This window comes from Gilliamella sp. WF3-4, from assembly GCF_001690275.1.
Lineage (GTDB): Bacteria > Pseudomonadota > Gammaproteobacteria > Enterobacterales > Orbaceae > Gilliamella > Gilliamella apicola_C.
The window spans coordinates 230687-325061 of record NZ_LZGW01000017.1 but is presented as its reverse complement, the minus strand read 5'-3'; the positions used below and the strand labels follow the sequence as shown (position 1 = coordinate 325061).

Genomic DNA, 94375 nt, shown 5'->3' with positions numbered 1-94375 from the left:
TTCAACAGCTGGCGTTACTGCAAAAGGTTTTAGTGATTTAGCCTGGAAAGCGAGAGCTACAGGGCAAAAGTTATCAGCTAAAGAAGTAGAGCAAATAAGTGAGGGTATTAATAGAGTAAAAGCAGGAAAGGAGACGACTGGAAGCACAAACGCCGCACAGGCGGGTAATGCTGTGACTAAGCCTTCAGCAAATGCAACAGGAACAGTATCAGTACCAGTACCAACAGTCGAACAACTGAGCCAAGCAGCCGCATCTGCTAATAGAAATGGTTTAACCGATGCAGGGCGAGCTTTGCAAAAACATGGTGGCCGGGAGGGAAGCGTTTACACTTATTCAAGTCAGAAAGCTTCTGTTTTGAATAAAGAAGCTCAAAATATCGTGAACGATATTTTGTCAAATCCTAAAACGGTAATAACACGTACAACCGCAACAGAGAATAAACAAATTATTAAAGTAATACATGCAATAGCCCCAGATGGTAGAACTTTAAGATTTAATGAAGATGGCACTAAATTAATTGGATTTAGAGAGCCTAAAAAATAGAAGGAATATATATCATGTTGGATTATAGCGTTGGAAGCTCGATAGAAAGTGATAGTTTTAATGCTGAGCTGCTCTATGATGGAGATGTTTGGGGAGAGCTTTGTTTATCTGAAGATAAAAGAAATTTAGAGTTTATTATTTATCCAAGTGATCCGCTACGTGTTTTAACATTTAATTACGATGAATTAATGGAATTAATAGAGCGAGCTAAAAATCACCTTTTGCAATTAGAACCTTTAACAAAAGACTAAAAGCTCCTCCGCCTTAACCAGCGGGGATCTTTTATTACTTTTTAGATCTTCATCGTAGGTTTAATAATCAACTGGCCGCATTCAATGGTAATCGCCACCGGCAGCCCGGCATAAAAGCCTATTTGCTCCAGCCAGCGCTCCTTAATGGTTAGCTGTGGTCTGGGGTGAGTGAACCCGCCGTTAGGCGTGTACCCACGATGTAAAACCGCTCTGTGGGTGCTTTGCCTGTGGTTGTTTTTAGCTTAGAATGTGCCTTAGCCATAGTTAATTCCTATATAGTTAGTTGTGGTTAGCGTGGTTATTGGGCTGTAATCCCTTTAATCACGCGCTTCATCAGCGCATTATCGCAACTAGCAGCAGGTCTTGCCACGGCCAGCGTTGGTGGTGATGTGGGTGATGTCGGTGCTTCGATAGCTGCGAGTAAGAATGCGGTTGAGAATAACCGTTTAACTACGCGTAGAGAGAATAAACGAATTAGAAAATTGGCTAAAGGAGATAAGCAGGAAGAATTACGTTATCTAGCAGCAGCATGTGCACTAATTAAATGTTCGTCCGAACTGGCTGATAATGACCCGCAGAAAGCGGCACTCCGAGAACTAGAAAAGCTAGGCAGTAGTGACGAGTTACAAGCATATAGAGAAATGCTTGAAGCTCAAGAACACACAAAAAATAGAACTATATTTGGTATACCTTATCAAAAAAATGAAAAGTTATTTCAGTATACATTTTTTGATGGTATTTTTGATGGTACAAAGAATATTGATAATGAATACAGCATAACCACTCGAGCAGGAGGTGTCCTTCAGATTGGGTTTGCTGCTATCGATGGGTTTGGAGCAGCCGCATTATTACCAGGTTGCAGCTCAGTGGTGGGATGTATACCAAGTGCATACCTAACATGGTCAATGGCTGATAATGGCGTAACGGGATTAAGGGTCATTTATAATGGCAAAAGTTATCATACGCAAACCGCCGAGGGACTTTCTAAGATATTAGGCATGTCAGCATCAGATGCTGAACTGTTATTTTCACTCTCAACAGGTGGCGTTACCGCAAAAGGTTTTAGTGATTTAGCTTGGAAGTCTAGAGCTATAGGGAAGTTATCGGCTAAAGATGTAGAGCAATTAAGTAAGAATGTTAATAAAGCAACAGCTGGGGGTGCTGGAAAGGGAGCAAATGGACAAATAATAAAAAATAGTGAAGGTTTGAATGAAGTAAAAATCAATCAAACACCGCTTGAAGGACAAAATCGTCTCAATACGCCAGATCTGGGCGGTAGTGGTAAATTAAAACCCGCTGAAGCAGCCGCAGCAGCGCAGCTTGAGCCAGTATTAGGTAAAATGGAACGTTATACACCACCACCTGGAGCAGTTACAGATAAAACACCCGATTTTGTAATTACATCGGGTCCAAATAAGGGTAAAACCGTTGATGCGATGTATACGACAGATAAATTGTCTCAAAAGGAAATTGATGGATTAAATAAGTTTTATGAAAAAAATATGAATTCTGGTGCAGGACAAAAAGTTATCCAAGAACATTTAAAGAAAGCTGATTATGTACCTGTTGATTTTAGGGTGTTAACACCAGCTAACCAAAAAGTTTTCATAGATTATATAAAGACACTACCAAAATCGCAGCAAGATAAAATTATTATTATGAGGTAATGACCGTGGGAGCTAGTATTTTTTTTAGCAAAGATGAATCTATTGAAAAACCTGAAAATAGATTCACCTCTACATTTATTCATAGTAGCTATTGGGATGCCTTTGGTGATTTGCTAGATGCAGTATTTTTACCTAATTATCCTAAATTACATGAAATCATAAAATCGGAAGAAGGAGAATACTTAAAGTTTTACTCTTTTGTCGAGTTGGACAAGGAACAATTTAACCAATCAGTAAAATTAATAAGGGATTATATTGCAAAGCAGAGTAATCCAACCGAATGGCAAAAAATGGCTCAGGTGGTATGGAATGAAATAGCGGAGCCTTATATTATTAAAGACAATCGTTATCAGCCCAGTTAGATTAATTCCATCTTGAATTTTACATATTAGCAAGTTAAAGGTGACGGTTAATACCGTCACTAAATCCTATAATTCCAATAAAACAAAAGTCTAATAAAACATTAATATCAAAATACTAAACAATAACCAATATTGAATCTTAATCAAACTAAACGGTATATACTCCTGAATAATTTTTACAAAACGAAGTTGTAACTATCCTCTAACTTCCTATTTAAAGGCAATGCCAACTTTAGCCGAGAGCGAGAAAATGCGGACGGTAGTGCTTGGACAGAAAGCGTGATTGATGCCAAAAACAAACTCACCATCAAAACGGGCAACGACACCAACATCATAGGCGGCCAACTAAAAGGCAACACCGTCAACATGGATGTGGGTAACAACTTAAACATCCAATCACTACAAGACACCGACGACTATGATTACGACAAACTCAGCGCCTCAGTAAGTGGCAGTGCTGGCTTTGGTGGCTTTAGTGCCAACGGCTCATTATCAAGTACGGACATCGACAGCAAATGGGCAAGTGTCACCGACCAATCGGGTATTTTTGCTGGCAAAGGTGGCTTTGACATCAAGGTAGGCAACAACACCGACCTAAAAGGGGCAGTCATCACCTCGGAAGCCGAAGACCCGAGCAAAAACCGCCTTGATACGGGCACAATCAGCTTTAGTGATATCAAAAACAAAGCGGAATTTAATGTTAGCCATATCTCGGTCAGTGGCGGCACGGGTGGCGCAGGTGCACCAGCGGCATATCAAAACAGTGAAAAAGACTCAAGCATCACCCACTCAGCGGTAGAGCAAGGTCAACTCATCATCCGCAACAAAGACAAACAACAACAAGATATCAACGACTTAAGTCGAGACACGGAGAATGCGAACCACACGTTAAAACCGATATTTGACAAACAAAAAGAGCTCGACAAAATCGAAACGGTAGAGCTTATCAAAGACATAGCCCAACAGACGAAAAGCATAATGGGCAAATATGACCGAATACAGGCACAAAACAAAATAGACAACGACGAAGAAATTAAAAACAGCCTAAAAGAAAAAACCAAAAAGCAGCTAGAAAAAGAAGAGGTTAAAGCTCAACTCGACCCGAGCTACACCCCAAAAAGCTACGACGAGCTTTACCAGCAAAATTATTATAATGCCGTCAGCGATGCAGTGGTAAAAAATGCAAAAAACAACCTTGGCACCATGGGTGGAGATGTCAGCAAAGGCATAGACTCAGCCGCATCAATCATTACCGGCATCATCACCGGCGACATCACGGGTGGTCTTGCAGGTGCTAGCGCACCATGGCTAGCAGAGCAAATTAAAATACATGCAGGGGATAACGAAGTAGCTCGTTTAACGGCTCACGCCATATTAGCGGGCACTATAGCCGAACTACAAGGCAACTCAGGCTTAGCGGGTGGCGCAGGCGCAGGCGCAGTAAGTGGCGAACTTGCTGCAGAAGCCATCCTCAATCTTTATAAAGATGATAAAGGTAAAAAGAAAGACATCAAAGACCTCACCGAAGCGGAAAAACAAAATATCAGCGCATTATCGCAACTAGCTGCAGGCCTTGCAGCGGCCAGTATGGGGGGTGATGTGGGAGACATTGGCGCTTCGATAGCTGCGAGTAAGAATGCGGTTGAGAATAACTTTTTAGGACCAATAGATCAAGAACGTTTAATGGAGCTAAGGGATAAACGTGACAAAAAATTTTTGAGTCGTGAAGAAAAAATAGAAATGTTTTTGCTTGATGAGTTAGATCAAAAAGGTGATTATCTAGTTGGAAAATATTATAAAGATCCTAATTCATTAACTGATGAGCAAGTACAAAGACTAATGGAGTCTCTAACACGTTATTACCAACAAGAAGAAGGGATGATAGGAGAAGAAGCCGCCAAACGAGCAGTTAATGATTTATTAACAGGGAATTGGGGATATAGAGCTCATAATTATGACTACCCATATTTAAGCTATCCAGAGCATAAAGAATTATATATTGACGCTTATTGGGATTCGATAGCCAACAAATCATTTCTTGAAAAATTGTTTAGTGCACGTCCTCAAGATGAAAATGAACAGTATTTTAATAAAGAAAAAGCTTGGCAAAAATATATGGAAGCGACGGAATGGGAACGACAAGTAGGTCGCCCTGTGATGAATTTCTTACCAGGAGGAGTAGGCTTAGTTTATAATACGATGGACACCCTAGAATCTGCTAACGCATTATCAGATGTAAATAGAAGATTGAATAATGGTGAAGAATTTAATACGGAAATGGCGTTAAAATTAACCGATGCAGGTCTTACATTTGTCCCCGTAGCCGGATCAAGATTAATGTCTAAAGGAGGTACTAAAGGAACCGTTGGTGGAATTTTCAATACATCTGCTTTGAATCCTAATGAAATTAGATTTTCACAAAATACGGTTTCTTATAATAAAGTAGAACGAGGGACTGATATGAAATATACTTATGACGATATTGTTACAAGCATGAAAACTAATGGTTGGAAAGGCGATCCAGTTGATGTGATTAAAATGCCAGACGGAAAATTCACGAGTATGGATAATACTAGAATAGCAGCCGCAAGAGAAGCCGGTATAGATATTAAAGCTAATATTAGAAATTTTTACGATAAGCTTTCACCAGCTGAAGTAAATAGGTTTTCTGATCCTAAAAAAGGATTTGTACCTGTATCTTGGGGAGATGCAATAACAGGAAGGATTAATAAACAGTCTGGTGGGTTTAGTAAAAATAATCCATATGGCTCAAGTACTCCTCCTCGCATTAGTGGTAAACCAAAGGATTAATAATATGGCTCATTACTTATATTCGAAAGAAGAATTACCAGAAGGGTTCAAATATCCGCTATCTTTTTTGGAAATTGTTTCTAGGAAAGATGTTCTAGATTTAGAACCTTGGTGGTTTTTGTATGAATTTGAAGATTTTGCTAGACAATGGTTATTTGAGATAAAAAAACAATATCCAACGAGAGAATTGATACCATTTGCTAAAGCTTCTAATAATGATGATATAGTTTGTTTTGATGGTTCCGATATATCAGGTGATCCTAAAGTATACCTTATTCATACTTTTGCTTCTCCTAGATGGGAGGATAGAGGTAGTTTTTATAACTTTGATGAATGGTTAAAACAAGTCAAAGAAGAATCAGCTCTGTATAAAGCAGAAATGACTGAATTAGATAAGATTTAGTCAAATATTAAAAAAGTGTTAGGCACAGCATCGGTCAACCAAACATCGTTATCAGCCAAATAAAACTTAAAGTCTTGTTGATGCATCTGCAAGGCTTTCACTTTTAACACAATAGGTTTACCGTGCCTTTTTCCTACTTTATTAGCTATATTTTCATCAGTAGATAAATGGACATAATGACGATTACCTGAAATTAATCCTTGCTTTTTAATAGAATCAATAAAACGAGTAGCCGTACCATGATATAAAAACTCTGGAGGTATTTGTTCTGCATGGCTAATTTTTACTTGTTGAGTTGAGTGTCCTTGTGCTGCACGTATTTTTATACCATCATCAGAAATCGTAAAACGTTTTTTATCACTTGTTTTAACAACTTGCTCAACCAACTCTCTAGTAAGAGATTCTCCATATTGATTAGCTTGAGTAATGAGATGAACTATATTAACCCATCCATCAGAATCTAATGTGATGCCTATAGCTTCCGGTTGATGTCTTAAAATGTAACTTAAAAATTTGCTTGTTTTGTCTAACTGTTTGTTCAAATTTTATATCCTTTCTTCCCATCAGATCTTTGTAGATCTTGTTTATTACTTTCAAACTTTGCAAATTAAGCTTTACAACAAACTTTCATTATTTTTTGATCCTTGCCAAAATATTAGACAGTTCCTACCACTATCATTTTATCGTTTTGGTGAAATTGTTGTTCATATTGTTCAGACCAATCCGTTTTTGTTTGAATGACGACGGATACGATTATAATAGATATCAATATATTTAAATAGTGTTTTATTAGCCGACTTCCTCATTTTATAGTAAAAATTATGAATAACACAAATTTTAAGTTTATGGGAAAAACTTTCAACGACTATATGTTATCCCAACAGTTTCCATTATTTAGTTCACACCATCAAGATGAAAATGAACAGTATTTTAATAAAGAAAAAGCTTGGCAAAAATATATGGAAGCGACGGAATGGGAACGACAAGTAGGTCGCCCTGTGATGAATTTCTTACCAGGAGGAGTAGGCTTAGTTTATAATACGATGGACACCCTAGAATCTGCTAACGCATTATTAGATGTAAATAGAAGATTGAATAATGGTGAAGAATTTAATACGGAAATGGCGTTAAAATTAACCGATGCAGGTCTTACATTTGTCCCCGTAGCCGGATCAAGATTGATGTCTAAAACTGCAGGAAAGGGAACGACGGGGACAACAACTAATGGCTACAAGGTCTCGAATGGTGCTGATAATGTTATAGCTAAGGTAGATCTTGAAAACCCAATAGTACAATCTCGTATTAATATGAAAACAGGAGATGCCGAATCAGGTTGGGTACATGTCCAGAATCGTCATTTCTCCGGGAAAGCTAATGCTAGCCAATTTTCAATTAGTGAAGCTGAAGCCAAAGCTATTTTAAGTAGCCCTGATGTATCTAAGATCCCAATTAATAATACTAGATCGTCATATAATAAGGTTACAGGGCAAACATATACTCTTTATGAGCGTGTAATTACATTAGATAAAAATATAGGTGTTGATAAATTTAACGGTAAGCCAACAAACACCATAACAATACTTACAGATAAACATGGTAATTTGGTGACAGCAACACCAGGGAGAATTAAATGAAAAATAATAATGCGTTAATTGAATTCAATAAAATAGAACAAAACACTATTATTCCTTATTTAAAAAATATTTTTTGTTCTGTTAATTCAGCATGTTGCTTATATCATATGATAGAGCAATATGAAGATATTTATACTTATTTGATTAATGGAGAACAAGTTATTACTTTGGAAATATCCAGAGTTGATAACTCAATAATAGAAGATGGAATAGTAGCTGTAGAAGAATATGCAAAAATGATGAAAGGTAAGCAATATCATCCTTACTTAAAAGAACTTTTACAATTATCTAAAAGAAGTGATTTTCAAGTCTAGTTAAAAAAAGATCCCCACCTAACCAAGGGGATCTTCTTTAACCGGTTAAGCCACTTAGTGCGTAGCCTGATAGAGCAAGCTAACATCGGTAAAAGTGGCTCCTGTCACCTGTTCCAGCACACGATGGCAACACTAATGCTTGAAAATGGCGCCGACCTGAGATGGATACAGGCGATGCTGGGACACGCCAGCCCGGAAACCACACAGATATATACACAAGTTAGCATCCGAGCATTAAAAGATATCCATACTGCCACCTATCCAGCGGCCAGTCTGAGTAGGAAAAGAAAAACAGCAAAAACCACCCCAAAGGCCAGCCAGAAAGCCGAAAGCAAGCGGACAAAGGCCACGACATCGTCAGACCACTAAGGCGCGCTGTGAGCCTGCTATGTTCAGTGAAAGGCAAGAGACGGGCATCCCTGCCCACCTCTTGCCAGTCAGCCGCAGTGTTAGCGGGGTAAATAGCCAGTCAACAAACTAGCCCCGCACAATCTGCAAGTGCTGCGCGTTGCTGCCTGTCTACTTAACATAATGTGGGGGATTATACGCACGGCACCAAAACCCGCCTAAACCCAGCAGACGCCTAGTAGAGTGGCTGATGCGTATAATCCACATTATGTCTTGCGCCGCCGCCATCGGCTACTGGGTACAGTGTACCGGCTCAGCTCGCTACTCTCGCTCAGCCATGAGCCAGGGCAATCCAGCTAAGCACTGCTCTCGCCGGCATCCTGCTGGCTCAAACAAACAACAATAAGGAAAGTCGGCGCAAGCGCCTCCACTCAAGGGCTTCACACCCCGCCCAACCCCCAGACATCCAACCAACAATGCGCGAGGGTCGCAGTCGCTTGGCTTCTTGCTCCTTGCCGTGCTCGCTATCTGCCTGCCCGTCCGCCCTTAAAAGGGGCACCCAGCTAAACCTTGATAAGCAGGCTCTATGCCGCCCGCACAGGCACAACCCGTCATCATCTCACAGACAAGCTGTGAGCCGCTGCCGGGTTAGACTAAAAGCATCAAAATGATATAGACATCTAATACTTTTTACCACATCCGTAATGAACTAATACCACTTAGGCTTAACGCGGGAGCTGCCACTAGGTAAAAAAGAGTCCTCGGCTTGTACTGCCAGCCATGTCTTACGATAGCGACATCGACGTTGTACTAAGCAAAAGTCAGCCAGTAACAGATAACCGCGCTTACGTATCAACCTGAGAAAATAACGTTGCCACTTAGCCGCCGTAGTTACATTAATACCTAGAGAGCGGTTAATCTCCTGACAGGTTGCGCCATCAAGTAGCTTGTCAATGAATGGTAGCCATAACTCACAATGAGAAAGCTTATCAAGCTGGTAAGCCTTTAGAGGATTGAAGGTGCACCGACAGGTTCGGCAGCGAAAGTTAAGACGCTGACCGATACGAACGGTGTTGAGTGATGTGCAATAGAGACAAGGCATAACGGAGGTGCTGAGCAGCTCAGTGAGCCATAACTTAAACGTCAATGCTTGCCGGGTAACGTGTTCTGGCGTGGTGTGTTCAAGGTTGAGTACGGCCTGATATAAGGCGCGGGCAGCCTTGTTCCGTCGTTGGGCCACCGGAACGGAGAGCCCAAGCCTTGCGGCTATCAGAGAGTGTGGTAGTGCGGCCAGCGGGCAGATGATGGCTATCAGGTAAAATAGTGCGATACATAATAATATCCGATATAGACCTCTCAATGAATTTTACAAAACTGAGCTAAGAAGAAAAGTAAAACGGCGAAAAAAAGCGTGTCGGGGCAAAAATATACGGTAGAATAGTGAGCTAAGGGAAAAGGTGTTGCAACTGACTAATACATAAAGAAAAAAAACAAAACAGTTGGGCAATGGACAATAGACAACACTAATGCAGGAAAGGGGGTTAATAGTGCCAATAATGCTGATTTTTCGCTAGATGCAAACCCAAACTTAACTGTTAATATGAATCAACAAAACAAACATATTGTAGGTACTAATGAGCATAAAACGGCAAATGCAAGCGCTCCTACACCAAGGAGTACTATTGATTCAAATATTGATGTTCAGCAATTGGTTAATAATCACGCTGGAACGGGAAGAGAAATTCCGACAGGAAGACCTTTAGGAACGCCAGGTTCAAAGGAAAATATTTCGACAAATAAAGTTATTGGACATTTTTATGATATGAAAACAGAAACTTTTGTTCCAACAACTAATTTCACTATTCGTTATTCAAAAACAGGGGTACATATAGTACCATCGAGACCTTCATTATGAGCAAAAAAATGATAAAAGAAGAACTTATTAAAGTTAAACATGAAATTAATAGAAGTACTATGTATAGCTTAATTGGCCGAAGCTCAAAAAAAATGCGAGGAATATCACTTAATTATGATGAAAAATTCATGATAATTGAGATGTTCTTTGATGAAAAACTTACTAATGAAGAGGAAGAAGAAATGGAATGTGCTCATTCAGAAGTTGTTTCAGATATTTTTCCTCAAATTTATGATGGTGGTATTAAGCTAGTTCTTACAATTTTACCTATAGAAGAAAATATTTTGGATAAAAAAGGTAATTTAGGTTGGTTTTATTTGCGTAAAGAATATTAGCAATAATCAACTTAGTCATTATTATTTTAAACAGACTAAGAAGATCCCTATCTAAAAGGTGGGATCTTTTTATTTTTTAGAACTACATCGCAGTTAAAAGGAAAGTAAATAAACCTTATTGGGCAAGAAAATACGATAAAAACCGACACCAAAGAAAAAAACAGCAGTGGCCCGGTAGGAGTGGGTTATAACTTTGGTGGGGAAAAAATGGCTTCAACATATCGGCTAATGCAAGTCAAAGTAAATCACGAGAAAAAGGTAATGGAACTGACTGGACAGAAAGCGTGATTGATGCGAAAAACAAACTCACCATCAAAACCGGCAACGACACCAATATCATAGGCGGCCAACTAAAAGGCAACACCGTCAACATGGATGTGGGTAACAACTTAAACATCCAATCACTGCAAGATACGGACGACTATGATTACGAAAAAATCAGCTCCTCAGTAAGTGGCAGTGCTGGCTTTGGTGGCTTTAGTGCCAACGGCTCACTATCAAGCACCAAAATGGACAGCAAATGGGCAAGTGTCACCGACCAATCGGGTATTTTTGCTGGCAAAGGTGGCTTTGACATCAAGGTAGGCAACAACACCGACCTAAAAGGGGCGGTCATCTCCTCGGAAGCCGAAGACACCAACAAAAACCGCCTTGATACGGGCACAATCAGCTTTAGTGACATCAAAAACAAAGCGGAATTTAATGTTAGCCATATCTCGGTCAGTGGCGGCACGGGTGGCGCAGGTGCACCAGCGGCATATCAAAACAGTGAAAAAGACTCAAGCATCACCCACTCAGCGGTAGAGCAAGGTCAACTTATCATCCGCAACAAAAACAAACAACAACAGGATATTAATGATTTAAGCCGAGATACGGAGAATGCGAACCACACGTTAAAACCGATATTTGACAAACAAAAAGAGCTCGACAAAATCGAAACGGTAGAGCTTATCAAAGACATAGCCCAACAGACGAAAAGCATAATGGGCAAATATGACCGAATACAGGCACAAAAAGACGTAGATAAAGACAAAGAAAAATTATCGAGAGCAGAAGCCGAAAAAGCGTATAAAGAATTAAGCGATAAGGAAAGAGCTCAAATTGATTTTGAAAAATATTATGAGAATAATAAAGACTATTGGTACTATGTCGCAGTAGATACTCAATTACAAGCCAACCAAGCAACTAAAAATCTCGGTACCATGGGTGGAGATGTCAGCAAAGGCATAGACTCAGCGGCTTCAATCATTACCGGCATCATCGCTGGCGACATCACGGGTGGTCTTGCAGGTGCTAGCGCACCATGGCTAGCAGAGCAAATAAAAATACATGCTGGGGATAATGAAGTAGCTCGTTTAACGGCTCATGCTATACTAGGTGCTGTAGTTGCCGAACTACAAGGCAACTCAGGCTTAGCGGGTAGTGCAGGCGCAGTAAGTGGCGAACTTGCCGCAGAAGTTATCATCAAACAACTTTATGATGGCAAAGACATCAAAGACCTCACCGAAGCAGAAAAACAAAACATCAGCGCATTATCGCAACTAGCAGCAGGCCTTGCAGCGGCCAGCGTTGGTGGTGATGTGGGTGATATGGGTGCCTCAATTGCTGCCAGTAAAAATGCGGTTGAGAATAACTATTTAAATTCTTCCGATCATCAAGATAAAGTAGGTTTAGAATATAAAGAAAAAGAAGGTTTATTAACTGAAGACGAAAAGCAAAAGTTAGTGGAGCTTAGAATTAAAGATGAAAGCTCAACAAATGCATTATTAGAAGCTTGTGTTGATGTAAATAGTGAAGGTTGTCATATAGAGCGCCAAAAAGCTTATGATGCGCTAAGAACATATGTAAATTATTATTATAACAAATTAGAGCACCAAAATGGCTATTTAGAAATAAAACAATTATTAGATGGAACGTCAAACACACCAGAGGCAAATCAATTACGAGCTATCTATCAAGGGTATTTAGAAAGTTATAAGCGTTTTGGTTATAGTGACGAACAAGCCAGAGTGATGGCAGGTAGGACTATGGGTAGCATGATAATGCTTCATGGTCTTACAGAAACTATAACGCTTCCTAAGATAAATAAAATTTTTGGTGGTAGTAAGCTATTACAGGTTGGAAAAGCAAAAGAAAATCGCCGTTTAGATAAAGAAGCCTTAGAGGAAAAATATGGAAAAGGAAATGTTCAACAAGGCGGTGGAAATTATAAGGAAATTAAGGATAAAATATATGATGGTCAAGCAGAAAACGCAAAAGCTAATGAGAGTAGTAATTTTGGGGAGCATGTTAAAAAAGAGAAGGAAGTTAATGCTGGAAAGAGGATGAATGAGAAAGTTGTTCATAACTTACCAACAACAAAAGATGAACTTCATGCAGATCTGAAATCTAAAGGATTTACGAGTAATGGGCAATCGCAGGGGGGATATGAAACATGGAAAGGTCCAGAAGGTGTAACTGTGACAATCAAACCCTCAGGCGAAGTAATTAGAACGCAAAGAGTATGTGTAAATACCCCAAACTTAGTACACAACTCACGTAGAAAATCATGCTGCTTGTTTTAGTGTTTTATACTCAATCGGTGTCATGTTATTTAATGCCTCATGTGGTCTTTCGGTGTTATAAATCGTTAACCATTCTTCAGTTATTCTCCTTGCTTGCGCTAAGTTGTTAAAAAGATATAAATCGAGTACTTCAGTACGATAGGTACGATTAAATCGTTCAATATAGCCATTTTGATAAGGGCTACCGGGCTGGATATAATCAATGGTTATATCATGTGATTTAGCCCCCAGTTGGTAAAGGTTTTTCCTGTAAATTCTGGCCCATTATCGACCCGTATTTTTAATGGATACCCATGATATTCGTCCAGTTTATCTAAGTAACGGGTAATCCTTCCTGCGGGTAAGCTTACTGCAATATCAATGCCTAACGCCTCACGATTAAAGTCATCGATGACATTGAATGTCCTAAAGCGACGTTGATTACGACTACTGTCACTCATAAAATCCATTGACCAACATTCACCTTGTTTATTGGGAGCCAATAACTTTTCTGGCTCCCGAGGTGGAATTCGTTGTTTTCGTTTTGTTTTAAGATTCAGTTTTAACTCACAATACACCCGATAAACACGTTTATGATTCCATTTATAGCCGAGCTTTCTGATACGATTAAAACATTTAGGAAAGCCCCAGCGTAAATGCCGGTCTGTGATAGCATTCAACACTGAAACAATCACCGAGTCATCCTGCAACTTAGGTTGATAATAGTAAGCACAACGGCTTAAGCCAACAATGGCACAACTCATAGCAATAGTAACCGAATGATTTTGTTGTAGTTGCTGCGCCCACGTTTTACGTGCCGTTGTGGGCACTAAAGCTTTTTGATAATTTCTTCCTGAAGCTGGGATTTTAAGCTCAGTTCGGCAAACATCTGCTTAAGCTTACGGTTTTCAGCCTCAAGCTCCTTTAAGCGTTTGATATCCGACGTTTCCATTCCGCCGTATTTTTCTCGCCATTTATAGAAAGTTGAATTACCCATGCCATATTTACGGCACAGCTCTTTAACGAGAATACCCGTTTCAGCTTCTTTTAAAATAGCTACGATTTGATGTTCAGTCATTTTTTTCATCATTAAATCCCCCTTTTCTTTTATCATAGAGAATTTTCTACTTTTTTGCTGTACTATTTTAGGGGGAAGTAGTTACAAGAGCTTAATTTTAGCGTAAAGAATATACAGAGCTAAATAATGCCCCCCAAAAAAGCTATCCATCAAAGTGTAATTATTCGGGGGGGGGGAGAACAATAAGTAATTATTAGAATACTGTTTTAAATAGTGTAATTGACGTTAAAAAATAACTTCCGCTAATTGCTAGACCATAAGGTAATGTGACTCCTGCTTTTGGTTTTTTAATATATTTATATATTATTGCTATAATTGCAATCGGCAGCCCAAGTAATGTAATTAGCACTAAAAACCCCCAAACATCATTCGGTGGAATAGATATCAAGAGTGCTGTAATTAATTTTATATCTCCTGCTCCAACTAATCGGCAATAAAACATAAATAGACCACAAATCAAAAATATTCCTGATGCTTTATAATTTAGTTGACCTGCACCAAAAATAAAATTCAAAATAGCGAGGATGAATATTATACAAACAATATAATTTGATATTATTCTGCGTGTTAAATCAGTATAACACGCAACTAATAAACATCCCCAAATTGTTAAAATAATAACATCATTAATTAATAGTTGATTCATCATTATTACTGCACTTGCCCTGGAATATAATCATTACCATAAACTCTTTTCATCTCATCAGTAAGAAATTCCATTTCCAATCCTGGCCAATCTTGTCTTCTATTACTACGAGGACTAAATTTTTTACCCGAACCGTATCCAACACCAAATGCTTGTCCTTTTTCATTCCAATAAAAAAAGTGTTGATGACCAACATCTATTTTGGTCAAAGGACCATGAATATTATCTCTAATTACCGGATTTGCTCCATACAATATATTTTTATAAAGTCCGAGTTTATGTCCCCATGTCACTAATTTATTATCATTAGTGATAGCAACACAACCACGAAAACGGCAAAAAAGTGAGCGAACATGTTCTGTAACCAACGTTGGGACAGGATGTGTAGAGCCTCTAACTGCTCTTCTTTCATTTTCCTCATCTAACTCTTCTGGTGTTAACTCGTGATTATAGTCAGTGCGGTCATCTTCTATTTCATCATTATTTTCATCCAAATCATCACTGTCTCCTTCATCATTCTCTTCGGCTGTTACTTCATCTTCTTCATATGGACCTTGAATACCTAAGCGGCTAGATTTTCCCATGCCATAAACTCTACCATTATCAAGTAAAATCATAGTATAAGCACTTCCACCACCAATAGACAAAATCTGTTTACCACTAGAAAAACGAGATATCGCTCTCAGGTTCTGTGTAATAACTTTAGGTTTAGCTTGAAATCTCTCTCTACCTGTCAGTCTTTCACCAAAAGCACCTCGATCTCCGTCTCCCCAAGCAAATACCTCCCCGTCTTCACTAATGGCATAACCACTATCATAGCCAGCGCCAATTTTTACTATCTTTTTACCATCAAATCCAGTAATTTTTGTAAGTGTAACTTTAGAAGAACGAGTACCCGTTCCCGCTTGACCATGAGGATTCCTTCCCCAAGAATATACATCCCCACTTCTTGTCAAAGCGAGAGAATTATATCTCCCACATGCAATTTCAATAACATCTTGATCCTTCAAAACAGGAACAGGTTGATTGACATATGTGTCATCTCTCCGCCCTTCCTTTTGTTGACCGCCTGTAGCTTCTTGGTATAAGTTTCTACCCCACCCCCAAACATCACCACGATCATCAAGAGCAATAATATGATATTTACCCGCAGCCACTTGAGTAATAGATAGTCCAGCTCGAACAAAAGTATGAACCCTAGCAGGCGGGCGGTCACGACGAACATGAGTAACCCCATTACCTTGTTGTCCTGTATATCTGTAGCCCCAAATCCAAAGATCGCCATTTTCTATAGTTAGACCCGTTTTCCTTAAACCAGTTTTTGCAATTGGATCTGCTTCTGACGTATTCACAAAAACTAATGCATCTGTACGTTTATCTCCTGATTGTCCATTATCCGCTAACAATGGGAAACATATGCAGGTCATAAATAACATAATGATTTTTGTAATTCTCATTTTTGGCAACTCCTATTCATCATTATTTTGCTTACTCACTTTTATTAATAAAGTTACCTGTCTCTACCTCAATAATTCTATTTATTGCATCAAATAATGACTGGTAATCCTGAGCCTCAAACAGATAATCCTTATTATTTTTCATACATTCAGTAAACCACTTGCCATACATAGCTTCATATTCTGCATCAGTTGTCAAGTTACTAGCGTTAGGATCTAATTTTATATAATAAATAGCGGCTGCATTAGCAGGCTTTTTAATATAACCTTTATTATAGTTTTCCTTAGATGTTAAACCTTCTGTTATACTCTGGCAAACATTACCATCTAAAAAATCATCTCTAAGTTTATCTGCGCCTTTGTCATCTTTACCATCAGTAATAATGATCATAATTTTATTATTAGAACTTTCTTTAACCATCACAGGCACAGTTCTCAATAAAGCAGTCATAGTATCCGTTCCACCACCAGGCTGCCAAGTTACATTATTATCACTAATAAATTCTCGAAGCTCTTTATTGTGAGCTTTATGATCTTCACCATCATCACTTAATGGGACTAAATGAGGTAATGCTTTAAAATTTCTAATATGGTTTGCTGCTTCAGCAAACCTTTCTGAATCCGACATATTAATCATGCTTTTACTCATGACACCATTACTGTATAAAGGTGATTGACACATTCCTTGAAATGGAGAAAAATTAGTCATGGTAGGCGATATAATACGGTTAAACGTTATTATATTCTGATTCATTCTAGTAAATAATGATTCGATAGTTCCACCGACATCAACTGTTTTAGTGTTAGCAAACGAGCCATGCACATCATCATAATCACCAGAAAACATATAATCGTATAATTGAACTATTTTAGCATATTGTCTCTCAACTTTTCTTCTGTTTCTAAGGGATAATGGGTAGTCCTCAGGGGCTTTCTTATTGCAAGCATATCGAGAAGATCCCATATTAACCTGTTCAATATTATGCCTATATTCACAAAGGTTTTTATCTACTAAATCACTATCACTATGAGCACCTAATGCAGGACCGATGATTTTTGAATAATAAAGATAATAATAATAATCCAGATAGTAATATACTGTATTTTTGTTAAATCTATCGAAATAGTTATAGGTTAAATAATCATCAATTAAATTAATTTCTTTCAACTTCCTCCATTTTGGATATGCGATATTTTTATTTGCCCAGAAATTATAGTCAACTGAATCGTAAGGTGTCTGCATTTTGTACATAACCGAACATGCATAACCTACGCCACCAGCTGGATTGTTAACGTCTGTTAAAACAGGAACTCCAATATCATAAGGAACTAAAGCAAAATTATATATGGGGTACTCTTCAAATCTGCTAATAGCATCTCCTATTGCCTTTCTCATATAATTAAGGCGCCGTGTATCACTATTTCTAACAACTGAAGTATAATCATTACATTGTGTATCGCTGTACTCACATGTTGCTGAACCTGAAAAATCACTAATAAACGCAATAGCAACTGAATCACCAACATCATATTTTTGAGTATTGCCATAGCTTTCCTTTTTATTACTTACAGAAATCACTTCACTTTTCTTATTGCTAGTGTAGTCGTTACGAGTAATTAAAGAATTAAACATTTGTTTATAGGCAATATCATATTCTTTTTTATCTGCTTTATATTCTATTTCTATATTGGCGCCATCTAATTTATCACTACTAATTTTTTGATTAACAAAATAATTAATATAATTCAACGCTATTTGCTGGTTTTGTTCAAGTGATGCATCATCAATATTTTTATTATTTATTGCAATAACGGCTAACGAAGCCTCATTAGCTGCTTCCGATAATCTAGCCCGATTACGCATAGTTTCGGTATGATCAATTGAGACCAACATGCAAGTGAACATAGCGGGGAGCATAATTGCAAAACTTATAATAACGTTTCCGGCAGTACACTTAAAAAAATTTTTCTTTTTATAATTGTTCCGTTTTAATTTGTTATTACTCATATAATCCTCTCATACTTTTAAAAAGAGTATTTGATTAGCGATGATAAATAGGGCAAGCCGAACCATTATTTTCCGCGATGTTATTGCAACGAGATAATAGAGCAATATTACTACACAAATTCGGGAAAGTGTCCGTTGTCTCTCTATTAGAATTCATCCATTTCAAATAAAGACTCTCTTCATTAACAATGCAAATGCTAATTCGATATAATGGAATCCAACGTCCAGCTAATCCCGTCGAAGGATCAATTGTCCTTCGAACATAGGGTATAAGTTTTAAATAATTATTGGTTCTTGGTCTTTCAATTATGTTAGGTAGTGAATTAAAATAGCTAATAGCGCTATTACAAGCTCCTGCAGAACACGATTCTGAACTTAGGGTGGCTAATTTAGCTCGGCTAAAGTCTTGCGGATGCCTAGGATCTTGTAAAATAAATAAAGCATCGACTCTTATCGCAACGTCACGATCTAATAATGAACTAGCTAATTGACGCAATTCTTGCACTTGGTTATCATCAAATAACTCATGAGACTTGTAGCAAGATTTAAGATCCCTAATGCATGTTAAATAATTATTAGAACCATTTGCATTACCCATTATCGGATAAACAGCTGATCTTTCACGAAAAATCGATGCTACTGTATAATTTGCTCGTTCAAGTTTATTTTGTAGCATGATAGTGCTATATACATCATAAATAATAAACACAAATAGCGAAAATAAACAGAAACATGCCGCAAACTCAATTGAGACAACACCATTTTTATTGCGAAAAAAATTATTCAAATATTTCATTGCTAGTTTATTCCTTTAATTTTCATAAAACTCACGATAAACAACAGTCTTTTTTGTTAAAGAAGAGTCCAAAATACTTGAAAACATGTCGGAAAACATAGCTCGATAATCGTATTGTAAATTAAATGATATTAAATGACTATCATTACTAAGCGTGCTTTGACAAGAATTAGTTATTAAATCTTGTATTGTATTACAAAATGTTAATGTTATATGAAAATCATTCGGATTAGTTATATAAGGCCACAATGGAACTTGAGAGGTAATTAGATCATTCATTTTTTGGGAATAATTTATATTTTTAGAAATTGCTACTTCTCTTGGTATTTCGGTAGATATTAAATCCAAAGCAGAACCAATAATCATAATTCTGCTTAACTCCAGCATAAATGCAAATAGAACGATTAAAAAAGGAAAAACAATTGCCAATTCAATCGAAATACTCGCTTTCTTTTGACCAAAAAATAATCTCCAACATTTCAACATAATTTTCTCTGCCAATCCTATATTAAGAATTAGTCTTTCTTTTTAATATTGAAAAAGACTTTCTTGATTTATCTTTTTGAGCCTTTTTATTTCCAATAATAGCTGAAGATATCTCTTTTATTTCACTACTATTGGCAGCCTTTTTAAAGTTACTTATCTTTGATATATATTTACGCTTAAAGTCGATACTGCGTTCTAAAAACTCTTCAATATCGTCATCACGTAAAGCATTTTTTTTATCATAAACAGTGTTATCATTTAAACAAACCAAAAAACGTTTATTTAAAAATTCTGTTTTTTGAGCAGTACCACGTGAAATTTCCTCTAATATCTTTTTAGCAACTTTAATTGAATAAGGATCTCGATTTATTACAATAAATATAATATTAGAAATAGTAATAATATCATCAAGGTGCTTAAATGAAGATGATAATCCCATATTTTGATCAATAAATGTAATATTAAATTGTCCAGAATTAAGTTCATCATATTTCCAAGCACTAGCACTATTTTCTACTTTTACTTGTAAACCACTCTCAATATTAGCCAATGAGCCATCTTGAGGTATTGGCATTTCAAATAAAAAATCAACATTAGGGCTTGTTGTTGCTCCTTGAATATAAAGTAAAGGATAATTAGTTAATTTACTAATATTTTTTATTGTATGAACGACTAATGACGATGTACCAATTCCACCTTTACAACCTAGAAATGTAACAATGCTACCCACTCTTTTACTTGAACCTGGCGGGGTTACGCTTCTTAAATTTAAAATAGCGGTGATCTTCTCCAATTGGCTACTTTCTAATAAGAAATGGATTCCTTTTTTTAACAAAAATTCAGAAAATTGGATTGAATCATAACTGCCTATAAGTATTGTTGATGCTTGAATAGGTATACAGCGGTTGATATTTTCTGATAATAGTTCTGCATCGTCTTCATCTTTAATATCTAAAATAACTATATCATACCTACTCCAACAAGGATCTTCTTTCAACTCAGATAATTCTAATGGAATAACCTCCATACCTAATACATTATAAAGAAATAATACAGAACGAATCTTCTCAATCAATTCACTTCTTTTACTTAAAATTGCGACTTGAAAACCAGATATACGTCCAGCAACAAATTCTTGCGAAGAGTCGTTCGATCCATTTGAATCTTTTTTATTACCAAATAATTGCATAAGAATTCCAATAACCTTTATTCAATAAAGCCCATATCATTAATAAATTTTTCACTTACATTAGAAACTGGTACAGTTTTACGTCTTTGTTTATCGATGTTACTTTTTATATTGAAGAAACCATTAATCACATCAGTGCGATCCAAAATTGGTAACTCTACTCCATCAAAGCTATTATTCGATGTCACTAAGTTAACTGTCGCAAATACAACCATTTCCATCTTACCACGAGTCGTTGTTGCGCTACGAGCTATTGCACCTAAAATAGGAATCTCACTAATAAAAGGGAGTCGAGATAATTGTTCTTCGTCTTGTTCGTTAATCAGCCCAGCAATCACAAAACTATCACCATTAGATAAGTCAATAGTTGAACTGGTTTTTCGAGTTGTTAAAGTCGGAATATTATAGTTATTAAATGCATATGAACCAGATACTGAACTGACTTCATTATCAATAAATAGCCTAATACGCTTATCGTTATTTACTTTAGTACTAATATTTAATTTAATACCGTACTCTTTATAGGTAACATTTGCATCGCCATCTTTATTCTTAGTTACAATGGGGATCTCACCACCGACTAAAAATGAAGCACTTTCGCCTGATAGTACCGATAAATTAGGTTGAGCCAATACCTTGGCTAAACGATCATTTTTAATTGCACGAATTGCTGTAGTGATATTGTGGATATCAAACCCTTTTTTCAGTCCTAATAATGTGAACTCTCCCACACCATTCATAATAGAATCACCTTTCAACATGCTGTCCAAAGTTAAACTTTGCCATTCAATGCCTAATGAATCAGTAAATTCTTTACTGACCTCAACAAAGGTTAGTTTCACATTAACCTGATATTCTTCTATTACTCTAATATTATCGATAATGTTGCTATAAATATAACGATCCTGAAATGAAAGATCTGGCTTAACGGGTGTATCACTTGGTGCTCCTGCTCTTATTCGCTCAGAATTTTGCCCGACAAGTGAACCGACAACTGTAATAATTTTATTTTTTGTTGTACTATCAGGGGTCGTGCCATTTAGTACATAGACAAATCGACCATTAGCATCTCCATTATCATAACGATCTATTGTCACACTACTATTGGGGAAGTTTTGAGCTATTCTATATGTAATTTGAGACAAAAGTGGATCAACATTAATAGTATCATTAATAATAATATTGTTTGCATCATCATAAACTATCAAACTGGTCCTACCATTTGATTTTCCATATATAATTAATGATTTGCCCTCAATGACCTCATAATTTGCTACAGTATCTTGACTAATGAACACTGTACCTACATTATCAGGTAAAACAATTGTTTTACTTTGGCCAACTTGTAAATTATGAATATTAGCAAAAGCTAATGGAGAAATCCCCATAAATAATAGGCAAAAGGGAAGCTTAATTTTATGTATAATTGATTTAATTTTTATTAGCATTCTTAGTTACCTTTGAGCAAATTAATCCGTTTCTGTTTCTCTAAAAAGATATCTTTATCAGATAGTGGCCATTTTCTTTCTTTATCACTTAATGAACGTAATCCATCTTCGACATTTTTTTTGTAAATGCTCGGGTATATCATAATTTTAGAGTTCGTCATTAATGTTCTCAGTAATTTTATTTCTTGATTAGAAAGCTCTAGTTGAATTTGTCCTATATCGCTTTTTTGAAAATTTGGATCTAATTCATTGCCCAAATCGATATAGATGATTTTCTTGCCAACAATAATTGGTTTTATACGATTTTTAGCAAAATCATTACTTGGTGAAACCAATTTGCCCTCTTCATTGTTGTTACGAGTACGCACTGTTTCATCAGAATAAAATAGATAAAGATCAACAAGGTCACCGTTTTTTAAATTTTTCATCAAATAAAAATCCATCTTTTCTAATTTAAATGGAAACATATAATTCCCTTCCTTTAATGCTAAAAGTAGGTAATCAGGCGAATTAGGTGAAGCAATAAAACTGTGTTCAATAAAAGAGTCTTTCGCAATATTATTCTTAGCGACATAAGCATCTATTTCCGCTGAATCGGTTATGTATTTCGACTTTTCAATGCTTTCTTTGTCAATCTCTATCGACTTAAAATAATAATCATCTTTAGTTAATATCGTTTTCTTATTGATAGCATGTTTTGCAAAAGCAACCGATATCATCTCTGTTTTTGGTAGCTCTATTTTAGGTTCTTCTACTACAGCCTGCTGAACTGGATTTTCAACAACAGCAGGAGGAGGAGAGGACTTTGTAAATAATAATGCTAGCCCAACAACTAACATTAATACATATAAAATAATTAACTTCTTATCTTTCATGCAAACTCCATATAGTACCTATATTTATATCGTTATCTCAGTTGCATTCATTTATTTTCTAAATAAAAATCAAATGCAAAACAATGAGCCTTCCCTTTTGAATTCAGACCTGCATAAAAATCTTTCACTCTTGAATTTTGTTTAGTTTTTATATTTAAAACTAATGTGTTTTCAGCTGTCAACGTTCCTGTGACGTTAGAAAAATCTCGTTCACTACGCGAAATTCGGTTAATAATATAATTTATACCTGCTGCTGGCAATGTGACCTTATAAAATGATAATTTGAACTCTGTTGGAGAAATTTTTTCAATTAAGTATTCATTCTTATTTAATTGACTTACAGTTTCGATAGTAATTCGGCTAAACTTGTCATGCTCACCAGAACGAACTGCTAAAATAGTTGATTTAGTTGCTAGCTGTTTTGCCTGATCATTTTGTTTAGAAACGCTAGGATCGTTGGCCTTTTCTGTTTTTGAATTAATCGCACTAGAATCTACCTGCTTGCCTGTAGTCGTTTCTAATTTAGTCATATTGGATAATTTGGCACCCACGGTTGAACTTGCTACATTCTCCGATTTAGTCCCCTTTGCTGATTTTACAGTTATTTCTTGTTTAGATATCTGTTGTGATGCTATTTTTTCAGTTGTATACTGCTTTTGATTCTCAGCTTGTGCAGGTGTAATTTCATTAAATTTGATAGCTTCATTTGGTTCAATTTGTTTTAATTCTTGAATTAATATTTCAGGATCATTAGATAATTTATGCGCTATGCAAAATGACTTAGCTAGTTGCATTTTATTCAATTTTACCAACGTATAAAGTAAATTATGAAGAATGGTTTGATCACGATATCCTTTTGTATATAAGATATTTAGATGCTTATAGGCTTCATTATATTCTTTATTTAAAATCGATAACATTGCCAAATTATTTGTGACTTTATTTTCATCATAAAAATTTTCTCTAGCCAAATTAAACGAATAACGCGCAGCATCATATTGTCGTTTTTTCAGCAAAATAACACCTTTTATATTATAAGCTTCTCCATTTTTACCATTGATTGCGATCGCTTTATCTAAATATGTTAACGCCGTATCATTATTACCAAGCCTAGACTCAACATGACCATATAAAACAAAAACACTGTCGCTATTAGTTTTATTTAAAACAGGTGTTAAAATCCTTTTTGCTGCTTCAAAATCATTAGAAAGGTAGTAGACTCGAGCAAGCTTATACCTTGTATCTACGGTATCAGAACGTTGTAAACGTTGTTTATAAAGCTCTATTAAACCGCCATAATTCTTTGTTGTTTCATGAATGTAGATTTTTTGTTGCTCATTTAAATCATATTTTAAAGTGCTATTTTGACACCCAGTGACAAAAAATAATACGGAGCACATCACAATATATTTCGGTTTTATTAACTCTATTGGCTTACAGCATATTGAAAAGTAATTCATTATCTCTAAATCCTTATCTATTACTTAATGTTGATACAATACTCATAACAACAGGCCCTGCAATGATAAGAAGAACAGGCGCAAGGAAAAAAACCATCATAGGTACTGTCATCTTAGCTGCAATAGCCGCAATTTTTTCTTCTATCGTTAATTTTTGTATCTCTCTAATTTCTGCTGATAACTCTAATAAAGCCTCATAAATTGAGTTACCATAACTAATACTTCTTCTTAAAGTCACACAAAACATTCTAACCTCTTTACAAGGTACTTCTCGCTGAATCAAATCAATAGAAAGTTCTATACCATTCACATCCATCATTAAACAAGCTCTTTCTAAAATAGCGGCCACATCGCTATTGATTGGCTTTACTCTGGTGCTTAAATACCGAAAACCATTTTCAATAGTCATGCCTGATCTAACCATAATTGCCATCATATCGATAATCAATGGTAAATCGCGCGAAATTTTTTTGATTTTCTTTTCTGTCTGCCTTTTTACTAGCCTATCAGGAAGAATAATAACCGCAATAATAATTACCAACAAAACAATTAGCAACACACTTGAACTAAGTTCAATAAACGAAAAAAGTTGGTTAAACAAATAGAATAGCGAAAAAATAATAATGACTGAGTACACTTTCCAATTGTTTTTCTCTTGAAACTGACGTAAAAAACTGAGGCTTATACTATTTTTAGCGGCAATTTTTTCAAAAGCAGTATCTCTTTGGTTCACATGTTTTTTTGGCGTTTTCTTTTCTTTATTTTCGTTGTTCAAAAGTAAGCTAATTTTTTCTTTTCGTTGATATAACCAATAGGAACTAAACAGCTCGTTGCAACCAAAGTAAATTAAAAAAATTGGAATTAATATATGCAATAAACTATCCATAATTTAAATAATCTTATTAATCATACCACTAATTATCAAAAAACCTATAACTACACTACCTACAACATAATATAAAAGATAATGACCAATGGTTGTATCAACTAAATAGTTGTAATGTGTTACTGAAATTCCTTTAAGTGCAAAAAGAAAACCAAAAGGCATACAACCTAAAATTTTGATTGACATCCTTAATTCGGCAGTTTTACCATCTCGAGTTTTAGTAAGGATGCGATTATTTGTTAACATTTTTGCTAATCGATTAAAAATTTCTTTTAATTCACCGCCACTATCAAGATTAACCATTATCGTTAAAATAAAAAAATAATATTCTGGAAACGGAAGTCGCTGGTAGGAATTAAATAAGACACTTTCAGCACTTTCGCCAAGTTCTAGTCGGCTATCAATTTCCTTCATTATTTTGCCAACAATTCCATCGATAGAGTTTCCACATGCTTTAAACCCTGTTGTCACGGCATAGCCAGACGATACAACACCAGAAAAAGCATTTAACGCTTCTGGGAATGTTTCGTAAAACTTTTTTGAAAGCCTTTTTTTCTTAAAGAAAATAATGGCAACAATTGTAGCAATAAAGCTAGCAGGAATTACTATGTAATTGTCATAGCCGATATATCGTTGATTCAAAAATATACCCGCAATAACACCAACTAAAATATATACAATCAATCTAGCTTTCGATTGCTCCATCGTTAGTATTTCATAATAAGATTTAATTATTGTTTTTAGATCAAAAGCTATTTGAGCCAAAAAAGATCTTTTTTGTTTAGTTAATCGTTCTTCAACTAAATTAACTAAAGACGCATTTTTTTTGATCTCAACTCTATAGAAAGCTTGTAATCTTTCTCGACGATTGCGCAACGAAAAAATATTCATAACACTAACAAGAACGAGTACAATTGAAAGAACGATTATCATGTTGTAATCCCCATCGCAGTAAACATAAGCTTTTCTAAAATGTCTGACATTTCATAATATTGGGCGCCTTCATAAAGCGCAGAACGTTTCACCAATCCATCACAGATAAATTCACCTTGAATCTTACCTTGATCATTTCTTTCATCGCTGATCTGGAATTTAAAAACATCATGTGTGACAATATTGCCAGACTCTACACCAAGAACTTCAGTTATGCTCATTACTTTACGCTGCCCATCTGGGAGACGTGAAACTTGGATAATAAAATTGACTGAAGAACTAATATAATTTTTAATAGCAATCATGGGTAATTCAGATTGAGCCATAATAATCATACTTTCTAGCCGAGATAACGCATCTTTAGCGGTATTGGCATGCAGTGTTGACATTGAACCATTGTGACCAGTATTCATAGCTTGGAGCATTTCAAATGCCTCTTCCCCACGACATTCCCCTACGATAATTCGATCTGGACGCATACGCAACGCATTAACCAACAGATCTCTCATAGTTACTTTTCCTCGACCATCATCACTACCGGTTTTGGTTTCCAGTCTAAGAACATGGTCTTGTTGTAACCTTAACTCCGCAGCATCTTCCAGTGTAATAGTACGTTCATGCTCGCCAATAAATCCAGATAATGCATTGAGCATTGTTGTTTTACCTGAACCAGTACCACCCGAAACAATGATATTCATTCGGCAACGCGCTGCAATAACTAAAAAATTTGCCATATGTTCGTTTAAAGAACCAAATTTTATTAAATCATGGAATGTTCGGCGACCAGTACCAAATTTACGAATTGACATGGATGTGCCATCAATGGCAATGGGTGGAATAACGACATTAAGACGACTACCATCAGGCATACGTGAGTCAACTAAAGGATGTGATTCATCTATATTTTTGCCAACTTTATTAACTAAACGCCTTGCAATATCAAGAAGTTGGCGTTCGTTGATAAAAAACTTATCAGATTTACTAAGAATTCCTCCGCGCTCAACATAAATGCTATAAGGACCATTTACTAAAATATCATTAACGGCTTCATCTTTCATCAACGAATCTATTGGACCGTAACCGACAATTTCATCGCAAATCATACTTGCCAACACACTTGATTCATCTGCCGTAATACGAGCACCACCAGAATTAACAATATTTCTGATTACAGACTGAACTTCACGGAGAACCTGATTCGGATCACTCTTCAACTGCTCAATTAAATCAAGGTCAAGAACTTGGAATACTAAATCACGAACCTCGCCCCATTCATCAGCAAACTTAAACGCTTCATTAACCATGGTATATTTTTCATTGTTATTGTTATTTTAATAGTAGCAAAGCAGCCAAATACTTTGACTACTTTTATCTTATTATTGCGAGGATAATCCTAACGGATTATCCCCAAACAGTACGACTAAGGTGTATACAACCATACGGAGATGAATTATTAATAATCATCATCCAATAAAATAAATTAATACACCTTAGTTCGTAATTAACCTAGGCACTAATAGTAGCTGTTAGTTTGTTCTTCAGAGAACTAAATACTTCAGTCAACATGGTTTTCACAGGACCGTTTTGTTTATCAAAGATAACTAATACTACTGCCGCAACACCAGCTGCAACGATAGCATATTCAATCGCTGTAACACCTTTTTCGTTTTTAACAAATTTGCCTACAAAATTTCTAGTTTGAGCACGAAGTGCTGATAAATACATCATAGTTTTCTCCTTTAAATATTTCTTACATTTCTTTTATTTTAAAATATCACTTTCTAATCAGAAAGTGGGTGTATAATATACTCAATTATATTATTTGCCAAGATGGCAAATAAAAAATAATTAGTAATAATTTATTATTAATCATAGAAATAAAAACCAATCGCTTGATTTTTTAGCGTATTTTTTTCATAAAATGTTTTTTATCAAAAATTTAAATGGAAAAATTATTTTTTATTAGCAGGATTTCCTCGAATTGCTTACATATTTTAGCTAAAATAAAATTCAGGTATCTCTAAGGTGTAACAGAATTTAAACCTTTATGTGGTTTAATTGTATGGTAAAAGTTAATAAAATCCGAGGTTGGCTTGTCAACTAATTGCATCGATAAATGCTTCTTGTTCATGCTACGTTTCCATTAATGTACTCGTTCAACTTTACCATTGGGTTGGGGACGGGCGGTTTTAGTCAACTTTTGATTGATTTTATTGGCTTAGCAAAGCTTATTAATCGCTTGTGTTGATGGCTTGGTTGTTTTCCTGAAGCGATGAATATCATTTACTCACAAACAGCGGCTCAACTTTGCGTTATTCATCAAATTCGTCATTCAATTATGTATGTTGCATCTAAACATCACAAAGCCTTTATGAGTGATTTGAAACTTGTCTACAAGGCAGCGTCTCGTGATGCGGCAATTGATGCGTTAGATGAACTTGAGTGAAAATGGGGCGATAAATATCCAATAATCATCCAGTCGTGGCGCCGTAAATGGAATAATTTATCAGCTTATTTCCACTATGCTGACCTATTCGTAAGGTGATTTATACTACGAATGCTATTGAGCCTATTCATCGATAATTTCGCTAATTAGCAAAGACAAAAAACGGTTTTCCTATGAAAATAATCTGCTCAAGCTGCTGTATTTGTGTTTGCAAAATGCGGAGAAAAAATGGACAATGCCAAGCCAAAATTAGAATTTAGCATTGTCACGATGATATTTTTCCTAATCGTCTTGATAAGGTGCTCTCTTTGTGAATTAAACTGACACAGAATTATGAACGGCCTCATACTGGATATTATTACCAACTACTAATCACTTCTAATCGATTTTTTATCGATGAAAATACACCATCAAACAAATCATACATAATCGACCCCGATCTTCCTTGAAAGATAATTAATACGGTTGCCGCAATACCTGCCGAAATAATGGCATATTCAATTGCTGATACAGCTTCTTTATTTTTGATAAATTGCGTAAAAAAATCTCTAATCTGCGTATTAGCTACAAGCAAAAACATTATTTTCTCCTTTAATATTATTTATTTGTACATACTTATATATAGAATACGTTGATATTAGTAACAAATAAAGTATATTTTTTAACAATAAATAACATATAATTATAATTTTCGTCATCCACCTTTTTTATATGAAAAATTTCATATAGAAAAATTACTTTGTTATAAGAGCAATCGTTTACTTGCCGCATTAATTAATAATAAAAAGGGATAAGAGATAAATTATGAAAACATGTAAAATTATAAAAAATAATCAACGGCTAATTTTATTGCTAGTTTATACCGTTCTTAGTGCTGTTTGGGCTTATATCTTTATAATAAAAACTGATACCTTGTATAATAAATCTGTTTTTGGAAAACCTTTATTTTATATAGACTGGATAACAACACTATGTTTTATAGTACTTGTGCATATAGGCGTCTATAGTCGCCATTATTTTATTGTTGGGATTAGTACACTATTTCTATTCCTATTTTTATCCGAAATTAGTTATTTCATTTATTATGGAGAAGTAATATCAACAGGCGTGCTTGATTCTATTATAGATACGACTTCTAATGAAGTTTTCTCAATGTCTAAACAAGTTTTAATTATAATAGGTCCCGCATTTATCGCAACAACTCTTATTTTATTTATTTTTAGAAAAATAATTGCTGCTAAATTTAAATCCATTATCCCCTTCTTCTTTTATATAATCATTTATATAATCGCTTTATTTATTGTTACTGTTATAACAACAGATTCATCTTTAAATAATGACATTAAACGTGGTTATTATAAAGGAAGTGCAAACCTACTTCGTTTTACTCACCCTGTTGTTGTGGGTAACTTATCCTATCTTTTAGCTAGTTTTGCATCAACAAATATCTATTCTAGTACAAATGAAATTGAAAAATTTAATGAAGCTATTCTTTTACCGCCCAATAAGCCTGATAACGATTTAGTGGTATTAATCATGGGGGAGGCCTCATTAGTAACCCGATACAGCACCTATGGTTACCATAAACAAACTACGCCTCTTATGACCAATATTTTTAGTCAAAATGGTGCTTGTATTATTCAAAATAGCCACTCGGCAGCCGCTTTTACAAGAGATTCGTTACCATTAACGCTTTCGTTTAATATTCCAGAAAGTGATGATAATTTATTTAATAATAAGTCGATTATTGAAATGGCTAAATTCAATCATTACAAAACCTATTGGCTAGCCTCACCTCTTCAAGGGATTAAAGATTCATTTGAAACTAAATACGGTTTTATTGCACGTAAGAGTGATGTTGTCACTTTTGGTGAAGACAGGCATGATATTCATTTAAGTGAGTTATTAGAAAAAACACTTCAACAAGACAATTCACCGAAAAAATTCATTTTTGTACATTTACGAGGAAGTCATCAACCTTATGAAAATTATGATGAAATTGATAAGCAAGCTTTACCTGATGCTGAAAAATATGATCTGACCATCCATCATACAGATCGTACAGTGAAAGCATTGTATGATGTTATTAACAAATATAGCGATAATTATACCTTAATTTATACCTCGGATCATGGCGAAATCGTTAATGTTGGGCATGGTGTAAACAACACAAATGTTGACCAATTTTTAATTCCGTTTATGTTTATATCAACAAATGATCGTTATAACTGTCAATTTATAGAGTCGTTTCGAAACCCAACTGGTTATTTAAGTGGGTTGATGAATAAATATATTTTATCTAATCTTTTAGGGTACAATGTTGATCAAACTATTCTGAACAAAGAAAAAAATAATGATCGTGTTTTTATGCCTGATGGTAGCGTTATGCCTTTTTTAAAATTTTATAATAATGATTAGGTTTTATTATAATTTTTAATCAATAAATTGCGATACCTAATATAAATTTTACAATACAAAAATAAAGGAGGCATTTGTTTAATCTGATGGAAGAAAAGATCAATTAACAATATGCTCCTTTAAATATTTTACTCTGATACTTGTATACTATACTGAGTAATACAGTGAATAACGCTAGCAAATTCTACAAACAATGTTCACCTAATAGCCATAAGTTTGCTTTATATATGATTAATCGAGAATAAATGCCATTCGCACAATTTGCCCACTCTGATCTAACAATAAAAGGTTATGTAAGCCTTTTTGAGTGATAGTTAAAGATGCTTTTTGCTCGTTATGGGTGTGCGCAATGAATTCGCCATCTAAAAACCACCATTTATCACCATTGCCACCTTGTGGTGTTAAATCAATGGTGACATCGTTTTGCCCTGGTAGGCGTTTTACCAATTGCTTATCGCGCAATCCGATAATATTCAGTGGCGAAAAGGTATCTTTACCAAGAATGGGGCAATTTTTATCAACCTCAGGGAATCTTGATTGTCGGCGCTCTTTGGGTAATAACCAATTTTCTAATGCTATTGGCCAAAGTGCAATTTGTTTTTTATGCGCATTGCTACAATCTGCTGATACTCGTTTTCCTTTATCATTTACCCAAATAGTCGCCCAGCCAGAGCGATAGATGTTATTATTAAGCGATGCAAGAGTATCAAGCGTTGGCGGTACCATGTTATTTAATATCCAAGCACTTTTTTGACGATGGCAGTTTTCATCAGTTATAGGCAGTATTTGCCCTGATGGCCAGCAAATTTTGTGTAAGGTAACGGTTGCTGGTTTGGTCACCACGGGTAATGGACGATTCAATCGCCGTTCTTTATTTAATAATAGCGTGTTAACCTGTCGCAAAATTGGCACCGCTGTGATAGCACCATATTGGCCAACAACGGGTGTACCATCTGGGCGACCAACCCAAATACCAATTAAATAGCGAGGATTGATACCTATTGCCCAAGCGTCACGATAGCCATAACTAGTCCCTGTTTTATAGGCAAGTTGTTGGTTATTAATTAACATTTGCCTTGTGATCCATGCACTTCCATCACTAATAAATGGTTTACTTAACAGTAGTTCGGTTTGCGTAAATCGTAAAGGACTGACTTGTCCATGACGCGCAAAGGCACTATATGCGCTAACTAAATTATCCATTCTTAGCGATGCGCCTCCTAATATATATGAAATATTAGGATTATTACCAGTAGATACAAGGGATAAACCAATGTCCACAAGGTTACCGGTAAATCTTTTAGGACCATAGTGTTCAATTAGCTGAACCGCTGGTAGGTTTAGCGAATTTTTTAGCGCTTCTGAAGCACTTACAGGACCATAAAAGCTCTTATCAAAATTAGTAGGAAGGTAATCAGAGTTAATTCGAGGCGTATCTTGCAATAATGATTCAGAATGAATCATGCCATCATCAATCGCTAATGCATAAATAAAAGGCTTTAATGTTGATCCTGGTGAACGTAGTGCACTGATCATATCAACCTGACCAAATCGTTCTTTATCATTAAAATCAGCTGAGCCAACATAACCTTTTACAGTCATATCGGTATGATCGACAACTAAAATAGCAAGTGAAGTTTTAGGTGGTAACTGGTTTTTTCGATTTCTAGCAATATCTTCAAGATTATATTGAAGAGATAGATCAATATTTGAATGAATAATGTCAATATTAGGGTATTGTTGACTGAGTCTACGAGCTAATAAAGGCGCAAGCTGTGGCTTTTTACGTGGATAAACCCAGACTTCTTCTTTTTGAACTTGCTTTATCATATCGGGCGACCATATTTGGTATTGAGACAATCTTGTTAGAACTTTATCTCGAGCTTTTTTGGCTCTTTCAGGATATCTATCTGGGCGCAAACGACTAGGAGCTTGAGGCAATATAGCTAATAAGACACTTTCGCTACGCGTTAATGCTTTTGGTGCTTTACCAAAATATGACCAACTGGCAGCACCTAAACCTTCAATTGTGCCACCAAATGGTGCGTGGTTAATATATAAAGTTAAAATTTCATCTTTTTTGAAGTGCAACTCAAGTTGTAGCGTTCTAAACACTTGTTTCAGCTTACCTATCATGGTGCGATCGTGAGGGTAAAGCAGCCTTGCAACCTGCATTGAAATAGTACTACCACCTGAAATAATTTTTTTATTGGTAATATTTTGCCAAGCTGCGCGCAGTAATGATGCTAGGTTAACGCCAAAATGATGATAAAAATAGCGATCTTCATAATTTAATAAAGCATCAAGATAATCATTGGGCACTTCATCTAATTTGATAGGATATCGCCACACACCGTTTTCGTCAGCAAATCGCCAAAGCGGAGTGCCATCTTGTGCAAGAATTGTTTGTGTGTTTTTTTGTTTTGCTATTGATATTGGAAATAAGCAATCGGCAACAAAAAAAATACCAACTAATAGTAGGATTACAAAAAGCAATAAAGCCAGAATTTTTAGCAGGCGCTTTTTCATTTTTGTCAAAAAGCCTCAAAAAATCTATGGTTCAATATAAAATGGTACCGCTAACTTTCGTTAGCGGATCATCGTTTTGTTTGTATTTTATTAATCAATTCTAATACCAATGCTATTATTGCTCGGCATTATTCGATTCTGATTTGCGTTCAACAATAGACATGAAGTTAAGCGATTGGCCAACAGCGAATCTATCTGGGCGGTACATTGATTCAACATAAGGATACGGAACCCTATAATTACCAGCTGTTACAGCCCGAACTAAGTAAGCTACACGTGAACGATAAGAATCTTCACTCACATAATGATTGATATCAACCGCAGCAACAAATCTATCGTCACGGAATTCTTGATGTTTGATATCATTACTATCATCATCTTTCAATAGATTAGCTAATTCAGGGATCGTCTGTAAGCTGACACTACTGTTAGTTAGATTTTGATTTTCTATTTCAAGTCCAGCAGGTAAGAAATCAACGATTAATGCATCATGAATAGCTTCTTTATGAGCGTTGACATCTAATAAAACCACCATTAAATCACCTACTTTTATCTGATCAGGTTGGATTTTATTTCCTTTTAAATCATAATAAGAGCGATTAATTGTTAATTTATTTTCATCACTTGTTGGCGCAGGGGGTTTTTTACCATAACCAGAAACGGTCAATTTAATATAAAGTGGCTGTGCATTTTCTGGATTCGAAATCGTTAATCCATTTGCTAAATTAGCAAAATCGAGCGAGCGTGATAAGCTAGTATCTACATCATTGCTCTGTTTATTAATTGTAACATTAAATTGCTTTGAAGATTTATGTTGATCCAATGACCAACCCGCCACAAATAATGCACTAAGCTCTTGGGTTGAAAAATAGCGAGTATCATTGAGTAAATCAGATAAATGGATTAAGTAGTCAGCTTGTTTATCAATACTCAACTTGTTTTCAATCAATAAAGCTAAAATTAACGCATTATCACGAACTGCACTCCCATACTCTCCAAGCCAAGGATATTGATTGTCGTAACTTTTTGTAAATACTTGTGGCATTAAGCTGTTATAGATATTTTCAAAACCTACAAGTTTGGCTGATAATGCTAATTGAGCAACTGGCAACGGCGAAAACACCTTAAAATCGCTTTCGGTGATCTGTTGATACATTTTATTAATTTCATTACGTACAGGTGCAGTGATTTTATTTTGTTTGGTTAGTACAACTAAGGCATAAGCTTTAGTTGCAAATTGCGTGTAGTCGCTTACTTGTGAATTATCATTATAGTTTTGTAAACTATTAAATGCATTCACATCATAAATATATTGGTTAATACGAGAAATAGCCGCATCAAGTGCAGCATTATTAACATTATAACCACGCTCTTTAGCTTGCAATAAAAAGTCGGTCGCATACACGGTTAACCAATGATCTTCTGAACTATCTTTAGTCCATAAACCAAAACTACCATCATTACGTTGCATTGATAATATTCGAGAAATCCCTACTTGTACTTTTTCGCGACGTTTGGTATCCGATTCAGTTTTGATTCCTAATGCAGCCAACTGTTCTTGGTTTGCATATAATGATGGCATTAAGCTACTAATAGTCTGTTCTAAACAGCCATACGGATAGGACAATAACGACTTGATATACTGAGCTATATTCAGCGGTGGTTGATTTGATACAATCAATTTACCATCAACCGTATTTTCAATCATTTCAGCAATACTCTCTTCAGGTAAAACCCAGCTGTCACCACCATTTATTGCTGTCGCATAGTATTTTGTGGTCGCAGCATAAGCAGGTCTAACGCCTACATGCCATGAACGTTTGATTTGGTAATTTGAACCATCATCTAACAAAATCCCTTTAACATTAATTGTTATAGATCCTTGCCCATAGCCATAATTAGCAACAACAGGCAATTGAATAATCTGCCTTTGCTTGCTTTCTAAAGTTATTGCTGTAGTGTTTACCGAATTTTGAAAAATCAAACCTCCTGTTGAAACTTCAAGCTGTATTGTTTGTTTTTTTTCGGTTAAATTATGAAGATTTAGCGCTAATGTGGCTTGATCACCACCAGATAAAAATCGCGGAGTGGATAGCTCTGCAATCACTGGTGAAGCAACTATCATAGTTTGTTCTGCTTTACCAAAACGGCTATCATCCCATGCTTGAGCCATTATGCGCAATTCGCCATTAAAATCAGGTAAAGTAAGATTAACAACCCCCTCACCTTCATTGTTCAGTTCGATAGTTTGCAATTGCTGGGCAACAATATTGACGTCAGTTAATGGTGTTTTCCCCCCCGTATTTTCTGCGCCGAGTAAAGCATCACCCCCAAAACTTATATTTACATTACGCCCTTTGCCTTCAATCAATTTGCCATATACATCGTAAAGATCAACATTATAGCGTTTACGCCCTAAGAATGCACTGTATGGGTCAGGTGTTGCAAAACCAGTAATGTTCAATACCCCCGAATCAACGGCTGAAACCAATACGGTTACTTTGTGATCTTGTTGTATTGCGTTTTTATCTATTTTAACTTTAATTGGAATTGTTTTTTCTGGCTCTGTTTTTTGCGGAACGTCAAGGCTCACGGTTAATTGACGATTTGACGTGTCAATTGGCAAATAAAGTAAACCAATTGCTCGTTTAATTGTTTGTACAGCAGCATCGGTTGATGGGCGAATGATCATAGCATTAATATAAATATCATGGCGCCCCCAGTCTTTAATTGGTATCTCAACATCTAGACCTTGATCATCAACAGTAATATCTTTTTTCCATAACATTCCGTCATTGGTTTCAAGTGAAATATAGCCTGATCCAGCAACAGGAGCTTGTACACGTACTTTAGCGGTATCACCAACTGAATAAGCAGTTTTATCAAGGCTTAGTTTAACTTGATCAGGCCGAACAGCATTTGTACCATTTGTGTTATCTTCCCAATTGTAACCACTTCGAAAACGTAAACTACTGCTAATATTATTTGTAGTATCAACAATTTCAATACGATAAGATCCATAATCCTCTGTTTGATAACTTACTTTAGCTGTACCATTTTCATCAATAGTTAGTGGTTGTTCTTGAACAACAAATTCATTGGAATTAGATTCTTGGTGCCACCCCGCATCGTCAGACCAACTCCAATAATAGTTGCGACGTTCACGAATAATTTTTGCCTTTAAATGATTTGATGCTAGCTTTTTTCCGTCAGTATTGACATAGGCAACTTCAAATTCAGCATTAGCGCCTTTATCAACTGTGGGACTATTTTCATAACGATCTGTTGACCAATCATAATAAAGCGATTGAGAAAACAACGCACGTACCACAGGCATTTTTTCAGTTGGCCAAATTGTTTGGCTTGCATAACGCGTAACAGGGCGCCCACCAGAATCAAGCAAACTTGCTTGTAAAATAACTTTAATTGGAGAGCTTAATTTACCCCAATCGCTAGTATCAATGCCAACTTGTGCAATCCCATTTTTATCCAGAACCATGTCAATATTATCAAGTTGGCGATCAAGATTATCATCAGTCACACGTCCAATTTTATAATTGGCTAAGTTAGCAATTGAATCTGCTTTTTTGAGATAAACATGACCTTCTAAGTTATTACCTATTGCTGGAGCACCATAAAGGTACCAACCTTTAACATTAAAACTGACATTCTTATCCAAGATAACCGGCTTGTCTGATGCGGTTGTAATTTCCATTGCCATGCGTTCTGGCAAAAATTCTTCCACATGAAACCCGGCATAACGGTAGTTATCATCACCTAGATTAAAACGAAAAGCCCATTTACCTGTTGCTGCATTAGCAGGAATAACATATTGCCACTGATATAAGCCATTTGAGCCAGCTTTAGCATTGATAGTAAAATTTTCAACAATTTGATTATCAGGTAACATAACATCAACCACAATAGGTTGGGTTGGCAATGGCTTACCATTAGCATCACGTAAAAGCGCATTAAAATAAACCGTTTCTTGAGGGCGATATAAATCACGAGCGCCAAAAACAAATAGCTGTTTTTGATAAAAAGCCGAACCGACTAAGTTATACTTGCTTAAATTTAATGCATTACGATCTAAATTTACAAAAGAAATTTGTTGCCCTTTATTTGTGGTAAGTAAAGCATAATCCATACCTTTTGGTAAGGTTACTTCAGCATAACCGTCTGTATCAGTTTTAGCTAAAATAGTGGAACAGTTTTTATTGCTCTCTCGAATACTTTTATTACATAAAATCAATATATCAACGTCGCCAAGAGGCTGACCATTGTCTAGTGCATGCGTAAGCACTGATAATTTACCATTTTCATATGCATGAACAGCAATACCAATATTGCTAATCGAAAATAGTGATGTAGGGTTGGAATAATTGTAAGTTCCCGCTTGATTCATAACAGCAAAATAAATACCTTCTTGCTGTAATTGAGAAATTGAGGATAAGTCAAGCAATACCGTTTCTTGAAAATTACGTTTAGGGTTAAGATCAAAGCGAGATGAATAAACTAAATCAGCAAATTTATTGATATTATTTGAGTTCCAACTTGTTATTTGATTAATAAACCCATAATCAGAAATAAAATCCGATAAATGTTCAGGTTTGATTTTAAAGAAGTTAACATCAATTTTATTAACATTAAGCGTAGTAATCGGTAAACCACTCATTGATTTGCTAGGCAGTAAAACACCACTATTGGCAAAACCAACAAACGGCTGGCGATCTTGAGTTTTAAATTCGGTTTGGTAGACTTCTTTTAAACTGTTGCCATTAATTGCAACTAACATTTTATCGATAGTGAGCTCTAATTCACGGTTGGGTTCAAGGTATCGATGCCTTAATTCGAGTCCATTATCTGACAGCTCCCAAGCTCCATCAACATTACCCATTTTTTTATCAACTAAACGAAGCAAATTAGAAAAATTAAGCTTAGGATTTAAAGGAACAGAAAAGGTTACAACCAACGTGCTAGAACCATCCAGAATGGTTTCGGAACTATCTATGACCGTTAAGGCCTTACCATGATATTTTTCGATTAATTCTGGTGTGGGATTAAAAACCGTTGTTGGTGATTGATCTTGCGCTATTTTATTATTTTCATTAGGCTCACCAATTTTGGTCGTGTTGCTGTTATCAATAACTTCTGTTGCTAATTGCGGTGATGATTGCTCTGCATTTACTGTTTGTTCTATTTCTTTATTGTCACACCCCGCTAAAGCTAACAATAGGCTAAATATAGCTAAATGTTTTACTAATGCCATACTTTGTCCACCTCCCACCTCATATTTTATTATTATTGATATTGATTATATTTTATATATATATTATGCACAGTTCTTCGCTTTTTAGCAAAGCGTGTAGCAACAGATTGAGCAATTTTATTGCAAATACCAGAAAGAAAAACCTCAATAAAATCAATAGCTTTTCTGAACGTTTTTTATAATCTTTATTGCATGCATTGAAAATAGAATTAAAACTCATCAAAAATAATTAATGAGTTTTAGTTTATTAAGATAAGTCAATGGAATTTAGGTTATAACGATTAATTAGTTTTGGAGACAAACATTAATTTTTTTAGGATAAAATTTAAAATCACACCATAAAGAGGCAAAAAGAATAAGCCACAAATGATAATTTTAAAACTGTAATCCATTAAAGAAATTTCGACCCAATGATTTGCCATAAATTCATCGCTACTTTGATAAAAGGCAATAGCAAAAAAGACAATAGTATCAATACCATTACCAAAGATAGCCGATGCTGTTGGTGCAACCCACCACGATTTATTTTTTCTTAAATAGTTAAAGACAGTAATATCCATCAATTGTCCAACTAAATAAGCGGCAAAACTTGCTAATGCAATTCGAAAAACAAAACTATTAAATTCCGTCAATGCCGATAAACCAACCCAATGTGTTTCAAAAAATAGTACGGAAATCACATATGAAAATAGCAATGCGGGGAGCATCACCACAAAAATTATCTTCCTAGCTAAACTCGCTCCAAATACCCGAATAGTTAAATCGGTGGTAAGAAAGATAAATGGAAAAGTAAACGCCCCCCAAGTGGTTTGAAAACCAAAAATATCAAATGGAATTTGTACTAAATAATTGCTGGAAGCGATAACCAAAATATGAAAAAACGAAAGCCAGCTTAGAGCCTTGATTTGCTGTGCGTGAGTAAATTGGTTTATATGTTCTGAATTAGCGTTCAGGTGCATAAATTTGTCCTTTTTTAATGGGGTAAGTGAACCCAGTGTTTCAATTAATTTGAATGATTAAGGTATTGTGTTAATCCTTTATCTCGAAGAATACAGCTCGGGCATTTGCCGCATCCACCATCAACTCCGTAATAACAAGTATGAGTATGGTCGCGGACATAATCCAAATAACCTAGTTTATCAGCCATTTCCCATGTTTGAGCTTTAGTCAAATACATCAAAGGGGTAATGAGATTGAAATTATAATCCATAGCAAGATTCATCGATACATTCATTGATTTAATAAAAATATCACGACAATCAGGGTAGCCACTAAAATCGGTTTCACAAACGCCAATAATAATGTCACTAATACCGTGTTGCTTGGCATGACAACCAGCCAAAAGCAAAAACAGCATATTACGTCCATCCACAAAAGTATTAGGGTAATCGCCTTCTTTGGCTGCGGTGATTTGTTGTGAATCATCAATCAAAGCATTATTGGTCGTCTGTTTAATCACCGAGGTATCCACCACGGTTTGCTTAACGCCAAGATCTTCAACAATCCACTTGGCTTTTTCAAGTTCAATAGCATGACGTTGACCATATTGAAAGCTGATGGTTTCGACGTTTTCACGACCATAATCAGCAATGGCTTGCAGTAAACAGGTAGTAGAATCCTGCCCACCAGAAAATATCACTAGTGCTTTACGAGTTTGCATTGAGAGTTTCCTGTTAGGGTAAATTGAATTAGCGATTATCGACTTTTTCAGGATAAAGATCGTGATTAGCCAAACGGCTCATCGCTATTTGTTCCCAATTAGTGCCGGCTTTACCATAATTTGCATAAGGATCGATAGAGATTCCGCCGCGAGGGGTAAATTTTCCCCAGACTTCAATATATTTAGGATCCATTAGTTTAATAAGATCTTTCATAATAATATTGATGCAATCTTCGTGGTAATCACCATGATTACGAAAGCTAAAGAGATATAGCTTGAGCGACTTACTTTCAACCATTTTAATATTAGGTACGTATGAAATATAAATCGTCGCAAAGTCAGGCTGCCCAGTGATAGGACAAAGGCTAGTAAATTCTGGACAATTGAACTTAACAAAATAATCGTTAGTTGGGTGTTTATTATCGAACGTTTCGAGTATTTCAGGACAATAGGTTGTAGGATAGCGAACAGATTGATCGCCAAGTAGTGTAACTTTATTCATAATTTTCCTTAGTTTTTTAGCGTGGGAGGTTCACGAACCACGTAACAAAGCGCACACCATACTCTTTTTAAATAAAAAAGTCTAGTGCCATTAAGGCGCCATTAATTTATCCAAATTCTCACCTATTAATGTTAAATCGAAAACGAGGTCACTTTATTTTCCTTAACGTTAACGTGTAATACTCGACCTTGTTTATCAAAGAAACAATATTCACCATCAATGCAAAAACCAGAAACAGGCATTGATGAATGCCAATTAATGATCATTTTTATCTGGTTGCTATCAGGGTGATATAAATGAATATTATAACCAATACTATCTTCTTGATTCACACACAGCGCAATTATCTGACCAATTGCTAAAACATGAAGATTCTTAAATTGTTTCTCACTCATCGTTAATGGAATTACTTCATAGTTAAATTTATTAAAAACATGTGATAATTGATTGGTTATATAATCATATTTTAAATATGATATTCTTAACTCATCACTTAACAATACGTTATCACCATCATTTTCAATATCTCGTCTATTTATTAGTCTACGTTCAGGAATACTATAGTAAAATGCTTCACAACAATTCTCAGGATTAACTGTTAATATTGCCTCTTGATGATCTTTTATTGCTATTTGTAACACAGAATTAGGCGATAAATCGACTCGCCAAACAACCGCTAGTGTATTGCCTATATTAATCACTTCAATACAGTTATTATTAACAATTGTCCAATTGATACCATCAAATGTCCAATGACATTGCTGAAATTGGACAACACCTAAATCAATGAATTTGCCAGTACTTAAATCAAGTTTATGAATACGGTAATAGTTATTTCTTTTTACCAATGCCAAAACCTGTAAACGATTATGAGATATCACTAATCTTTCAGCTGGAATCATAAAATGAGCAAGTTGTTTACCTTGCCTATCAACTTTAATGATGCCTGCTTCACCTAACGCCAATAAATAATTATTATCAGTCAAGACAGCCATATGATAAATTGAACGGTAACCTGCTTCTGGGCAAATATAAAGAAGAAGCCGATTAGATTCTAATAAAGGCTTATGTCTTGCTAAAGTTAACGAAGAATTGGGCATATCAATTTTTAAAGATTTATCTTGAGTGAGCTCAATCAACTTTGCTATATCTACTTTGGTAAATTCATTTGGATAAGTGACTACATCAGCTAGAATATTGTTAATCAATACACGTAACAAACTTCGTAAATTTTCAATATATTGTTGTTGTTCTAATATTTGTTGAGCAATACCTAATCTTTTTTGATAAAAATCTGGGTTATTTTTTATCTCCGTCAAGCGATCTTCAAGTTTATCAATCGACTCAGGCATTAATATTAAACGTTTAACTATTGCTTTTGCATCTATTGCCTGTGCATCTAGTTTATCAATGTTATTAAACCATTCTTCAGCAAGATAACGATATTTTGGTAATGGCCAAATAACATCTATCGCTGCTAACCATTCCGCTCGATCAGCCAATGCATTTGCCCATTCTAATCTTAACCTATCCACTATTTCTGGTTGATCTTTTTCAAGCATCAAAATAGCATTAGCAAAAGCATTATCACGCCTTGCTATCATCACTGCTTTATTCCAATCATTTGCTAAACAGCAAAGTTTTATGATTAATTCAGGTTTTGCATCACGCGCAATAGCTAATTCCATGGCTTGTTTGTAACGCTTTCTTTGCATTAAAAATTCTAAGCCTTCATCCAAATTATTTAACAATTCAACCAAAACAAAAACCGCCTCTTCCACTCGATCTTGTTTGGCTAATTTTTCAAAACTCTGCTGATACAAAACCTGCAAATGCTTTTGTAATTTCTCCTCAAGATAGATTGATGATGAATTACCATAAACCGACTCGCTCAAAGATAATTTATTACGCGGTTTAGGGACACCAAAAGCTTGCCCTTTTGAAGGGCTATTGTTATTAATCGGAATTGCATAGCGTAAAGCGTCTTCTAAGTTACCTTGCTCAAACTTTTTTAACATGGTTTCGATATAATTACCTTGCCGAAGCGCAATCAAATGGCTTAGTTTAGAAACTATTGAAAATAATGATAAATAATTACGCCATCGGCTTGGTTTTTGTTTTTCGCGATTCTGACGAGCAGGCAAAGGAGAACTATTAGGATTATAAGTTTGCGGCAAATCACTACTCTTTATCTTGTAAGCAAATGTTTTTACTTTAATTTTATTAGAAATCTCTCCTCGTTTAATTGCTTTAGCATATTTGACAGTTTTGATTATCATGCTAATAACCATAGCAAATAAGATAACTCCCCCCAAAGTTAACAATAAAGTAGCTAAAATTTGATAATTATTATTAATAGGGGAGTCTTGCAAAGCCGAAACAGTATCTGAATTTTTATATCTAAAAATCGCCAATAATCTTAACAATATAAATATAAATATAAATGTAAATACAAAATAAATCCATAAGGGAAAAGGCTTTCTTTTTTCCGCTGCATTAGTAGCGCTAGAGTTAGTCTGTTGATCAAAATTTTTTTGCTGGCTTTTTTCCCTTTGCTCATTAATATATCTCATCATTTTAGGGCTTGGAGAGGGTATTTTACCATCAAATATTTGGCCAATGGGTTTACCATCTTCTGTAAAGTCAAGCAAATCATCATAAACAACTTCAATAGTATAATCTTCTGTTTCAAATAATTGATATTTATCTAAATCTACCCACTGAGCAGGATCGATTTTAATTGCATCGTCATAACTGTATGAAGTAATTGCATTACCCGAAACTAACACTAAATCATAATACGCTACTTTTAATTCAAATTTGTCAGGCAAAAAGGTGGAGCACAAAATGCCATTTTGAAAAATTAGTGGCCAACCTTCCAAGCCATCACAATTAAGCATTTTTGTGGTTGAAAATTTCAGTAAATCACCTTGTTTAAATTGATAAATTGAACACCCTAAAAACCAATATTTTATTAATAACCGTCGTCGTTGTACGCTATCAAACCATTGAGCAGGAAACCATATACCAGCAATATTTTGTGTCCCCTTTAAAGTCGGGGTTCGTATGAAGTTAACCGTATTTGTCATATATTAATCAATTTTACTTAATTTTAATCGCATAGATTGTGTTATAAATGAATATAATATTAATTCACCTGCGTCAGTAGTGACTGTAAATGATTTAGCTAATGAGTTATAACTATAACTTACGATCTTATGTGGTGAACGCAAACAAATATTTATGCTATTAGTGACATAATCAAATAGCGCAACTTGCTTTTTATCATGATTTATCACTAAAAAGTGGGTTCTACCATCATACGAGTCATAAAACAATCCAAATACAAGCCATTCATTAGGTACAGTAACATGCATCGACTCTTTTTCAGCGGTAAATACACGCCACAGTTGCCCATCACCAATCGCTAAACGACCAAAACCTTTTAGCCATAATTGTTCAGCCGTAAGAAGGTACTGCAAATTAGACTTATGTTTAATTCCAACCAAACGATAAGTATAAGTACCTGCATTATAACCTGTTAAACAGAGTCTATTTTGATCATCAAAATAGAAATAATAAGCAGCACTATCATGCAATTTAAATAGTGCCACAACATTTTTATTAATAGTTTGAAGTGAAATTACTTCATTCTTTTTAGGTAAAAAATATAAAGAACACAACAAACTATTCGAATCAATAAACAAAAAAGTGGACCCATGTACATTATATAATCCCAAAAAGGCAATTAATGGTTTGTCTTTATCTATATTCAGGTTTTCGACCAGCTCAAACCTTCCACTATTGGCCTGCCATAAAAATAGCCTTTGCTGATCGTGAAGCAGTGCCACAATTCGCTTTCCTTTTAAATCCATCCCTAATACAGAGCCACTTAAGTGGTGATATTGAATCCGACAATTTTTTTTAGGCGAATGGATCCCTGTAATGTTAATACAATAAGCCATTGTACTATCAAGGTTTAATGTCAAAATACATTTACCATTTGCCGAAATAATTGGATTAAATCCAATATTTATTGGAACAACAGACTGCTGTATTATTTCTGCATAGTCACTATTGCTAGCAAATTGCCCCGCTAACATTTTTTCACAAAATATTGGAGCGGGTAAGCTTAAATAACAGTGTTTTGACATTATTTTGCTATTTATTGTTACCGATAGTTTTTCAGGTGATTTAATTAATCGTTCAATATTAACTTGGTGTGTTGAAAAAGCTGTAAAAGGGGGATTCGCACCAATTAACCAACATTCATCGTAAATTTGTTCCGACTGTTCAAAATAATTAGCCCAATGACGATACATTTTATCCGTTGCAAGCGTTGTAGTCCGCTTGTTTAGTAAACATCTTAGATCGCCAATATCTTTAAATAATCTTAAATTAGGCCGATTTTGAATAATGCCCCAATAAAACTGACTTTGGTGATTATGAGAACGAATCTCTAACAATAACATCAAAATTAGGTGAACAAGGCGAGATACACCTAATTGTAGAATACCACAATCAAATAAAGCAATAATAACGCCATTCGCCTTGGACTTTTCTTGCATAGGGGTAAAAAAAAGATGCTCATAACTCACTGCTCGGCGAATAAATTCATCAGGTTCTTCTTCCGCTATTAACCATTCACTTGTCAATAAATGATCATAGCTGCCACGTTTTTTTAAATCCCCTAAACCTGATAAAAATTGTTGATCTTTCCATCGGCTTTCTTTTGTTGGTCCTAACAGGTTATTAAGTTGTAAAAGTAGATCCGCTACTATCGGTTGCAAATTTTCATCGAACCATGATAACCAAGGTTGCCAAGCTCGAAACGGTTTGGGTAATGGATTATTTGACATATTCAAGAAACTCTTTGGTTAATGGCCACTTTTTAGCTAAAGGAATAACCGCTTTAGGCTGATCCCATAAAAGCATCTGCTCACATTTAAACTTATAACCAATAGCTTCAGCCAATAAAAACAAAGATATCGACGGTTTAGCATGGCATGGTAACCAAAGCCGTGGTTCTTGGCTATCAATCATCGCATATTGCACACCATTTACCCATGGTAATAACGAGGATTCACCAATAATCACAACAAAATTATCACCTTTAACAAATTGATATTTAGATAAATCATATTTACTTAAGTTTTGTCTAAGATGATTAAACAAGCGTGGGACAACATCATTCCAAGCAACCACAGCGACAGGTACTACTGGATCATTATTAAGTTGCCAATGCCATTGAATATAAGTATCACTACACATTCTGGGCTATCAAATCAATTAATTGCGTTCTTAACTGCTTTAGTTGCTCTGGAATGGTATCAACGGAATAATTGGCATCAATTTCACGTAAGACACTTTCTATTTGTTGAGCATCATTATTTACACAATGTGTAGCAAGCTCTATCAATCTTTCTAAACGAGCGTTGGGTTGTTGAGCTGCTGACTCCGTAGCATAAAAAAGTTGAGAATTATTAGATAATGTAAAGACATCTTTTAATATCTCTTGCCCTCTCTGCTGCGTATCAATGGTAGGTAAAACATAAAACAGTGGCCATAAATCTTGTTTTTCAGCCTCAAGCCTTCCATTAACCAAAGCTGCTGCTGCAATAAGCTTTAGTGTTTTAACTACACGCCTATCCGATAAGCTAACGCCATTTTGTCGGAGTAATCTAATTGCATCCGCAAACGGCGAAAAAATTTTATCAAGATTAACATTTTTGACTTGCTCACTTAGCTCAGCAAGTTCATCTAAAGATAAGGAAGAATCTATTTCAGCATATTCGGCTTGCCAACCACCAGCAAGCATATCTTCGATGAAGTTATCTGCAACAGGTTCAACAAAAAGATGGAGTAAAAAGCGATCTGCAAAAGCAGCCAAACCATCATCATCAGGCAAGCTATTTGATGCGGCAATACAAATTTTTAACGGGCAGGTGATTTTCGTGTGACCTCGCCGAAATTGGCGTTCATTTAAAATACCTAATAATGTATTTAAAATTGCAGTTGAACCTAAAAAAACTTCATCTAAAAAAACAATTTCTGCCTCTGGTAACATACCACTAGTATCTGTTTCAACCTTTCCTTCACGAAGTTTTTTAAGATCAACGGTTCCAAAAAGTTCTGAAGGTTCGGTAAATCGACCTAACAAATATTCAAAATACTGACCATTCATCGTTTTAGCTATACGCCTTACTACCGCACTTTTCGCTGTACCAGGTGCTCCAATGACTAATAAATGCTCTTTAGCAATTGCAGCAAGGATGATAAGTTCAGCTAGTTGTTCTCGACCAATAAAACCTTGAGTGGCAACCTTAATACATTGCCTAATTTTAGATACGTTTTCCATTATATTTCTTTATATTTTTTAGATTAAAATAATTCAAATCTTATTTTGGTCAATTATAATACAACTATTTTTCAAAATAATACAATTGTTATTTAGCTTTAATTTCTTCATAAAATTCAGCTAATTTAGTTTTAGCTTCGTTCAATTCTTTTTGAGTTTCACTTAATTTTAGCTTTTGTTTAGCTATTTTTTGGGCGTCTCCTTTTGCTTGCGCTTTAGCTAAAGCTTGCTCTTTTTCGGCAACTTTTTTAGTCTTTTCAATTACTTTTTCGGTGTATTTAGCTTTTAAATCATCATCATTACAATATGTATTGATATCATGTAATGCTTTTTCAAGCCCTTGAGCTTGGCGCAAGTTACCCGCCTTTTTTGCCTCATCAATTTGTTTTTCCATAATGTGTTTTTTGCTAAAACAAGTTACACCTTGATATTCGTCATGATTTGCTGCATAAATATTAGGTATAAAAGCGATAGCTGTTAATACTAAAAAAATTAACTTACAAATTGATCTTATTGTTAATTTCATATCGATCTTCTCCCCCCTTTTTAAATTATTTTCTTAATTGAACACAATCAACTTTATGATCTTTACCTTTGGTTAGGATAAGGCTGGCTCTTTCCCTTGTTGGTAGGATGTTTTCTATTAAATTCAATTCATTAATTTCATGCCAAAGACGGTTTGCGATGTTAAGCGCTTCTTGCTCTGGCAATTTTGAGTAGTGATTAAAATAAGAATTGGGATCGCTAAATGCTCCTGCTCTAAATTTTAAAAAACGATTGACATACCAATTGTGTAATAACGATACATCGGCATCAACATAAATTGAGAAATCAACATAATCAGAAACAAAAACACGATTATTGGCTTGTGCATAATTTACAGCGCCTTGTAACACATTTAATCCCTCAAGAATTAAAATATCAGGGCTATCGAGAATAATTTGTTCATCTTGAACAATATCATAAACTAAATGAGAATAAACGGGTGCTTTAACCTGTGCTTGACCAGACTTAATATCAGCAACAAAATTGATCAGTTTTTTAATATCATAAGATTGCGGAAAGCCCTTTTTATTCATTATTCCACGTTCTTCAAGGCATTTGTTGGGGTATAAAAAACCATCAGTTGTCACCAAAGCCACTTTGCGATGCTCAGGCCAACGAGATAATAATGCTTGCAATACACGAGCTGTAGTACTTTTCCCCACAGCAACGCTTCCTGCTATACCAATGATATAAGGAATTTTTTGGCTTTTGCCTAAAAATTTAGATAAAACAGCCTGCCGACTAAAACTATTGCTAATGTAATAATTAAGCAATCTAGATAAAGGTAGATAGATATCACTTACTTCATCCATTGACAGATCTTCATTAATGCCTTGTAGCGAGACTAACTCATCACAAGTTAATGTCATTGGCTCTGCATTACGTAAACTAGCCCACTCTTTACGACTAAATTGCATATAAGGGCTTAAATGATTGTTCATGTTTTATGTTTCTCTATTGCAATTAATTCTCAAATAGTTGGCTCAGATTATACATAAATCTCATTTTTTACAATCACAAATTAGCATTGATGCTTCATCATAGCTATCTGGTCAAGTTACTGTTAAAATACTAGCTAAATCTTTAACTCTGGTATTAAATTGAGATTGTATGTTAAAAAATAAATCGAAACAAAAAACTAAGAAAAGCCGTCAAGAGATCAATGAAGAATCTCGTGAACTAAAGCGTAAACGCAAACATAAAGGTTTGCCAAGTGGTTCCCGCTTTAATAATCAAGAAAATAACAAGAATAAAAATTCGACAAAAACAGTCAAAGATCCACGTGTGGGTAGCAAAAAGCCCATTTCCTTAATTACGGAAACTTCAAGTAATGTCACACAAGCTAAACAACCTACTAAACCAACTAAAATGGTTTTATCATCAAATTTATCTCCACAACAAGAGTTAGAACAACTAGAAAATGATCCAAAATTAGATAAGTTACTGGATTTAGTCGAGCAAAATAGCAAACTAACTAAAGAGCAACAAACTTATCTTGATAGTAAATTAAATCGAATTGATGAGTTAATGCAACAGCTCGGTTATACTGACGACGATTTTGATGATATTGAAGATCAAGACGACAAGAAAGAAGATATTGTTAGTTTGTTAAAACGAAACTAATGGTAGGAAAATATAATTAATACTCATGATTGTATATTTCTGATATGCGAGCTGGAATGCCATTGTAATAGTTAAGTTTCGGCTCGTGATTTAATGTCACAACCTTTATTTTTTATGCCTCTAATTAATAACTTAAAAGCGAGCGAATCATAATGCCAATATTAATTATGCTAAGTTTATATTTTGGGTTATTAATTTGCACATTGTTATATTTAAATAAAACCAATCAAATAAAAATTAAAACAAAAATTAGAAATCATCGAAAACTGATAGGAAAATTCGATAAAAATAACAGCACTAAACAGAGATTTAAACGGAAGTAACAGCATGACTGATATGCAATTATGGGATCAGGCGTTAATTGAAAAATATAACTATTCTGGTCCAAGATATACCTCTTATCCTACTGCACTTGAATTTAATGAAGAATTTAGCAAGCAGGACTTTTTATCGGCCGCCACACGTTACCCTACAAAGCCATTATCGCTTTATGTACATATCCCGTTTTGCCATAAACTTTGTTACTTTTGTGGTTGTAATAAACTCATTACTCGCCAAACCAAAAAAGTCACCAAATACCTCGATATTTTGGATATTGAAATTGCCGCACGGGCAAAATTATTCAAACAACGCACAGTAACACAAATGCACTGGGGCGGGGGTACACCGACTTTTTTAACTGATGATGAAATTACTCGGCTGATTACTTCGCTAAAAACGCACTTCAATTTTGCGGATAATGCCGAACTGTCGATCGAAATCGATCCTCGTGAAATTACGCCACAAACCATCGACCACTTAGCGAGTGTTGGTTTTAATAGGTTGAGTATGGGGATTCAAGATTTTAACCACGAAATCCAAAATCTAATTAATCGCAAACAAGATGAAGCACTAATACGTTCTCTTATCAATCAGGCACGAAAAAATCGTTTTCACTCTATTAGTCTAGATCTAATTTATGGTTTACCCAAGCAGACCGTAGAAAGCTTTACCGAAACACTCAATAAAGTGATAGATATTTCACCCGATCGTTTAAGTGTATTTAATTATGCTCATTTACCAGATCGTTTTGCCGCGCAACGTAAAATTAAAGATGATGATTTACCAAATGCCAACCAAAAATTGCAAATTTTACAAACCAGCATCCAAAAATTAACCGATGCTGGTTACCACTTTATTGGTATGGATCATTTCGCCAAACCCGCCGATGAGCTGGCTATTGCTCAGCGAGAAAATAAATTACACCGCAATTTCCAAGGTTATACAACACAAGGGGACGCGGATTTACTTGGGCTGGGCGTGTCAGCCATTAGTATGTTAGGTGATAGTTATGCGCAAAATCAAAAAGATCTGAGTAGCTATCAAAGTCAAGTTGAACAAAAAGGTCATGGATTATGGAAAGGATTTGATTTGAATCAGGATGATATCATTCGTCGTGATGTAATCAAGCAACTCATTTGCCACTTTTATCTAGATAAAAAAGCAGTAGAAGAACAATTTCATATCCAGTTCGATAACTATTTTGCTGAAGACTTAAAACTACTCGCGCCATTGCAACAAGATGAATTAGTCACCGTAAATGATCAGATAATTAAAGTTCAACCTAAAGGACATTTATTGATACGCAATATTTGCATGTGCTTTGATATTTATATGCGAAAAATGGCAAGGCAACAGCAGTTTTCTAGAGTTATTTAATTTGAAGTCGTTTTTTAAATTACGGCAAAGCGCGTGAGTGATTTCTATAAAATAAATATTATGATAAGATTTAGTCTAATTTAATAAAAGAAAGTAATTACTTATTCATTTTATCGTGTTATTAAAAGTTAGCCTTTAATAACACAATTTTAACCTTTAGACATGAAATATTTATTTTTAATAAGGAGTATATTTATAAAATGGGATTGATGAATAAATTAGTAGAAGTATTTCCAACTCGCCCTTTAAAAGTTGTGAAGCTAAAGCAAGAGGGCTCATTACATCAAATAAGAAGAATATTTGCGGCAATATTTTTCTTTGGGTTAGCAATGTTTATAGCCCTGAAAAATTATCCTGGATTAATTACTGATTATAAAATATCACGTAATCCCGTTGTGGTTGATTATGATGTAGAAGGAAAATGCCGTGCAAAGCGTATGATTGATAATTGTTCAGTGAAAATTACCACAGATAAAGGACAAGTTATTACGCGTGATTACGTTTTCCTTGGTGGAGCAAAAGAAAATTATAAAGTAGTAGCTGTAGCTTCTGCCGATGATCCATCACTAGTAACAATCGATTTAGCTATTAGTAATATGCGGAATCTATTTTGGACTACGACTGTTCTTACTCTTTTGTTATTGGTGGTTACGTGGATGAGTTTAGTCCTTTTTTTAAGAACACATAAAATGATAAAAGTTATCGATGAAATTAACGGACAAAAATTAACCCCTGTTATTGTCCCGATTAAATTAACATCTTATGGTAAAACGATAACCGCTTTATATCGTGCAAACAATGCGCAAGGAAAAAATGTTAAATGTATAGCTCATTTTAATAAACACGTAGACGGCGGTGGACCAATCATTATAGGTGATATGATTAAAAATAAATGTAATGCCTTGGCCGTAGTCGGTGAAAGCAACACTATTCCTATTCTTCTTGATCAAGACTTTACACGCTGTGATTTTACTGATAATGAAATTCAAGTATTAACAGAAGCCCTCTCTTAATCTAGATATGATATCAATAATAGTGAAATCAGCTTAAATCCAGCTATTTACATTTTAAAATAAAGGGGCGATAAAATCGCCCCTTTATTTATAAAACTTGATAAAACTTTGTGATATGTATTGCAACGCATCCTTTTCTTTAAAAAATAAACAAACCTCACTTATTAATGGCTTGCTAAATAAACTTTAAATTTAGTCGTTTGGGCTATCACTTCAACACATTTGAATGTTTCATCTAAAATGGCTTGATACGGTAAAAATGAATTTGCCACAATGCACAAATAACCATTTAATTTTAAATGTTTTTTAGCTTCCTTAATTAAGGAATTAACCGCAGTGTAACTGGTTTGTTTACCATCATGAAAAGGGGGATTCGAAACAATAAGATGATATTTACCATTTAAATGAGAAAAAACATCACTGGCCACAACGGCCCCATTTACACTATTACTGGCTAACGTCATTTTGCTTGACTCAATTGCTGCGCTACTAACATCGGATAACGTCAGTTCTATATCAGGGCATAATTTACCAAGCACTGTAGATAATATACCCGAGCCACAGCCCACATCCAATACATTGCCTTTTACAATATCAGCATGATCTATTAATGCATTTAATAATAACTCACTGCCTGCATCTAACCCTTTTTGGCTAAATACACCTGGCAAACTTTTAATTTCGATATCTTGATTTTCAATAGTTAAATGATAACTTAACCACCACTCATTAAGATCAAACGCTAAACGGCTTTCTGCCTGAAAATGATATAACCCACAACGTCTTGCGCTATCTATTTTTTGAATTGTTCCAAAATCGCCTAATAAAGATTCAACACTTTTTACGCCTGTGCGATTTTCACCAATAATAAAAATATCACTCCCTTTAGGCATATTATGTAATAAATACGATAGCTGAAACTGCGCTTCACTTTTCGTTTTGGGCCAATAGTAAATCAGTGTGTTCATTCCAACGTAAAAATCCGCTTCTGGTAACAACGAAAAATAGGTATGATTGCCTCGTGCGCTATTTTTTAAACGTAAATACGTATGAAATTGTGTGCAATGAATCTTAACTTGATTTGCTGACATAACCGATGGATAACTATCTTGGATATCACCTGCTATCACCACATTTTTATCGTTAAAAAATGCTTGGTGGCGATCAAGAACCTGACTTGCAGGAGTAAAAGTGGATATGGACATATTTCCTCGATGAAAAACCTTTATAAATTGATGCGTTGATTATACAATTAACCACCTTTAATCTCTAATAAAAAACGTAAGTCGATAATGACGCAACAAGATTGGTACCTAAAGCAATGCAATATAACGCAGTATGTTTTGCGCAGACCAGCCGTATTGAAAGGTGAAGTATCCACACACATTAGTGACGAGATTCGTTTAATCGTTGTGGCCGAACAAAAACCAACGCAAAAAATCTATTTTGATATTTTAAATGCTATTCGCCTTACCGAAGAGCAAGTACTGGTCTTAACGCCTTCACAGCTTATTATACCTGCTAGTGAGATTAAAACTGTTGTTTGGTTTATTGATATTAAACCTGATGAGCATTGGGAGCATTCACTCACAATTCAAACCATAAGTTTAGACTTACTTGCAAATGCATCACAACAAAAACGCCAACTTTGGCAACAATTATGTCAATATGAAAACGATTTCCACCCTAACAAAAAATGATTTAACTAAAGCCTTTAAATTAGAACAGATCTGCCATGCGATACCGTGGTCAAAACAGACATTCTTTTCAAACCACGGGAATGGGTATTTAAATTTTAAAATAACTGTCGATAATCAGCTAGTAGGATTTTGTATCTGCCACCAAGCATTCGATGAAGCTGAGTTATTTAATATCGCTATCCATCCCAATTTTAGAAAACAAGGGCTGGCTAGAGATCTACTCAACCACTTGATAGAGAAATTAATAACCATAACATCGCCAAGCCCAATTACAACACTTTGGCTTGAAGTAAGGCAATCAAATTCGCCTGCAATGAGGCTATATCAATCATTGGGTTTTAACCAAATAACAGTTCGAAAAGGCTATTACCCAACAACTGATGGTAAACGAGAAGATGCAATTATTATGGCTTATACATTAGCTTTTTGACATCCTTCACACACTAAATAATGGGTGAATGACTACCACCACCGTCGTTTACCCTTTACATTTCATCCCTGAAAGCAAGATGTTACGGCTTAACGGATAAAGACATCTGAGAGAGTAATCATGCAAAGTAATACAGCCCTACTATTTGTCAATGGTGAGCCACCGAAGTTTTACCCCAACAATTCAGATAGTTATACCTATATTGCAGCAACTGACGGCGCTTATCATAACTATTTGATAAACTCACCGATTATACCCAATTTTATTATTGGTGATTTAGATAGTTTCAATAATAACCTTACCATTCCAAAGCAAACTGAAATTATCCACACTCCCGATCAAAATAAAACGGATTTTGAAAAGGCAATCTTGTTTTTAGCAGATAAAGGCGTAACCACATTCGATATTTATGGCGCTTGCGGTCATGCTAGCGATCACTTTTTAGGTAATATTTCTGTTGCAATGAGATATTATCATCGATTTCAAATAACATTTTATGATAATTATTGCTATTTCTTTTTTGCCAAACGTTATCAAAAGATGACTAATGTAAAAAATCGTATTATTTCGCTAATGCCACTTACAAAAGTGACTGGTTTAACTATCACAGGTTTTCAGTATCCCTTAACAAAGCAAACGCTATCATTGGGTGGATGTGTAAGTTTAAGAAACAAAATTATTAGTGATTTGGCTAAAATATCATTTAAAAACGGTGATTTAATCGTCTTTGTTGAGGATTTACGTAATGTTAATTGACACGCATATTTACATTACTTTACAATAATTTTCCCCAAAAAAATAAGTATAATTTATTGGTCAAGGAAACTCACCATGCTTCTAAAAAAACTTTCTGTGCTTGTTTGTGCTTCATTTATTTCTTGTATGTCTTTTGCACAGACCAATACCGAGCAACGTGAAACAGACAAAGTAATCGATACATTTCTTCAATGTGACAATCAGTTTTTTGAACAACTTGCTAAACACCAAGAATCAATCAACCAATATGTTGATTTAGCAACTACACCTGAACAGGTCACCTATATTCCTGTTAAGGCTATTCAAAATCTTGATGAAAACCAAGTCATGCTAAAAAAACCACTTGAATATCATGGTTTGAAGATTATTGGCTATCGTAATATTTATATTCCAACCTCCTTGTATGGTTATTTTTTATATTGGGGTTTTATCTTTGATAATAATGAAATTGAGGTTAAAAATGCTTTAAATAATATTAATTGGTTGCCATACAATACCAATATTTACATAGCAAATTCCCAAATTTATGATCACAAATTGAATCCTGCAACATGGCAAGACGATCCTTATGCTATTGATGGCGTTATACCAAGGATCGGAACCATTAATAAAGCACTTTACTTAGAACAAATTGCCAATAACCAAAGTAGTGTTTTTTGTTCTATCCAAGGTGATATAGAGAAAAAAGAGCTATTTGTTATTCGACCAGATCTAAAACCAATTATTGAAAAACAAGAAGCTGAGCTTCAAGAAAAAATCAAAGCATATAAAGAAAAGATGCAAAAGAAAAAAGAAAAACAGGAACAGGAACAGGAACAGGAACAACAACCTCAAACGCACATTAATCCTATAGAAACTACCTCAAAAGATGGAGATAATATTTAGATGAAAAAGGTCAGTTTATTTTTAATTCTCTTTTCTTTTGCCACATTTAGTCATGCTGCTGAAGAAAAAATCGATAATGACGCTAAAAAAAATGAAAATACAGCAGCTGAGAGCTTGAAAGATCCTAGAGTTGGTGAACAATTTATTCCCATATCGAAATCGAACGAAGATAATATTGTTGGTTATTCTTTTTTAGATAGAAAATCGATTAAACTTCACCCTTTTAATACTAAAATTCGTGTATTTAGTGAAGTGACTAACTACAGTCCAGCATTAGTTCAAAAAAATAATGATGGCACTGAAACGCCTTATCATTCCATTAAAATTGATTACTATGCTAATTGCGATAAAATGGAATTAGCAAAAGGCAAACTCAGAACAATTGAAAGCAACTTTGGCGATGGAACATTAGTCAATACAATTGAAATGCCAAATCGCTGGGTAAATACAAACCAAGGTAGTGAGCAATATAAGTTACTTGTTATTGGTTGTTCATTACCGCTAGCACCTTAATAATAAATCTGTACCTATTTTACTCTTGCCACCTTGTTGTGTGGCAGAGCATATCTATTTATGCTAATATCACGCCATTATTTACCTAACCGATTATACTTTTATGAATACCGCACAATTCCATGCACTTACTGATGAGCTATTTAATAAAATTGAATTGTATTTGGATGATTATGCAGATAAGCATGATATCGATTTGGACTATGAAGCAAATGGTAATGTCATTACTGTTAGTTTTCCCAATGGCAGTAAAATCATCGTTAATACCCAAGAGCCTCTTTTTCAGGTCTGGTTAGCCACTCGTATACAAGGTTATCATTTTGAATATATAAATGATAATTGGATTTGTAATCGAACTAACCAACCATTTGACCAGATTTTTTCGGAATCTGTAAGAGAACAAGCAGATCAATAAGGTAGATTAAAATCGGGGATTAATTTAACGCTCAATCCCCGTTTCATCAAATAATTATAGAAGCTTACTTAAAAATGAAGTTTACAGTAAGGTAAGATTAGCTAGTTTCACTACCAACCATTTAATTCCCTCATCAACAAAAGCAATTTGTACTCGCTTATGATCGCCGTCTCCATCAAGGTTAACAATCGTGCCTTCGCCGAAACGGTTATGCAACACTTTACGGCCTAGTGTGTAACCATCGCTTTGGCAAGTTTTCTTAATATAAGATTTTTGGCGATCACGATAAGGTTGTCTATCTTCATTGGAATGATAATATTTTTCTTTGCTTGATAAGGTAATATCGCCTCGATAACTAATTTCATTTAATTTATCAACAGGCAATTCCGCCAAAAAGCGGGAAGGTAAATTACGTTCTTCACGTCCATATAAACGCCTTAGCTCAGCTAATGAAAGGGTCAAAAATTTACGGGCTCGAGTAATACCAACATAAGCAAGACGCCTTTCTTCCTCTATTTTTTCAGGTTCTTGGGAAGAGCGTAGAGCAGGAAATAACCCATCTTCTAATCCAACAATAAATACATTATCAAATTCAAGACCTTTGGCTGAATGCAGGGTCATCAATTGAACTAAATCTTGTTCGCGATTTGCTTCTCGGCTTTCTAGCGACGTATAAGCTAAAAAAGACTCTAAAACAGTCAATGTTTTACCCGTTTCACTGTCTTCAATAACTGTGTTTTCATTAGAAAGATAAAACTGCTCAGCTGCGGATACTAATTCTTCAAGATTTTCTAATCTGGATTGACCTTTAATGCCTGGCTCTTGCTCATACATTTGCAATACACCAGATAATTTAATAATCGCGTCGAGTTGCTTATAAAATGGCTGTGTACCTACTTCATTAAAAATAGATTCTATCAACTCCAAAAAGCGACTGATTCCTGAACACTGCCTTTCTGTCAATGCATTAGCTTGAATTAGCATTATACACGCTTGCCACAATGAAATATTATGTTGCTTTGCAGCCAATCTAACTTTATCTAGCGTAACATGACCAATACCTCGTGGCGGAGTATTGACTGTAGCTTCAAACGCCATATCATTATGGTGGTCGTGCAATAATCGTAAATAAGCCAGTGCTAATTTTACCTCTTGCCGTTCATAAAAACGTATAGAGCCATAAATCTGATAAGGTAATCCAGCTTGTAACAAGGTATCTTCAAAGATGCGTGATTGCGCATTATTTCGGTACAAAATTGCACAACTTGCATAATTTTCGCCTTCTTGATGCAGTTTTTTTATTTGACCAATAACAAATCTAGCTTCATCAACATCATTAAAGCCAACATAAAGCGAAATGAGCTCACCATTGCCTCTATCTGTCCATAAGTTTTTTCCCAACCGATTTTTATTTTGTGCAATTAATTTATTTGCTACATCAAGAATATTACCTGTCGAACGGTAATTTTGCTCTAATCGAATTATTTCAGTTTCAGGATAATCATTAATAAATAATTGAAGATTATCTGCATTCGCACCACGCCAACTATAGATAGATTGATCATCATCCCCGACTATCATTACATTGGCAGTTCCACCTGCTAACTTTTGTACAAAGCGGTATTGAATATGATTTGTATCTTGAAATTCATCAATGAGAATATTGCAAAAACGGTGATGACAATAAGCTAATACTTCATTATCACGGCAAAGCAGTTCATAAGCTCTTAGGATTAATTCAGAAAAATCAACATAACCAACTCTATCACAAATAGCTTGGTAATCGCGATAAATCGTTTGCCACATAACTTGTTTAGGATCTTCTGGAACAATATCATCAGCACGTAACCCCTTTTCTTTTTGAGTGGAAATAAAAGCAGCACATTGTTTAGGTGACCATTGTTTTTCATCTATTTTTAGTTCTCGAAAAATCCGTTTGATGAGCCGAACTTGGTCTTCAGAATCAATAAGCTGAAAATTAGGTGGCAACTTAGCTTGTTCAGGAAACATGCGTAATAAACGGTGAGTCAACCCATGAAATGTCCCTACCCACATCCCATTAAAATAACTTTCGCCTACTAATGTTTGAATTCGCTCTTGCATTTCTGCAGCAGATTTATTGGTAAAAGTAACCGCAAAAATTGATCCTGGTGAATAATGTTTCTCAATACAAAGCCAAGCAATACGGTGAACTAAAACTCGCGTTTTACCACTCCCTGCTCCAGCAAGGACAATGCTATATTGATTATCGGTGGTGACTGCATTTTGTTGTTCTGTATTCAGGTCGTCTAATAATGATTTATTATTTTGCATTACGTTCATAACCTATTTTAGTAATCGAAAACATTAACCAGCATTAATGTCGAGTGTATTGTTAATATTGTTATCATATCTTGAGCCACTATTGTCGACTTGTAGCTAAGAAAAAATAAAATTTATTAAGAAAATGTATCGCTGGTATTAACATAATTTATCTTCACTTAATTTTACTGTTTATTTATACAGACACAATAAAGATTATAGCAGATTCTCTAATTCTGACAATTGAGTTATTTCCATGTGGGGCAAACATCTTGCCTCCTCAAGTTGTAAAATATCGCGATTATAAATATTGATAAAGCAAGCTAAGAAACCACTATCAATAGCACCAGCAACATCCGTTAATAAATTATCCCCTACATGTAAAATATGGTGCGATGGAATAGCCAATTTATGAGCGGCTAAATTAAAAATTTCTGGAAAAGGTTTTGAACGCGTACATTCACCACCTCGTAAGGAAAATTGGAAATAATCCCCCAAACCAATTTGATTAATATCGACATTACCATTAGTGATCACCGCTAAAGGATAGTTAGCAGCCAATTGAGTTAATAATAAGTGTGTTGATTCAGGTACTTTCATCTTATGTCGCCAAAAATTAAAACAGGCAACGGATTCATCAATTATGTCGGTAAATTTTGATTTTGGAATATTGGTTTTACTTAATAACGATTTAATCGTTTGAGCTCGCCAAACATTAACATCATGATAGATTTCGGGATTATCGGCAAGCACGGCATACTTTTCAGTAAAATACTCAGATAGAGTTAAAGTATGCAACGGTTCATAACGCTTAAGCGTATTAATCATTTCGTCTTCTGCTTTTTCAACGATCATACTGTTATCATATAAAGTATCATCCAGATCGAAAGTCAGCGCTTTAATCGTAGTAATAGAGCGATAAAAGTGCATCTTTATTTTCCTCTTTTAGCTCGTGGGTGAGCTGAATCATAAACTTCAGACAGATGTGAAAAGTCCAAATGCGTATAAACTTGAGTCGTAGATAAATCAGCATGCCCAAGCAACTCTTGCACTGCTCGCAAATCACCACTTGATTCGAGCATATGAGTTGCAAATGAATGACGTAATTTATGCGGATGGACATGACTACTTAAGCCCTGCTTAACGCCCCATTCGGCAAATCGCTTTTCAACATTACGTGGTGAAATTCGTTTACCTAACTTTGAAATAAATAGCGCATCATCCTGTGGGATAAAAAAATCTCGCATTGACAACCAGCGTTTAATCCATTTGATAGATTCTCGACCTAATGGTAGTTTTCGCTCTTTATTTCCTTTACCCATTACACGAACTTCACCATCAATCAGATTTAATTCTCGACAGTTAAGCGTAACTAATTCAGAAAGACGTAACCCCGAACCATACATAACTTCAAGCATCGCTCTATCACGAACAGAAAGAGGATCATTATGATCAATTTCAAGTAGCTGATTAATTTCGTCAATATCAATATTTTTTGGTAGATGCTGACCTAATTTGGGATTTAGCACGCCTCGAGCTGGGTTGGCGTTAAGATATTCATTTTTTACCATCCAATCACAAAAGCTGCGCAACGCAGATAATCTTAATGATAAGCTTCTAGCTTGTAACCCTGTTTGTCTGCTACGACTAATTAACAATCTTACTGCTGAAGAGTCTAAATCTTGCCAAGTTGAAATTTCGGCATCTTTTGCCAATGACATAAGCGCATAAAGTTGACGCCGATAATTGATTTGTGTGTTTAAGCTAAGCTGTTTTTCTGACTTTAAATAATTTAAAAACAGATCAACAGGCAAAGTTAATCGAGCATCGACATTTTGATTAGGCTGAGCCATGATCTTTCCTTAATTTATTCGCATGATCCATCTACTAATTAAAATAGGTAAAATTTCACTCATTTTTTCAAGTAATAATGTCCCTTGCCCTGCTTGGTAATGTTCTGGATTAGTGCTAGTAAACATTAACAGTCCCAGATCACCAAATTGTCCTAATAATGATAAAGCTACCGAACCAACATAACCATGTTCTGGTAGTAAAAAATCAATTTCCGTTGAATTCAATGTCCCTAAATATTGTTGGCTATACTGTAAATGCCTAACACGAATAAAATCAAACTGTAACGTATTTAAAGCTAAATAATAATAATTTGACGGCGCACTAAGTAACCATTTGTCGTCAAAAAGATATAAGTAAGCACCACTGAGACCTAACGATTTTGCCCATGTGTTTAATATGACTATTAATTGGTTTAAATCTTGTGCTTTGAACAATTCAATTTGTAAATCCATCATTTGGTTAAAAAGTAGCTCGTTAGCGCTAGCATGTTCCATTAACAACGTAATTTCGGATTCTAATTGCTTAATTTTATTGCGCTGGCGTGCCATATACCATTCAGGTAATGAAATCCCCCCACGAACAGGATGAGGCACTTGAACACTCTCTACACATCGTGCATTTCGTATAAAAAAATCAGGGTTATCAATAATATATTGACTGACAATTTCATCATTCAATTGTACAGAAGATGGTTTTTTCTGGGATTTTCTTGCTCGTCTATTCCTAGTAGTTTTTGCAACCATAATTCATTTCTATCATATTATATGTCTAACGTTTTTGGGGGATTAAAGTCACCCTTTTAAAACAAACAAAAAAATTGAATAAAATCAATGGGTTTTCTGAACGATTTTTACCCGTCGAAATTTTTCGATAACAAAGCCTTGTGGTTAAACAGCGATAATATCAAAATTAAATGGCAATAAAGCCATCATACACATGTGTAGCCGGTCCTGTCATATAAAGTGGTTGATGCCCACCGTTCCATTCAATCAATAATTTACCACCTGGTAAATTAACATTAACACGCGGGTTTAATAATCCTTGATTAATACCTACTGCCACTGCTGCACAAGCACCTGTACCACAAGCCTGAGTTTCACCAACCCCTCGTTCAAATACCCGTAAGTTAATATTATCGCGATCGATAATATGCATAAAGCCAATATTAGCATGTTCGGGAAAGCGTTCATGTTGCTCTAATACCGCTCCCAACCTTGTAACTTCTGCTGTTACAATATTATCGACTTGAATAACACAATGAGGATTCCCCATAGATGCAACGCCACATAACACGGTCTGTTCTTGTGCTCGAATTATATAAGTTTTTTCTTCTTTAATAGCCTTGAAAGGAATCTTATTGGGTTCAAAAATAGGCTCCCCCATATTAACGCGTACTGTCTCATCATCATTTACAGTTAAAATAATATTGCCTTTCATGGTGCTAACTTTTAATACACGTTTTCGAGTTAACCCTTTTAAACGAACAAAACGAGCAAAACAGCGAGCACCATTACCGCATTGCTCAACTTCAGAACCATCAGAATTAAAGATACGATAATGAAAATCGCTATCGGGCACATAAGGTGGCTCAACAATAAGAAGTTGATCAAAGCCAATGCCAGTATATCTATCAGCCATACGCTTAATCATTTCAGTTGACAGATGAACATTTTGCGTCACTGCATCAATAACCATAAAATCATTTCCGAGTCCATGCATTTTTGAAAAGTTCATCGTAAATTTACCTTTTGTTGTCAAACATATTAGTTCTTTATTTTTTTATTTTGGCTGTTAACTCGTATCCACGCAAAGAAGAATATAGTATGGAGATTATTAACCCTTCCACTATTTATAAATGCTATAAAACCACTTCACCTCGCCATAAATCATCCAAAGACTCACGTTGGCGAATTAATTTATGCTGTTGTTCATTAATTAGCATCACTTCAGCAGGTCTTGGGTGGCTATTGTAATTCGATGCCATAGAAAACCCATAAGCACCAGCACTACAAATTACCAACAAATCGTTCTGCTTAACCGAAAGCGCACGCTGATAGGCTAGAACATCACTAGATTCACAAATAGGACCAACAACATTGTATATGAATGGCTCATCGCTAGCTTGCGGTTGTTTTTCAGGTAATACGTTCATCCAAGCTTCATACAGTGCTGGACGAATTAAATCATTCATTCCCGCATCGACAATCGCAAAGTGGTTGCTATCTTGGTGTTTGGTATATTCAACTTTAGTAATTAACAAACCTGAATTAGCAACAATAGATCGCCCAGGTTCAAACAGAATTTCAATATCAGGATAATTAACTAATTTATTCTTTAACTCGGTGACGAGTTGCAATGCTGTCGGAGGTTGCTCGTTGTCATAACAAACGCCTAAACCACCACCAAAATCGATATGTTTAATAAAGATACCATTGGATTGTAATTTATCAACTAAAGCAAGAATGCGATCAGCAGCATCAAGAAACGGTGACAATTGGGTTAATTGCGAACCAATATGGCAATCAATACCTACAATATTAATATGCGCTAATGATCGTGCTTTTTCATAAATATCCAACGCTAACTGATAACTAATACCAAATTTATTCTCGCGCAGGCCTGTTGATATATAAGGATGTGTTTTAGCATCCACATCAGGATTAATCCTCAATGAAATCGGTGCGATTTTACCTAATCTTTTTGCAACTTCATCAATTCGATATAATTCAGGCTCAGACTCAACATTAAAGCATTTAATGTCAACTTCAAGCGCGCGTTCAATTTCAACGATTGATTTAGCCACGCCAGAAAACACGATCTTTTTAGGATCAGCGCCTGCTTTTAATACTCGTTCTAATTCACCTTGTGAAACAATATCAAAGCCCGATCCCAATTTTGCCAATAAACTTAAAACAGCTAAATTGCTATTCGCTTTAACAGCGTAACAAACTAAATGTTTATTAGCAGCCAATTCCTGTTCATAGGCTAAAAACTGTTTGCTTATGTGATCTGCTGAATAAACATACAATGGAGTACCATACTGTTTGGCAAGATCCGCTATAGCTATTTGATTAGCAAATAAGTGACCCTGCTGATAATGCAAAAAATCCATCCCTTTATTCCTTTATATTTTTCTAATCAATGAATCAGATTGAATTGAGGCTGTTGTTGTAGTTTTAAACTGTACTATTGATGCGGTTTCAACTGGACGATAAAGTGGCCCTTTTAATCCACACCCCATTAAAACTAACGTAATCCAAAAGATAGAGAGTAATTTTATAGTTAATTTCATATCGTATTCAAGATTATTTCGATTTTTTATGATGCTATCTATATTACACGATACCCATAGCAGTGCAAAGTGTAATTAATCAAGTCTAGATAAACCGATAGATAAAATTAGTAAGTCGATGGCGTATTGCAATAAGTAAAATGCCAAAACGGTTAATTGTGTTCTTGTTGTGGTCTTGTTGTTATTGATTCATATACCTTAACACACGTTAAACAATTTCATATTAAGCTCTACCGCTGAATTACTTTGGTAGAACTTAATACTGTGTAGTCATAGCACAAGAACTGATTCTAACTGTGGATTAAAAAAAGGTTAGTTTACTTGTCAAAAATAGGAAAATTGGTTTTATCACCTATTAGCTTTAATCTTTTTTGCGCAGTAATAATATTGGTTTCCCAATTATCATCGTTCGCCCACATTTCGATAACTAGGGGAGCCACATAATTCATGGCTCTAAGCGTTTTGAAGATAGCGGTAAAATCAACCTCACCTTCACCAATAACAAGATCCCTAAACTGACCAAGATAATTCGACTTAACTTTATAGGTATCTTTTAAATGAATCTGCACAATATGATCACGACTTAACATAAGTTCGGTACAAGTATCGTAATTCCATCCGGTAATATTGCCTACATCAGGGTAAGCCATAAAATAAGGCGAGTTGATTTCTTTTTTTAAAATTTCAAACTTGCTTAAACTATTAAGATATTGTGTATCCATAATTTCAACCGCCAGCATCACCCCAGCTCGCTCAGCTTGCTTAACGGCCCACTGCATACCTTTAATAAAACGTTGATGAGTTTGCAAGTCAGCGGGTTCATAATAGACATCATAACCCGCTAGCTGGATCACTCTTATCCCTAATTTGTAAGCTAGTGTAATCGCTTTATCCATAATGATTTTAGCTTCATTGCGGGTATCATGATTAGCTGAACCAAATGGATATTTACGATGCGCACTTAAGCACATGGAATGTAGTGGAATGCCGATTTTTTCACATTGATGCCTAAGTGAATAGATCTCATCGTCAGACCAATCTAATCGTGCGCGGCGCTCATCTGATTCATCGACCGACATTTCGATAAAATCAAATCCTAAGTTTTTGGCTATTTGTAATTTCTCTTGCCATAATAGTTGATTAGGTAAGGCTTTTTCGTAAATGCCTATTCGAGGCGTGTTTTTGGTTTGATACCGTTTTTCAAATATATCGTTACTTTGTGGCATTGTGATAACCCATTTTTTATATGAAAAAATACCATGCAGCTGATTTTTCAACTGCATGCTGTTGTTACCAATATTTTGCGATCTGCGTTCTTAATGCTTGCGCAGTTTGTTGACCGTTTTCATTAGCAAGCGCACGACCAGCAATAAACGCTTTAGTTTTTATGCCTGCAAATAAATGAATATCTTCTGGCACAATGCCACCGGTGATTGAAAGTTCAAGTCCTAAATCAGATAATTGGCGCATTTTTGCTATATCATCTTCACCCCAACCAATACCAGCAAGTTCAGCATCACGAGATCGATGGTATATTGCTTGCTTAATGCCAAGGTTACGCCAAGCTTTAGCATCTTCTAATGTCCAATGCCCGTATAATTCGATCTGAATTTCACCTTTAAACTCATCAGCCACTTTTTTACAAGCTTCGACAGTAGCAATGTGCGCAGCGGCTGAAACCGTTAACCAGTTTGCACCTGCGGAAAAAGCCATTTTTGCCAATATTGCACCACCATCAGTGGTTTTTAAATCGCATACTAAAATATGATTAGGATAAAGTTCTCTTAACCGTTTTACACTTTGCATACCTGCACCAAAAGCAAGAATGGTTCCCACTTCAATGATATCGACAAAACCCGCTACATTTTTTGCCACATCTAATGCTGGCGCTAATTCAGTTTGATCTAATGCGATTTGTAATTTAGGTGCTGCCATGTTGTTCTCCTATTTGCTATTTTTGACCATAGTAAGCATTCGCACCGTGTTTGCGAAAATAGTGCTTATCAGATAACGTTTGTTGAATTTTGATTGCTTGATTAAGTTGCCGAGTGGCAAGAGCCATCATAGCTACTTCTTCAAGTACGACCGCATTATGCACTGCATCTAACGCATTTTTACCCCAACAAAATGGAGCATGACCAGAGATAACTGCCCCTGGCATTGCGACGGGATCTAGACCTCGGCGTTTAAACTCTTCTACAATGACTAATCCTGTATTTTTTTCATAATCAATTGCAATTTCACTATCGGTTAGTTCACGCGTACAAGGCACATCACCATAAAAATAATCGGCATGCGTCGTACCTAGTGCAGGGATATCTAATTCCGCTTGTGCCCAAATAGTGGCATAACGAGAATGGGTATGCACAATACCACCAATTTGTAGAAATGCTTTATACAATTCAATATGCGTTGCGGTATCGCTTGAAGGATTTAATTTTCCTTCCACAATATCTCCCATTAGCGAAACAACCACAATATCATCCAGTTTCATATTGCTATATTCAACACCAGAAGGCTTGATGGCGATAACGCCTTTTTCACGATCGATTTCAGAGACATTACCCCAAGTAAAAGTCACTAAATGATATTTAGGTAACAATAAATTAGCATTCAATACCCGTTCTTTTAATGCTTGATACATGATTTAACCTCCATTTAAGGCACGATCAATAACGGCGTAAACATCTTCTTTGGTGTTACAACGCCTTAATTTATCTAGATCAACCCCTGTTTCACTGTTTTCATCATCTAAAATTTGAGTGACCTCCATTAATCCTTCCATATGCTGATCCGATGTGCTACCTGCTAATGTCACTAAAACATCGACAGGCTCAGCTTCACCATCAAAATAGACAGGTTTTTCTAAGGTAACTAAAGCAAAAGCTGTACGATTTACCCCATCTTCAGGTCTTGCATGAGGCATGGCAAAGTTTGGTGCAATAATAATATAAGGTCCCATTGTTTTGACACAGCGAACAATAGCATCGTAGTACGACGGTTCTATTGCTTTAGAGGCGACTAGCATATCAGTGCCTAGCTTGATGGCATCTTGCCAAGTTGCAGCATTTGCTTTGAGTAAAATAGCGTTATTTTCAATTAGTGATTCTTTTAAAGCCATGGTGCACTCCTTAGTATTGAAGATCATTTAGAAAAGACTTGTTCAATCAACTTTATCAGCTCATCGCCAAAAGTTTGTGGATTTAACATATTTTGTACGCCTAACGCATGTTGACCTTCATTCACCTCAATTTCATGAATAAGATGTTTAGATGCAACAATGATATCGACATTGGGTAAACGTGATTTATAATCAGTCACAGCACAAGAATCCATTTCGTTTGGGATGCCTTTTTTATTTAAATAATTAGCAATCTTCATTTTCATCATCATTGAAGAGCCTTGACCACTCCCACATACTGCCAAGATACGAATTGGGCGACCTTCACTCACGGCGACTTCATCCATTTTTTCAAGTACTGATTCATTGACATCTTGGTTTTTATCGTTGATTTCAGGCTGATTTGTAGAAATAGCCTCTTCTTGGCGAAGCTGTTTAGCAGCAAAAAACATATAAATCAGGGCTAGAACAATAAGAACATAGATAAACAAGTGTGAAATAGATAAAGCCTGTAAAATCGGTGGAAATAAAATCGCCCAATCGGCCATTCCCATCCATGAGTCAATCGGCGTACCATTTTGAGCAAAGATATGAATTACCCAAGCAGAGCCTAATACCTCTATCATTCCCATGGCAAAACAGATCTTCATTACGGCTTTCCAACCACCAAAATGGTTGGCAAATACACCAATGGTTGCATTCGAAAAAAACATTGGTATAAAGCCAGGAATAATCATAATTGGCGATTTAAAGATGAGTAATAATGCAATCGCTAAGAATTGCCCTAAAGCCCCCCAAATAAAACCAAACACCATCGCATTAGGTGAAAAAGCATAAATTGCCGCACAGTCAATAGCTAATACCGCATTTGGAATTAGCTTTTCTGAAATACCTTTGAAAGCTTCGGACAATTCAGCAACAAACATACGCACCCCACCAACAATAACTTGAATTGCGACGGCAAATTTAAGCCCTGTTTCAAAGATGTAAATGGTCCAATGGGTGGATCCTGCCATTGTTTGTAAATTATCTAACCCAAATGACAGCAAGATAATACCAAAGAAAATTGTCATCACAATTGTAGTTGCGGCAATACTATCATGAAAGATATGCAACCATTTTGGCAACTTTAGATTATCAACTGTATCGTTTTTATCCCCCAATTTTGGCGCTAACTTAACCGCAATCCAAGAACCGAATTGTTGTTGGTGGCCTATTGAAAACCCAGCTCCCCCAGTAACAGCCTCGGTCGGCTTAAACATCATATTCGAAAATATTCCCCAATAAAGCGCAGTGATAATGGCCGAATAGATGATCGTTTCCCACATGCTGTAACCAAAAAGGAAATAAAACAGCGCAATTAAACCAACCTGTTGGAACATAATATGACCAGTTAACATAATGGTTCGAATTCCGGTTAAACGTCGAAATACCACCAAAATAATATTAATCGCTAATGCAAGCAAAACAGAATAGCCAACCCATGAATAGTATTCGCCCATACCCGTTTCGACGGCGACCATTGATGCATAAGTATCAATGATAGAGCCTTTAATGCCATGGTACTGTGCCAATTTAGCAATAACAGGTTTGAATGTTGATACCAAAACACCAGATCCAACCTGTAATAACATAAATCCAACAATGGTCTTAATCGTGCCTTTTAGCACAGTGGTTATATCTTTACGTAATAGACAATAACCAAGCATTGTCACCAAGCCAAGTAACAAAGGTGCTTTTGTCATCACTTGACTATAAAAAATATAAAATACGTTATAAATTACTTCCATATGTTCCTCTCATCGGTTATTGACATTTTTACTGCTCAAACAACACTCACCTCTGATATTGAGTTTCATTTAATTGCCTTTCATCAAGTTTCTTATAATCCGTAAAGTAAATGAATGGAACCGCTGATTACTTTACTTTATTTATCATCGCTCATTAAAAACACTTGTTATATTCCACAATCAAAATAAATCATTCAATGATTATTTATGATTGTTTTGACAAGGATCACTTTTCTCAACAAACTATAATTTCATATGTGATCAGCATCACAACTTAAATAAAATATAAAGACAAAAAAAATTAAAATTATTATTATCAATTAATTAAAAAATATTAGTATTAATAAATAAAATTATAGCAATTGACAACAATACAAATAAAAATTACGATAAAATAATCATATTTAATCACAATGAAATGTAAGAAAAAATGAACGAAATTGCACGACATAATGAAATAGTAGCGTTAGTAAACGAAAAAGGTATGGTTAGAGTGTCCGAATTAATCGCAAAATTTGCTATATCACCAGCAACAGCAAGGCGCGATATTACTAAGCTAGATCAGGAAGGGCGCGTTAAAAAAGTCCGCAATGGTATTATGCGATTAGAAGAAATAAAACCAATTTGGGCACCGATTGATAGTAATAATACCGATCATTATCACGAAAAAGCCCGTATTGCAATTCGAGCTGCACAATTATGCAACAGTGACGAAAATATTGTTATAAATTGCGGTTCTACGGCTTTTTTACTTGGCCGTGAATTGTGTGGTAAAAATGTTTCAATTATTACTAATTATTTTCCATTAGCTTGTTACTTAATTGAGCATGATCATGAAAATGTCATCATTATGGGAGGATTATATAACAAAACACAAAATATTATTCTTAATCCTATTGCTAACATAACCGATTCTTATGCTGGCAAGTGGATGTTTACCAGTGGTAAAACATTAACACCAACAGGTCTTTATAAAAACGAAATATTAGGCGCTGTAGCTGAACAACAAATATTGGAAAAAACCGAGAAATTAGTTGTTGTAGTTGATAGCTCCAAAATTGATACCAAAGCCAATTCAGGCATGCTTTTTTGCCCTGTTAATAAAATAGATATTTTAATTACAGGAAAACAAGCTAATAAGGACGTAATTGAATGCATTAAGGAGCAAGGCGTTGAGGTTATTTTAGTTTAACAATAAAATTGTAGAAGGAACAGAGTATGAGTAAAGTAAATGAAATTAGCCGTGAATCGTGGATATTAAATACATTTCCTGAATGGGGAACGTGGCTTAATGAGGAGATCGAAACAACCGAGGTCAAACCCAATACATTTACTATGTGGTGGCTTGCTTGTACGGGGATTTGGCTAAAATCAGCGGGTAATACCAATATTTCTGTTGATTTTTGGTGTGGTACTGGTAAAAAAACTCACGCAAATCCATTAATGAACAAACAGCATCAAATGATGCGAATGGGCGGAGTTCGTGAATTGCAACCAAACTTAAGAACTAGCCCATTTGTTCTTGATCCTTTTGCAATTAAAGAAATCGATGCAGTGATGGCAACTCATGATCATGCCGATCATATTGATGTCAATGTTGCTGCAGCAGTTATTCAAAACTGTTCACCAAAAGTAAAATTTATTGGCCCGAAAGCTTGTGTAGAATTGTGGAAAAGCTGGGGCGTGCCAGATGATCGTTGTATTGTTGCCAAAGTGGGGGAAACGATTGAGGTTGGTGATATTACAATTCGCGTATTAGATTCTTTTGATAGAACATCGTTAGTTACTTTGCCAAAAGGCGTTTCATCTACCGATAAATCTATTTTAGATGGCATGAATGATAGAGCAGTTAATTATCTATTTGAGACATCAGGAGGTTCATTGTACCACTCGGGTGATTCCCACTATTCTAACTATTATGCCAAACATGGCAATGACTACAAAATTGACGTGGCATTGCTATCTTACGGTGAAAACCCACGAGGAGTGACCGATAAAATGACATCAGCCGATATTTTACGTGCTGCTGAATCGCTTAATACTCAAGTTGTGATCCCTTTCCATCATGATATTTGGGCAAACTTCCAAAGTGACCCACGCGAAATTGAAGTATTATGGCAAATGAAGAAAGATCGTCTTGATTATCAATTTACACCTTTCTTCTGGCAAGTTGGCGGTAGATACACTTATCCAACCGATAAACATAAAATGCACTATCAGCATTACCGTGGCTTTAGAGATATTTTTACCGATGAACCAGAATTGCCGTATCGATCATTCTTATAATTGGCTAATATAATTATTAAGCCTCTATTAGGCTTCAATGTGTGGACTGATTCAAACAACACTTTCTACCGTCCACACATCAATCTCTTTACCCCAATTAATTAAACATTAATGTATCTTTCACGATCTGGCAGCCAGCAATCAATTAGTTGAGTGGCACTTTGTGGGTAGTTCTTTTGAATGTCGTAAGAGGCTTGTTGCACTTGGCTAATCAAATGTTGATCACGAACCAAATCAACAACCTTAAAATTAGCGATACCCATTTGCCGGGTACCTAAGATTTCGCCACTACCACGAAGTTCAAGATCTTTTTGTGCAATAACAAAACCATCATTACTTTCACGCATCACCTTCATGCGTGCTTGAGCAACTTTACTTAGGGGGGCTTGATACATCAATACACAATGCGATACGGCTGATCCTCGCCCAACTCGTCCACGTAATTGATGCAATTGAGCTAAACCCAATCGTTCAGCATTTTCAATGATCATTAAGCTCGCATTAGGCACATCAACACCAACCTCAATAACTGTTGTTGCAACAAGTAATTGGATGTTCCCAGCTTTAAAATCTTGCATGACTGATTGTTTTAAATCCGATTTCATTTTGCCATGCACTAACGCAATACTTAAATGGGGTAAACGGGCTTGTAATTCGGTAACCAGCATTTCGGCCGCTTGCGCATCAAGTGTTTCGGACTCTTCAACTAAAGTACACACCCAATAAACTTGGCGATTTGCTAAACAAGCTTGGTTTACCCGTTCAATAATTTCATCTCGACGAGTATTCGGTATTACTACCGTAGTAATTGGTGTTCGCCCTGGTGGTAATTCATCAATGACTGAAACATCTAAATCAGCATAAACGGTCATTGCTAGTGTTCGAGGAATAGGTGTTGCGGTCATAATTAATTGATGAGGGAAGAAATTATCTTTAATACCTTTTTCCCACAAGCTTAGACGTTGGTTTACACCAAAGCGATGCTGTTCATCAATAATGACTAATCCTAACGAGTTAAACTCTACTTTATCAACAAACACCGCATGAGTACCAATTAATAACGTGCTGTCACCATTTTGAATACGTTCATAACACTGTCGTTTATGTTTAGCCGTTAATCGCCCCGACAACAGATCAACACTAATCCCCAACGGTGCAAACCAAGTACTAAAATTGTTATAATGTTGCTCTGCTAATATTTCTGTCGGCGCCATTAATACTACCTGACAACCATTTTCAATAGCATTTAATGCAGCTAATGCAGCAACTAATGTTTTGCCTGAACCAACATCCCCCTGAATTAATCGCATCATAGGTACTGGTTTTGCCATGTCTTGATAAATCTCTTGCACAACACGTTGCTGAGCACAAGTGGGTGTAAAAGGCAATGATGATAAAAACGGTTTAATCAAACATTGATTTGGAGAAAACAGATGTGCTTGCTGTTTTTGATTATGCTTTTTTAGCATCAACATACTTAAATGATAAGCAATCAATTCTTCAAAAATAAATCGTTTAATAGCAGGGTGTTCGCCCGACATTAATTGTTCAATATGAGTATCAATAGGCGGGTTATGTACAATATTTAAAGAATCCAATACTGGCAAAAAGTGGCATGCTAGCTTTGCTGGTAAAATTTCATTAGGTGGATTATTTTTTAACAACAAAAGTGCTGCCATGATTGACCGTCGAATCAATGCTTGAGATAGTCCATAGGTCGTTGAATAAATAGGTGTATATTTTTCTTGAGTATCATCTAACCTGACTGATGACTCGTTTCCATTGGCTTTAAATTTAAATTGTGGATGGATAATTTCAATATAATTTTTGCCACGTTTTATCTCGCCATACGCACTCACCCATTTTCCTTTAATCAACGAAGCTTTCATGCTGGGTGTAAAATGCATGAATCTTAATACGGCAATGCCTGAATCATCTTGAATATAGCAAATTAACATTTGTCGACGCTTAAAGGCAACTTCACTTTTGATTATAGCGCCTTCAATTGTAGTGAACTCACCAATAACCGCATCACCAATGGAACAAGACGACGTACGATCTTCGTAACGTAAAGGAAAATGCAATAACAGATCTTTGACGGTATAAATACCTAATGTATTAAATTTTTTTTCTAAACTTGCACCAATCCCCGTTAATTTTATCAACGGCAAATGATCAAAAAATCGCTTTATCATAATGACTAATTTATATTTCGTGTCACGCTCACTACATCGGGCTGTAGCGATATTTTCCGCATTAATTCATTAAGTTGCTGAGTGTTTTTCACTTCTATTTGCAAAATGATGGTATAAATTTGTCTGTCTTTTTCTTCGGTATTTAACCACTGCAAGTGGGTATTTTCACCATTAATAATTGAAAGGAGATTCGCTAAAGCGCCTTGAACATTTAAAATATCAACCCAAATTTCAACAACAAAGCGTTGAGAAATATCTGGCGCCCATTTAAGCGGAATATATTTTTCTGGATTATTTTGATAGTCTGAAATATTTCGGCAAGATTCGTGATGCACTATCAGCCCCTTTTCTGGGCTGACATGTCCCACGATAGGATCGTTTGGAATAGGATGGCAACATTTAGAAAACGTAACCAAAACGCCTTCACTACCCGTGATAACTAGTGTTTTATTGGGTTCTGTTTTATTTTGTAATAGCGATTTATGTTCTAATCCTTTAGCTATAAAATGGCTCATAATATTGCCTAGCCCAATTTCGGACAAAACATCATCAAAAGTTGGCAATTTAGCTAACTCAGCTGCACGAGCTTTTTGGCTTGATGATAACTCACTAATACCGCCAGATTTAACTAACGAAAGATCGAGCAAACGCCGTCCCAATTTAATTGCATCTTCACGTTTAAGTGTTCTAAGCGCATGACGAATTCGAGACTTCGCTTTAGCACTAACTACAAAGCTTAACCAATTAGCATTAGGTCGCCCTTCTGATGAAGTAATAATTTCAACGGTTTGACCACTACTTAATGGTTGCGATAAAGGATAAGGTTTACGATCAACAATTGCACCAATGCACTGATAACCAATATCAGAATGGACTGCATAGGCAAGATCAACTGCTGTTGCACCTTCAGGTAGCTGAACAATACGCCCTTTAGGGGTAAAAACGTAAATTTCTTTAGGAAACAGATCAGACTTTACATTTTCGATAAATTCGAAAGAGTTACCCACACTTTGTTGTAATTCTAATAAACTTTGCATCCAACGCTGAGCTTTAATTTGCGTGGTAGTATTGTTCATTTCATCGGTTTCGTTATATGCCCAATGCGCAGCAACACCCATTTCAGCCATTTGATCCATATCTTCAGTGCGGATTTGTACTTCAACAGGTGTTCCATGAGGTCCAATTAATGATGAATGTAACGACTGATAACCATTCGCTTTGGGGATCGCAATATAGTCTTTAAAACGATTAAGTCGTGGCTTATAAAGATTATGCACTAACCCAAGAGCGCGATAACAAGCATCAACGTCCTTTACTACAATTCTAAACGTATAAATATCCATAATGGAATGAAATTGCTGCTCACGCAATTTCATCTTTTGATAAATCGCATAAATATTTTTTTCGATACCAGTAACTTCCGCGTCAATATGAGCATCTAATAACCGGTTACGTATTTCAGACAAAATTTGTTGTATAAGCTCTTTTCGTGTATTTCGCGCCGTTTTAATTACTTTTTCAATCACTTGGGCACGATTTGGATGCATTGCAGTAAAGCTCAAAATCTCAAGCTCTGTTTTAATATGATTAATGCCCAAACGATGAGCTAAAGGGGCATAAATTTCTAAAGTCTCTTTGGCAATGCGACGGCGTTTTTCTGGTCTTAAAGCACCAAGTGTACGCATGTTATGGGTGCGATCAGCAAGCTTAATTAAAATAACGCGCACATCTTCGGTCATGGCAAGCACCATTTTCCGAAAATTTTCAGCTTGAGCCTCTTGTCTATTACGAAATTTTAATTTGTCTAATTTCGACACGCCCTCAACTAAAATGGCAACATGTTGACCAAATTTGATTGTAATATCTTGAAATGTGACGGGGGTGTCTTCGATGGTGTCGTGTAAAAGTGCGGCAATAATTGTTTCATAATCAAGCCGCATCTCGGCTAAATTTGTTGCAACTGCAACCGGGTGGATGATGTAAGGCTCACCACTACATCGGAATTGCCCTTCATGTGCATTTTTAGCAAAAAGATAAGCATCTTGTATCAATTCTACTTTTTTAGCAGGAAGATAAGATGCTACAACCTCTTTTAAGCTATCAAAATATTGCATAAGCAATTCCTGTAAAGCTTATTCGTATGATGGTGTGTTTTCGAGAAGAATCGACTCATGAAGTGTTGCACGTGCTTCTGCTTCTTCATCTTGACGCGCTTGGAAATCAGCAATATCAAGAATTTGTTTATTAACAAGCCCTTCTTCAATTTCGCGTAAAGCAACAACCGTTTCTTTGTCGTTTTCTTCTGGAACAAGCGGTGATTTATTTTCAACTTGTAATTGACGAGCGCGTCTTGCTGCTACAATAACGAGATCAAAGCGATTACCAATTTTTTCTACTGCATCTTGAACAGTTACACGTGCCATTTTTACCTCTAAATTGTTTACTAAAATGCTTCATTTGAAAGATCTGATATTCTACTTAAATTTGTAGTGATTTGTCTATATTAATATTGTTTTATACATTGAAATAAAGGGATCTTAGATAATAAAAAATTGCTAGGTTCTTATCATTGATTACGATAACTTTTCATATTCATCATCAATTTTATTATCCATATGCTCTTTACTTTGCACTAATCTCACAGCAAAATAAAGATCATAAGCAAAATCAATATGATCGTTATCAAGCTTAATATTCATTTGTTTAAACCAATTTTTGAGTGTTTTACGCCGACCGGATAAGATTAACATGGTGTTTCTTACTTTTAAGGATCTTACTAATTCATCAATTCCTGACAACACACTCACGTCTTTATAAGTAAAACAAGGAATTGCATCAACAATCACATAGTTTATTGGCTCTTTTGCTTCATCAATATAACTAATAATTCTCCGTTTAAAATAGGCAATATTAAAATAAGTTAGTGGAGAGTTAAATCGATAAATCAGAGTATTATTGATTGGTTTAACACCTTGGCTTATTGAATGAATTCGACCACTTGCATCAACACCTAACAATTGATCTTTCGGCCTAAAGACACGGCGCAAAAATAAAAATATCCCAAGTAACACCGACAGGGCCATACCGGGAATAATACCTATCACAAGAACTGAAATCAGTGTTGTTAAACTTAAATAAAACGCATCTCGATCAAATTTAAAAAAGCGGATGATTGTTTGAAAATTAATTAACGAAATGGATGAATAAATCAAAATTATGCCTAATACACAAGTGGGAATATATTGTAAAGGCGAAAGAAAAAACAACACGACAATACCAATTAATATAGCAGCAATAATTGAAACTAACTGAGTTTTACCACCATTGGCATCATTAACAGCAGTTCTTGATGAGGTGCCACTAACAACAAAACCTTGTGATAACCCCGCTACAATATTAGCCATACCTAGCGCTTTAAATTCGATATCAGCGTTGGTTTCATAGTTATTTTTGGATGCGAAACTGCGCACGGTTATCATCATACTGACAAAACAAATGATAGCAATATTCAGTGAGGGAACAACTAAATCACGCATCAACCCTTTATCAAAATCAAGCCATGATTTGGCAGGGATAAACTCTCCACTCACATTACCAATAATACGGATATTAAAATACTCAAAATTAAATAACCATGAAAAAAATGTCATCACAATGACGGCTAATAATGGCGCTGGATATAACGGTTTTAATCGCTTTAAAGCAATTAATATAAACAAAGTAAAAAATGAAACCAGTGCCGTGGCTATATGGATTTGCGATATTTTAAAAGGTAAATAAACAATTCGCTCAATCAGATAAGAATAATCATAACTAAAACCAAGTGTTTTTGCTAACTGATCAACCATAATGGTGATTGAAATGCCATTAAGCAAACCAATTAAAATAGGCTGGCTAAGCAAGTCAGCCAAAGCGCCAAGATGTAGCTTTCCTGCGATAATACACCAAATACCAATCATTATTGTTAATATCATGACTAATTGCCAACGTAATATGGGATCATTAGCTGCTAACGGCAACACAACAGCCGCAACGACAGCACATGTTGCCGTATCAGGTCCGACAATCAGTTGTTTCGAAGATCCAAAAAGCGCATAGACAATTAAAGGCAAAATGGTCGAATATAGTCCTGCTATCGCACCAACACCTGTCAATTCAGCATAAGCAATTGACACTGGTAACGAAACTGCCGCAACCGATAACCCCGCCTTAATGTCAAAATTAAGATATTCTCGCTTATACTGTAATAGGCTACTTAATCCTGGCATCCACAAAGCTAATTTTTGAAAAAAAGCATTGTTAAAAAAACGACCCATACTAATCCTTATTTTCCAGCTATGCTCATATCATCAATCAAAATCGAACCACATTGAATATTAGTTCTCGTTTCGACATCATTACCTATTGCCACAATGTTTTTATACATATCTTTAAGATTGCCGGCAATCGTAATTTCGCTAACAGGATATTGGATTTGCCCATTTTCAACCCAAAATCCAGTGGCTCCGCGTGAATAATCGCCAGTTACACTATTAACACCTTGTCCCATTAACGAAGTAACGACAACGCCTTTATCCAGTTTTTTAAGCATATCATCAAAGCTAGCATGAGTTTGGCTAGGCGAGATAAGCCAATTATGAATCCCACCAGCATGACCTGTTGATGTTAAACCCAATTTACGCGCTGAATAATTACTTAATAAATAAGTTTGCAACACGCCTTGCTCAACAATATTACGCTTAACTGTTTTTGTACCCTCACTATCAAAAGGCGAAGAGCCAATACCTTTTAAAATATAAGGATCTTCATAAATAGTCAGCCATTTAGGAAAAATAGCCTGCCCAACAGAGTCTAATAAAAATGAGGATTTACGATAGATTGCGCCACCACTGATGGCACTGACTAAATGCCTAATAAGCCCAACAGCAACTTCAGCACTAAACAGTACTGGAGCTTGCATGGTTGCGATTTGCTTAGCACCTAAATGCGATATTGCTCTGTCAGCTGCTTGCGTACCCACCCAACTTGCTGATTTTAATTCACTGAAATCACGTGATGAGGTATAAGCATAATTGCTTTCCATCTGTCCTGCTTGTTCGGCAATAACTGAACATGAAAGCGAATGTGAACTTGCACAATAACCTTGTAGCATTCCTAAACTATTACCATAAACATAAACACCATATCGGCTACTAAAATAACCACCATCAGTGCTAATTAGTTTTGAATGATTGAGCGCGGTTAATTCAGCTTGCTTTGCCTGTTCAATGGCATTATCGACATTTAAATCACTTGGATAAAATAAATCCAAATCAGGAGGATTAAATGCCATTTGGCTTACATCGCCCAAACCAGAACAAGGATCGGGCGATGTATATTGCATAATATTAATCGCCATATCCACCGTTTGCAAAATCGCCGAAGGGGATAAATCATTGGTTGATGCACTGCCTTTACGTTGGTTTTGATAAACAGTAATGGATAAAGCTCCATCACTATTAAATTCAACATTTTCGGTATCCCCCATTCGGGTGCTAACACTAATACCCGTTGATTGATTAATCGATACTTCAACGGCATCCACTCGTGACTTTGCTTGCTTAATAGCATTAGCGACAATAGCTGATAAATTTTCTTTCTGGTTTATCGCTTCTTTTTTAATTTGTTCAATACTCATTTATTATTTTCTACAATTCTGCTAGTGATACGTTATAATAAGCTAGAATTGAATATTAGTTAACAAAAGAAATAACATGAATCATAATCAAGAGACAAATTTAGAACCCAACTTTGCTATTGACACCCAAGACGATGAAATCATTTACGTTAGTAAAAGCGAAATCAAACGTGATGCGGAAGCGCTAAAAAAATTAGGTGTTGAGCTTGTTAATTTAAGCAAAAACGAACTGGAAAAAATTCCTCTCGATGAAGATCTTATTTATGCTATTGAACTTGCTCAGAAAATAAAAAAAGAAGGGTATCGCAGACAAATCCAATACATTGGCAAGCTACTACGTAGCCGAGATATTGATCCCATTAGCCAAGCCCTTGATAAGCTCAAAAATCGTCACAATCAACAAATTTCTTTATTTCATAAACTCGAAAAACTACGAGATGACCTGATTGCGACAGGCGATGCGGAAACTATCATGAGCATATATCCAACAGCCAATCGCCAGCAACTACGCACCTTAGCGCGTTTAGCCAAAAAAGAGCAAGAAGCCAATAAACCTACCAAAACGGCAAGGCAAATTTTTCAATATTTAAAAGAATTGAGCGATACAGAATAATCTTTATAATGTGCGCTTACTGTTATTAACAAACACTATACTAACTTAGATAGAGGATACAAAAATGGGACTTTTAAATGTACCTGCTGGTAAAGAATTACCTGATGATATTTACGTTGTGATTGAAATTCCGGCTAATGCTGATCCAATAAAATATGAAGTCGATAAAGATACTGGTGCTGTATTTGTTGACCGTTTTATGGCAACAGCGATGTTTTACCCATGCAACTATGGTTATATCAATAATACATTATCATTAGATGGTGATCCTGTTGATGTCTTAGTCCCAACACCATATCCATTACAACCAGGCTCAGTGATTCGTTGTCGACCTGTTGGTGTATTAAAAATGACAGACGAAGCAGGCCAAGATGCAAAACTTGTTGCTGTACCTCATACTAAACTGTCAAAAGAATATGATCACATTAAAGATGTTGATGATTTACCTGAACTACTTAAATCACAAATCAAACACTTTTTTGAGCAATACAAAGCGTTAGAAAAAGGTAAATGGGTAAAAGTTGACGGTTGGGACAATGCCGATGCCGCTCGTAAAGAAATACTTGAGTCATTTGAACGAGCAAAAAACAAATAAAATTGAATAACAAAAAAGTCACTGTTAATCCAAAGCCATAAAATAATATTTTATGGCTTTTTATTTTATAATACGCCAACTTTTGAAGTAATTTCAGCGCTTGAATCATGCAATAATTTGTCTTTTATCAATTTCTAAGTAATTATCTAAAAATTTAAGAAAAAACCATGTTCTAAGAAAAAAAATTATTATTAACATCTTGCTTTTGATTATAATTTATGCGGTAATAGCACTGGGTAAACAACAACGTTGAAATTATGAAATCAATTAACTTTAATAATGTAATTTTGATAGCTTTATCATGGTTTTGAGTTACATAATTAATACAGTGTTAAAGCCCATACGAGCCTAAAAGGCTAATTATTAATTATTGTTAGGATGTCTAGTAAATGAATAAAAAAACAGGCCAAGTAAAATGGTTTAACGAAAGTAAGGGTTTTGGTTTTATAACTCCTGCGGATGGAAGCAAAGATGTATTCGTTCATTTTTCTGCTATTTCAGGTGATGGCTTTAAAACCTTAGCTGAAGGGCAACAAGTTGAATTTGCGATCCAAGATAGCCCTCGTGGACCAGCAGCAGCTGAAGTTGTTGTTATTTAGTTTATCTAACTAATTTATTTCCATACTAGCAAAACGCTCACCTTAAAAGGTGGGCGTTTTTTATGCCAAATAAATCTAAAATTACTCAAAATTTAGCATAAAAAAAGCGACCCAAAAGTCGCTTTTTAACCAAGTTAAATGCTAATTATTTAGAAACAACAGCAATTAAATCTAATACTTTGTTTGAATAACCAACTTCATTATCATACCAAGATACTAATTTAACGAAGTTATCGCTTAATTGGATACCTGCTTTAGCATCAAATACAGATGTACAAACTTCACCTAAGAAATCGGTAGACACAACGTCATCTTCAGTATAGCCAAGCACGCCTTTCATTGGGCCTTCAGCAGCCGCTTTGATTGCTTTACAGATATCTTCGTATTTAGCTGGTTTTTCTAAACGAGCAGTTAAGTCAACAACAGAAACGTCTGGTGTTGGAACGCGGAAAGCCATACCTGTTAATTTACCGTTTAACTCAGGAATAACTTTACCTACCGCTTTAGCCGCACCAGTTGATGAAGGGATGATGTTTTGAGCCGCACCACGACCACCACGCCAATCTTTATGAGATGGACCATCAACTGTTTTTTGAGTTGCAGTTGTTGCATGAACGGTTGTCATTAATGCTTCAACAATACCAAAGTTATCATTAATAACTTTAGCTAAAGGCGCTAAACAGTTAGTCGTACATGACGCATTAGAAACGATATCTTGACCAGCATATTCTTTATCATTAACACCAATAACGAACATTGGCGTGTTGTCTTTTGAAGGACCAGTTAAAACAACTTTCTTGGCACCAGCTTGGATATGTTTGCGAGCAGTTTCGTCAGTTAAGAATAAACCAGTTGCTTCAGCAACAACATCAACACCCACTTCGTCCCATTTTAAGTTTGCAGGATCACGTTCTGCAGTAACACGGATTGTTTTACCGTTAACCACTAATTTACCGTCTTTAACTTCAACAGTACCATCAAAACGACCATGAGTTGAATCATATTTAAGCATGTAAGCCATATATTCAACATCTAATAAGTCATTGATAGCAACGATTTCGATGTCTGAACGTTTTTGAGCAGCGCGGAAAACAATACGACCGATACGGCCGAAACCATTAATACCTACTTTAATAGTCATAACAATTACCTTCTTTTTAGTGTTTTTAATGTTAAAAATCTTTCCTGTAAACTATCAAATTTTAAAGACTTATTCAAGAAGATTCCTAATAATTAAACACGATTTGATTAAATAGATTAAAGCACACGCAAACTTTATTGAATTAATACAAATAAAATCATTATGTTATTAAATAATTTTGAATAAAATTATAAACACGAAAGAGCGTGAAAAATGGGGCATTTTTGCACTTAAAAACAAGTCAGAAAACCCATTGATTTTATTGAAGTTTTTATTTTTTGTTTTTTATAAAAATCACCGATTTTTACCCAACAAACCTAACGCCATACTTACTCAGCCCCAGAATATGCCACCAACAGGTAAGGTGCTATTTGTCGTAATTCAACCTTTTTCGGCCTTTTATCCATTTAAGATCTCTGCATAAAAAGAGGTGCCTTCATAAGAAAAAATGATTTTATTTTTATTGTTATTAAAAGAATGCTTGTTTCATCATTAGGGTAGAAAAAGTCTTTCTAGAATCTTATAAAAATATTCGCTGGAACAATGGCGCTTGCTTGTTTGCCGAAAAAATTAATGCGGTATCGGTGAGTTTGTTGTTAAAAAATAACGAGTTTTTTGGGGGCATTAAAGTCTAAATTCGTTTTTTCTATAACAGAACAAAAGGATGGGGCATTGGGGTTAAGTGGTTAAATGGAAATGTTACGTTCCAAAAGTGATTGAATTCTTCTAAGCTGATTCTCCTAAATGAAGGTAAGTAATTTTTCTCTTTTCATCAAGCGATAGCAAGCAATCTTTAGCGTTAAATCGCCATGCGATTGGGTATTTTTGTTCATCAATAATTAATTGTTTCTTGCCCATAAAAATATGCCTATTATCGTTTTGTTTTTGTTTGTTTTGTTAGGCGTTGGGCTATTTATACTGGAAATTCTTTGTTTTTATAAGCCGACCATAAGTGCGTAATTGCCCAGTTATTATATTCTTGAGCAAGAAAACTTTTCGCTATTAGTTCTATATCGTCAGATATTTGAGACGCAATTTCAAAATGATTAATTAGTTGAAAAGACAGTTTGAATGCTTTTTCTCTTAATATATTAATAAGTTCGATTTCGTCCTTTTTAAAACTTTTTTTGTTTAAGGTATTAAAGCTATTCATCCATTGATTATCAAACTCAGGTTCATCTCTTAGATCTAATGCTTGGTCTGCATTTAATGCTTTTAAAAAATCAAAGTTGATTGGATCCGATAAATAATGGTTAATTTCATTAAGTTTGTTATTATTCATTTGGGAAAATTCCTTAAAAAATCTGGCACTATAATGTGTTCTAAAAGTACAGTAAAAAATAGAATGTTTTGTTTAATTTACTGTTTTAATTTAGCTAAATTCAGAAAATATATATAATAATAAGTATTTTTACAATATGAAACAGGATTATAAATGTACAACATAAAACACATTGGCAACTTTGAAACAATGCCTGAACCAGCTGTTGCCATATATGAAACAAATATCGAAAAAATGCAAAGTTTATATGATGCCAACTGGGATATAAATGAAAAAATCCACCTTGGTGAATATACAGATATAACACCTTTGGAGCTTGCTGTTGTCACAAATAATTTTACTGTTTTTAAGTGGTTATTAGAAAATAAAGTGTCTTTGGATATCGGTGGTTTTACCATTATCGAAAAGGCAGCACAATATAGCGATGGTAAAATTATAGATCTTTTGCTAAAAAATAATGCGCTTGATTTTCTTCCCCTAAAAAAATATTCGGAAATATTAATCCGCATTCATTACGGGAAAAATTATGAAAATATAGCGCTATTTGAGCAATACGGAGTAACGGTAAAACAATATGGCGGTGCTGCGCTTAGGTCCAGCGCATCAGATGGAAACATAGAAGAAACAAAAATGTGGATAGAAATGGGAGCCGATGTTAATTATCATCAACCCGATATGGTTTTCCCTTATTTTCCAACACCGTTGATAGAAGCGGTCAGACACGATCACACCGAACTTGCCGAATATCTTATAAAATGTGGAGCCGATATTACCATTACTGATAAATATGGTGATCGCCCATATTCTCTTGCTGCAACGAATAAAAATACAAATTTGATGCAATTGCTAAAATCATTAGAGCCAATTGAATGGCATAATGAGCAAGAAAAACTAAAGCGCCTAAAAAGCTATAAAATGCCTGCGGATATGTTGACATATCTTAAAACATCGCCAGGTAAAATTCATTTTTCAGGAAAAGATTGTTATTCAAAATACATGACTTTTTATCATTTTATCGATTTGCTAGAGATGAAATGGAAAAGGAAAAAACTAATTTCTTTGATAGAAGAAGTTGACGGTTATGAGCTATACATTGTTTGGTCTCCAGCAGAAAAGGCAATTTGCTATATCGATCCTGAGCATCAAATATTTGCTAAAATTTGTTCTTGGAAAGAATTTATTAAGCACCCAGAAAAACATATCAATAATATAATAGATGGGGTATATGATGATATGTAAAGCAATGATCAGATGTTCAAATTTTTTCATAAGAATTTGCGTCGCCATTGTCGCTAATTTTCCCCAGACAAAATAGTACCTCAAACTGTTGGGGGCAGATGCTAGCACCAAGCAAGGCATAGCATGAGTCTTTTGGGGTAAAAAAGGAATTATTTTTTATAAAATAAAAAACTAATAAAATCAATTGTTTTCCTGAATAATTTTTTAGCGTAAGAATGTCTGCTTTTGTAGAGAAGACAATAGTGTTTTTATGTGTAGACTAGGTTGCGAACTTTTTACTGAAATGCATAGATTATCTGAAACTGTTTGACAAACTATTTCTCGCCAAATTTTATCATCACCGTTATTTTTAATAATATATGTTATAATGACGCTTTATTTTTTAATAAGAGAGATTATTTTGCAACAGTCGTTACAAGATTTTATTATTGATAAAATTGATGATTTAAAAGGTAAAGATATTGTTACCCTTGATGTCCGTGGTAAATCAAGCATTACTGATTATATGATTATTTGTACGGGGACGTCTAACCGTCATGTTTCGTCTATCGCCAACCATTTGCTTGATGAAGCAAAAAAACAAGGCCATTTGGTATTAGGCAGTGAAGGAAAAAGTGATGCAGATTGGGTTGTAGTTGATATGGATTCAGTGATTGTACATATCATGCAAGAAGAAAGCCGCCAGCTTTACGAACTTGAGAAACTTTGGAGTTAATTACGTGAAAATACAGCTTATTGCTGTTGGCAATAAAATGCCAAACTGGGTTACCACTGCTTTTGGTGATTATCAGTCACGATTCCCTAAAGATATGCCTTTAGAACTTATTGAAATCCCCGCTGGCAAACGCACCAAAAATGCAGATATTGTCCGAATTTTAGATAAAGAAGGCGAGGCAATGCTAGGTGCTTGCGGTAAAAGCAATCGTATTGTAACGCTTGATATTCCAGGTAAGCCTTATACCACGCACCATTTAGCCGATCAGTTAGAACGCTGGAAAGTCGATGGGCGTGATGTGAGTTTATTAATTGGTGGGCCAGAAGGCTTGTCCCCAGCTTGCAAAGCAGCGGCAGAACAGAGTTGGTCACTGTCGCCCTTGACACTTCCCCACCCTTTAGTGCGTGTTATTGTGGCTGAAAGCCTCTACCGAGCTTGGAGCTTAACCGCTAATCATCCTTATCACCGTGAATAATAACGTAAGGTCAACAAAATAAGATGAGCGCCATTATTTTAGATTTACAAATTGCTACAAAAGAGCAACAGAATTTACCCAGCGAAGCACAAATTTTGCAATGGTTAGACGTTATTTTACCTCAGTTTATGGATAACGCCGAGCTGACTATCCGTATTGTTGATGAACAAGAAAGCCAGCAGTTAAATTATACTTATCGCCATAAAGATAAACCAACTAATGTTTTATCTTTTCCGTTTGAATCTCCCGTTGAGATTGAGGTTCCTTTATTGGGCGACCTCATTATTTGTAAGCAAGTTGTGGAAACTGAAGCTGTACAACAACATAAATCACTAACCTCACACTGGGCGCATATGATTGTGCATGGTTGTTTACATTTGCTGGGTTATGATCATATTCTTGACGAAGAAGCCGAAGAAATGGAAAATATCGAAATTAATATCATGCAGCAGTTAGGATTTAAAGATCCTTATCAGCCTATTGACGAATAAAAGCACACAATTAACCGTTTAACTCAATAGCAATTGAATGAGTTAAACACAAATATAAAATAAGCAACATTAATAACAAAGTAAGAAAGGAAAAGAGCAAATGAGTGATGATAATCACCGGAGACCTAAAAAAGGGTTTGCATTATGGTTAAGTCAGTTGTTTAATTCGGAACCCAAAGATAAAGAAGAACTGATTGAAGTGATTCGTGAAGCGGAAGAAAACGAACTTATCGATCCCGATACGCTCGATATGATTGAAGGTGTTATGGATATAGCCGAACAGCGCATTCGTGATATTATGATACCCCGTTCACAAATTATCACAATTAAAGACAATTATACCCTCGATGAATGTTTAGATATTATTTCTGAACATGGGCACTCCCGTTATCCTGTTATTAGTGAAGATAGAGATCACATAGAAGGCATTTTATTAGCTAAAGATCTTTTGATTTTTATTCGCCAAGGTGTTGATAATTTTGATCTCAAAAAAATTCTTAGACCAACCGTTGTTGTTCCGGAAAGCAAACGCGTTGATCATATGTTAAAAGAATTTCGGATGCAACGCTATCATATGGCGATGGCAATAGATGAGTTTGGCGGTGTTTCTGGCCTTGTGACAATTGAAGATATTTTAGAGCTTATCGTAGGCGATATTGAAGATGAATATGATGAGGTTGAAGATCGTGATATTCGCCGTTTAACGGCCTCAGTCTACACAGTGCGAGCACTAACTCCCGTTGAAGATTTTAATGATATTTTTGCAACTCATTTTAGTGATGAAGAAATGGACACCATTGGAGGGCTGGTCATGCAACATTTTGGTCGATTACCTTTACGTGGTGAAAGCATTACCATTGATGGTTATCAATTTAAAGTCGCCATTGCAGACAGACGACGAATCATTCAATTACATGTCACCATTCCTGATGGTGCAACCGTGCCCAATTTAGAGTTACCTGAAAATGCTTAAACAGATATTATTAAGTATATTTCTTGGTGCAATAGCCGTTTTTAGTTATGCACCTTTTCATATTTGGCCGTTAGCTTTTGTCTCGTTTGCGGGTTTTTTATGGCTTATTGCTGATAAATCTAAAAAACAAGCCATGCTATTGGGATTAACTTGGGGTATCGGCTATTTTACATCTGGCGTGCATTGGGTTTATATCAGCATAAAACAATATGGAGAATTACCTCTACCCGTTGCCATTATTATTTTAGGCTTTTTAATCCTGTATTTATCGCTTTATCCTATGCTTTTTGCTTTTCTATTAAGAATGGTAAATCGTTTTGCTGGACAATTTTCATTTAAGCAACTAGTACTTGCAGCACCAATGCTTTGGCAAATAACTGAGTTTTTACGTGGTTATATATTGACTGGATTTGCTTGGTTACAGCTCGGTTATAGTCAACTTGATAGCCCACTGCGAGCCTATTTCCCTATAGGGGGAATAGATTGTGTTACTTTATTGCTTACTATTTTGTGTGGGTTATTTATTTATAGTATTAAGTCAATAACCATCAGAACATCCCGAAAGCACGCAATTGGTTCGATTATTGCACTGTTTACGCTCTTTATTGCACCAATTTCATTCAGCAATATTAATTGGACTACTGTAGACAAAACGCGCTCGGCTCATTTTGCGTTAATTCAAGGAAATATTTCGCAGTCAATCCGCTGGACAAAAGAACAGCTCAATAACACGTTACAAACCTATACTAAACTTACCTTAGACAATCTAAATAAAAATGAAATTATCATCTGGTCAGAAGCCAGTATCACCGATTACGAAATCAATCAGCAAACTTTTTTGCAATATTTAGATAACCAAGCTAGAGCTCATGATGCTGAAATTGCCGTGGGCATTCTTGATTATCGTTTTGGTGAAGAAGGATATCAATCCAATGGAGATATCTATAATACCCTGTTAGTGCTTGGTGAAAAAGAACCTTATCAATACCCAACAACCAATCGTTATAGAAAACATCATTTGGTGCCTTTTGGTGAGTTTACACCGCTAGAGTCAATACTTGAACCGATTGCTGCCATTCTCGATATTCCAATGTCATCAATGAAGCCTGGCGAAACAATACAACCTCAATTACACATAAAAGGCTTTAAATTTACACCAGCTATTTGTTATGAAGTGATTTTATCGAATTTAATCCATCAAAACTTTGCCTCTGATACCGATTTTTTACTTACTGTTTCAAATGATGCTTGGTTTGGCGATAGCATTGGTCCTAAACAACATTTACAGATGGCACAAGCTAGGGCGCTGGAATTTGGCAGACCTTTAATTCGCAGTACCAATACGGGAATTACTGCAATTATTGATGAGCATGGTAATATCGTTAAACAATTACCACAATTTGAAACAGGTGTTTTATCAGCATCTGTATCGCCCACAATAGGTTTAACACCTTATGCAAAATGGGGCACTCTACCCTATTTTGTCATTATGATATTAATGTTTATCTCACTTTTTATAAAACGACGTTCATAATTTACAATACTGGCATAATTATTGCTTATTATATAATTGGATTTAAATAAGTATTGGTGTAATTCGTAGCCATAATATTATGCGAATTATTGATTGCACCTAGTTTCAATGATAAACAAATAAACAGTAAAAAGTACTTTTATGATAAAAAATAAGTTATAATATACCCCCTTTGTAAAAATATTAAAATTATTTAATATGATACAAACTAAACAGTAGGAGATGAGTATGAACAGAAAGACAAAATTAACCAAACTAGTGTTATCATTTGCAATGTTAGGTCTAGTGAATAGTGCCGCATTTGCCGATGAATTAACTGGTACACTAGCTAAAGTAAAAGAAAATGGTGTGATTGTCGTAGGACATAGAGAATCATCAGTCCCGTTCTCATATTATGGTGATAACCAAACAGTTGTTGGTTATTCTCAAGATTACTCAGATCTTATTATTAATGCAGTAAAAAAAGAGTTAAACATGCCTAACTTGCAAGTTAAATACTTACCGCTGACTTCTCAAAACCGTATTCCACTGTTACAAAACGGTTCTTACGATTTTGAATGTGGTTCAACAACCAATAATCTTTCTCGTCAACAACAAGTTGATTTTTCAAATACGATCTTTATTGTTGGCACTCGCTTTTTAGTTAAAACTAGTAGCAAGATTAAAGATATTGACGATCTGAAAGGTAAAAATGTGGTCGTAACTTCAGGTACAACATCCGAAGTTATGCTCAACAAAATCAATACTGAAAAAGGGTTAAATATTCGTATTATTGCGACCAAAGATCATGGCGATGCATTTCGCACACTTGAAAGTGGACGAGCAGCAGCATTTCTTATTGATGATGCATTATTAGCTGGTGAGCGCTCGAAAGCAAAAAAACCTGAACAATGGGAAATTGTAGGTACACCATTATCTTATGAAGCCTATGGTTGTATGTTGCGTAAACAAGACCCACAATTTAAAGCTTTAGTCGATAAAACTATTTCAGAAGCGCAAACATCAGGTGTCGCCGAAAAGTCATACAACCGCTGGTTTAAACAACCTATTCCACCAAAAGGGTTAAATATGAACTTTGATATGTCTCCTGAGATGAAAGAGCTTTTCGCTCATCCTAATGATAAAGCATTAGATTAATACGCAGATATTTTCCCATAAGGACGTAGGCAACTGCGTCCATCATCTTATTTAGTACTATTTACAATTTTTTTACATGTTGGAGTATTTATGACAACAAGTTGGAATTGGGGAATTTTTCTTCAACCAGCACCATTTGGGGATACAACGTATCTAGGCTGGTTGTGGTTAGGTTTCCAAATGACCATATTGCTAGTTATTACATCAGGAACGGTTGCCTTTTTGGTTGGTTCGCTATTTGGTGTGCTGAGAACATTACCTAACCGCTTTTTATCTGGCTTAGGTACATGTTATGTTGAGGTTTTTAGGAATATCCCGTTAATCATTCACTTATTCTTTTGGATTGAAGTTGTACCAGCACTGGTACCAGAATCTATCCGTGACTGGTTATATAGTCTTGACCCTATGATATTTACTTTATTAATGTCAACCATAGGATTAGGATTATTCACAGGTGCACGTATTTGTGAACAAGTGAGAGCTGCTATTCAATCAATCCCTGCTGGTCAGAAAAGCGCAGGAATTGCATTAGGATTAACTCTGAAACAAACCTATTTATATATTTTATTGCCAAACGCTTATCGACGTGTGTTACCACCGTTAACATCTGAAATATTAAATATGGTTAAAAACTCGGCTGTTGCCTCAACTGTTGGTTATGTCGAATTAACCAAACAAGCAAACCAATTGCTTGAACATGCAGGCCAACCTTATGAATCATTCATTGCTATTACATTTGGATATGTAATTATCAATGTCGCTATCATGTTTGCCATGCAATATATTGAGAAAAAAGTGCGACTTCCTGGCGTATTAGGAGGTAAATCATGATCGATTTAGAATGGGGTCAAATCCTGCCTAATTTACCTTATATCATGCGTGGTATGCTATTAACCTTAGAGATAACCATTACCGCTGTAATTTTTGGTATCGTTTGGGGAACGCTACTTGCCATTATGCGACTTTCATCAATTAAAGTACTACATTGGTTTGCTTCATGCTATGTAAATATATTCCGTTCAATTCCATTAATGATGGTTTTGCTCTGGTTTTATTTGCTAGTGCCTCAACTATTAGAAAAGATTTTAAATCTTCCACCCACAACAGATATACGTTTTGTGTCGGCATTAATCGCTTTTGCTTTGTTTGAAGCGGCTTACTATTCGGAAATTATTCGAGCTGGTATTCAAAGTGTATCTAAAGGTCAAATCAGTGCATCACTAGCACTCGGTATGACTAAAGGTCAGGCATTACGAATGGTGGTTTTACCACAAGCATTTCGTATTATGACACCATTATTATTAACACAAGGTATTATCTTATTCCAAGATACGACGCTTATTTACACCTTAAATTTAGCTGATTTCTTCTATCGTGCGGTTAATATTGTGGGTAATAGAGATGGTTTAATCGTTGAGATGGTATTATTTACAGGAGCAATTTATTTTGTTATTTGCTTCACCGTTTCACGTCTAGTTAATTATTTTAAGAAAAGGATTACTCGATGATCTCCTTAGAAAATATATCAAAATGGTATGGACAATTTCAGGTATTAAAAAACTGCACAACAAGAGTCGGTAAAGGCGAGGTTGTGGTTGTTTGTGGTCCTTCGGGTTCAGGAAAATCAACCCTAATAAAAACCGTAAACGCCTTAGAGCCTATTCAACAGGGTAAAATTATTATTAATGGGACAGAAATAACTAGCAAATCAACCAATTTAGCCAAATTACGTTCTAAAGTAGGCATGGTGTTTCAACATTTTGAGTTATTCCCACACTTAACTATTTTAAAAAATCTAACACTTGCACAAATTAAAGTGTTAGGTCGAACAGACGAAGAAGCTCAAGAAAAAGCACTTAACCTTCTAGAACGTGTTGGGTTACTGGCTCATGCCAATAAATACCCTGCTCAGCTTTCTGGTGGTCAACAGCAACGCGTGGCTATTGCTCGCGCGTTATGTATGGATCCGATTGTGATGCTGTTTGACGAACCAACCTCAGCACTAGATCCCGAAATGGTAAACGAAGTATTAGATGTTATGGTTGAGCTCGCTTATGAAGGTATGACCATGATGGTCGTTACTCATGAAATGGGCTTTGCCCGTAAAGTGGCGCACCGAGTTATCTTTATGGATGCCGGCGAAATTATTGAAGATACCTCAAAAGAACAGTTCTTTACTAATCCACAATCAGATCGTGCTAAAGACTTTTTAGCTAAAATTATCCATTAATTCAATTATTACAGGGCTTATTGCCCTGTTTTATTACTCCACCCGAAACTTTTACCAACAAACCCGATAAATAACAATTCATTTAACAGTGCTTAAAATACTCAAACTTATGAGTTATTTTGTAATAAATCCACTAAACCACTATGCCTTTGTGTCTGTGATTTAATCGCTTGTATTAAAATTGATTCAACTGCATAAATTGCAACGGTTTTTTTAGCACGGGTAATTGCGGTATAAAGCAAAGAACGATTGAGCAACGGCGAATAATCAATTGGCAGAATCACATTAACATAATCAAACTCTGATCCTTGCGATTTATGGATGGTCATGGCATAAGCAGTCTCATGTTCAGGTAATCGAAATGGTGAAAACCCTTTAATTGAACCATCTGCGAAAGGAAAATACACTCGTAACTTTGAGCTATCATTTTCTGCCATTAATGTAATGCCAATATCGCCATTATACAGCCCTAATGAAGCACTATTACGTAAAATCATAATTGGTCTGCCAACATACCATGTTTCTTTATTTTTTAAATGAATCAATTTATTTTTAGCTAATAATAACTCAATTTGTTTGTTTAAACCTTCTACACCAAAATGACCTTCTCTTACGGCACAAAGTAAACGATATTCGGCGAATTTAGCTAAAACTGCCGCAATATCGTGCGTTCCGCTTTGCTTAATCATATTTAAATAATGTTGATAATGATTAATACTATCTTGTAAAACATCATGATAAGCTTGCTGAGATGAAAGTGCGTGATATTGGATATCACTTAACGACTCATCAAATAGTAATTTCTTAACAACCGTTGAACGTCCCTCTTTTACTGCATTAGCCAATAACCCAATACCAGATGATTCATTGAAGCGATAACTCTTTTGTAATAAGCAAATACTGTCAGTGATTGCAACTGTTTGCTTGCAAGCCGGTACAATATAGCCAGTTAATTGGCTAAGTTCTTTGGCTCGTGGCTCACTATAACCATGTGTAATAAAAGTACAAAGGTCACCAAATACGGCTCCTGCTTCAACTGATGATAGTTGATCTTTATCGCCTAATAAAATTAAACGAGCAGCATTTGGTAGTGCCTCAATAACCCTTGCCATCATATTTAAGTCCACCATTGACGCTTCATCAATCACTAATACATCGACATGCAATCGGTTGTTCTTATCATGCTTGAATGAACGATTATCTGCTTTTGCACCTAATAAGCGGTGTAAAGTGATCGCTTCAGCTTTTATATTTAGTGCTGTCACAGAGAGTTGTTCTATTGCTCGGCTCAATGATTCGGTTAGCCTTGATGCGGCTTTACCCGTTGGCGCTGCGGTAATCAAGCGAGCTTTTGGGTTGGTTTGCATAATTGCGGCTAAAATTTTGGCAACAGTGGTTGTTTTGCCAGTACCAGGTCCCCCCGAAATAATAGCAACTTTACGTGTTAATGCCAAAGCGACGGCTACTTTTTGCCAATCAATTTCAGATTCATTGTAGACAAAAAGCTGATTAAGTATCGCGCTTAAATCAGCATCACCGCTTAACTCTTTATCCAGCGTTGTGTGATTAAAATATTGAGCGACATTTTTTTCATCCAACCACATACGTTGAAAATAGAGTTTATTTTCAATAAAGATAAGCGGAGATAAACTTGCTCCATCGCTCACAACCTGATGATTACCTGC

General features: G+C 35.4%; 86 protein-coding genes, 5 pseudogenes and 1 riboswitch (1 of these 92 only partly in view). Of the genes and pseudogenes, 40 read left to right on the top strand and 51 right to left on the bottom strand.

All coding sequences use genetic code 11. The features are described 5' to 3' along the window. Together A9G47_RS14190 and A9G47_RS04810 are read left to right on the top strand one after the other, a co-directional pair. The coding region (locus A9G47_RS14190) for a hypothetical protein (protein WP_065642319.1) at nt 1-544 on the top strand (544 nt) is incomplete at its 5' end. A 14-nt stretch (nt 545-558) separates the two neighbouring features. Further along, the gene (locus A9G47_RS04810) at nt 559-795 is read left to right on the top strand and encodes a hypothetical protein (RefSeq protein WP_065642122.1); all 237 of its coding nucleotides are present in this window, start codon (nt 559-561) and stop codon (nt 793-795) included. Between the two features lie 41 nt (nt 796-836). Here A9G47_RS04810 and A9G47_RS14870 read toward each other — a convergent pair whose 3' ends face one another. Further along, nucleotides 837-941 (bottom strand): SymE family type I addiction module toxin, encoded by a 105-nt coding sequence (locus A9G47_RS14870; protein WP_141674798.1) that lies wholly within the window; start codon nt 939-941, stop codon nt 837-839. Nucleotides 942-1106: 165 nt separating this feature from the next. Here A9G47_RS14870 and A9G47_RS04805 point away from each other — a divergent pair, with 165 nt between their 5' ends. The 5 genes and pseudogenes from A9G47_RS04805 (at nt 1107) to A9G47_RS04790 (ending at nt 6038) form a co-directional block, all read left to right on the top strand. Next, a complete protein-coding gene (locus tag A9G47_RS04805; protein WP_335340263.1) occupies nt 1107-2462 on the top strand; it encodes a VENN motif pre-toxin domain-containing protein in 1356 nt (451 codons plus the stop codon). Nucleotides 2463-2467: 5 nt separating this feature from the next. Continuing rightward, nucleotides 2468-2824 carry a hypothetical protein gene (locus A9G47_RS04800; RefSeq protein ID WP_065642326.1) on the top strand — a complete coding sequence of 119 codons (357 nt, stop codon included), beginning with the start codon at nt 2468-2470 and terminating at the stop codon, nt 2822-2824. A 216-nt stretch (nt 2825-3040) separates the two neighbouring features. After that, a pseudogene (locus tag A9G47_RS14630) lies at nt 3041-3241 on the top strand (hemagglutinin repeat-containing protein); the annotation flags it as partial. 561 nt (nt 3242-3802) lie between these two features. Further along, nucleotides 3803-5635, top strand: coding sequence for a VENN motif pre-toxin domain-containing protein (locus A9G47_RS14625; RefSeq protein ID WP_335340262.1), 1833 nt, complete (start codon nt 3803-3805; stop codon nt 5633-5635). 4 nt (nt 5636-5639) lie between these two features. Further along, nucleotides 5640-6038, top strand: coding sequence for an SMI1/KNR4 family protein (locus A9G47_RS04790; RefSeq protein WP_065642316.1), 399 nt, complete (start codon nt 5640-5642; stop codon nt 6036-6038). Here the strand turns inward: A9G47_RS04790 and A9G47_RS04785 are convergent. After that, nucleotides 6035-6580, bottom strand: coding sequence for an RNA 2'-phosphotransferase (locus tag A9G47_RS04785; RefSeq protein ID WP_065642315.1), 546 nt, complete (start codon nt 6578-6580; stop codon nt 6035-6037). The two genes, A9G47_RS04790 and A9G47_RS04785, sit on opposite strands and share 4 nt — an antisense overlap. A gap of 171 nt (nt 6581-6751) precedes the next feature. Then, a complete protein-coding gene (locus A9G47_RS14865) occupies nt 6752-6844 on the bottom strand; it encodes a hypothetical protein (protein ID WP_442903229.1) in 93 nt (30 codons plus the stop codon). A 39-nt stretch (nt 6845-6883) separates the two neighbouring features. Between A9G47_RS14865 and A9G47_RS14470 the strand changes: the two genes are divergently transcribed. The 7 genes and pseudogenes from A9G47_RS14470 (at nt 6884) to A9G47_RS14615 (ending at nt 13148) form a co-directional block, all read left to right on the top strand. Beyond that, nucleotides 6884-7672, top strand: coding sequence for a hypothetical protein (locus A9G47_RS14470; RefSeq protein WP_218057427.1), 789 nt, complete (start codon nt 6884-6886; stop codon nt 7670-7672). Next, nucleotides 7669-7986 carry a hypothetical protein gene (locus A9G47_RS13910; RefSeq protein ID WP_065642314.1) on the top strand — a complete coding sequence of 106 codons (318 nt, stop codon included), beginning with the start codon at nt 7669-7671 and terminating at the stop codon, nt 7984-7986. Before A9G47_RS14470 ends, A9G47_RS13910 begins: the two co-directional genes overlap by 4 nt. 36 nt (nt 7987-8022) lie before the next feature. Beyond that, a pseudogene (locus A9G47_RS13905) lies at nt 8023-8253 on the top strand (tyrosine-type recombinase/integrase); the annotation flags it as partial. Nucleotides 8254-9934: 1681 nt separating this feature from the next. Further along, complete coding sequence (locus tag A9G47_RS04765; protein ID WP_065642312.1) at nt 9935-10249, top strand: polymorphic toxin type 50 domain-containing protein; 315 nt, start codon at nt 9935-9937, stop codon at nt 10247-10249. Between the two features lie 8 nt (nt 10250-10257). Beyond that, the gene (locus A9G47_RS04760; RefSeq protein ID WP_141674811.1) at nt 10258-10584 is read left to right on the top strand and encodes a hypothetical protein; all 327 of its coding nucleotides are present in this window, start codon (nt 10258-10260) and stop codon (nt 10582-10584) included. Nucleotides 10585-10799: 215 nt separating this feature from the next. After that, nucleotides 10800-11003 (top strand): annotated as a pseudogene (locus tag A9G47_RS14620) (hemagglutinin repeat-containing protein); the annotation flags it as partial. Between the two features lie 90 nt (nt 11004-11093). Then, the gene (locus tag A9G47_RS14615) at nt 11094-13148 is read left to right on the top strand and encodes a VENN motif pre-toxin domain-containing protein (protein WP_335340261.1); all 2055 of its coding nucleotides are present in this window, start codon (nt 11094-11096) and stop codon (nt 13146-13148) included. Here the strand turns inward: A9G47_RS14615 and A9G47_RS04750 are convergent. The 14 genes and pseudogenes from A9G47_RS04750 to A9G47_RS04680 form a co-directional block, all read right to left on the bottom strand. After that, nucleotides 13131-14217, bottom strand: a pseudogene (locus A9G47_RS04750) (IS3 family transposase). The gene A9G47_RS14615 and the pseudogene A9G47_RS04750 overlap by 18 nt on opposite strands. Nucleotides 14218-14398: 181 nt before the next feature. Beyond that, the gene (locus A9G47_RS04740; RefSeq protein WP_176700655.1) at nt 14399-14851 is read right to left on the bottom strand and encodes an A24 family peptidase; all 453 of its coding nucleotides are present in this window, start codon (nt 14849-14851) and stop codon (nt 14399-14401) included. Nucleotides 14852-14856: 5 nt separating this feature from the next. Further along, the gene (locus A9G47_RS04735; protein ID WP_176700654.1) at nt 14857-16278 is read right to left on the bottom strand and encodes an RCC1 domain-containing protein; all 1422 of its coding nucleotides are present in this window, start codon (nt 16276-16278) and stop codon (nt 14857-14859) included. A 61-nt stretch (nt 16279-16339) separates the two neighbouring features. After that, a complete protein-coding gene (locus A9G47_RS04730; protein ID WP_141674810.1) occupies nt 16340-18202 on the bottom strand; it encodes a hypothetical protein in 1863 nt (620 codons plus the stop codon). A 148-nt stretch (nt 18203-18350) separates the two neighbouring features. After that, on the bottom strand, nt 18351-19112 hold the full coding sequence (tadF, locus tag A9G47_RS04725) for a tight adherence pilus pseudopilin TadF (protein WP_065642307.1): 762 nt from the start codon (nt 19110-19112) through the stop codon (nt 18351-18353). 15 nt (nt 19113-19127) lie between these two features. Further along, nucleotides 19128-19598 (bottom strand): TadE/TadG family type IV pilus assembly protein, encoded by a 471-nt coding sequence (locus A9G47_RS04720; protein ID WP_065642306.1) that lies wholly within the window; start codon nt 19596-19598, stop codon nt 19128-19130. Nucleotides 19599-19620: 22 nt separating this feature from the next. After that, nucleotides 19621-20787 (bottom strand): hypothetical protein, encoded by a 1167-nt coding sequence (locus tag A9G47_RS04715; protein ID WP_065642305.1) that lies wholly within the window; start codon nt 20785-20787, stop codon nt 19621-19623. A gap of 17 nt (nt 20788-20804) precedes the next feature. After that, a complete protein-coding gene (locus A9G47_RS04710) occupies nt 20805-22235 on the bottom strand; it encodes a type II and III secretion system protein family protein (RefSeq protein ID WP_065642304.1) in 1431 nt (476 codons plus the stop codon). A gap of 2 nt (nt 22236-22237) precedes the next feature. After that, a complete protein-coding gene (locus A9G47_RS04705) occupies nt 22238-23110 on the bottom strand; it encodes a hypothetical protein (RefSeq protein WP_065642303.1) in 873 nt (290 codons plus the stop codon). A 47-nt stretch (nt 23111-23157) separates the two neighbouring features. Beyond that, the gene (locus A9G47_RS04700) at nt 23158-24570 is read right to left on the bottom strand and encodes a tetratricopeptide repeat protein (RefSeq protein WP_065642302.1); all 1413 of its coding nucleotides are present in this window, start codon (nt 24568-24570) and stop codon (nt 23158-23160) included. A gap of 13 nt (nt 24571-24583) precedes the next feature. Continuing rightward, nucleotides 24584-25456, bottom strand: coding sequence for a type II secretion system F family protein (locus tag A9G47_RS04695; protein WP_065642301.1), 873 nt, complete (start codon nt 25454-25456; stop codon nt 24584-24586). A gap of 3 nt (nt 25457-25459) precedes the next feature. Next, nucleotides 25460-26389 carry a type II secretion system F family protein gene (locus A9G47_RS04690; protein ID WP_065642300.1) on the bottom strand — a complete coding sequence of 310 codons (930 nt, stop codon included), beginning with the start codon at nt 26387-26389 and terminating at the stop codon, nt 25460-25462. Further along, entirely contained in the window at nt 26386-27693 is a 1308-nt protein-coding gene (locus A9G47_RS04685; RefSeq protein ID WP_065642299.1) for a CpaF family protein, read from the bottom strand. The genes A9G47_RS04690 and A9G47_RS04685 overlap by 4 nt, the downstream gene beginning before the upstream one ends. Before the next feature lie 202 nt (nt 27694-27895). Next, nucleotides 27896-28117, bottom strand: coding sequence for a Flp family type IVb pilin (locus tag A9G47_RS04680; protein ID WP_065642298.1), 222 nt, complete (start codon nt 28115-28117; stop codon nt 27896-27898). A gap of 494 nt (nt 28118-28611) precedes the next feature. Between A9G47_RS04680 and A9G47_RS14610 the strand changes: the two are divergent. Then, nucleotides 28612-29149 (top strand): annotated as a pseudogene (locus A9G47_RS14610) (transposase); the annotation flags it as partial. 44 nt (nt 29150-29193) lie between these two features. Here the strand turns inward: A9G47_RS14610 and A9G47_RS04675 are convergent. Beyond that, the gene (locus A9G47_RS04675; protein WP_065642297.1) at nt 29194-29415 is read right to left on the bottom strand and encodes a Flp family type IVb pilin; all 222 of its coding nucleotides are present in this window, start codon (nt 29413-29415) and stop codon (nt 29194-29196) included. A gap of 224 nt (nt 29416-29639) precedes the next feature. Between A9G47_RS04675 and A9G47_RS04670 the strand changes: the two genes are divergently transcribed. Next, nucleotides 29640-31253 (top strand): sulfatase-like hydrolase/transferase, encoded by a 1614-nt coding sequence (locus A9G47_RS04670; protein WP_065642296.1) that lies wholly within the window; start codon nt 29640-29642, stop codon nt 31251-31253. Nucleotides 31254-31484: 231 nt separating this feature from the next. Here A9G47_RS04670 and pbpC read toward each other — a convergent pair whose 3' ends face one another. The 11 genes from pbpC to coaA all read right to left on the bottom strand — a co-directional run bounded on the left by pbpC (nt 31485) and on the right by coaA (nt 49058). Beyond that, nucleotides 31485-33782, bottom strand: coding sequence for a penicillin-binding protein 1C (gene pbpC, locus A9G47_RS04665; protein WP_065642295.1), 2298 nt, complete (start codon nt 33780-33782; stop codon nt 31485-31487). Between the two features lie 115 nt (nt 33783-33897). After that, nucleotides 33898-39051, bottom strand: coding sequence for an alpha-2-macroglobulin family protein (locus tag A9G47_RS04660; RefSeq protein ID WP_065642294.1), 5154 nt, complete (start codon nt 39049-39051; stop codon nt 33898-33900). Between the two features lie 281 nt (nt 39052-39332). Further along, nucleotides 39333-39983, bottom strand: coding sequence for a 7-cyano-7-deazaguanine/7-aminomethyl-7-deazaguanine transporter (locus A9G47_RS04655; protein WP_141673684.1), 651 nt, complete (start codon nt 39981-39983; stop codon nt 39333-39335). Between the two features lie 71 nt (nt 39984-40054). Continuing rightward, nucleotides 40055-40711 (bottom strand): 7-cyano-7-deazaguanine synthase QueC, encoded by a 657-nt coding sequence (gene queC / locus A9G47_RS04650; RefSeq protein ID WP_065567964.1) that lies wholly within the window; start codon nt 40709-40711, stop codon nt 40055-40057. Between the two features lie 28 nt (nt 40712-40739). Beyond that, complete coding sequence (queF, locus tag A9G47_RS04645; RefSeq protein WP_065567963.1) at nt 40740-41213, bottom strand: preQ(1) synthase; 474 nt, start codon at nt 41211-41213, stop codon at nt 40740-40742. Nucleotides 41214-41215: 2 nt separating this feature from the next. Continuing rightward, a riboswitch (PreQ1 riboswitch) is annotated at nt 41216-41260 on the bottom strand. Nucleotides 41261-41344: 84 nt separating this feature from the next. Continuing rightward, nucleotides 41345-44302 carry a bpX6 domain-containing protein gene (locus A9G47_RS04640; RefSeq protein WP_065642293.1) on the bottom strand — a complete coding sequence of 986 codons (2958 nt, stop codon included), beginning with the start codon at nt 44300-44302 and terminating at the stop codon, nt 41345-41347. A 3-nt stretch (nt 44303-44305) separates the two neighbouring features. After that, nucleotides 44306-46072, bottom strand: a complete 1767-nt coding sequence (locus A9G47_RS04635; protein WP_065642292.1) for a hypothetical protein — start codon at nt 46070-46072, stop codon at nt 44306-44308. Beyond that, nucleotides 46062-46484, bottom strand: coding sequence for a bpX5 domain-containing protein (locus A9G47_RS13500; protein WP_081297920.1), 423 nt, complete (start codon nt 46482-46484; stop codon nt 46062-46064). The genes A9G47_RS04635 and A9G47_RS13500 overlap by 11 nt, the downstream gene beginning before the upstream one ends. After that, nucleotides 46477-47571: an AAA family ATPase gene (locus A9G47_RS04625; RefSeq protein ID WP_065642291.1), complete on the bottom strand. Its 1095-nt coding sequence runs from the start codon at nt 47569-47571 to the stop codon at nt 46477-46479. Before A9G47_RS04625 ends, A9G47_RS13500 begins: the two co-directional genes overlap by 8 nt. Nucleotides 47572-47659: 88 nt before the next feature. Further along, nucleotides 47660-48097 (bottom strand): DUF1090 domain-containing protein, encoded by a 438-nt coding sequence (locus A9G47_RS04620; RefSeq protein ID WP_065642290.1) that lies wholly within the window; start codon nt 48095-48097, stop codon nt 47660-47662. 25 nt (nt 48098-48122) lie between these two features. Then, on the bottom strand, nt 48123-49058 hold the full coding sequence (gene coaA / locus A9G47_RS04615; RefSeq protein ID WP_065567958.1) for a type I pantothenate kinase: 936 nt from the start codon (nt 49056-49058) through the stop codon (nt 48123-48125). Between the two features lie 169 nt (nt 49059-49227). Between coaA and yihI the strand changes: the two genes are divergently transcribed. The 3 genes from yihI to A9G47_RS04600 all read left to right on the top strand — a co-directional run bounded on the left by yihI (nt 49228) and on the right by A9G47_RS04600 (nt 52451). Continuing rightward, nucleotides 49228-49740 (top strand): Der GTPase-activating protein YihI, encoded by a 513-nt coding sequence (gene yihI / locus A9G47_RS04610; RefSeq protein ID WP_065567957.1) that lies wholly within the window; start codon nt 49228-49230, stop codon nt 49738-49740. 327 nt (nt 49741-50067) lie between these two features. Then, nucleotides 50068-51438 (top strand): oxygen-independent coproporphyrinogen III oxidase, encoded by a 1371-nt coding sequence (gene hemN, locus A9G47_RS04605; RefSeq protein ID WP_065642289.1) that lies wholly within the window; start codon nt 50068-50070, stop codon nt 51436-51438. A gap of 200 nt (nt 51439-51638) precedes the next feature. After that, nucleotides 51639-52451 (top strand): hypothetical protein, encoded by an 813-nt coding sequence (locus A9G47_RS04600; RefSeq protein ID WP_065567955.1) that lies wholly within the window; start codon nt 51639-51641, stop codon nt 52449-52451. A 164-nt stretch (nt 52452-52615) separates the two neighbouring features. Here A9G47_RS04600 and rsmC read toward each other — a convergent pair whose 3' ends face one another. Next, entirely contained in the window at nt 52616-53650 is a 1035-nt protein-coding gene (rsmC, locus tag A9G47_RS04595; RefSeq protein ID WP_065642323.1) for a 16S rRNA (guanine(1207)-N(2))-methyltransferase RsmC, read from the bottom strand. Between the two features lie 93 nt (nt 53651-53743). Here rsmC and A9G47_RS04590 point away from each other — a divergent pair, with 93 nt between their 5' ends. The 6 genes from A9G47_RS04590 (at nt 53744) to cyaY (ending at nt 57150) form a co-directional block, all read left to right on the top strand. Next, complete coding sequence (locus A9G47_RS04590) at nt 53744-54151, top strand: DNA polymerase III subunit psi (RefSeq protein ID WP_065581421.1); 408 nt, start codon at nt 53744-53746, stop codon at nt 54149-54151. Beyond that, on the top strand, nt 54120-54581 hold the full coding sequence (rimI, locus tag A9G47_RS04585) for a ribosomal protein S18-alanine N-acetyltransferase (protein WP_065567953.1): 462 nt from the start codon (nt 54120-54122) through the stop codon (nt 54579-54581). The genes A9G47_RS04590 and rimI overlap by 32 nt, the downstream gene beginning before the upstream one ends. 120 nt (nt 54582-54701) lie before the next feature. Further along, nucleotides 54702-55337 (top strand): thiamine diphosphokinase, encoded by a 636-nt coding sequence (locus A9G47_RS04580; RefSeq protein WP_065567952.1) that lies wholly within the window; start codon nt 54702-54704, stop codon nt 55335-55337. Nucleotides 55338-55412: 75 nt separating this feature from the next. Beyond that, nucleotides 55413-56222 (top strand): hypothetical protein, encoded by an 810-nt coding sequence (locus A9G47_RS04575; RefSeq protein WP_065642288.1) that lies wholly within the window; start codon nt 55413-55415, stop codon nt 56220-56222. Then, nucleotides 56223-56735 (top strand): surface-adhesin E family protein, encoded by a 513-nt coding sequence (locus A9G47_RS04570; protein ID WP_065642287.1) that lies wholly within the window; start codon nt 56223-56225, stop codon nt 56733-56735. A 103-nt stretch (nt 56736-56838) separates the two neighbouring features. Then, nucleotides 56839-57150: an iron donor protein CyaY gene (gene cyaY / locus A9G47_RS04565; protein ID WP_065642286.1), complete on the top strand. Its 312-nt coding sequence runs from the start codon at nt 56839-56841 to the stop codon at nt 57148-57150. 81 nt (nt 57151-57231) lie between these two features. Here cyaY and uvrD read toward each other — a convergent pair whose 3' ends face one another. From uvrD to A9G47_RS04510, 12 genes are all read right to left on the bottom strand, one after another. Continuing rightward, nucleotides 57232-59472: a DNA helicase II gene (gene uvrD / locus A9G47_RS04560; protein ID WP_065642285.1), complete on the bottom strand. Its 2241-nt coding sequence runs from the start codon at nt 59470-59472 to the stop codon at nt 57232-57234. Between the two features lie 195 nt (nt 59473-59667). After that, on the bottom strand, nt 59668-60381 hold the full coding sequence (gene yigB, locus A9G47_RS04555) for a 5-amino-6-(5-phospho-D-ribitylamino)uracil phosphatase YigB (protein WP_065567947.1): 714 nt from the start codon (nt 60379-60381) through the stop codon (nt 59668-59670). Between the two features lie 2 nt (nt 60382-60383). Further along, a complete protein-coding gene (gene xerC, locus A9G47_RS04550) occupies nt 60384-61304 on the bottom strand; it encodes a tyrosine recombinase XerC (protein ID WP_065642284.1) in 921 nt (306 codons plus the stop codon). Between the two features lie 9 nt (nt 61305-61313). Continuing rightward, nucleotides 61314-62048: a DUF484 family protein gene (locus tag A9G47_RS04545; protein ID WP_065642283.1), complete on the bottom strand. Its 735-nt coding sequence runs from the start codon at nt 62046-62048 to the stop codon at nt 61314-61316. 166 nt (nt 62049-62214) lie between these two features. Beyond that, nucleotides 62215-63039, bottom strand: a complete 825-nt coding sequence (dapF, locus tag A9G47_RS04540) for a diaminopimelate epimerase (RefSeq protein WP_065567944.1) — start codon at nt 63037-63039, stop codon at nt 62215-62217. 124 nt (nt 63040-63163) lie between these two features. After that, nucleotides 63164-64417: a diaminopimelate decarboxylase gene (gene lysA / locus A9G47_RS04535; RefSeq protein ID WP_065567943.1), complete on the bottom strand. Its 1254-nt coding sequence runs from the start codon at nt 64415-64417 to the stop codon at nt 63164-63166. Nucleotides 64418-64429: 12 nt separating this feature from the next. After that, nucleotides 64430-64597, bottom strand: a complete 168-nt coding sequence (gene lptM / locus A9G47_RS13895) for an LPS translocon maturation chaperone LptM (protein ID WP_141673682.1) — start codon at nt 64595-64597, stop codon at nt 64430-64432. Between the two features lie 317 nt (nt 64598-64914). Further along, on the bottom strand, nt 64915-65823 hold the full coding sequence (locus A9G47_RS04530) for an L-ribulose-5-phosphate 3-epimerase (RefSeq protein ID WP_065567975.1): 909 nt from the start codon (nt 65821-65823) through the stop codon (nt 64915-64917). A gap of 64 nt (nt 65824-65887) precedes the next feature. After that, complete coding sequence (locus tag A9G47_RS04525; protein WP_065567942.1) at nt 65888-66532, bottom strand: 3-keto-L-gulonate-6-phosphate decarboxylase UlaD; 645 nt, start codon at nt 66530-66532, stop codon at nt 65888-65890. 16 nt (nt 66533-66548) lie between these two features. Beyond that, nucleotides 66549-67241 (bottom strand): L-ribulose-5-phosphate 4-epimerase, encoded by a 693-nt coding sequence (locus A9G47_RS04520; RefSeq protein ID WP_065642282.1) that lies wholly within the window; start codon nt 67239-67241, stop codon nt 66549-66551. Nucleotides 67242-67244: 3 nt separating this feature from the next. Next, the gene (locus tag A9G47_RS04515) at nt 67245-67718 is read right to left on the bottom strand and encodes a PTS sugar transporter subunit IIA (RefSeq protein WP_065567940.1); all 474 of its coding nucleotides are present in this window, start codon (nt 67716-67718) and stop codon (nt 67245-67247) included. Nucleotides 67719-67741: 23 nt separating this feature from the next. Further along, entirely contained in the window at nt 67742-69463 is a 1722-nt protein-coding gene (locus A9G47_RS04510) for a PTS ascorbate-specific subunit IIBC (RefSeq protein WP_442903231.1), read from the bottom strand. Between the two features lie 475 nt (nt 69464-69938). Here A9G47_RS04510 and ulaR point away from each other — a divergent pair, with 475 nt between their 5' ends. Both ulaR and ulaG read left to right on the top strand, forming a co-directional pair. Beyond that, complete coding sequence (gene ulaR / locus A9G47_RS04505; protein WP_065567938.1) at nt 69939-70700, top strand: HTH-type transcriptional regulator UlaR; 762 nt, start codon at nt 69939-69941, stop codon at nt 70698-70700. Between the two features lie 26 nt (nt 70701-70726). Beyond that, nucleotides 70727-71794, top strand: a complete 1068-nt coding sequence (gene ulaG, locus A9G47_RS04500) for an L-ascorbate 6-phosphate lactonase (protein WP_065567937.1) — start codon at nt 70727-70729, stop codon at nt 71792-71794. Nucleotides 71795-71895: 101 nt separating this feature from the next. Here ulaG and recG read toward each other — a convergent pair whose 3' ends face one another. The 5 genes from recG to pmbA all read right to left on the bottom strand — a co-directional run bounded on the left by recG (nt 71896) and on the right by pmbA (nt 79666). Beyond that, on the bottom strand, nt 71896-73989 hold the full coding sequence (recG, locus tag A9G47_RS04495; protein WP_065642280.1) for an ATP-dependent DNA helicase RecG: 2094 nt from the start codon (nt 73987-73989) through the stop codon (nt 71896-71898). Between the two features lie 5 nt (nt 73990-73994). Then, nucleotides 73995-76103, bottom strand: a complete 2109-nt coding sequence (gene spoT / locus A9G47_RS04490) for a bifunctional GTP diphosphokinase/guanosine-3',5'-bis pyrophosphate 3'-pyrophosphohydrolase (RefSeq protein ID WP_065567935.1) — start codon at nt 76101-76103, stop codon at nt 73995-73997. 18 nt (nt 76104-76121) lie between these two features. Beyond that, entirely contained in the window at nt 76122-76412 is a 291-nt protein-coding gene (gene rpoZ, locus A9G47_RS04485) for a DNA-directed RNA polymerase subunit omega (RefSeq protein ID WP_065567934.1), read from the bottom strand. A gap of 150 nt (nt 76413-76562) precedes the next feature. Continuing rightward, nucleotides 76563-78305 (bottom strand): SulP family inorganic anion transporter, encoded by a 1743-nt coding sequence (locus A9G47_RS04480; protein ID WP_141673681.1) that lies wholly within the window; start codon nt 78303-78305, stop codon nt 76563-76565. An 8-nt stretch (nt 78306-78313) separates the two neighbouring features. Then, on the bottom strand, nt 78314-79666 hold the full coding sequence (gene pmbA / locus A9G47_RS04475) for a metalloprotease PmbA (RefSeq protein ID WP_065642279.1): 1353 nt from the start codon (nt 79664-79666) through the stop codon (nt 78314-78316). Nucleotides 79667-79742: 76 nt separating this feature from the next. Between pmbA and yjgA the strand changes: the two genes are divergently transcribed. From yjgA to cspE, 3 genes are all read left to right on the top strand, one after another. Next, the gene (gene yjgA, locus A9G47_RS04470; protein ID WP_065642278.1) at nt 79743-80279 is read left to right on the top strand and encodes a ribosome biogenesis factor YjgA; all 537 of its coding nucleotides are present in this window, start codon (nt 79743-79745) and stop codon (nt 80277-80279) included. A 64-nt stretch (nt 80280-80343) separates the two neighbouring features. Then, complete coding sequence (gene ppa / locus A9G47_RS04465) at nt 80344-80874, top strand: inorganic diphosphatase (protein ID WP_065567931.1); 531 nt, start codon at nt 80344-80346, stop codon at nt 80872-80874. 389 nt (nt 80875-81263) lie between these two features. Then, a complete protein-coding gene (cspE, locus tag A9G47_RS04460) occupies nt 81264-81473 on the top strand; it encodes a transcription antiterminator/RNA stability regulator CspE (protein WP_025315032.1) in 210 nt (69 codons plus the stop codon). A gap of 145 nt (nt 81474-81618) precedes the next feature. Here the strand turns inward: cspE and gapA are convergent, their stop codons facing one another. From gapA to A9G47_RS04450, 3 genes are all read right to left on the bottom strand, one after another. Further along, on the bottom strand, nt 81619-82614 hold the full coding sequence (gene gapA / locus A9G47_RS04455; protein WP_065567930.1) for a glyceraldehyde-3-phosphate dehydrogenase: 996 nt from the start codon (nt 82612-82614) through the stop codon (nt 81619-81621). A gap of 726 nt (nt 82615-83340) precedes the next feature. Continuing rightward, complete coding sequence (locus tag A9G47_RS14605) at nt 83341-83472, bottom strand: hypothetical protein (RefSeq protein WP_255309202.1); 132 nt, start codon at nt 83470-83472, stop codon at nt 83341-83343. 55 nt (nt 83473-83527) lie between these two features. Continuing rightward, entirely contained in the window at nt 83528-83896 is a 369-nt protein-coding gene (locus A9G47_RS04450) for a hypothetical protein (RefSeq protein WP_065642277.1), read from the bottom strand. A 153-nt stretch (nt 83897-84049) separates the two neighbouring features. Here A9G47_RS04450 and A9G47_RS04445 point away from each other — a divergent pair, with 153 nt between their 5' ends. The 10 genes from A9G47_RS04445 to A9G47_RS04400 all read left to right on the top strand — a co-directional run bounded on the left by A9G47_RS04445 (nt 84050) and on the right by A9G47_RS04400 (nt 92690). Beyond that, nucleotides 84050-85135 carry an ankyrin repeat domain-containing protein gene (locus A9G47_RS04445; RefSeq protein WP_065642276.1) on the top strand — a complete coding sequence of 362 codons (1086 nt, stop codon included), beginning with the start codon at nt 84050-84052 and terminating at the stop codon, nt 85133-85135. Nucleotides 85136-85502: 367 nt separating this feature from the next. Further along, a complete protein-coding gene (rsfS, locus tag A9G47_RS04440) occupies nt 85503-85850 on the top strand; it encodes a ribosome silencing factor (RefSeq protein WP_065567927.1) in 348 nt (115 codons plus the stop codon). A gap of 4 nt (nt 85851-85854) precedes the next feature. Then, nucleotides 85855-86325, top strand: a complete 471-nt coding sequence (gene rlmH, locus A9G47_RS04435) for a 23S rRNA (pseudouridine(1915)-N(3))-methyltransferase RlmH (protein WP_065567926.1) — start codon at nt 85855-85857, stop codon at nt 86323-86325. A gap of 23 nt (nt 86326-86348) precedes the next feature. Next, nucleotides 86349-86816, top strand: a complete 468-nt coding sequence (gene ybeY / locus A9G47_RS04430; RefSeq protein WP_065642275.1) for an rRNA maturation RNase YbeY — start codon at nt 86349-86351, stop codon at nt 86814-86816. Nucleotides 86817-86916: 100 nt separating this feature from the next. Then, nucleotides 86917-87789: a CNNM family magnesium/cobalt transport protein CorC gene (gene corC / locus A9G47_RS04425; RefSeq protein ID WP_065642274.1), complete on the top strand. Its 873-nt coding sequence runs from the start codon at nt 86917-86919 to the stop codon at nt 87787-87789. Beyond that, on the top strand, nt 87782-89323 hold the full coding sequence (gene lnt / locus A9G47_RS04420; RefSeq protein WP_065580125.1) for an apolipoprotein N-acyltransferase: 1542 nt from the start codon (nt 87782-87784) through the stop codon (nt 89321-89323). Before corC ends, lnt begins: the two co-directional genes overlap by 8 nt. A gap of 228 nt (nt 89324-89551) precedes the next feature. Next, complete coding sequence (locus tag A9G47_RS04415) at nt 89552-90460, top strand: glutamate/aspartate ABC transporter substrate-binding protein (protein ID WP_065580124.1); 909 nt, start codon at nt 89552-89554, stop codon at nt 90458-90460. 90 nt (nt 90461-90550) lie between these two features. After that, on the top strand, nt 90551-91291 hold the full coding sequence (locus tag A9G47_RS04410) for an amino acid ABC transporter permease (protein WP_065567921.1): 741 nt from the start codon (nt 90551-90553) through the stop codon (nt 91289-91291). Further along, the gene (gene gltK, locus A9G47_RS04405; protein ID WP_065567920.1) at nt 91288-91968 is read left to right on the top strand and encodes a glutamate/aspartate ABC transporter permease GltK; all 681 of its coding nucleotides are present in this window, start codon (nt 91288-91290) and stop codon (nt 91966-91968) included. The genes A9G47_RS04410 and gltK overlap by 4 nt, the downstream gene beginning before the upstream one ends. Then, on the top strand, nt 91965-92690 hold the full coding sequence (locus A9G47_RS04400) for an amino acid ABC transporter ATP-binding protein (RefSeq protein WP_065567919.1): 726 nt from the start codon (nt 91965-91967) through the stop codon (nt 92688-92690). The genes gltK and A9G47_RS04400 overlap by 4 nt, the downstream gene beginning before the upstream one ends. 107 nt (nt 92691-92797) lie before the next feature. Here the strand turns inward: A9G47_RS04400 and recD are convergent, their stop codons facing one another. Then, nucleotides 92798-94375, bottom strand: partial view of an exodeoxyribonuclease V subunit alpha gene (recD, locus tag A9G47_RS04395; RefSeq protein ID WP_065587757.1) — the 3' portion only. The gene runs 273 nt beyond the window's last position; 1578 of the gene's 1851 nt are visible here — the last part of the coding sequence; the start codon falls outside the window, past its right edge; its stop codon occupies nt 92798-92800.

What these genes read in the sequence shown, in the direction of transcription:
- A9G47_RS04740 (WP_176700655.1), bottom strand. Translation starts at nt 14,851, where the DNA reads ATGAATCAACTATTAATTAATGATGTTATTATTTTAACAATTTGGGGA.
- A9G47_RS04675 (WP_065642297.1), bottom strand. Translation starts at nt 29,415, where the DNA reads ATGTTTTTGCTTGTAGCTAATACGCAGATTAGAGATTTTTTTACGCAA.
- lnt (WP_065580125.1), top strand. Translation starts at nt 87,782, where the DNA reads ATGCTTAAACAGATATTATTAAGTATATTTCTTGGTGCAATAGCCGTT.
- A9G47_RS04530 (WP_065567975.1), bottom strand. Translation starts at nt 65,823, where the DNA reads ATGCCACAAAGTAACGATATATTTGAAAAACGGTATCAAACCAAAAAC.
- A9G47_RS04705 (WP_065642303.1), bottom strand. Translation starts at nt 23,110, where the DNA reads ATGAAAGATAAGAAGTTAATTATTTTATATGTATTAATGTTAGTTGTT.
- yjgA (WP_065642278.1), top strand. Translation starts at nt 79,743, where the DNA reads ATGAATCATAATCAAGAGACAAATTTAGAACCCAACTTTGCTATTGAC.
- rpoZ (WP_065567934.1), bottom strand. Translation starts at nt 76,412, where the DNA reads ATGGCACGTGTAACTGTTCAAGATGCAGTAGAAAAAATTGGTAATCGC.
- A9G47_RS04580 (WP_065567952.1), top strand. Translation starts at nt 54,702, where the DNA reads ATGCAAAGTAATACAGCCCTACTATTTGTCAATGGTGAGCCACCGAAG.
- lptM (WP_141673682.1), bottom strand. Translation starts at nt 64,597, where the DNA reads ATGAAATTAACTATAAAATTACTCTCTATCTTTTGGATTACGTTAGTT.
- lysA (WP_065567943.1), bottom strand. Translation starts at nt 64,417, where the DNA reads ATGGATTTTTTGCATTATCAGCAGGGTCACTTATTTGCTAATCAAATA.
- A9G47_RS04620 (WP_065642290.1), bottom strand. Translation starts at nt 48,097, where the DNA reads ATGAAATTAACAATAAGATCAATTTGTAAGTTAATTTTTTTAGTATTA.
- ulaG (WP_065567937.1), top strand. Translation starts at nt 70,727, where the DNA reads ATGAGTAAAGTAAATGAAATTAGCCGTGAATCGTGGATATTAAATACA.
- A9G47_RS04400 (WP_065567919.1), top strand. Translation starts at nt 91,965, where the DNA reads ATGATCTCCTTAGAAAATATATCAAAATGGTATGGACAATTTCAGGTA.
- A9G47_RS04570 (WP_065642287.1), top strand. Translation starts at nt 56,223, where the DNA reads ATGAAAAAGGTCAGTTTATTTTTAATTCTCTTTTCTTTTGCCACATTT.
- A9G47_RS04690 (WP_065642300.1), bottom strand. Translation starts at nt 26,389, where the DNA reads ATGATAATCGTTCTTTCAATTGTACTCGTTCTTGTTAGTGTTATGAAT.
- coaA (WP_065567958.1), bottom strand. Translation starts at nt 49,058, where the DNA reads ATGAACAATCATTTAAGCCCTTATATGCAATTTAGTCGTAAAGAGTGG.
- A9G47_RS04575 (WP_065642288.1), top strand. Translation starts at nt 55,413, where the DNA reads ATGCTTCTAAAAAAACTTTCTGTGCTTGTTTGTGCTTCATTTATTTCT.
- ppa (WP_065567931.1), top strand. Translation starts at nt 80,344, where the DNA reads ATGGGACTTTTAAATGTACCTGCTGGTAAAGAATTACCTGATGATATT.
- spoT (WP_065567935.1), bottom strand. Translation starts at nt 76,103, where the DNA reads ATGCAATATTTTGATAGCTTAAAAGAGGTTGTAGCATCTTATCTTCCT.
- A9G47_RS04710 (WP_065642304.1), bottom strand. Translation starts at nt 22,235, where the DNA reads ATGCTAATAAAAATTAAATCAATTATACATAAAATTAAGCTTCCCTTT.
- dapF (WP_065567944.1), bottom strand. Translation starts at nt 63,039, where the DNA reads ATGAACTTTTCAAAAATGCATGGACTCGGAAATGATTTTATGGTTATT.
- A9G47_RS04515 (WP_065567940.1), bottom strand. Translation starts at nt 67,718, where the DNA reads ATGGCTTTAAAAGAATCACTAATTGAAAATAACGCTATTTTACTCAAA.
- A9G47_RS04410 (WP_065567921.1), top strand. Translation starts at nt 90,551, where the DNA reads ATGACAACAAGTTGGAATTGGGGAATTTTTCTTCAACCAGCACCATTT.
- queC (WP_065567964.1), bottom strand. Translation starts at nt 40,711, where the DNA reads ATGCAAACTCGTAAAGCACTAGTGATATTTTCTGGTGGGCAGGATTCT.
- A9G47_RS04590 (WP_065581421.1), top strand. Translation starts at nt 53,744, where the DNA reads ATGACGCAACAAGATTGGTACCTAAAGCAATGCAATATAACGCAGTAT.
- A9G47_RS14605 (WP_255309202.1), bottom strand. Translation starts at nt 83,472, where the DNA reads ATGGGCAAGAAACAATTAATTATTGATGAACAAAAATACCCAATCGCA.
- yigB (WP_065567947.1), bottom strand. Translation starts at nt 60,381, where the DNA reads ATGCACTTTTATCGCTCTATTACTACGATTAAAGCGCTGACTTTCGAT.
- A9G47_RS04520 (WP_065642282.1), bottom strand. Translation starts at nt 67,241, where the DNA reads ATGTATCAAGCATTAAAAGAACGGGTATTGAATGCTAATTTATTGTTA.
- A9G47_RS04450 (WP_065642277.1), bottom strand. Translation starts at nt 83,896, where the DNA reads ATGAATAATAACAAACTTAATGAAATTAACCATTATTTATCGGATCCA.
- A9G47_RS04790 (WP_065642316.1), top strand. Translation starts at nt 5,640, where the DNA reads ATGGCTCATTACTTATATTCGAAAGAAGAATTACCAGAAGGGTTCAAA.
- queF (WP_065567963.1), bottom strand. Translation starts at nt 41,213, where the DNA reads ATGAATAAAGTTACACTACTTGGCGATCAATCTGTTCGCTATCCTACA.
- A9G47_RS14865 (WP_442903229.1), bottom strand. Translation starts at nt 6,844, where the DNA reads ATGAGGAAGTCGGCTAATAAAACACTATTTAAATATATTGATATCTAT.
- A9G47_RS04640 (WP_065642293.1), bottom strand. Translation starts at nt 44,302, where the DNA reads ATGACAAATACGGTTAACTTCATACGAACCCCGACTTTAAAGGGGACA.
- hemN (WP_065642289.1), top strand. Translation starts at nt 50,068, where the DNA reads ATGACTGATATGCAATTATGGGATCAGGCGTTAATTGAAAAATATAAC.
- tadF (WP_065642307.1), bottom strand. Translation starts at nt 19,112, where the DNA reads ATGAAATATTTGAATAATTTTTTTCGCAATAAAAATGGTGTTGTCTCA.
- A9G47_RS04680 (WP_065642298.1), bottom strand. Translation starts at nt 28,117, where the DNA reads ATGATGTATTTATCAGCACTTCGTGCTCAAACTAGAAATTTTGTAGGC.
- rsfS (WP_065567927.1), top strand. Translation starts at nt 85,503, where the DNA reads ATGACGCTTTATTTTTTAATAAGAGAGATTATTTTGCAACAGTCGTTA.
- ybeY (WP_065642275.1), top strand. Translation starts at nt 86,349, where the DNA reads ATGAGCGCCATTATTTTAGATTTACAAATTGCTACAAAAGAGCAACAG.
- A9G47_RS04670 (WP_065642296.1), top strand. Translation starts at nt 29,640, where the DNA reads ATGAAAACATGTAAAATTATAAAAAATAATCAACGGCTAATTTTATTG.
- A9G47_RS04695 (WP_065642301.1), bottom strand. Translation starts at nt 25,456, where the DNA reads ATGGATAGTTTATTGCATATATTAATTCCAATTTTTTTAATTTACTTT.
- uvrD (WP_065642285.1), bottom strand. Translation starts at nt 59,472, where the DNA reads ATGAACGTAATGCAAAATAATAAATCATTATTAGACGACCTGAATACA.
- yihI (WP_065567957.1), top strand. Translation starts at nt 49,228, where the DNA reads ATGTTAAAAAATAAATCGAAACAAAAAACTAAGAAAAGCCGTCAAGAG.
- recG (WP_065642280.1), bottom strand. Translation starts at nt 73,989, where the DNA reads ATGATAAAGCGATTTTTTGATCATTTGCCGTTGATAAAATTAACGGGG.
- A9G47_RS13910 (WP_065642314.1), top strand. Translation starts at nt 7,669, where the DNA reads ATGAAAAATAATAATGCGTTAATTGAATTCAATAAAATAGAACAAAAC.
- A9G47_RS04730 (WP_141674810.1), bottom strand. Translation starts at nt 18,202, where the DNA reads ATGTTGGTCTCAATTGATCATACCGAAACTATGCGTAATCGGGCTAGA.
- A9G47_RS04445 (WP_065642276.1), top strand. Translation starts at nt 84,050, where the DNA reads ATGTACAACATAAAACACATTGGCAACTTTGAAACAATGCCTGAACCA.
- A9G47_RS04415 (WP_065580124.1), top strand. Translation starts at nt 89,552, where the DNA reads ATGAACAGAAAGACAAAATTAACCAAACTAGTGTTATCATTTGCAATG.
- A9G47_RS04760 (WP_141674811.1), top strand. Translation starts at nt 10,258, where the DNA reads ATGATAAAAGAAGAACTTATTAAAGTTAAACATGAAATTAATAGAAGT.
- A9G47_RS04720 (WP_065642306.1), bottom strand. Translation starts at nt 19,598, where the DNA reads ATGTTGAAATGTTGGAGATTATTTTTTGGTCAAAAGAAAGCGAGTATT.
- A9G47_RS04735 (WP_176700654.1), bottom strand. Translation starts at nt 16,278, where the DNA reads ATGACCTGCATATGTTTCCCATTGTTAGCGGATAATGGACAATCAGGA.
- ulaR (WP_065567938.1), top strand. Translation starts at nt 69,939, where the DNA reads ATGAACGAAATTGCACGACATAATGAAATAGTAGCGTTAGTAAACGAA.
- gapA (WP_065567930.1), bottom strand. Translation starts at nt 82,614, where the DNA reads ATGACTATTAAAGTAGGTATTAATGGTTTCGGCCGTATCGGTCGTATT.
- A9G47_RS04660 (WP_065642294.1), bottom strand. Translation starts at nt 39,051, where the DNA reads ATGGCATTAGTAAAACATTTAGCTATATTTAGCCTATTGTTAGCTTTA.
- A9G47_RS04810 (WP_065642122.1), top strand. Translation starts at nt 559, where the DNA reads ATGTTGGATTATAGCGTTGGAAGCTCGATAGAAAGTGATAGTTTTAAT.
- A9G47_RS04510 (WP_442903231.1), bottom strand. Translation starts at nt 69,463, where the DNA reads ATGACAAAAGCACCTTTGTTACTTGGCTTGGTGACAATGCTTGGTTAT.
- A9G47_RS14470 (WP_218057427.1), top strand. Translation starts at nt 6,884, where the DNA reads ATGGGAAAAACTTTCAACGACTATATGTTATCCCAACAGTTTCCATTA.
- A9G47_RS04765 (WP_065642312.1), top strand. Translation starts at nt 9,935, where the DNA reads ATGAATCAACAAAACAAACATATTGTAGGTACTAATGAGCATAAAACG.
- cspE (WP_025315032.1), top strand. Translation starts at nt 81,264, where the DNA reads ATGAATAAAAAAACAGGCCAAGTAAAATGGTTTAACGAAAGTAAGGGT.
- pbpC (WP_065642295.1), bottom strand. Translation starts at nt 33,782, where the DNA reads ATGAAAAAGCGCCTGCTAAAAATTCTGGCTTTATTGCTTTTTGTAATC.
- cyaY (WP_065642286.1), top strand. Translation starts at nt 56,839, where the DNA reads ATGAATACCGCACAATTCCATGCACTTACTGATGAGCTATTTAATAAA.
- pmbA (WP_065642279.1), bottom strand. Translation starts at nt 79,666, where the DNA reads ATGAGTATTGAACAAATTAAAAAAGAAGCGATAAACCAGAAAGAAAAT.
- A9G47_RS04600 (WP_065567955.1), top strand. Translation starts at nt 51,639, where the DNA reads ATGGGATTGATGAATAAATTAGTAGAAGTATTTCCAACTCGCCCTTTA.
- A9G47_RS04480 (WP_141673681.1), bottom strand. Translation starts at nt 78,305, where the DNA reads ATGGGTCGTTTTTTTAACAATGCTTTTTTTCAAAAATTAGCTTTGTGG.
- corC (WP_065642274.1), top strand. Translation starts at nt 86,917, where the DNA reads ATGAGTGATGATAATCACCGGAGACCTAAAAAAGGGTTTGCATTATGG.
- A9G47_RS04685 (WP_065642299.1), bottom strand. Translation starts at nt 27,693, where the DNA reads ATGGTTAATGAAGCGTTTAAGTTTGCTGATGAATGGGGCGAGGTTCGT.
- gltK (WP_065567920.1), top strand. Translation starts at nt 91,288, where the DNA reads ATGATCGATTTAGAATGGGGTCAAATCCTGCCTAATTTACCTTATATC.
- A9G47_RS14625 (WP_335340262.1), top strand. Translation starts at nt 3,803, where the DNA reads ATGGGCAAATATGACCGAATACAGGCACAAAACAAAATAGACAACGAC.
- rimI (WP_065567953.1), top strand. Translation starts at nt 54,120, where the DNA reads ATGAAAACGATTTCCACCCTAACAAAAAATGATTTAACTAAAGCCTTT.
- A9G47_RS04545 (WP_065642283.1), bottom strand. Translation starts at nt 62,048, where the DNA reads ATGGTTGCAAAAACTACTAGGAATAGACGAGCAAGAAAATCCCAGAAA.
- A9G47_RS04635 (WP_065642292.1), bottom strand. Translation starts at nt 46,072, where the DNA reads ATGTCAAATAATCCATTACCCAAACCGTTTCGAGCTTGGCAACCTTGG.
- A9G47_RS04625 (WP_065642291.1), bottom strand. Translation starts at nt 47,571, where the DNA reads ATGGAAAACGTATCTAAAATTAGGCAATGTATTAAGGTTGCCACTCAA.
- A9G47_RS04525 (WP_065567942.1), bottom strand. Translation starts at nt 66,532, where the DNA reads ATGGCAGCACCTAAATTACAAATCGCATTAGATCAAACTGAATTAGCG.
- A9G47_RS13500 (WP_081297920.1), bottom strand. Translation starts at nt 46,484, where the DNA reads ATGTGTAGTGATACTTATATTCAATGGCATTGGCAACTTAATAATGAT.
- A9G47_RS04700 (WP_065642302.1), bottom strand. Translation starts at nt 24,570, where the DNA reads ATGAATTACTTTTCAATATGCTGTAAGCCAATAGAGTTAATAAAACCG.
- xerC (WP_065642284.1), bottom strand. Translation starts at nt 61,304, where the DNA reads ATGGCTCAGCCTAATCAAAATGTCGATGCTCGATTAACTTTGCCTGTT.
- A9G47_RS04715 (WP_065642305.1), bottom strand. Translation starts at nt 20,787, where the DNA reads ATGCAATTATTTGGTAATAAAAAAGATTCAAATGGATCGAACGACTCT.
- A9G47_RS14615 (WP_335340261.1), top strand. Translation starts at nt 11,094, where the DNA reads ATGGACAGCAAATGGGCAAGTGTCACCGACCAATCGGGTATTTTTGCT.